The organism is Anabaena azotica FACHB-119, from assembly GCF_014697625.1.
Classification (GTDB): Bacteria; Cyanobacteriota; Cyanobacteriia; order Cyanobacteriales; family Nostocaceae; genus Trichormus; species Trichormus azoticus_A.
The window spans coordinates 1-115,343 of record NZ_JACJSG010000014.1 but is presented as its reverse complement, the minus strand read 5'-3'; the positions used below and the strand labels follow the sequence as shown (position 1 = coordinate 115,343).

The 115,343-nt window shown below is 41.0% G+C and carries 98 protein-coding genes and 1 pseudogene (1 of these 99 running past the window's edge); 64 read left to right on the top strand and 35 right to left on the bottom strand.

The window, feature by feature from the left end:
* On the top strand, window positions 1-447 hold the 3' portion of the coding sequence (locus H6G83_RS12520; RefSeq protein WP_190472152.1) for a 6-carboxytetrahydropterin synthase. 426 nt of this gene lie to the left of the window's left edge; 447 of the gene's 873 nt are visible here — the last part of the coding sequence; its start codon lies beyond the left edge, outside the window; its stop codon occupies window positions 445-447.
* A 59-nt stretch (window positions 448-506) separates the two neighbouring features.
* Here the strand turns inward: H6G83_RS12520 and H6G83_RS12515 are convergent, their stop codons facing one another.
* From H6G83_RS12515 to trxA, 5 genes and pseudogenes are all read right to left on the bottom strand, one after another.
* Complete coding sequence (locus tag H6G83_RS12515) at window positions 507-1,172, bottom strand: nitroreductase family protein (protein ID WP_190472149.1); 666 nt, start codon at window positions 1,170-1,172, stop codon at window positions 507-509.
* Window positions 1,173-1,235: 63 nt separating this feature from the next.
* Entirely contained in the window at window positions 1,236-2,327 is a 1,092-nt protein-coding gene (locus H6G83_RS12510) for an alkene reductase (protein ID WP_199328408.1), read from the bottom strand.
* 124 nt (window positions 2,328-2,451) lie between these two features.
* Window positions 2,452-2,784, bottom strand: a pseudogene (locus H6G83_RS12505) (SDR family oxidoreductase); the annotation flags it as partial.
* Window positions 2,785-3,356: 572 nt separating this feature from the next.
* Window positions 3,357-3,788, bottom strand: coding sequence for an SDR family NAD(P)-dependent oxidoreductase (locus H6G83_RS12500; RefSeq protein WP_190472147.1), 432 nt, complete (start codon window positions 3,786-3,788; stop codon window positions 3,357-3,359).
* A gap of 110 nt (window positions 3,789-3,898) precedes the next feature.
* Entirely contained in the window at window positions 3,899-4,231 is a 333-nt protein-coding gene (trxA, locus tag H6G83_RS12495) for a thioredoxin (protein ID WP_190472144.1), read from the bottom strand.
* Between the two features lie 76 nt (window positions 4,232-4,307).
* Between trxA and H6G83_RS12490 the strand changes: the two genes are divergently transcribed.
* The 9 genes from H6G83_RS12490 to ylqF all read left to right on the top strand — a co-directional run bounded on the left by H6G83_RS12490 (window position 4,308) and on the right by ylqF (window position 12,614).
* Complete coding sequence (locus H6G83_RS12490) at window positions 4,308-4,646, top strand: ArsR/SmtB family transcription factor (protein WP_190472141.1); 339 nt, start codon at window positions 4,308-4,310, stop codon at window positions 4,644-4,646.
* A 470-nt stretch (window positions 4,647-5,116) separates the two neighbouring features.
* Window positions 5,117-5,359 (top strand): DUF6737 family protein, encoded by a 243-nt coding sequence (locus H6G83_RS12485; protein ID WP_190472138.1) that lies wholly within the window; start codon window positions 5,117-5,119, stop codon window positions 5,357-5,359.
* 460 nt (window positions 5,360-5,819) lie between these two features.
* Entirely contained in the window at window positions 5,820-7,484 is a 1,665-nt protein-coding gene (locus tag H6G83_RS12480) for an alpha-amylase family glycosyl hydrolase (RefSeq protein WP_190472135.1), read from the top strand.
* 158 nt (window positions 7,485-7,642) lie between these two features.
* Window positions 7,643-7,912, top strand: a complete 270-nt coding sequence (gene rpsO / locus H6G83_RS12475) for a 30S ribosomal protein S15 (protein WP_067763439.1) — start codon at window positions 7,643-7,645, stop codon at window positions 7,910-7,912.
* Window positions 7,913-7,924: 12 nt separating this feature from the next.
* Entirely contained in the window at window positions 7,925-8,395 is a 471-nt protein-coding gene (locus H6G83_RS12470) for a PAM68 family protein (protein WP_190472132.1), read from the top strand.
* A 292-nt stretch (window positions 8,396-8,687) separates the two neighbouring features.
* Window positions 8,688-9,866, top strand: a complete 1,179-nt coding sequence (gene tnpB, locus H6G83_RS12465; protein WP_190472129.1) for an IS200/IS605 family element RNA-guided endonuclease TnpB — start codon at window positions 8,688-8,690, stop codon at window positions 9,864-9,866.
* 198 nt (window positions 9,867-10,064) lie between these two features.
* A complete protein-coding gene (gene aroF, locus H6G83_RS12460; protein ID WP_190472127.1) occupies window positions 10,065-11,123 on the top strand; it encodes a 3-deoxy-7-phosphoheptulonate synthase in 1,059 nt (352 codons plus the stop codon).
* Window positions 11,124-11,268: 145 nt separating this feature from the next.
* On the top strand, window positions 11,269-11,652 hold the full coding sequence (locus tag H6G83_RS12455; RefSeq protein ID WP_190472124.1) for a VOC family protein: 384 nt from the start codon (window positions 11,269-11,271) through the stop codon (window positions 11,650-11,652).
* A gap of 80 nt (window positions 11,653-11,732) precedes the next feature.
* Complete coding sequence (ylqF, locus tag H6G83_RS12450) at window positions 11,733-12,614, top strand: ribosome biogenesis GTPase YlqF (RefSeq protein ID WP_190472120.1); 882 nt, start codon at window positions 11,733-11,735, stop codon at window positions 12,612-12,614.
* Between the two features lie 395 nt (window positions 12,615-13,009).
* On the opposite strand, the gene H6G83_RS12445 is transcribed toward ylqF, so the two are convergent.
* Together H6G83_RS12445 and H6G83_RS12440 are read right to left on the bottom strand one after the other, a co-directional pair.
* On the bottom strand, window positions 13,010-13,687 hold the full coding sequence (locus H6G83_RS12445) for a hypothetical protein (protein WP_190472116.1): 678 nt from the start codon (window positions 13,685-13,687) through the stop codon (window positions 13,010-13,012).
* Window positions 13,688-14,152: 465 nt separating this feature from the next.
* Complete coding sequence (locus H6G83_RS12440) at window positions 14,153-15,649, bottom strand: VanZ family protein (protein WP_190472113.1); 1,497 nt, start codon at window positions 15,647-15,649, stop codon at window positions 14,153-14,155.
* A gap of 440 nt (window positions 15,650-16,089) precedes the next feature.
* On the opposite strand from H6G83_RS12440, the gene H6G83_RS12435 reads away from it, so the two are divergent.
* The 3 genes from H6G83_RS12435 to H6G83_RS12425 all read left to right on the top strand — a co-directional run bounded on the left by H6G83_RS12435 (window position 16,090) and on the right by H6G83_RS12425 (window position 19,129).
* Window positions 16,090-17,730 (top strand): adenylate/guanylate cyclase domain-containing protein, encoded by a 1,641-nt coding sequence (locus tag H6G83_RS12435; RefSeq protein ID WP_190472110.1) that lies wholly within the window; start codon window positions 16,090-16,092, stop codon window positions 17,728-17,730.
* A 63-nt stretch (window positions 17,731-17,793) separates the two neighbouring features.
* Window positions 17,794-18,690: a hypothetical protein gene (locus H6G83_RS12430; protein ID WP_190472107.1), complete on the top strand. Its 897-nt coding sequence runs from the start codon at window positions 17,794-17,796 to the stop codon at window positions 18,688-18,690.
* 190 nt (window positions 18,691-18,880) lie between these two features.
* Window positions 18,881-19,129 carry a hypothetical protein gene (locus tag H6G83_RS12425; protein ID WP_190472104.1) on the top strand — a complete coding sequence of 83 codons (249 nt, stop codon included), beginning with the start codon at window positions 18,881-18,883 and terminating at the stop codon, window positions 19,127-19,129.
* Window positions 19,130-19,266: 137 nt separating this feature from the next.
* Here H6G83_RS12425 and H6G83_RS12420 read toward each other — a convergent pair whose 3' ends face one another.
* Complete coding sequence (locus H6G83_RS12420) at window positions 19,267-20,544, bottom strand: ABC transporter ATP-binding protein (RefSeq protein ID WP_190472272.1); 1,278 nt, start codon at window positions 20,542-20,544, stop codon at window positions 19,267-19,269.
* Window positions 20,545-20,740: 196 nt separating this feature from the next.
* On the opposite strand from H6G83_RS12420, the gene H6G83_RS12415 reads away from it, so the two are divergent.
* The 10 genes from H6G83_RS12415 to crtB all read left to right on the top strand — a co-directional run bounded on the left by H6G83_RS12415 (window position 20,741) and on the right by crtB (window position 34,318).
* Window positions 20,741-21,973 (top strand): FAD-dependent oxidoreductase, encoded by a 1,233-nt coding sequence (locus H6G83_RS12415; RefSeq protein WP_190472102.1) that lies wholly within the window; start codon window positions 20,741-20,743, stop codon window positions 21,971-21,973.
* Between the two features lie 70 nt (window positions 21,974-22,043).
* Entirely contained in the window at window positions 22,044-23,438 is a 1,395-nt protein-coding gene (locus H6G83_RS12410) for a serine/threonine-protein kinase (RefSeq protein ID WP_190472099.1), read from the top strand.
* A gap of 205 nt (window positions 23,439-23,643) precedes the next feature.
* Window positions 23,644-24,156 carry a COP23 domain-containing protein gene (locus tag H6G83_RS12405; protein WP_190472096.1) on the top strand — a complete coding sequence of 171 codons (513 nt, stop codon included), beginning with the start codon at window positions 23,644-23,646 and terminating at the stop codon, window positions 24,154-24,156.
* A 154-nt stretch (window positions 24,157-24,310) separates the two neighbouring features.
* Window positions 24,311-27,208 (top strand): serine protease, encoded by a 2,898-nt coding sequence (locus tag H6G83_RS12400; protein ID WP_190472093.1) that lies wholly within the window; start codon window positions 24,311-24,313, stop codon window positions 27,206-27,208.
* Window positions 27,209-27,777: 569 nt separating this feature from the next.
* Window positions 27,778-28,317 (top strand): single-stranded DNA-binding protein, encoded by a 540-nt coding sequence (locus tag H6G83_RS12395; RefSeq protein WP_190472089.1) that lies wholly within the window; start codon window positions 27,778-27,780, stop codon window positions 28,315-28,317.
* A gap of 151 nt (window positions 28,318-28,468) precedes the next feature.
* Window positions 28,469-30,352: an ABC transporter ATP-binding protein gene (locus H6G83_RS12390; RefSeq protein ID WP_190472086.1), complete on the top strand. Its 1,884-nt coding sequence runs from the start codon at window positions 28,469-28,471 to the stop codon at window positions 30,350-30,352.
* A 226-nt stretch (window positions 30,353-30,578) separates the two neighbouring features.
* Entirely contained in the window at window positions 30,579-30,932 is a 354-nt protein-coding gene (locus tag H6G83_RS12385) for a type II toxin-antitoxin system RelE/ParE family toxin (protein ID WP_190472083.1), read from the top strand.
* Entirely contained in the window at window positions 30,925-32,019 is a 1,095-nt protein-coding gene (locus H6G83_RS12380; protein WP_190472079.1) for a HigA family addiction module antitoxin, read from the top strand. The genes H6G83_RS12385 and H6G83_RS12380 overlap by 8 nt, the downstream gene beginning before the upstream one ends.
* A gap of 134 nt (window positions 32,020-32,153) precedes the next feature.
* A complete protein-coding gene (locus H6G83_RS12375) occupies window positions 32,154-33,332 on the top strand; it encodes a DegT/DnrJ/EryC1/StrS family aminotransferase (RefSeq protein WP_190472076.1) in 1,179 nt (392 codons plus the stop codon).
* A 65-nt stretch (window positions 33,333-33,397) separates the two neighbouring features.
* Entirely contained in the window at window positions 33,398-34,318 is a 921-nt protein-coding gene (gene crtB, locus H6G83_RS12370) for a cyanoexosortase B (protein ID WP_190472073.1), read from the top strand.
* A gap of 181 nt (window positions 34,319-34,499) precedes the next feature.
* On the opposite strand, the gene H6G83_RS12365 is transcribed toward crtB, so the two are convergent.
* On the bottom strand, window positions 34,500-34,931 hold the full coding sequence (locus H6G83_RS12365; RefSeq protein ID WP_190472070.1) for a helix-turn-helix domain-containing protein: 432 nt from the start codon (window positions 34,929-34,931) through the stop codon (window positions 34,500-34,502).
* Between the two features lie 98 nt (window positions 34,932-35,029).
* Window positions 35,030-35,338 (bottom strand): type II toxin-antitoxin system HigB family toxin, encoded by a 309-nt coding sequence (locus tag H6G83_RS12360; protein WP_190472067.1) that lies wholly within the window; start codon window positions 35,336-35,338, stop codon window positions 35,030-35,032.
* Window positions 35,339-36,433: 1,095 nt separating this feature from the next.
* On the opposite strand from H6G83_RS12360, the gene H6G83_RS12355 reads away from it, so the two are divergent.
* The 6 genes from H6G83_RS12355 to H6G83_RS12330 all read left to right on the top strand — a co-directional run bounded on the left by H6G83_RS12355 (window position 36,434) and on the right by H6G83_RS12330 (window position 43,837).
* The gene (locus H6G83_RS12355; protein ID WP_190472064.1) at window positions 36,434-37,168 is read left to right on the top strand and encodes a cyanoexosortase B system-associated protein; all 735 of its coding nucleotides are present in this window, start codon (window positions 36,434-36,436) and stop codon (window positions 37,166-37,168) included.
* Between the two features lie 58 nt (window positions 37,169-37,226).
* Window positions 37,227-38,543 carry a polysaccharide biosynthesis/export family protein gene (locus H6G83_RS12350; protein WP_190472061.1) on the top strand — a complete coding sequence of 439 codons (1,317 nt, stop codon included), beginning with the start codon at window positions 37,227-37,229 and terminating at the stop codon, window positions 38,541-38,543.
* A gap of 164 nt (window positions 38,544-38,707) precedes the next feature.
* Entirely contained in the window at window positions 38,708-40,882 is a 2,175-nt protein-coding gene (locus tag H6G83_RS12345) for a GumC family protein (protein WP_190472058.1), read from the top strand.
* 179 nt (window positions 40,883-41,061) lie between these two features.
* Window positions 41,062-41,739, top strand: coding sequence for a glycerol-3-phosphate 1-O-acyltransferase PlsY (gene plsY, locus H6G83_RS12340; RefSeq protein WP_190472056.1), 678 nt, complete (start codon window positions 41,062-41,064; stop codon window positions 41,737-41,739).
* A gap of 98 nt (window positions 41,740-41,837) precedes the next feature.
* Complete coding sequence (locus tag H6G83_RS12335) at window positions 41,838-42,092, top strand: TIGR03643 family protein (protein ID WP_190472052.1); 255 nt, start codon at window positions 41,838-41,840, stop codon at window positions 42,090-42,092.
* Between the two features lie 245 nt (window positions 42,093-42,337).
* Complete coding sequence (locus H6G83_RS12330; protein ID WP_190472049.1) at window positions 42,338-43,837, top strand: cryptochrome/photolyase family protein; 1,500 nt, start codon at window positions 42,338-42,340, stop codon at window positions 43,835-43,837.
* Window positions 43,838-43,862: 25 nt separating this feature from the next.
* Here the strand turns inward: H6G83_RS12330 and H6G83_RS12325 are convergent, their stop codons facing one another.
* The 3 genes from H6G83_RS12325 to H6G83_RS12315 all read right to left on the bottom strand — a co-directional run bounded on the left by H6G83_RS12325 (window position 43,863) and on the right by H6G83_RS12315 (window position 46,208).
* Window positions 43,863-44,738, bottom strand: coding sequence for an Rpn family recombination-promoting nuclease/putative transposase (locus H6G83_RS12325; RefSeq protein WP_190472047.1), 876 nt, complete (start codon window positions 44,736-44,738; stop codon window positions 43,863-43,865).
* 190 nt (window positions 44,739-44,928) lie between these two features.
* Window positions 44,929-45,327 (bottom strand): TIGR02588 family protein, encoded by a 399-nt coding sequence (locus H6G83_RS12320; RefSeq protein WP_190472044.1) that lies wholly within the window; start codon window positions 45,325-45,327, stop codon window positions 44,929-44,931.
* On the bottom strand, window positions 45,324-46,208 hold the full coding sequence (locus H6G83_RS12315; protein WP_190472041.1) for a TIGR02587 family membrane protein: 885 nt from the start codon (window positions 46,206-46,208) through the stop codon (window positions 45,324-45,326). The genes H6G83_RS12320 and H6G83_RS12315 overlap by 4 nt, the downstream gene beginning before the upstream one ends.
* Window positions 46,209-46,391: 183 nt before the next feature.
* On the opposite strand from H6G83_RS12315, the gene H6G83_RS12310 reads away from it, so the two are divergent.
* The gene (locus tag H6G83_RS12310) at window positions 46,392-46,574 is read left to right on the top strand and encodes a CsbD family protein (protein WP_190472038.1); all 183 of its coding nucleotides are present in this window, start codon (window positions 46,392-46,394) and stop codon (window positions 46,572-46,574) included.
* 355 nt (window positions 46,575-46,929) lie between these two features.
* Here H6G83_RS12310 and H6G83_RS12305 read toward each other — a convergent pair whose 3' ends face one another.
* Window positions 46,930-47,205, bottom strand: a complete 276-nt coding sequence (locus H6G83_RS12305; protein WP_190472034.1) for a GlsB/YeaQ/YmgE family stress response membrane protein — start codon at window positions 47,203-47,205, stop codon at window positions 46,930-46,932.
* Between the two features lie 481 nt (window positions 47,206-47,686).
* Between H6G83_RS12305 and H6G83_RS12300 the strand changes: the two genes are divergently transcribed.
* The 6 genes from H6G83_RS12300 to H6G83_RS12275 all read left to right on the top strand — a co-directional run bounded on the left by H6G83_RS12300 (window position 47,687) and on the right by H6G83_RS12275 (window position 55,604).
* The gene (locus tag H6G83_RS12300) at window positions 47,687-48,946 is read left to right on the top strand and encodes an MFS transporter (protein ID WP_190472031.1); all 1,260 of its coding nucleotides are present in this window, start codon (window positions 47,687-47,689) and stop codon (window positions 48,944-48,946) included.
* A gap of 1 nt (window position 48,947) precedes the next feature.
* Entirely contained in the window at window positions 48,948-49,916 is a 969-nt protein-coding gene (locus tag H6G83_RS12295) for an N-acetylglucosamine kinase (RefSeq protein ID WP_190472028.1), read from the top strand.
* A 269-nt stretch (window positions 49,917-50,185) separates the two neighbouring features.
* Complete coding sequence (locus H6G83_RS12290; RefSeq protein ID WP_190472026.1) at window positions 50,186-52,288, top strand: GNAT family N-acetyltransferase; 2,103 nt, start codon at window positions 50,186-50,188, stop codon at window positions 52,286-52,288.
* 43 nt (window positions 52,289-52,331) lie between these two features.
* On the top strand, window positions 52,332-52,763 hold the full coding sequence (locus H6G83_RS12285; RefSeq protein ID WP_242044560.1) for an ASCH domain-containing protein: 432 nt from the start codon (window positions 52,332-52,334) through the stop codon (window positions 52,761-52,763).
* Window positions 52,764-52,914: 151 nt separating this feature from the next.
* On the top strand, window positions 52,915-54,408 hold the full coding sequence (locus tag H6G83_RS12280) for an McrB family protein (protein WP_242044558.1): 1,494 nt from the start codon (window positions 52,915-52,917) through the stop codon (window positions 54,406-54,408).
* Window positions 54,409-54,413: 5 nt separating this feature from the next.
* Complete coding sequence (locus H6G83_RS12275) at window positions 54,414-55,604, top strand: McrC family protein (protein WP_313935893.1); 1,191 nt, start codon at window positions 54,414-54,416, stop codon at window positions 55,602-55,604.
* 328 nt (window positions 55,605-55,932) lie between these two features.
* Here H6G83_RS12275 and H6G83_RS12270 read toward each other — a convergent pair whose 3' ends face one another.
* Both H6G83_RS12270 and H6G83_RS12265 read right to left on the bottom strand, forming a co-directional pair.
* A complete protein-coding gene (locus H6G83_RS12270) occupies window positions 55,933-57,363 on the bottom strand; it encodes an ATP-binding protein (RefSeq protein WP_190472016.1) in 1,431 nt (476 codons plus the stop codon).
* Window positions 57,360-58,040: a response regulator transcription factor gene (locus H6G83_RS12265; RefSeq protein ID WP_190472013.1), complete on the bottom strand. Its 681-nt coding sequence runs from the start codon at window positions 58,038-58,040 to the stop codon at window positions 57,360-57,362. The genes H6G83_RS12270 and H6G83_RS12265 overlap by 4 nt, the downstream gene beginning before the upstream one ends.
* A 441-nt stretch (window positions 58,041-58,481) precedes the next feature.
* Between H6G83_RS12265 and H6G83_RS12260 the strand changes: the two genes are divergently transcribed.
* Complete coding sequence (locus H6G83_RS12260) at window positions 58,482-59,213, top strand: intradiol ring-cleavage dioxygenase (RefSeq protein ID WP_190472009.1); 732 nt, start codon at window positions 58,482-58,484, stop codon at window positions 59,211-59,213.
* Between the two features lie 115 nt (window positions 59,214-59,328).
* Window positions 59,329-59,925, top strand: coding sequence for a hypothetical protein (locus H6G83_RS12255; RefSeq protein WP_190472006.1), 597 nt, complete (start codon window positions 59,329-59,331; stop codon window positions 59,923-59,925).
* Between the two features lie 181 nt (window positions 59,926-60,106).
* Here the strand turns inward: H6G83_RS12255 and H6G83_RS12250 are convergent, their stop codons facing one another.
* Window positions 60,107-61,375, bottom strand: coding sequence for an FGGY-family carbohydrate kinase (locus tag H6G83_RS12250; RefSeq protein ID WP_190472003.1), 1,269 nt, complete (start codon window positions 61,373-61,375; stop codon window positions 60,107-60,109).
* A 160-nt stretch (window positions 61,376-61,535) separates the two neighbouring features.
* On the opposite strand from H6G83_RS12250, the gene psaM reads away from it, so the two are divergent.
* Window positions 61,536-61,655, top strand: a complete 120-nt coding sequence (psaM, locus tag H6G83_RS12245; RefSeq protein WP_082727154.1) for a photosystem I reaction center subunit XII — start codon at window positions 61,536-61,538, stop codon at window positions 61,653-61,655.
* A 680-nt stretch (window positions 61,656-62,335) separates the two neighbouring features.
* Complete coding sequence (locus tag H6G83_RS12240) at window positions 62,336-62,746, top strand: slr1601 family putative cell division protein (RefSeq protein WP_190472000.1); 411 nt, start codon at window positions 62,336-62,338, stop codon at window positions 62,744-62,746.
* A 517-nt stretch (window positions 62,747-63,263) separates the two neighbouring features.
* Here the strand turns inward: H6G83_RS12240 and H6G83_RS12235 are convergent.
* On the bottom strand, window positions 63,264-63,974 hold the full coding sequence (locus H6G83_RS12235) for a tetratricopeptide repeat protein (protein ID WP_190471997.1): 711 nt from the start codon (window positions 63,972-63,974) through the stop codon (window positions 63,264-63,266).
* A 328-nt stretch (window positions 63,975-64,302) separates the two neighbouring features.
* On the opposite strand from H6G83_RS12235, the gene H6G83_RS12230 reads away from it, so the two are divergent.
* Window positions 64,303-64,758, top strand: a complete 456-nt coding sequence (locus tag H6G83_RS12230) for a hypothetical protein (protein WP_190471994.1) — start codon at window positions 64,303-64,305, stop codon at window positions 64,756-64,758.
* 12 nt (window positions 64,759-64,770) lie between these two features.
* Window positions 64,771-65,325, top strand: coding sequence for a glutathione S-transferase family protein (locus H6G83_RS12225; RefSeq protein ID WP_190471991.1), 555 nt, complete (start codon window positions 64,771-64,773; stop codon window positions 65,323-65,325).
* Window positions 65,326-65,751: 426 nt separating this feature from the next.
* Here H6G83_RS12225 and H6G83_RS12220 read toward each other — a convergent pair whose 3' ends face one another.
* From H6G83_RS12220 to ebsA, 5 genes are all read right to left on the bottom strand, one after another.
* Window positions 65,752-66,243, bottom strand: a complete 492-nt coding sequence (locus H6G83_RS12220; RefSeq protein WP_190471989.1) for a YajQ family cyclic di-GMP-binding protein — start codon at window positions 66,241-66,243, stop codon at window positions 65,752-65,754.
* 75 nt (window positions 66,244-66,318) lie between these two features.
* A complete protein-coding gene (locus H6G83_RS12215) occupies window positions 66,319-66,714 on the bottom strand; it encodes an MAPEG family protein (RefSeq protein ID WP_190471986.1) in 396 nt (131 codons plus the stop codon).
* A 71-nt stretch (window positions 66,715-66,785) separates the two neighbouring features.
* Window positions 66,786-67,289 (bottom strand): DNA-processing protein DprA, encoded by a 504-nt coding sequence (locus H6G83_RS12210; RefSeq protein WP_190471982.1) that lies wholly within the window; start codon window positions 67,287-67,289, stop codon window positions 66,786-66,788.
* 193 nt (window positions 67,290-67,482) lie between these two features.
* Entirely contained in the window at window positions 67,483-68,574 is a 1,092-nt protein-coding gene (locus tag H6G83_RS12205) for a phosphotransacetylase family protein (RefSeq protein ID WP_190471980.1), read from the bottom strand.
* Window positions 68,575-69,198: 624 nt separating this feature from the next.
* Window positions 69,199-69,573 (bottom strand): type IV pilus biogenesis protein EbsA, encoded by a 375-nt coding sequence (ebsA, locus tag H6G83_RS12200; RefSeq protein ID WP_190471977.1) that lies wholly within the window; start codon window positions 69,571-69,573, stop codon window positions 69,199-69,201.
* A gap of 618 nt (window positions 69,574-70,191) precedes the next feature.
* Here ebsA and H6G83_RS12195 point away from each other — a divergent pair.
* Window positions 70,192-71,598, top strand: coding sequence for a glycosyltransferase (locus H6G83_RS12195; protein ID WP_190471972.1), 1,407 nt, complete (start codon window positions 70,192-70,194; stop codon window positions 71,596-71,598).
* 145 nt (window positions 71,599-71,743) lie between these two features.
* Here H6G83_RS12195 and dnaX read toward each other — a convergent pair whose 3' ends face one another.
* On the bottom strand, window positions 71,744-75,016 hold the full coding sequence (gene dnaX / locus H6G83_RS12190) for a DNA polymerase III subunit gamma/tau (protein ID WP_190471969.1): 3,273 nt from the start codon (window positions 75,014-75,016) through the stop codon (window positions 71,744-71,746).
* Between the two features lie 187 nt (window positions 75,017-75,203).
* Here dnaX and H6G83_RS12185 point away from each other — a divergent pair, with 187 nt between their 5' ends.
* The 7 genes from H6G83_RS12185 (at window position 75,204) to H6G83_RS12155 (ending at window position 83,613) form a co-directional block, all read left to right on the top strand.
* Entirely contained in the window at window positions 75,204-75,353 is a 150-nt protein-coding gene (locus H6G83_RS12185) for a hypothetical protein (protein ID WP_190471967.1), read from the top strand.
* Window positions 75,292-75,960 carry a hypothetical protein gene (locus H6G83_RS12180; RefSeq protein ID WP_313935886.1) on the top strand — a complete coding sequence of 223 codons (669 nt, stop codon included), beginning with the start codon at window positions 75,292-75,294 and terminating at the stop codon, window positions 75,958-75,960. The genes H6G83_RS12185 and H6G83_RS12180 overlap by 62 nt, the downstream gene beginning before the upstream one ends.
* Window positions 75,950-76,168, top strand: a complete 219-nt coding sequence (locus tag H6G83_RS12175) for a hypothetical protein (RefSeq protein ID WP_190471962.1) — start codon at window positions 75,950-75,952, stop codon at window positions 76,166-76,168. Before H6G83_RS12180 ends, H6G83_RS12175 begins: the two co-directional genes overlap by 11 nt.
* 22 nt (window positions 76,169-76,190) lie before the next feature.
* A complete protein-coding gene (locus H6G83_RS12170) occupies window positions 76,191-80,165 on the top strand; it encodes a CHAT domain-containing protein (RefSeq protein ID WP_190471959.1) in 3,975 nt (1,324 codons plus the stop codon).
* A 628-nt stretch (window positions 80,166-80,793) separates the two neighbouring features.
* Entirely contained in the window at window positions 80,794-81,168 is a 375-nt protein-coding gene (locus H6G83_RS12165; protein ID WP_190471953.1) for a hypothetical protein, read from the top strand.
* Between the two features lie 8 nt (window positions 81,169-81,176).
* Window positions 81,177-82,025 carry a FecR family protein gene (locus tag H6G83_RS12160; protein ID WP_190471951.1) on the top strand — a complete coding sequence of 283 codons (849 nt, stop codon included), beginning with the start codon at window positions 81,177-81,179 and terminating at the stop codon, window positions 82,023-82,025.
* Complete coding sequence (locus tag H6G83_RS12155; RefSeq protein ID WP_190471948.1) at window positions 82,006-83,613, top strand: diguanylate cyclase domain-containing protein; 1,608 nt, start codon at window positions 82,006-82,008, stop codon at window positions 83,611-83,613. Before H6G83_RS12160 ends, H6G83_RS12155 begins: the two co-directional genes overlap by 20 nt.
* Window positions 83,614-83,790: 177 nt before the next feature.
* Here the strand turns inward: H6G83_RS12155 and H6G83_RS12150 are convergent, their stop codons facing one another.
* The gene (locus H6G83_RS12150) at window positions 83,791-84,372 is read right to left on the bottom strand and encodes a hypothetical protein (RefSeq protein ID WP_190471933.1); all 582 of its coding nucleotides are present in this window, start codon (window positions 84,370-84,372) and stop codon (window positions 83,791-83,793) included.
* 390 nt (window positions 84,373-84,762) lie between these two features.
* On the opposite strand from H6G83_RS12150, the gene H6G83_RS12145 reads away from it, so the two are divergent.
* From H6G83_RS12145 to H6G83_RS12135, 3 genes are all read left to right on the top strand, one after another.
* Complete coding sequence (locus H6G83_RS12145; RefSeq protein WP_190472266.1) at window positions 84,763-85,620, top strand: alpha/beta fold hydrolase; 858 nt, start codon at window positions 84,763-84,765, stop codon at window positions 85,618-85,620.
* Window positions 85,621-85,729: 109 nt separating this feature from the next.
* Window positions 85,730-87,406, top strand: coding sequence for a serine/threonine-protein kinase (locus tag H6G83_RS12140; protein ID WP_190471930.1), 1,677 nt, complete (start codon window positions 85,730-85,732; stop codon window positions 87,404-87,406).
* A gap of 44 nt (window positions 87,407-87,450) precedes the next feature.
* Window positions 87,451-88,317, top strand: coding sequence for an Rpn family recombination-promoting nuclease/putative transposase (locus H6G83_RS12135; protein ID WP_190472263.1), 867 nt, complete (start codon window positions 87,451-87,453; stop codon window positions 88,315-88,317).
* Between the two features lie 377 nt (window positions 88,318-88,694).
* Here H6G83_RS12135 and H6G83_RS12130 read toward each other — a convergent pair whose 3' ends face one another.
* The 4 genes from H6G83_RS12130 to H6G83_RS12115 all read right to left on the bottom strand — a co-directional run bounded on the left by H6G83_RS12130 (window position 88,695) and on the right by H6G83_RS12115 (window position 93,920).
* A complete protein-coding gene (locus H6G83_RS12130) occupies window positions 88,695-89,483 on the bottom strand; it encodes an ABC transporter permease (RefSeq protein ID WP_190471926.1) in 789 nt (262 codons plus the stop codon).
* Between the two features lie 182 nt (window positions 89,484-89,665).
* Window positions 89,666-90,646: an ABC transporter ATP-binding protein gene (locus tag H6G83_RS12125; protein WP_190471922.1), complete on the bottom strand. Its 981-nt coding sequence runs from the start codon at window positions 90,644-90,646 to the stop codon at window positions 89,666-89,668.
* A 113-nt stretch (window positions 90,647-90,759) separates the two neighbouring features.
* Entirely contained in the window at window positions 90,760-92,403 is a 1,644-nt protein-coding gene (locus H6G83_RS12120; protein WP_190471919.1) for an ABC1 kinase family protein, read from the bottom strand.
* A 452-nt stretch (window positions 92,404-92,855) separates the two neighbouring features.
* Window positions 92,856-93,920, bottom strand: a complete 1,065-nt coding sequence (locus H6G83_RS12115; protein ID WP_190472260.1) for a mannose-1-phosphate guanylyltransferase — start codon at window positions 93,918-93,920, stop codon at window positions 92,856-92,858.
* Between the two features lie 115 nt (window positions 93,921-94,035).
* Here H6G83_RS12115 and H6G83_RS12110 point away from each other — a divergent pair, with 115 nt between their 5' ends.
* Complete coding sequence (locus tag H6G83_RS12110) at window positions 94,036-95,526, top strand: LCP family protein (RefSeq protein ID WP_190471916.1); 1,491 nt, start codon at window positions 94,036-94,038, stop codon at window positions 95,524-95,526.
* Between the two features lie 172 nt (window positions 95,527-95,698).
* Entirely contained in the window at window positions 95,699-96,205 is a 507-nt protein-coding gene (locus H6G83_RS12105; protein WP_190471911.1) for a pentapeptide repeat-containing protein, read from the top strand.
* A gap of 117 nt (window positions 96,206-96,322) precedes the next feature.
* Here the strand turns inward: H6G83_RS12105 and H6G83_RS12100 are convergent, their stop codons facing one another.
* Entirely contained in the window at window positions 96,323-97,864 is a 1,542-nt protein-coding gene (locus tag H6G83_RS12100) for a phospholipase D-like domain-containing protein (RefSeq protein WP_190471908.1), read from the bottom strand.
* A 178-nt stretch (window positions 97,865-98,042) separates the two neighbouring features.
* The gene (locus H6G83_RS12095; protein WP_190471906.1) at window positions 98,043-101,486 is read right to left on the bottom strand and encodes a serine/threonine-protein kinase; all 3,444 of its coding nucleotides are present in this window, start codon (window positions 101,484-101,486) and stop codon (window positions 98,043-98,045) included.
* A 385-nt stretch (window positions 101,487-101,871) separates the two neighbouring features.
* Between H6G83_RS12095 and murJ the strand changes: the two genes are divergently transcribed.
* Window positions 101,872-103,476 carry a murein biosynthesis integral membrane protein MurJ gene (gene murJ, locus H6G83_RS12090; RefSeq protein ID WP_190471903.1) on the top strand — a complete coding sequence of 535 codons (1,605 nt, stop codon included), beginning with the start codon at window positions 101,872-101,874 and terminating at the stop codon, window positions 103,474-103,476.
* A gap of 996 nt (window positions 103,477-104,472) precedes the next feature.
* A complete protein-coding gene (locus H6G83_RS12085; RefSeq protein ID WP_190471900.1) occupies window positions 104,473-105,231 on the top strand; it encodes a choice-of-anchor E domain-containing protein in 759 nt (252 codons plus the stop codon).
* A 641-nt stretch (window positions 105,232-105,872) separates the two neighbouring features.
* Here H6G83_RS12085 and H6G83_RS35310 read toward each other — a convergent pair.
* On the bottom strand, window positions 105,873-106,259 hold the full coding sequence (locus tag H6G83_RS35310) for a hypothetical protein (RefSeq protein WP_242044556.1): 387 nt from the start codon (window positions 106,257-106,259) through the stop codon (window positions 105,873-105,875).
* A gap of 218 nt (window positions 106,260-106,477) precedes the next feature.
* Here H6G83_RS35310 and tatC point away from each other — a divergent pair, with 218 nt between their 5' ends.
* Both tatC and H6G83_RS12070 read left to right on the top strand, forming a co-directional pair.
* Window positions 106,478-107,275 carry a twin-arginine translocase subunit TatC gene (gene tatC / locus H6G83_RS12075; protein WP_190471898.1) on the top strand — a complete coding sequence of 266 codons (798 nt, stop codon included), beginning with the start codon at window positions 106,478-106,480 and terminating at the stop codon, window positions 107,273-107,275.
* A gap of 7 nt (window positions 107,276-107,282) precedes the next feature.
* Window positions 107,283-107,615: a tRNA-binding protein gene (locus H6G83_RS12070; protein ID WP_190471896.1), complete on the top strand. Its 333-nt coding sequence runs from the start codon at window positions 107,283-107,285 to the stop codon at window positions 107,613-107,615.
* A 153-nt stretch (window positions 107,616-107,768) separates the two neighbouring features.
* Here the strand turns inward: H6G83_RS12070 and H6G83_RS12065 are convergent, their stop codons facing one another.
* Window positions 107,769-108,077 carry a DUF3067 family protein gene (locus tag H6G83_RS12065; protein ID WP_190471893.1) on the bottom strand — a complete coding sequence of 103 codons (309 nt, stop codon included), beginning with the start codon at window positions 108,075-108,077 and terminating at the stop codon, window positions 107,769-107,771.
* A 232-nt stretch (window positions 108,078-108,309) separates the two neighbouring features.
* Here H6G83_RS12065 and petC point away from each other — a divergent pair, with 232 nt between their 5' ends.
* From petC to H6G83_RS12040, 5 genes are all read left to right on the top strand, one after another.
* Window positions 108,310-108,849, top strand: a complete 540-nt coding sequence (gene petC / locus H6G83_RS12060) for a cytochrome b6-f complex iron-sulfur subunit (protein ID WP_190471890.1) — start codon at window positions 108,310-108,312, stop codon at window positions 108,847-108,849.
* A gap of 159 nt (window positions 108,850-109,008) precedes the next feature.
* Window positions 109,009-110,010: a cytochrome f gene (petA, locus tag H6G83_RS12055; protein WP_190471887.1), complete on the top strand. Its 1,002-nt coding sequence runs from the start codon at window positions 109,009-109,011 to the stop codon at window positions 110,008-110,010.
* Window positions 110,011-111,024: 1,014 nt separating this feature from the next.
* Window positions 111,025-111,345 carry a hypothetical protein gene (locus H6G83_RS12050; RefSeq protein ID WP_190471885.1) on the top strand — a complete coding sequence of 107 codons (321 nt, stop codon included), beginning with the start codon at window positions 111,025-111,027 and terminating at the stop codon, window positions 111,343-111,345.
* Between the two features lie 116 nt (window positions 111,346-111,461).
* Window positions 111,462-112,169 carry a Uma2 family endonuclease gene (locus H6G83_RS12045; protein ID WP_190471883.1) on the top strand — a complete coding sequence of 236 codons (708 nt, stop codon included), beginning with the start codon at window positions 111,462-111,464 and terminating at the stop codon, window positions 112,167-112,169.
* A 240-nt stretch (window positions 112,170-112,409) separates the two neighbouring features.
* Window positions 112,410-112,637: a photosystem II protein, Psb35-related gene (locus H6G83_RS12040; RefSeq protein ID WP_190471880.1), complete on the top strand. Its 228-nt coding sequence runs from the start codon at window positions 112,410-112,412 to the stop codon at window positions 112,635-112,637.
* 117 nt (window positions 112,638-112,754) lie between these two features.
* On the opposite strand, the gene H6G83_RS12035 is transcribed toward H6G83_RS12040, so the two are convergent.
* Both H6G83_RS12035 and H6G83_RS12030 read right to left on the bottom strand, forming a co-directional pair.
* Entirely contained in the window at window positions 112,755-114,344 is a 1,590-nt protein-coding gene (locus H6G83_RS12035; RefSeq protein WP_190471877.1) for a glycoside hydrolase family 57 protein, read from the bottom strand.
* Between the two features lie 300 nt (window positions 114,345-114,644).
* Complete coding sequence (locus tag H6G83_RS12030) at window positions 114,645-115,265, bottom strand: Uma2 family endonuclease (protein ID WP_242044554.1); 621 nt, start codon at window positions 115,263-115,265, stop codon at window positions 114,645-114,647.
* Window positions 115,266-115,343: the final 78 nt, after the last annotated feature.

The following is a 115,343-nucleotide window of genomic DNA, read 5'->3' as shown; positions in this document are numbered from 1 at the left end:
CACTTTAGCGCCGCCCATCGGCTGGCTCATCCCCATCTCAGCCAAGAAGACAACACGGAAATTTATGGTAAATGTGCGCGTCCTCACGGTCACGGACACAACTATCATTTAGAAGTGACTGTTAAAGGTGAGATTGATCAACGCACCGGGATGATTGTGGATTTAGGTGCTTTGTATCAAGTGATTGACAATTATGTTGTGGAACCATTTGACCACACATTTTTAAACAAGGATATTCCTTACTTTGCCGAAGTTGTACCAACGGCTGAGAATATCGCTTTGTATATCAGTAATATACTGCGATCGCCTATTCAAGAATTAGGAGCCAAGCTTTACAAGGTGAAGCTGATCGAGAGTCCTAATAACTCCTGTGAAATCTACAGCACTGATTCAGAATCTACCAGCGCCAGTACAGCAATACCAGAACCACAGTTGGCGCGGATTTAATTTATACAAGTCTGGATACAAATACATGGTTAAGGGCGCACATCTGTGCGCCCCTACTATTATTCAATGTAGGGATTATTAATTGTATCTACAAAGACGTTGCTAGACAAGGGCAAACGACCTGGATTTAGGCGGGGTTCTGCTGCATAACCGACGGGAACCAAAACTGCGATCGCTAAATCCGAGTCATCCCCCGCGCCAATCACTTCTTTTACTTTGTCTTCCACCCAACCGTTCATAAAGCAGGTAGACAAGCCCAAACTTTCGGCGGCTAATACCAAATGAGTCGCCGCAATAATTGCATCTTTAACTGCATATTCCCGGCGTTTATCTCCTAACCCTGCTTGAAATTGGGGGATGGCGTTTTTAAAATAATTGATTGTGCCTTCATTCCAGGCTCCAGTCGCTGAAGCCGTCTCAAAAATTGGGGTTAAGTCTGCTTCGCCAGCATTGGGATCGGCAGCAAAGACAAAGGTGACTGGTGCTTCAATAATTTGTTTCTGGTTCCAAGCGGCGGCGGCGAGGTCTGCTTTTTTTGCCTCATCTTGAACGAGAATAATTCGCCAACTTTGAGTATTAAAGCTACTGGGTGCGGCTATGGTTAACTCTACCAGTTGTTTTAATAATTCTGGTGCGATCGCGTCTTTTTTAAAGGTTTTGATTGAGCGACGTTGAACTATCGCGCTAGGTACATCTAAAGCTTGAGTTTGGGTGATGGTACTCATGAGATTCTCCCGTGTAATTTACGCACAACTAGCAATTGACAATCACAGTACAATAACTCCTAGTTATTTGCTAGCTAGTTCTAAAAATGGATAATCTGTGTAACCTTTTTCTCCACCCCCATAAAAGGTTGAGGGATCTGGCTGGGTTAGCGGTGCATTCAGCGCCAAGCGTTCTGGCAAATCTGGGTTGGAGATAAACAAAGAACCAAAGGCGACTAAATCTGCTGCTTGGTTTGCTAGTACAGCATCAGCTTTTTCACGAGTGTAACCACCATTAACGATCAGTGTACCTGTAAAGCGTTCTCGCAAATGGCTGGTGGGTAAATTTTTCCCGCCATGTCTAATATCTGCCTCTGTAGCCTCATAGATATGCAAGTATGCCAAGTTGAACCGATTCAAGGCTTGAGCCACGTAACCAAAAGTTTCCCAAGGATTAGAGTCATTGATATCGTTAAATGTCCCACTAGGCGATAGTCTAACTCCTACCCGTTGAGAATCCCACACAGTCATCACCGCTTCAGTTACTTCTAACAACAGTCGGGCGCGGTTCTCGACTGAACCGCCATATTTGTCTGTACGGTGATTCGTACTATCCCTGAGAAACTGGTCAAGTAAGTAACCATTGGCACAATGAATTTCTACGCCATCAAACCCAGCCTCTAGGGCGTTTGCTGCTCCTTGGCGATATTGTTCTACAATGTCAGGAATTTCTGATGTTTCTAATACACGAGGGGTAACATAGGGTTTGTTGCCCTCAAAAGTTAATATCTCACCTTTGGGAGTAATAGCAGAAGGTGCTACGGGTAATGCTCCATCTGGTTGAAAGTCAGGATGAGAAATTCTACCAACGTGCCACAATTGCAGAAAGATTTTACCACCTTTTTGATGTACAGCCTCAGTGACTAATTTCCAACCTGCTACTTGCTCTGGAGAGTGAATCCCTGGTGTGTAAGAATAACCTTGTCCTTGGGGTGTCACTTGGGTAGCTTCGGTAATAATCAATCCAGCTGAAGCACGTTGAGCATAGTAAGTTGCATTGAGTTGATGTGGTACATTTCCTTCCCCAGCTCTTTGTCTGGTTAAGGGAGCCATGACGACGCGGTTGGGTAGTTCTAAGTCACCCAATTGGTAAGGAGAAAATAAGTTTGTAGACATGATTTTAATTAGGTATTGAGGGAAGGGGAAGGGGGAATGGGGAAGGGGGAAGGGGGAAGGGGGAAGGGGGAAAGGGAAGAAGTTATGGCCTTTGCCCTTTCTGGGGATTGGGAATTTGCTACTATTAAATGATTGAGCGAACAACACCACCATCGACGCGCAAGGCTGCGCCATTGGTGGCTGAGGCTAAAGGGCTGGATAGATAGAGTACTAGATTTGCTACTTCTTCGTTAGTTGCAAAGCGTTTGATTAAAGATGATGGGCGCAAATCTTGGAAGAACTCTGTTTCAACTGCCGATGCGCTAATATTGCGATCGCTGGCGATTTTTTGAATAAATTCTTCAACTCCTTCTGAGCGTGTCGGCCCTGGTAGCACTGAGTTGACTGTGACTTGGCTACCAGTTGTCATTTCTGCCAAACCTCTAGAAATAGCTAGTTGCGCGGTTTTAGTTGTACCATAATGGGCGTTGCTGAATCAAGATATGAATTTGTCTCACGCAAAGGCGCAAAGGCGCTAAGTTACAAAGAAAAAGGACGGTCATTTTGCGATTTCATATTCTAATTCAGCAACGCCCCATAATGAATCATCTCCACAGGAATTTGTATTGCAGATTCACTAGATTTGACACTCCCCTGCCTAACCAAGTTTCGCTTTCGCTCACTTGCTTAAAAAGGCAGGGGATTCTTGGTTCAATGAGTCCACTTAGCGCCCGATTCCTTGCGGTATCTTGTGCCAGAGGTGGTTCTCTCCCCAAGCGTTAACTTTTGGTCTGCCCGACCATAGTTGCACAGTGTGCAATATTTGTTTGGTAGAGAAGCGATTAATCGCTTCTGTACAATGCTGTTCGTCTAGTACCTGTAAATCTTTTACCTACTTCCAGGTGATACTAGAACTACGAAGTAGAACCAGCAAGATTCATTTGTCAAGGTTCAGCTTCTGCGTATTAGGCAGCAATAGGGTTTTTTCAGTGGTTGATTACCCTTCCACAACCATATTCTACCAAAAGCCGTCCTATAAGGACGGGGTTTTCAACCCAAATTTTCGATAAAGATGATTCGCCCCCAGTTTCGCTCTAGCATTTTTTGCAGGTAGTATCGGCTCAGACGCACTCCACTGAGGACGTTAGTTTCAAATATATGTAACCAGTCTTCGTCAGTAATCTCAAAAAATGCTTTTGGTTCGTAGATACCCAAGTTATTGATCAAAATATCTACATCGGGAACTTGCTGCAACATTTGCTCTATTCCCGCTTTGCTTGCTCCGTCAGCTACCACGCCTGTAACTTGAGCCTGTGAATTACTAGATTTAATTTTGGCGATCGCTTCAGCTACCCTTTGTTCTGTGCGACCATTTATAATGACTGATGCACCCTCTTGGGCTAGTGCTTGCGCTATAGCTAAACCAATACCTGCGGTTGAACCACTCACGAGCGCGGTTTTACCCTGTAATTTTAAGTCCATTAGCTTCTTTCCTTGGTTACTTGAAAACTAACTGGTCTATGAAGGCTGGGGATGTGGGAGACATCAGTGCATTATTTACTCGCCTATTCTCCACTCCCTTTCTGCCAATATTACTGTTCTTGAATATGCTGTGCTAAAGTCTTAGTCAACGTCACCTTAGAAACAGCCCCGACAACTGTATCAACTTGCCTTCCTCCTTTAAAAACCATTAATGTAGGAATGCTGCGGATGCCATAATGGCTGGCAACGGTGGGATTCTGATCTGTATTCAGCTTGACTACTTTGACTTGTCCGTTGTATTGGTTCGCAACTTCATCCACCACTGGCGCTACCATCCGACAAGGGCCGCACCAAGGGGCCCAAAAGTCTACTAACACGGGAACGCTGCTGTCCAACACTTCATGCTTGAATGTGGCTTCTGTGACATTTGTAACGGATGACATGGTTCTCAACCTTAATTCGTTTGTTCGATATTATCGAATAATTAAAATATAAGTCATTTTAAGAGATAATGCAAGTATGAGATTTTTATATCATCCAGACCGAAAAGACATTTCCTTACCAGGAGTGCTGTATGCTTTAGGCGATCCAGTACGATTGGAGATTGTGAGGCTGTTAGCAACCAAAGGAGAGCAGTGTTGTGCTGAATTTGATTTTGCGATCGCTAAATCCACCATGTCTAACCACTTTAAGATTTTACGAGAGTCGGGTGTAGTGATGACTCGTAAAGAAGGGACACAGCACATCAATACATTGCGGCGTGAAGACTTAGAAGTACTTTTTCCAGGGTTAATGGAGGCGGTACTGCGGTCGGCTCAACCGTTGTTGGCTTGTCAACCGTCAGTAGTTGTCAAGTAGTCTAATTTGGTGGCTATACCCTAATTTTAGCGACATCAAGCAAATCAAGCGTGTGCGCCTAGTGCGTCGTGCTGACCGAAGATGAAAAGGATACAAGCCCCTTCTTACGTTCGCGTAGCGTCCCGTAGGGAAGTTCAGATCGCCGGAAGCCGGCGCTCTGACTTCGCGCTAAATTTATTTATGGACAATGTAGAAACAATTTTGCCGAGATGCGTAAGCACAAGGCAAAAAATTCCTTGTCTTGAGCCGCCTCAATTTATTTATGGGGATTGTAATGCGTGAATGAGTGAATGCGTGAATGAGTGAATTGCAGCGTTCGCGTAGCGTCTCGTAGAGAAGCGACTTGACTGTGCCTACACTTTCCATATCCTCTTTTATCTTCTATTACCCGCAACTTGGGTTATTAGTTGTTATCTATTACCGCTCAAACTAACCATATTATAAATAATTAGGGAAACTTAATATAACTTATGTCTGAGCAAAAAACTCTTAATCCTTGGGATTATAAACCCTGGTGGTGTCAGCCTTGGTCAATATTATTGACGGGTGTAACGCTAATTATTGGTAGTTGGTTACTATTAAAAATTATCTGGGTGACTGTAATAGTTGCTATTCCTGTATTGGTTTGGATGGGTTTCTTTTTGTTGATTTGGCCGCAACTGATGATTCGCAGTGGGGTTTTGGAATCTTATCAAAATGATTTCAATAAGTAAGTGGTCGAAAATAAATCAAACTATGTTAAGTAATGTGAATTTATTACAATTGAGTTCGTAGTATGGACTTTAGTTCTCAAAAAAGGACTAAAGTCCTTACTACAAACCTTTAATCAAGGTAATAGGGAGGATTAAACCTAGTCAATCAATCCAATGTAATATCTGCAACTGTAACCGAATGCGCCTTCAGAATAATTATGCGTTGGGGCTTATGGCAATTCGCAATATCCCACGGAAAGGTTAACACCTACTTAATTCGCGTAATTAAGAAACCTAGTAAGGTGGGCAGTGCAGCGCCCTACGAATATTTCAAAATATCTAGGAATCTTATAGTATCATTAAAAATCATCCTTTTTTCCCCAACCATAGGAGTGAAAGCGGATGATTTCTTATTACTGAAGAAAGAAGTTTTTAGTAATTACACAGAATAAGATGAATTAAAATATATGCAATTCCTAAAATGTCCAATTCCATTGAATTTAACCTATTTGCTCCTCAAAATACACAAGCATCTCTAATTGGCTATTTTTCTCAAGAAAGAGAAATACCAATGGAAAAAACTGATGATGGTTATTTTCGTACTTCTTTAGAATTAAAAGACGGTATTTATCAATATAAATTTCGGGTTAAATCAAACAGCCCAAATCACCAAGATGAATGGCTAGATATCATTGACCCTTACGCCACAGATGTAAATGAAGAAAAAGGCTATGGAATAGTTAGAATTAAAGATGGGCAGCGCATTGTTGATGACTATATTTGGCAATATGATCATGTGCCTTTACCCGAAAATCATCAACTAGTCATTTATGAAATGCACGTTGCTGACTTTACAGGTGATGAATCCGATCCTAATAAACGTGGCAAATATTTAGGAGTAATTGAAAAGTTAGATTATCTGAGTGATTTGGGAATTAATGCCATTGAATTGATGCCCGTCAATGAGTATCCTGGTGATTATAGCTGGGGTTACAAAGTCCGTCACTTCTGGGCAACAGAATCTAGTTACGGTTCAACGAAAGATTTAAAACGATTAATTGACGAGTGCCACAGTAGAGGCATTCGTGTTTTTATGGATGGGATTTATAATCATACAGATGAAAAATGCCCCTTAATGCTGATTGACCGCAATTATTGGTATTATGAATATCGGCATTATCCAGAAGACCCGGATAATTATTGGGGGCCAGAGTTTAATTACAATAACTATGATGAAAAATTAGATATCAAACCCGCGTGGAAATATGTCGGTGATGTGGTGCAGTTTTGGGTTAGTGAATATCACCTTGATGGGATTCGTTTTGATGCAGTTCGTCAATTAGCTAACTTTGAATTTTTAACTTGGATAGCACAAAAAGCACAAGAGACTGCTGGTTCTAAACCTTTCTTTAACATTGCCGAACACATTCCTGATACTAGTACAGTAGTTAAACCAGATGGGCCATTGGATGCTTGTTGGCATGAAAGTTTCCACTACTTTCTTGTTCCCCACATTACAGGCGAACAATTTGATTTAGAACAACTCAAACCAGCATTAGACCCGAAACAACAAGGGTATGCGACGGCTACAAACGTGATTAATTATATAGCAACACACGATCGCCAGAGATTGATGCGAGAATTAGGCGATCGCGGTATCTTTGACGAAGACGCATTTAGACGCGCCAAATTAGCCGCCGTTATTCTCATGACAACCGTGGGTATACCTATGCTATGGATGGGAGAAGAGTTTGGCGAATATCAGCGCAAAAGCGAAGATGTCACCCAACCCAAAAGAATTAATTGGTCATTATTAAACAACGACCAAAATCAAGATTTACTCGATTACTATAAAAAACTCATCGCTTTACGCAAAGAAACACCAGCCTTACAAAGCGACAACATAGAGTTCTTCCACGAAAACCCCGCCGCCAGAATTCTCGCCTACGTTCGCTGGAGTGACCAAGGTTCCTGCGTAGCAGTCATTATTAACTTCTCAGCCAACAATCTCAGCTACTATCAAATTCCTCAATTCCCTACGGCTGAAACTTGGCGAGACTTCTTCACCAACGACGAAATCACAATTACAGACGGGACTTTAGTAACTGACTTACCCAGCTACGAAGCAAAAGTATTTGTTAGTTGACAGTTGACAGGTGACAGTTGACAGTTATCAGTTATCAGTTATTAGTTGTGCCTTTCCCCTTTCCCCCTTCCCTAGTCCGCAATCCCCAATCCCCAATCCCCTGTGATATGATGAGAGACTGCTGCATACATTTAGAACGAATATAAATTGAATCAATCATGGCTCTGACGCAACAGCGCAAACAAGAAATAATTAATAACTTCCAAGTGCATGGAACTGACACCGGTTCTACCGATGTCCAAATCGCTATGCTAACCGAGCGCATTAACCGCCTTAGTGAGCATTTGCAAGCCAATAAAAAAGACCATTCTTCCCGCCGGGGTTTGTTAAAACTTATTGGTCATCGCAAGCGCCTTCTGGCTTACTTGCAACAAGAAAGTCGGGAAAAATACCAAGCTTTGATTAGTCGTCTCGGTATTCGTGGATAGGGACTACCTTTTATGCCTGCTGAAGAATCTGAACGCAGTCGTTTGCCTTTTGAACCGAAAAAAAAGCGCCAAAAACCTGCAAAAGCTCCCAGTCAGCCAGCAGTACAGCTAAAAGAAGCTGACAAGCAAGATAAAAAGCCGCGACTCTACACTAAACAAGAGATGGCAATTCCCGAAGTGGTAAGCCAGAGAATGATCCGGCGTGTAGCCGCATTTTGCGGTATACCCACAGCTTTGGGTATTGCTACCTTAGTTGTTAGCTATTTGCTAGCTACTTATGCTCATATCCAACTAGCTCCCATCGCTGTTTTATTAGTGAATATGGGACTTTTTGGTTTGGGTGTGTTGGGTATTACTTATGGCGTTCTCTCCGCCTCTTGGGATGTGGAAAGAGAGGGTAGTCTTTTCGGTTTAGGTGAATTTAGCACCAACTGGGGACGCATGGTAGAAGGTTGGCGCGAAACGCGACAAAAAAAGGCGTAAAAAACGGCGCTCAAGTGTTCAGATAACTTTCTTGTTGGGTAAGTGTTGGAGTCAATGTTGAAGTTTATATTTGCATAACTTCAACATTACCAAATGCTGATAAATCAGCCACTAAATCCCATAAGTAGTAAAAGGCACTGGGCGCTCAAGTTTTTTATAGTATAAGTATTTATCATCTTTGCGGTTCGACACCATACGCAGCGTAGCGGAGTGTGGCATGGGAGAGCAAAGCCAAAGTCTATGGCACTTAACTAATTGACTTGAATTGGATAAGTATTGTATATTAAGCCTCATGGGAAATAAGGCTTACAAATTCAGACTGTATCCAAATAAAGAGCAATCAGCATTTTTGGCAAAGTGTTTTGGTTGCTCCAGGTTTGTGTACAACCATTTTTTGAGACTCACGACAGATGTTTACGCTGAGTCTAAAAAGTCTCTGCGTTACAAAGAATGGGCAAAGCTTTTAACAGGTTTAAAGTCAGAATTTGAATGGCTTAAAGAGGTTAACTCCCAAGCATTACAACAGACTCTTAAGGATTTAGAGTCAGCATTTGTTAGATTTTTTAAAAAGGTAGGAGGATTCCCAAACTTTAAAAAGAAAAGCAATCGGCAATCTTTCAGAGTGCCACAACACTTTTTAATAGACAATAATGGGTTTCTCAATCTCCCTAAGATGACACCTATCAAGATGGTAATCCATAGGGAGATGTTAGGAACACCAAAAAATGTCACCATATTTAAGATCCCATCTGGTAAATATTACGCATCAATAGTAACCGAGCAAGATATCCCTCATGCACCTTTGAATGGTGACAAGATTGGTTTGGATTTAGGACTCAAAGAATTTGCAATCACATCAAAGGGTGATAAGTTTGAGAACCCTAAGTATTTTCAAAAATCTTTACGCCGACTGAAAATAAGACAGAGGAGATTAAGCAGAAAAAATAAAGGCTCTAGTAATCGCAGTAAAGCTAGATTGGCTGTAGCTAAGATTCACGAAAGAGTACGATTACAACGGCAAGATTACCAACACAAAATTAGTCTGAAACTGGTATCCGAGAACCAAAGAATATCAGCAGAAAGTCTAAATATTAAGGGAATGGTAAAAAACCGTAAACTCGCCAAACAGATAAGCGATGTAGCGTGGGGTAATTTCCTCACAATGTTGGAATACAAGGGAGATGTCTACGGTTGTGAAGTTCATTATGTAGACAGATTTTTTCCCAGTTCAAAAAGATGCTCTAATTGTGGCTACATCAAACAAGATTTAACACTTGCCATTCGTGAGTGGGAGTGTCCAGAGTGCAAAAGTTTTTGGGACAGAGATATTAATGCTGCCCTCAACCTGATGTTGTTCTCTGAGTCAAAAATACCCTTGGAAGAAGGGAAATTTACGCCTGATCAGCTAGTTGAGATACTAGGTATGAACCGAGATACTGGTTCAGGACAGGAAGCCACAGGTGCAGCGTAGCGAAACCTGTGGTACTTCACTTTAAATCGTTGATCAGGTCAGCAATTAATATAGAAGAACCAGGATAAAGCCTATTGTTTTTCAGGAGGCAGGAGGCAGGAGGCAGAAGAACTACTTACTTATCACTACCCAGTCCCCAGTACCCAATCCCCAGTCCCCTGACTCAAATACTGATCACTATTAATTAAGGATTTTTATATGATAGTAGTCATGAAAGTTGGTTCCCCGGAAGTGGAAATCAACCGTATTAGTGAAGAATTAAGTAGTTGGGGGCTGACACCAGAAAAAATTGTCGGCAAACACAAAGTTGTAATTGGTTTAGTAGGGGAAACTGCCGATTTAGATCCCTTACAAATTCAGGAAGTTAGCCCTTGGATTGAGCAAGTATTACGAGTAGAATTGCCTTATAAACGAGCTAGCCGTCAATATCGTCATGGCGAAGCTTCGGAAGTGGTGGTGAATACGCCTGATGGCCCAGTTATATTTGGTGAACATCATCCTTTGGTGGTGGTGGCTGGCCCCTGTTCTGTCGAAAATGAGGAAATGATCGTTGAGACGGCGCAGCGCGTCAAAGCATCTGGAGCTAAGTTTTTGCGCGGTGGTGCGTATAAGCCTCGTACTTCCCCTTACGCCTTCCAAGGACATGGCGAAAGTGCTTTGGAATTGTTGGCAAAGGCGCGAGAAGTTAGTGGCTTGGGTGTGATCACTGAAGTTATGGACGCGGCGGAATTGGAAATTATCGCGGAAGTGGCTGATGTTATTCAGGTAGGCGCAAGAAATATGCAGAATTTCTCCCTGCTGAAAAAAGTAGGGGCGCAACCAAAGCCAGTGCTGCTGAAGCGGGGTATGGCTGCTACTATTGAAGATTGGTTAATGGCAGCCGAGTATATTCTGGCAGCAGGCAACCCGAATGTAATTTTATGCGAAAGGGGTATACGTACTTTTGACCGTCAGTATACACGTAATACTCTAGATTTGTCGGTCGTGCCGGTATTGCGGAAGTTGACTCACCTACCTATTATGATTGACCCCAGTCATGGTACAGGTTGGGCTGAGTTTGTGCCTTCAATGGCTATGGCGGCGATCGCAGCTGGTAGCGATTCCCTGATGATAGAAGTACACCCCAATCCTAAAAAAGCCCTATCCGACGGGCCACAATCCCTGACACCAGAGCGTTTCGACCATTTAATGCAAGAATTAGCAGTTATAGGTAAAGCCGTAGGACGCTGGCCGCAACCAGTAGCTGCAATAGCATAAAAATAGATTTAAGTCAACTTATTGATTAAAAAAAGGAGTGTTTAGCACGCTAAATACTCCTTTTTCTTGAAAGGGGAAGGGGGAAAGGGGAAGGGGGAAGGGGGAAGGGGAAGCTTCCTGATAACTGTCAACTGCCTACTGACCAATGACCATTAACTACACAACAGCACTGATGACTCTGGCAACAATCAATCTTGATAAGCTAGTCAATTTTTACACTAACTTATTACAACAACAACCAATAACCAACATCCCCAATGTGTATGCTGAGTTTAATCTGGCTGGAATGCGATTGGGAATTTTTAAACCTAAACAAACTCACGAGTTAGAATTTCAAAATGCAGCCAAAAGTAAGGTAAGTTTGTGTTTAGAGGTAAATAACTTAGAAGTTGCGATCGCACACATCACCAATTTAGGTTATCCGCCACCAGGAGAAATTGCGATCGCCTCCCACGGTCGAGAAATTTACGCCTACGACCCAGACGGCAATCGTCTGATTTTGCATCAAGCTATTACAGGTAATAATTAAGAAGGCAGGAGGCCGTAGGCCGAGGGCAGGAAGAAAATCACAACTGTCAACTGTTAACTGTCAACTGTCAACTGATAACTATGGGCTTAACAGATAACTACAAATTAAACTTAATCCAATGGTATCCGGGGCATATTGCCAAGGCGGAAAAGAACCTCAAGGAACAGCTATCGCGGGTAGATGTGGTATTTGAGGTGAGAGATGCACGGATACCTTTAGCTACGCACCATCCACAAATAGATGAGTGGGTGGGAAGTAAAACGCGAGTGTTGGTAATCAATCGCTTGGATATGATACCTGCACAAGTGCGATCGCTGTGGGTAGATTATTTTAAAAATCGTGGCGAAACACCTTATTTTACCAATGCACAACATGGTCAAGGTGTCGTGGCGGTGTCAAAAGCAGCCCAAGCTGCTGGGGTAGAACTGAATCAACGAAGACGCGATCGGGGAATGCTACCTCGTCCCGTCCGTGCAGTTGTCATTGGTTTTCCTAACGTTGGCAAATCAGCCTTAATTAACCGCTTATTGGGTAAGCGAGTTGTAGAAAGTGCAGCCCGTCCAGGGGTGACTCGTCAGCTACGCTGGGTGCGAATTTCTGACCAGTTAGAATTACTAGATGCACCTGGTGTCATTCCCGCTAAATTAGGTAATCAAGAAGCAGCAGTGAAACTAGCAATTTGTGATGATATTGGTGAAGCATCATACGACAATCAGCTAGTAGCAGCAGCATTAGTAGATTTACTTACTTCTCTGGAAGAACAAGCCGGTGAATTACTACCAAAATCGCCCTTATACGCTCGTTATGAACTCGACCCCATACCCCACACAGGAGAAGGTTATTTACACGCCCTAGCAGAACATCGTTACAAAGGTGATGTAGAAAGAACCGCTAGGCAACTATTAACAGATTATCGCAAGGGTTTCTTAGGAACAGTCCCTTTAGAGTTACCGCCCATGTAAATGAAGTCAGCAAGACAAAATCAAAAAGATTCACAGCAAATCTAAAGCCCATCCCGCCTGAAAATATAGTTTTATGCGAGATAAGAGTTAGGTGTGAAAACATTCAACTTGTAGGCACTTTTAAGGGAATTCCAGATAAAAAATATCCAAAATGTAGGGTGCGTCAGTACAAGAAACTCTAGCTATATCAAGAAAATATTCATACTGACGCACCCTACTGGCTTATCTAGGCTAAAATTTTGTATTAGATTTGAACGCAGATGAACGCAGATGAACGCAGATGAATAGGATGATAGATTGTTGGCTAATGCACAAGTTTAGTTTTGCCACGCCACTACTAACTAAAAGAAAAGGGGTTTTATAGCTGTTTCCTGTCACCTATCACCTGTCCCCTGCTATACTTTCAACTTTTCAGTTTTGCGTTTTCTGATTTGTAAACCGGCTGCGACGACACCTGTACCAATTAAAGTTGTGGTAGCTGCTGGTTCTGGAACTTCCTGGGGAGTCTGCAAGTTGAAGTTGAGTGTAGCCAACCCCCTACTAGGGCCTCCTGAAGGATCAAGCCTATCTTGTTGGGTAAAAGTTATAGTACCTGTAGCATTTTTAAATATGCCTGTTCCATCATAAATAGTTATAGTACCACCACCCCTAATAGTCCCTTCTGTAAGATTAATCTCCGCCCTGTCATTGGCTCTACCAAATAATTTGTTATCCCCACTACCATAATAAACATCAAAAAGTGTTGGTTCCTCTGATAAACCAAATACGCTAGGGTCTGAATTAAAGTTATATCTGCGAATTGATGGATCTTCAACAGGTTGAAGTTTACCGTAGGTGTTGCTGGTAAAAAAATCTAAACCATAAGGAGCATCTGTGGTACTCTCACCTGTGATGGTTGCTCTAACAATTTCTAAGTCTGGTCTATAGTTGAAATCTAATTCAACCAATGTAGAGTAGTCAACGCTAAATTGATAATTATTAGTATTCTCTGCTTTTGCTGTTTGTATACTTGTCCCTAAACCGAGTAAAGTTAACGTTACAGGAACAAGCCAGGCGAGACGTGAACCAAACATAATTGTCATTTTTCGTTCGGTAGTGATAATAAAAATTGCCAAAGGTATTAGGGAATAACAGAGTTTTAAGAAGCTGTTACAAAGTATATTAAGTTTAATTTTTTCTCAGAACAATGATTTATTAATTGATATTAAATGAATTATTTTTAGATAATTGCTATAAATTTGATAAGTCTGAACAAGTCAATATTATGGTATTGGCATTAATAAACTATGCGTGAACGCATCGCAGCTTTGCGTAAAAATAGCCCGAAATAATACCAATTTGAAAAAAGAATGCGACAAATACGTGGGTAGGGGCGCACAGATGTGCGCCCCTACTTTGTACCCTTACCCATGCTGTTGATTGTCAAGTTGTTGTAGAGACGTTGCATGCAACGTCTCTACAGAATTTGTCTGTTGCAGCTTCTCATAGAATTGGTATCAACAATTAAAAGCAAACAGAAAATAGATAAATGTATATAACTAAAACTGAAATTTATGTACTTTTTTTAATCGCGCCGCCCTTACTCTCAAAAGCAGCATAGTTAATGCTGTAAATGAAATACCCAGTAATAAGTTTTTTAGGCTGAAATTCTTGCCACTTTCACTTACTAAAATGGTTTCTAACATTAAAGAAGGTATCAATACTCCACTATAAAATACAAATCGATAAAATATTAATCTCTTTTGAGCTAGCAGAGTTATTATACTTAAGCCTATGCCTAAAGGAATAAAAGTTATGGCATAATAAAAAATGCGTTGTTCTCTAGGAATTAAATCTAGCAAGTTAAAAGAGTAGAAATTATCTATATTGTCTACATAAACTTGCATAGTACCTCTGGCGTAGGTGATGATAATATGATGAAGATAATTATCTGTAAAAATGTTAGGTATATTTAGATTTAAATCTGACCCGTTCTCCCCTGTAAGCGGTGTACGTAAGCGTAAATCTAAGCTATTTCCTTGTTGTGCCAAGGTCAAATTGCGGCGTAGAGAACTATCAGCAATAGATATAATCCTTGCAGGGCCTTTCTGGTCTAATTTTGTAGTAGCGATCGCAGTACTAATGGTAAACTCTGATGTCTGACTAATTCTTTGGCTGAGAGTCGTCACAGGAGCAGATGTTCTCAACCAATGATTTGCACTCAGAAACACACCCTGGCTTTCTGGTACAGTTACAGGCTTTCCTCGCCATAATAATTTGGGCTGATTTCCGGTTTGGTCTTGATAGCAACATTTACCATTTAATTCATAATGTGCTACTAAAGAATTACCAAGTTGATTAAAGTAACTAGCATTAGATAAACCTTGTGATGCTTCATTTTTGGATATAGCTCTATCAGCAATATAAATTTCTGCTACATATCCTTGCCAAGGTCTATTTCCTATAACTTCATTGCCTATACTTAAGCGATAATTACTATCCCAATTACTTAAATTAGTTGCACTTTGCCACAAAAAGGAAATAAATAATGCCAAGAACAAATAGGCAATAAACAAAACGACTATTTGTTTACGTGATTGACTAGCTCGACTTGTTTCTAATTTCTCAACTGTACTACTAAAGCTTTTTGCATTCCAGATATAAAAGCAAATAAACCCAAACATTCCTCCCACTGTATTATTCAATAAATCAGCAGGTGTAGGGCTTCTAGAGGGTAAGAATATTTGTAAAAGTTCAACTGTTAATGATAAGCTAAAACTAAATAAAATAGCTAAAAAAAGCTTTGATAGATTTTTTTTACTTGATTTTGACAACAAATTAGTAAAACTGAAGCCCAAGGGGATAAATAATAGAACATTATTTAGTTGGTCTTGAAAAGTACTCGAATGATTAAAATTAGCAATAATTGTAGATAATGACAACAATTGTATTTGGGAAAAGTTAAACGGATAAAGTGTGGCTATTAATATAATTAAAGTTGTAGCCAGTAAGAATAAAAAATTATACTTTGGCGTGAGTTTCTGTATTTTAACCATAAGAGATAACAGTTAGTAATTAGTTAATACTCAGTCTGGTAGATATTCCCAACGCTCTCTTAATATTATTTCCTCAAATAATATTTGGCTAAATTCTGTGTGTTTTTTGGATATAGATATTATAAATAAATTGTAAAGGTAGTTAAGTCTACTTAAAAGAAGAATTTTAGTTTTCTTAAGCATAAATATCGTATAAGTAAACACAAAATACTATTGTTTCTCATATACAAGCAAATTATCTTTTTGGAAATTCAGTAATTTCGCTGAATCTTTTTGCACAAAGCTTTTAAAAAATTTGCATATAATTAATGCGTAATATTTACTACATATAGTTGTCGATCGCCTTTTACAATGCGATAAAGAAAAGGTAAAGGCCATCTGTACATCCTTTACCCAGATAAGTTTGTGTTCCCAGTCCCCAGCATAGACAGATTAAACCAATGACTGAACTGACTTTACGCCTACAACAAGGAGATACGGAAACAACTGTCACCGTGAATGAGAATGTATTCACAATTGGGCGGTTGCCGGAATGTAATTTATACTTACCCTATGGAGGCATTTCTCGCAAACACGCCCAACTGGTAAAGCAAGCTAATGGTAAATGGGTAATTGAGGACTTGGGGAGTAAAAACGGGACACAAGTTAATCAAAGGGTAGTCACAGATCCCCAGCCTTTACAGCATGGTGATGTAATTTGGCTAGGTAACGTGAATGTAGTCGTGCTGTTTCAAACTCCCCCTACAGTAGCAGCGACTAAGCACATCCAAGTTGAAGAGGCTGGCGAACAAAGAACAATTTTTCGCAGCGCCAAACAGCTACAACAACAATGGATAGAATCTCATAGTGATGATGGCGATATCGGCAATAAAAATAAAACCATTGCTAGGTTGAAAGATTTAGTAGATATTGCCAAAAATCTCAGTGCAGCAGCATCAATTGAAGAAATTTTCTCACAAGTGCAACAGGTTGTATTCCGTTACCTTAGTAGTATTGACCGATTGGCGTTATTAATTGACGTTAATGGTTGCGGTCATTTAGAATTAGTGAATGCAGGTACTAGAGATAAAACTCAACAGAAATATTTACTTGCGGATGGTAGTTGGATTAGTCGTAGTATCTGCCAAAAGGTATTTGAAGAAAAAATCGTCATTCAAACTGCTGATACGCACAAAGATGAGCGTTTTTCTAGCGAACACAGCATTTTACTCAAAGGTATTCGTAGCGCAATGGCTGTACCCTTATGGGACGAAAGTAAGGTAGTAGGTGTGCTTTATGCTGACGCGCATTTGTCTTCTTCTCATTGGGAAAGAGATGGTGAGGAAGAACTCAGCTTTTTTTCAGCTTTAGCAAACTTAGTAGCTTCTAGCGTGCAACGTTGGTTATTAGCTGATAAACTGAAAACCGAAGAAGTAATTCGTCATCGCTTAGAACGCTATCATTCGCCGGCGGTTGTGCAGCAGTTAATCTCTGTAGGTGGTTCAGTAGATGGACGTTTACCGCCTGCGGAAAGCGAAATCAGTATTTTGTTTGCTGACTTGGTTGGGTTTACGGCTATTTCCGAGAAGTTAACACCAACTGCGATCGCCGAATTATTAAATAATTTATTTGAAGAGATGCTGCAAGAAGTCTTTGCTTGTGGCGGTACGTTAGATAAATACATCGGTGATTGTATTATGGCATTTTTTGGCGCTCCCGAACCCCAAGCCGACCACGCCGATCGCGCCACGACTGCTGCTAAAGCCATGCTGAAGCGTATGGAACATCTCAACGCCAACGGCTTTTGGAAAGAACCGCTACAGTTACGTATCGCCATTAACAGTGGTAAAGCGGTTGTCGGCGATGTTGGGAGTTCCCAAAGAGTAGAATACACAGCATTAGGCGGAACAATTAATTTAGCTGCACGTATGGAAGCAGTTTGTCCGCCTAGTGAATGCGTCATTAGTGAGGCTACTTATCAATTACTTGCAAAACGTGATGATTTTCAAGAAATGGGAGATTATCGTTTTAAAGGTATTGAGAGATTAGTCAAAGTTTATCAGACAAAATTACAACAAGTTACAACCCTTATTGGCTATTAGTGAACTCCGCCGCTTCGGCGATCGCACTCATGTAAAATAATCCTATTGTCCTCAAAGTAGCCCATGACCAGGTTTCCCTACGACCAGTTTGCCAAAGACTACCTTAAAGAATTATTACAACCATTAGGACAAGTAGAAACAAGTCGTAAAGTTCCATCAGAAGTACGAGAGATAGATGTTTATTTTGCCCCTTCACCCCAATCAACAAGCGATACAATACAAATAGGACTGTTAGGAAAAATTGCCGCAAAACCTGCATTAATTGAACCATTTAGAAATGCAGCTACAATTACAGAAATTCGTAGCTGTATGAACAAATTATTTGAGGTCTTTGCTCAAATCAAGCGTCAAAGTAAAGGTGAAGATAACCCAATAGAGGAATCAGAATTACCAATGCTATGGATTTTCTCACCCACAGCTTCTGATTCTATATTAAACGGTTTTAGAGCAAGCACAGATGCAGAAAACTGGGGAGAAGGTGTACATTTTTTAGGAGATTATCTACGAACTGTAATTGTGGCAATTCATCAATTACCGCGTACACAAGAAACATTATGGTTGAGAATATTAGGTAAGGGGAGAGTACAGAAACAAGCAATCGATGAACTAGAAGCACTGCCTAACAATCATCCATTACGTGCTAAAGCAATTGATTTATTATTGAGTTTAAAGACTACCTTAGAAGTAAATCAAAACATAGACCAGGAGGATAGAGATTTAATTATGCGGTTATCAGCTATTTACGAGCAAAAACTAGCAGAAGCTAAACAAGAAGGTCTTCAGGAAGGTGTGCAAGCAGGACATCGCCAAGTGATAGAAAATCTCTTACAAGTAAGATTTGGTGCTTTAGATGCAGAGTTAAGCTCTATTATTGAGCCTTTACTACTATTAGCACCACAAGAATTTACTCCTTTATTACTGCAATTATCAAGAGAGGAGTTATTAGAAAGATTTCGTTAATAAAATTATTTGGTAAGTAGGTCGGTGTGAATATTTAGCGTTGGGATAAGGCAGGAGGCAGAGAGCAGCGCGTTGCGGGGGTTCCCCCCGTTGTAGCGACTGCGGAGAGGGAAGGGGGTTTTAGTCTAGTTTACTTTTATTAACATAGTTTGGTTTTTTCCCACCGTTCTACTTATTTAAAAATTTAATTATGCAGTTATCAGCTATTTACGAGCAAAAACTATCAGAAGCTAAACAAGAAGGTTTTCGTCATGGATTCCAGAAAGGTATACAAACCGAACGTCGCCAAGTCATAGAAAATATCTTACAAGTAAGATTTGGCGCTTCAGATGTAGAATTAAGCGTTATTATTGACACCTTACTACTATTAACGCCACAAGAATATATTCCCTTATTACTGCAATTATCCAGAGAAGAGTTATTAGAAAGATTTCGTTAACACAATTATTTAAAATGTATTTGCAGCTAGTAATTTATAAGATGTGAGCAGAAAAAATTACTCATAAAAAACCAGATTCAAATATGTAAGTTTAGTGGACATTGCCCACTAAACTTACGAAAAATATTCACTCATAGTTAATTTTTAGGAAAAATCGCTAAATCGGTGTCTGGGTCGAAAAAGTGAATTTTTTCTGCTGTTAATGATAACCAAAGCTGTTCACCCACAGTTACAAGCCTGTCTGGTGGAACTCGCACTTGTAGAGATTTTGCTGCATGGGCAAATTGTGAATCAGTTTCAGTTAATGCCACAGTAATAAAAGAATCATTACCTAAGTTTTCCACTAAGTCTACTTGTACTGGCAAATTTTTAGTTGCAGGTACACTCACAATTAAATGTTCTGGACGAATACCTAAAATGAGGGTTTGTCCATCGTATTTTTGCAGCGCAGTAGCCCAAATATCAGGTAGGGTGAGGCGGAATTGGGAATGGGTAATTAATAATGGGGCGTGAAACTCTACAGGAATAAAATTCATTGGGGGTGTACCAATGAACTCGGCGACAAAACGATTGGCAGGATGATTATATAATTCTAGGGGAGAGGCTACTTGTTGAATCTGACCTTGATTCATAATGGCGATGCGATCGCCCATTGTCATCGCTTCTGTTTGGTCATGGGTGACATATATTGTGGTTGTACCTAGTTGGCGTTGTAATTTGACAATTTGAGCGCGAGTTTCTGCCCTTAACTTAGCATCTAGGTTAGAAAGGGGTTCATCCATTAAGAATACTTGAGGATTGCGAGCGATCGCCCGTCCCAATGCTACCCTTTGTCTTTGTCCCCCAGATAGTTGTTTAGGTAAACGATGCAGCAGAGTTTCAATTTGTAACAATTGCGCCACAGCCCGTACTTGCTGATCTACCTCCCGTTCCCTATCAGAAACGTAACGCAGTCCTTTAGGTAACTTTCTTGTCGCCCCCACCAGCAGATTTTCCGCCCAGGTAGGGAGTTGGGAGTCTTGCGTTTGTCTTGGTTCCTCAGCTTGAGAACGGCGACGTAAACCGAAGGCGATATTGTCGTATACCGTCATGTGGGGATAGAGGGCGTAATTTTGAAACACCATTGCAATATCCCTATCCTTGGGTGGTAAATCATTAACCAAGCGATCGCCTACCCATATATTACCCCCTGTCATTACCTCTAATCCCGCAATCAACCGTAGCAAGGTACTTTTACCACAACCAGAAGGCCCCACCAGCACCATAAATTCCCCATCAGGAATAGTCAGGTTAATGCGCCGCAAAACATTAACGGTTCCTGCTGGTTCAGCATCAGTTTTCTTCCCAGATGGAGTACTTTCCCCTCTACGGGGGGGGAAACTCTTGTAAACGTTTTCTAAAACAACTTGCGCCACAGTATTTTTAATAGTCACGAGTCAACAGTCAACAGTCAACAGTCAACAGTCAACAGTCAACAGTCAACAGTCAACAGATGAAGGACATTTTAGCGTCCATCATATACGTTCTGTATCACTACGAAAAATTAAAAAAATTGCTCACACTATCAAAAGCACAATACCCTTGATTTTAGGGCTGTCTGGAGGTGTTGTAATGACTACCGATATAATGACTAATCTTGCCCATGAGATTGTAGATGTCAAAACTACCGATTGTTGCATTGTCGGGGGAGGCCCAGGTGGTGCTATTTTAGCTTTACTGTTGGCGCGTCAAGGCGTTTGTGTAACTTTGCTGGAGGCGCATAAGGACTTTGACCGGGATTTTCGCGGCGATACAATTCATCCATCGGTGATGGAGATTATGGAAGAATTGGGATTAAGCGATCGCCTGCTACAATTACCCCATGCCAAAATGCGGCAAATTCAAATCAAAACGCCACAAGATACTCTCACATTAGCGGATTTTAGTCACCTGAAAACTCGCTATCCCTACATTACAATGTTGCCTCAAGTGAAATTCCTAGAGTTTATTACCCAAGAGGCGCAACAATACCCAAATTTTCACCTAGTAATGGGTGCGAATGTCCAAGAATTAATTGAGGAAAACGGAATAATTCAAGGTGTCCGTTATCGTGGGGGCGGTGGTTGGCACGAAATCAGGGCAACACTAACAGTTGGTGCAGATGGTCGTCATTCCCGATTACGCCAACTAGGTAATTTTACCACAACCCAAACCTCACCACCAATGGATATATTGTGGTTCCGCCTACCCCGTCAACCAGAAGATGGTGAGGGAGGAATGGGGCGTTTTGCTCCTGGTCATATCATCGCTATGCTTGACCGTGGTGATGAATGGCAAATGGCTTATGTCATTCCCAAGGGAGAGTATCAAAAATTACGGGCTACAGGTTTAGAAGCCCTGAAAAAATCTATTGTCGAAGTTGTCCCAGAGTTAGCAAATCGTATCCACCATTTGCAAGACTGGTCACAGGTAGCATTTCTCTGTGTTGAATCTAATCTTGTCAAGCGCTGGTATCGTCCAGGTTTACTACTAATTGGTGATGCAGCCCATATCATGTCACCCGTTGGCGGCGTAGGTATTAATTATGCCATTCAAGATGCAGTTGTCGCAGCTAACGTCCTCACCAAACCACTGCAAAATCACCACGTCGAACTGAGCGACTTAGCCAAAGTCCAACGCCGCCGAGAATTCCCCACCCGCATCATCCAAGCATTTCAAACCTTCATTCAAAAGCGAGTATTCGCCCCTGTCCTGGCTGCTAATCGCACCTTTCAACCCCCCGCACTGTTACGCTTACCCATACTGCGTGACCTCCCAGCCAGATTAATTGCTTTAGGTGTTTTTCCCGTTCATGTGCAAGTTTAATGACAGTTGACTGTTGACTATGGACTATAAACTATGGACTAATGACTAATTACTATACTCATGAAATCTCATGATCGGTAAAATCCTTGATGGGCGCTACGAGATTATTAGCAAACTGGGACAAGGTGCTTTTGGGACTACATACCTAGCTATTGATAGGAAGCTACCCGATAAAGACCAGTGTGTTGTTAAACACTTCTCGCCGCGAACAGTAAATGCCTATACTTTACACCATGCTCGACGGCTATTTGAGACGGAAGCTAAAGTATTAAATCGCTTAGGTAATAATGACTGTATTCCTCGCTTACTAGCACATTTTGAAGAAGAGGAGAATTTCTATTTAGTTGAAGAATTTGTAGCGGGGCATGATTTAAGTTATGAAGTCAATCCCCACAAGATTTGGAGTGAGGAACAAGTTATTACCTTATTGAAGGATATTTTAGAGGCTTTAAATGTTATTCATCAGCATAATGTAATTCACCGTGATATTAAGCCATCCAATTTAATGCGTCGTCAGCAGGATGGTAAAGTTGTGCTGATAGATTTTGGTGCAGTCAAACAAATTAACTCTCAAGTAGTCTCGGCGCAGGGGCAAGAATTACCGACGGTTGTAGTGGGGACACCTGGCTATATACCTAGTGAACAAAGTCAAGGTCAGCCCAGGTTATGCAGTGATGTTTATGCAGTCGGAATCATTGCTATCCAAGCCCTTACAGGATTAAACCCGACGCAGATAGTTAGAGATAGTAGTACAGGGGAAATTATTTGGCGCAACCAAGCAAAGGTTAGTCAACAGTTAGCCGACATTCTCGACAAAATGGTCAAGTATGACTTTCGCCAGAGATATGAAAATGCAGCCGAAGTCTTGCAAGCCCTGAAAACTGTCACACCAACTCATCGTTTAAATAAATCCATTTGGTGGAAAGCTGGTATCGGTTTGGCTGTTGCTACCGCAGCGATCGCCACCATATTGGCATTTATCTTCATACAACGCAATCAAAATTTAGAAATTTATCAGAACGCTGTTTATGGTATTACGATAAAATATCCTCAGACTTGGCAAAAAACTGTTACTCCAGACCGGATTACCGGAAATCTCGTCAAATTCATCTCACCAAAAGAAAATAATCAAGATAGCTACACAGAAAATCTTAACTTAATTGTGCAAGATTTACCAGAAACACGTAGACAATTAGAGCAGTTTAATCAATTCTATCTCGGTGAAATTCAACAGTCTCATCAGAATTTGCAAATTACTCAAAATGATGAAACCCAGTTAGCCAATCAACCAGCGCGTCAAGTTGTTTATACATTCACCGAGGAGGGAAATAAGTTTCAACGTTTACAAGTATGGACTATTAAAAATAACAAAGCCTATATTATGACTTATACGGCAGATGCAGCCAAATATTCAGAATATTTGCCAGTTGTCAAAACAATGATTTCTTCATTGGACATTAAGTAGTCATCCAGGCAAACTAGAGATAGGGCTGGTATCACTAAGCTCATCATTAATCATAGTGAATATTTGTCAACCGGTCTGTAATCTCATGTTTGACTGGTGATTTTTTATTAGGACTGCCTTTTCCGTATTTTCAATAAAATTAAGGCTTTTGTGATATGTTTATTATACAGATGCTTTCATCATATATTAGTCAGAACTACTCAAGATGAAAAACCACTTATCTTTGCAGCTTTTAACTAGCGGTTTAATTGCTCTCAGTAGTATTGCCAGCATTAATCCACCCAGCCTAGCCGAACAAAAAACCTACTTTTGTGATGTAGATAAGGGTGTTTGGACTACATTTGCCAGAAACTACAATAACCAAAAAATTCCTGTGATTCGCTGGGTCAGAGCTTTAGGCAATTACACTGCCAAAGAACGCTGTCAAGCAGTATCTACAAGATTCCAAAGCGCCTATGAAAGTGGCATTTTAAACTACCTTACCTCCGGCATTTCTGGCAGACAAGCAGTAATATGTGCCGCCAGTCAATACGGTGGCCCTTGTAGTCAATTATTATTCACCCTCAAGTCTTCACAAGATGCCAGTTCAGTGCTGCAAAGTCTTGTAGAAATTGGTTACAAAGCTCGTGGGCCTATCCTGCAATCAGAAGATGCTTCTGGACAAATATACATTGACATGAGCGCAATAGTAAACAGCAAAACACCAGAAGGTAACTAATAGCAATTCCCAATTCACACAATCAGATAATCATCCAGGTTTTGGCGCTGGTCTTTTGTACTTATATTTTGGTAAAGAAAATTGCAGATTGCTATACTAGCCTAGTGCCGATTAAGTATGTTTCTTATAGATATTTGCAAGTTTTAAAAGCAACATGAAACAAAAATTAATCAATACTTGCTCATTGGCTCTACTTGCCTGGATGGGCGCAATTTTGATGTTGCCAATACAAACTGTTGAACAGCCTTTTTTTTCCGCGAAAGCATCGGCTCAACAGTCAAATCTTCAGCTATCTGAAGAGCAACTTAATCGGCTGGCTAAATCAATCACTGTCAAAATTTTGTCAGGAGACAATAGCGGCTCTGGGTTCTTATTAAAAAGAAGTAATCAAGTTTATACTGTCGTTACAAACAGCCATGTTTTAGCATCGGGATCTGCTATTAAAATCCAGACGGAAGATGGAAAAATTTACCCAGCCAGTGTAGTGAAGGGAGTTAACCTGCAAGGCAAAGATTTAGCTTTATTGCAATTCCGTGCTAACGTCAATTATCAAGTAGCTCCTTTGGGAAATTTGGCAACAGTAGCAGTTAATGAACCAATATATGCAGCCGGATTTCCCTTTGAAAATAAGTCACCTCAATCCCAGGGGTTTGTATTTAAAAAAGGAAAAGTTCTGTTAATACAGGAGCGAGCCTTTAAGGAAGGCTACCAGATAGGGTACAGTAATGATATTGAAAAGGGCATGAGCGGCGGCCCCATACTCAATGGTCGGGGGCAAGTAATAGGGATTAATGGTATCCATGCCTATCCCCTGTGGGGCAATCCTTACGTCTATGAGGATGGTTCTCGACCAACAGCAGCGCTACAAGATTTAATGAGCCGTTATAGTTGGGGGATTCCGATTCAAACTCTAGCACGTTTGGCTCCTGAATATGCTGCCAAAGAATCCCAACCAGCAGCTAACACAGCCTCAAAACCCAGACTACCCCCCATCGCCAACGAAGTCAACAACATTGCCCAAGAAATTACAGTACGTATAGATGTGCCGACTTTACGCGAGTGTAGCGGGTCAGGGGTAATTGTTGGCAAACAGGGAAATACTTACACAGTCCTGACGGCGGAACACGTTGTCAGGAGTTCGAGAAAATGCGATCGCAGCCTTTTAGAAGTAATTACCCCTGATGGTAAGCAGCATCAAATCAGGGTGAATGAGCAAAACCTAAAAACTGTAACAGATGCAGACTTAGCCATATTGCAGTTTACCAGCAATCAAAACTACCGTGTGGCAACCCTAGCTAACTACGACATAGTTAAAGATAAAAACTACATTTTTGTTTCTGGGTGGTTGGGGCTTCAACCTGGACGTAGAGAAACACAACGTCAGTTTACCGCAGGGAATGTGGTATCAAAACAAATAGGTTCTCTTATTGCCAAGAACTCTTTGTCACTCAGTTATGGTTATGGGTTAGTCTATACGAACCTCACCTATCAAGGTATGAGTGGCGGCCCCATATTGGATATCCGTGGGCGCGTTATTGGTATTCATGGAAAATCAGAACTGGAAGAAATTACAGATAAAACTGGTCAACTTCGTTTAATCTCATTGGGTGTTAGTTATGGTGTTCCCATCAGCAGCTTTGTGCGTTGGTCACAGTCGGTTGGGATGGCTTCTATCTTCAAAGTAGAGAATAATCAACCACCGAAACTGACAATAGAAGAAACAAAACCAATTCTAGAAGCTTTATTTCAGGTAGAGAAACCCAAAGATACTGCTGATGCTATTGATTGGCTTAACTATGGCTGGGAACTAGCACGCAACACCCCAGAATCACTGGGTGAAAAGCAAGCAAAAGAAGCACTCAGGGCTATTGACAAAGCAATTCAGCTAGACCCTAACTTTTATCAAGCTTGGTATCTGCGGGGGTTCGTTCAACTCATTCTTGAGGAAAATAATGTAGCAGCGCTGAAGTCTTTTGAGCAAGCCACGCAAATTGAGCCAAAATTTGCTCCTGCTTGGCGTTTACGTGGGCTGACACTTGTCAATTTAGAGAAATTGCCAGAAGCATTACAATCTTTTGAGCAATTAGTAAAATTAGACCCCAATGATACCAGCGCTGAGATATTTCGGATTATCCTCTTATTACAAGCAGAACGTTGGCAAGAAGCTTTAGAAGTATCAAACCGAGTCTTACAAAAGACTCCTAGTTCTTGGGCTTACTTCGCTAGGGGTGGAGTCCGTATTGCTACGGGAGACATCAAAGGAGCGATGGCTGATTTAAACCAAGCAATTAGCCTCAACCCAGAATACATCGAAGAAGCGGCTTATTTACTGCGAGGGGGACTCCGCGCTCAACAAGGAGACCTGAAAGGGGCGCTAGCTGACTACAATGAAGCTGTGCGTGTTAACCCTGAAAATGCTGAGAATTTTAAAAACCGCTCCGCAGTTCGCTCTCAGATGCAAGACTATAAAGGGGCTTTAGCCGATTTAAACGAAGCTCTGCGACTCAAACCTGAAGATGTTGACGCTTACTACCGCCGAGGACAAGCACGCGCTCAACTCAAAGATTATCAAGGGGCAGTAGATGACTATAACAAGGTATTGATTTATATAGAAAAAGCAGGTATTGGTGTGAAAACAGAAATAAATCCCCAAACTAAAATACCAACCATCACTCAAGTAGTGCAAAATTCTCCTGCTCAAAAAGGAGGAGTACAGGCTGGAGACCAAATCTTAGCAGTTGATGGTCAATCAACAGCAAATATGAGTTTAGAACAGTTCACGAAACTAATTCGGGGTCAGGAAGGTACTCAAGTCACCCTGCAAATTAATCGTACTGGTAACAACACCTTAAACACTACCCTTACAAGGGCGAAAATTGCACCTGACAAAGAATTTGCTGATATTTACTACCATCGTGGTCTTGCTCGTATCCAAGTAAAAGATAATCAAGGAGCGCGACAGGATTTTCAAACAGCCGCAGCCCTTTATCAGCAACAAGGTAAAGCAGATGACTACCAAAAAGTCATGGCACAAATTAGACAGCTTCAGTAGTGGGGTGTTGACGGTTGACGGTTGACGGTTAATTATCTAGGTTAAGATCAGACTCCTGTATGGTTGTGGTGGCTTTAGGGCATCGCAACCATAATTGTCTTAAATCTGTACCATGTATTTTATTTGCTAATATATGGTACAATTATACTACTCATGCAGAAATCAATGCTCGTTCCGGTCAGGCGACAGTTTTGGACAGCATTTCCAAAATGCTGTCCAAAACTGTCGCTTGGCTTTTATGCTAAAACTGGTTTTAATTAGAGAGTTTATTTATGATGAGAGATAAATAATTTGGTAACTACAAGAAAAAGCCAACTATTAAATATTAATTATTGATTGGCATTACTCCAAAAATATGTGACCTGACCTAATAGTCATCATCAACTGCATACACAAAGACTGATGAGCATGGAAAGGAAAAAGGGAAAGGTCAAACAGCGCTTGATCTGCATAAGTGGCTATTACATCCGCTTTCGGAGGGACAAAAGCCAAAGGCAACAAATTCTCCCCTTTCCCCTTACCCCTTTCCCCCTCTTCTTCCCCAACCCCCAACCCATCAGGAGGATTTAATGAACAGTTGCGTTTTAATGGCAGAAATCATTCAAGAACCCCAACTGCGCTATACATCAGATAACTTAGCAGTTACAGAAATGTTAGTGCAGTTTCCTAATTCCACCAAACCAGAAGACCCCCCAGCAACCTTAAAAGTTGTGGGATGGGGGAATTTAGCGACAGAAATTCAGCAAAACTATCATCAAGGCGATCGCGTCATCATTGCTGGACGTTTAGGCATGAATACCATCGAGCGTCCAGAAGGATTTAAAGAAAAACGTGCTGAATTAACAGTACAGCAAATTCAGTCAGTTGGCGCTAACTTCACCCCATCAGTAGCCAGAACACCAGCCCCCACAGAAACCCCCTCTCGTCCACCATCCCCGGCTGTGACTATCCCACAAAACGAAGTTCCTACCTACGAGTCACCACGTCCAGCACCTACCCCAGCCACCAGTACAGTTAGTGTTGCACCACCAGTAACTAACTACGAACCCGCACCGAAAACTAACTATCCACCAGTAGAAGAACCAGACCCGGACGACATTCCATTTTAGGGAAGTAGGTTTGTCAGTTAACAGTTATCAGTGAACAGTTATCAATTTTTGTTAACTGATAACTGTTAACTGTTAACTGAATTAATTCCCCAATTCCTCCAACTACTGCTAAAATCCAAATAATTTTTACTAACGATTATAATTAACTCCTATGAAAGAAACCGTCCTAGAGGTTAGTAACCTGCAAGTTGAATTTTCCAGTGATGGTTATACGGTTAAAGCCGTCGATGGGGTTGCTTTTCAGCTAAATAGAGGTGAAACTCTAGGAATAGTAGGTGAATCTGGGAGTGGTAAATCAGTCACCTCATTGGCGGTGATGGGTTTATTGCAGCATCCAGGGAGAATTAGCGGTGGGGAAATTTGGTTTCATCAACAAGCCAATGCTAACCCTATCAATTTAGCGGCGTTATCTTCAGAAGAAATGCAGCTATATCGGGGTGGCGATATCGCCATGATTTTCCAAGAACCGATGAGTTCACTTAACCCAGTTTATACGATTGGGTTTCAACTAACAGAAGCCATTCTCCGCCATCAGAATGTGAGTTTAACCGAAGCTAAAAGACTGGCGATCGCGCTTTTACAAGAAGTTAAACTTTTACCTAGCGATGAGCAAATCAAACAACAATATAGCGAAACTTGGTTGCAAACCAACCCCAACTCCCCCCTTGATGAGTATAAGGTAGCTCAGTTAGTAAAGCAGCATAAAGAATCAATGCTTGAACGCTACCCCCACCAACTATCAGGGGGACAATTGCAAAGGGTGATGATTGCAATGGCAATTTCCTGTAACCCCTTAGTATTAATTGCCGATGAACCGACCACAGCCTTAGATGTGACCGTACAAGCCACAATTATCGATTTGTTGCGAGAATTGCAACAAAGTCGAGAAATGGCGTTAATTTTTATTACCCATGACTTGGGTTTAATCTCGGAAATTGCCGACCAAGTAGCGGTAATGTACAAAGGTAAATTCGTCGAATACGGTGCAGTCGCCCAAATTTTCCATAATCCTCAACATCCCTATACTAAAGGCTTGGTAGCTTGTCGCCCCACCCTCAACCACCGTCCCCACAAACTACTCACCGTTTCTGACTACATGACGGTGGAAGAAACACCAAGTGGACAATTAATTATTCAAGCCAAAGAACCTGCACCACCCCCAGAAATTACCTTTGAAGAAATCTCCGCCAGATTAGAAAGTCTGCAAGCAAAGCCACCTCTATTACAAATTCGCAACTTGAAAGTGGGTTTCCCGGTCAAGGCTTGGTTTGGGAGGACAAAACGCTATTTAATGGCGGTTGACGATGTTTCCTTTGATGTCAAACCAGGAGAAACTGTAGGCTTAGTAGGAGAGTCTGGTTGCGGTAAAACCACCCTGGGTAGAACTTTGTTGCGGTTAATCGAACCAATGAGTGGTCAAATTATCTTTGATGGACGAGATATTACCAATCTCAAAGGCGAACCGTTGCAAAAACTGCGGCGGGAAATGCAAATAGTTTTTCAAAATCCCTTTAGTTCCCTTGACCCCCGGATGAAGGTTGGGGATGCAGTCATGGAACCGTTATTAATTCACTCGGTAGGTAAAACAACAAGACAACGACGCGAACGAGTAGCGGAACTTTTAGAACGGGTAGGTTTGAGTGCAGATGCAATGAACCGTTACCCGCATCAATTTTCTGGCGGTCAACGTCAACGCATATGTATTGCGCGTTCCTTGGCTTTAAACCCCAAGTTTATCATCTGTGATGAATCCGTTTCCGCCTTGGATGTATCAGTACAGGCGCAAGTGTTGAATTTACTTAAAGAATTGCAGGACGAATTTCAACTAACTTATATATTTATCTCCCATGACCTAAGCGTCGTTAAATTTATGAGCGATCGCATTTTAGTCATGAATCGTGGTCAAATAGTTGAACAAGGCACAGCCGAAAGCATCTACCGCGAACCTAAACAAGCCTACACCCAAAAATTAATCGCCTCCATCCCCACAGGTAGCCCTGAACGAGTTCGCAACCACCATCTCAAAACTTCTTAAGGTAATTCCAGATCAAAAAATATCCAAAATGTAGGGTGCGTCAGTACGAAAAATCCTAACTACACCAAGGAAACATTCATACTGACGCACCCTACTGTCTACGGCTAGATATAGAGTATAAAAAATCTATTTACCAAAATGGTAAATAATTAATTGATATAATATGTTCTCTGAACATAACAAATTTGTTTACCGAAATGGTAAACTTGTATTAGTCTAGTAACGCATGGAAATTACTTTCGCAGGCAGCAAACTGCAAAAACTATGCGAGGAAAAAAACCTAGCGCAAAAAGAATTGGGTGCAAACTGCGCCAAGAAATTGAAAGCTCGATTGGCGGATCTTGCTGCTGTTAGTTGTGTCGCGGAATTAACTGCTGGTTGTCCCCATCAATTAAAAGGAGATCGAGCAGGTCAATACGCATTAGATATAGATCAGAGTAAAGCAGGAAGAGGACGAGGTGGTAAAAGACTTGTATTTGAACCTGATCATGACCCTGTTCCCTTGAGACAGGATGGAAGCATCGATTGGTCAAAAGTTACAGCTGTTTGTATTGTTTTCATTGGAGATTACCATGACTAAGACAACCCGACCCTTTACTCCAGATTGGGTTTCTCCCCCTGGTGATACCATCGCTGATATATTAGAAGAACGTGATTGGACACAAGCAGAATTAGCAGAGCGTCTAGGTTACACTACAAAACACATCAGCCTGCTGATTAACGGCAAAGCACCTGTCAATGAAGAAACAGCCCTGAAGCTAGAACGAGTTCTGGGGAGTACAGCAGCATTTTGGCTCAAGCGTGAAGCTCAATATCGCGCAGATATGGCACGCATAGAAGAGGAAAACCGCTTAAAGGAGTGGACATCTTGGTTAGATGAGCTACCAGTCAAAGAATTGATGAACCAAGGAGTAATTCCCAAATGCAATTTAATTCCCAAGAATAAACCAGGAGTAGTAAAAAGTTTATTACATTTTTTCGGTGTGGCTTCGCCGGAAAAGTGGCGAAGTTGTTATGCAGATAGGGAGATTTACTTTCGTCGCACCCGCGAAGAACAAAGTGATGTTGGTGCTATTTCTGCTTGGTTAAGGTTGGGTGAGATAGAAGCAGAAAAATTAGACTGTCCCAAATACAGTAAACCAAAGTTTGAAAAAGCGGTGCAAGAAATTCGCTCTTTAACAGTGCTACCACAACAGGAATTTAAACCACAGATGCAACAGTTGTGCCGGGAAGCGGGGGTGGTGCTGGTTTTAGTACCCTCAATTAAGAGAGCGCACGTTAATGGTGTAGCTCGATGGTTAAATCCCCATAAACCACTAATTCAACTCTCGTTATACGGTAAAACTAATGACCGCTTCTGGTTTAATTTCTTCCATGAAGCAGCACATATCTTACTTCATGATAAAAAAAATATTTTTTTGGATCAATGGGATAGTGGGGAAAGTTTGGTATCTGAGCCGGAACGGGAAGCTGATGAATGGGCGCGGGAATTTTTGATACCACCTGAATATGAAGGAGAATTAGCGCAACTTCAATCGAAAAATGATGTGATTGATTTTGCCGAGCGTATAGGCATCCATCGTGGTATTGTTGTAGGTCGGTTGCAACATGATGACTTAATTCGGCGTGATTGGATGAATGATTTGAAGCAGAGTTTGTGTTTATAAATGCTGTCAGCTAAAATTCATCAAAGATTTACGAATTTATACGGTTTATAATTTTTTGTCCGTTGGCTTAGTTGTCAAAAATACACCATATTAAAACTAGATAGAATACTGGTATTTATTTTTGAGGCTAGGCAATGAGCGTGAGAGTTCCCTTTGTCGATTTGCATTTACAACATCAGCCAATCGAGACTCAGATACAACAAGCAATTGGGAAAGTATTACAACAGGGAGATTTTATTTTAGGTAAAGCAGTGGCAGAGTTTGAAGCAGCTTTTGCAGCAGCTTCAGGGGTGGGGTATGGTGTGGGTGTGGCTTCTGGTACTGATGCGATCGCCTTGGGTTTAAAAGCCTGTAACATAGGCCCTGGGGATGAAGTCATCTTACCCGCTAACACCTTTGTCGCCACATTGATTGGTGTTCTGCAAGTTGGTGCTAAACCCATTCTCGTAGATTGCGACCCACAAACAGCATTAATCGACTTAGAAGCAGCAGCCAAAGCAGTCACCGCCAAAACCAAAGCCATTATCCCTGTGCATCTGTATGGGCAGATGGTATCACCCCAGCAGCTATTAGATTTTGCTCAAACCCACAAGGTATTAATTTTTGAAGACGCAGCCCAGGCGCACCTAGCCCAGAGGGAAGGATACAAAGCTGGTTCTGTAGGGACAGCCGCCGCCTTTAGCTTTTACCCCAGCAAGAATTTAGGTGCATTGGGTGATGGGGGCATATTACTCACCAGTGATGCAGATATCGCGAAGAAAGTTACCAGCATCCGCAATTATGGTTCATCCCAGAAGTACGTACATGTGGAACTGGGGACAAATAGCCGCTTAGATACATTACAAGCAGCAGTATTACTAGAAAAATTACCTCATTTACCCCAATGGAATAGCGATCGCCACAGCATAGCCCAAACATACGATCTAGAATTAGCACCATTAGCATCAGCAGGCATCATCCCCATGCAAAACCACAGTGGAGAGGGTCATGTTTATCATCTCTACGTGATTAAGATAGATGATTCCTGTCCCGTAGAACGCCAGTATATCCAAGAACAACTATCAGCAGTAGGCATTCAAACAGGCATTCACTACCCAATTCCTTGTCACCTACAACCAGCATTTACCAACTTAGGCTATAAAGCAGGTGATTTTCCCCAATCAGAAAAACTAGCCAAGCAAATATTGTCCTTACCTATGTTTCCTGGTTTAAGCCAAAGCCAGATTAGGGAAGTTGTCGCAGCCATAGCCACAGCAGTAGGAGATTTCACAGAAAAACCAGCATCCCTTACTCAGGAAACTAAGGTAGCATAAATTTTAGTCCAGAGTTTCTCCAAAACCTCCAATTTGCAACCCTATTTTTTGAATTGCTTACGCTTATGGCACTCCAGCAACAAATTAGAACCCGAAACACAGAGCAATTACTGGGCATAGGTATTTTAGGTATTTTGGCGCTGCTGTACGCTCCTGTCCTACTACATTGGTTAAATGGTTGGCTGTATAAAACCATCAGTACAGAACATGAGTATTTCAGTCATGGCATCATTGGTATCCCATTTGCCGCTTATCTGATTTGGGGGAACCGCAAAAAGTGGCAACGCCTACCCAATAAAACCCATCCCTTGGGAGCAACATTACTTGTAATTGGGGCAATATTTTATTTAACAGGTGTTACCGAATGGGTCAATCTTTCCCTGCCTGCAATTTTGGCAGGCTTGTGCTTGTGGTTTAAGGGTGTTCCGGGGCTAAAATTACAAGGCTTCCCCTTACTGCTGATATTTTTAGCTACTCCAACAGCAGTACCTTACCTGATAGCACCTTATACTTTTCCTTTACAGAGTTTCATCGCAGGTACAGCCGGCTTCATTCTCAATCAATTCGGGATGAATGCAGTAGTAGATGGGATTAATATTTACGTATCTGGGAGAATTGTGGAAGTTGCTCCCTATTGTGCCGGTTTAAAAATGTTATTTACAACCATCTATGTTTGTTTGATGCTGCTTTATTGGACAGATAATTTATCCTCACGCCGCATCACTGGATGGTTTTTATCAACGGCTGTTGTAATTAGCGTAATTGCGAATATCATTCGTAACACAATACTCAGCTTCTTTCATGGTACTGGTCAAGAAGCCGCCTTTAAGTGGCTACATGATAGTTGGGGTGGCGACCTCTACTCGGCATTAATGCTGCTGTCTTTAATACCCGTCTTGAATTGGATGAGTGATTACTTTAGTGAACCGCTAGAAACTGAACTTGAGCCAGAAAACCAAATACTACCGCCAGAAATTACTGATTAAACTCCAGTTTTTCACAAAAATAAAGTCTGAGTATGGATTTTTCTGCTCAGACTTTTTATAAACCAGAAGATTTTTTACACAAACAAAAACCGCTAAATAGATTATATTAGCGGCTTTCCACTTTCCAGTATTTTGTTTCTTCGTGCGATTTCATTTTCTGGTAAATGCTGGGTTACGTAAACTAAGCTACCTCTAAAAAGTCTCTATCTGATAAATTTACCGGAAAAAATACAGCAGGCGAAACTTTAAAGAACTCTGCCAGCTTTTGGATATGCTCAACAGTTAATTTACGCTTGCCCTTTAGCACATCAGAAACAATTGATTCAGTTTTAAAAATAGGAACTAAATCTTTTTGTTTGAGATTTAGTTCAGCAATTAAAACTTTGAGAAGTTCTACCCCATAAATATCTGGCACTAATTCTTGTTGTTCTTCGTATTCATGAATTAACATTCCCAGTAAATTGAGATAGTCTTCTTCTTCCTCTGTTAACTCTCCTTTGTCCAATAGATTATCGACAACTGCCTGCGTTTTTTCAAAATCATCTTCAGATTTTATGGGACGCGGCGGGAAAGAGTTAAGCAATTCTATGTAACTAGTATTGCGGTATGGCATTTCATCATTATGGTATTACTTACTTAATTATTAGAACTAAGATTGCCAAGCAACTGGCAATCTTCGCTCCACTTGGTTAATAGCTTTTCTAGTTGAGATTAGCCATTAAACCATTCGTCATTTTTCCATTTATCTTGATCGTATTCTGCATGAGTTAGAAACTCACGAATATATATAGCTTTAGTTTTGTAGTTAATTTTAGTTATTAACCTATACTTATTGCCGCCAATATCAAAAATGACGAAGTTTTTAACTTGGTCGGGTGCAAAAATAGAAGTAGCTTTGACATCAGCAAAACTATTCCAAGTTTGCATTTTTACCAGCTTCTTCCAGGCTTGTATGCCAGGTTCGGCTTCGGGGTACTGTTCACAAGCTTGTTTGAGTCTTGTTTCAGAAATAATACGCATATATTTGGGCTTTCCCTTTTTGGGATAAATTTAGACATATTCGATCTCCTGTTGAGTAGACAAATTTACTTTTAATACTTTTGATATCATGTCCGGCTAATTACTTATGATATGGTTGCTAGGGTCGGTAATGGGTAATTGGGAGAAAACAATTACCCATTACCAATTACCGATCCTGACGATATGATAAGTATTTAAGCGGACATGATATCAAAGGCATTAAAAATAATCTTAGCAAAATGCGAAGTTGGCTGCAAGTACTAGCCCATAAGTATTTCTACTTTTAGACCTTAATTATTATCTCCTTCACTTCCACCAATCATCCCCATATAACACCAGCCGTCTGGGTGAAAGCGAAAACACCAACCCTTACGCCTTCGCCAGTGATGATAAAGCCTAGCCAATAACATCACAACAATGAATGTCGCCTAACAGGCAAAGTACAATATCCAGATTGTTGAGCTATTGTAAAGTAATAATTTCAGATTTAAGCAATGCTCACACCAATAGTTCGATTGTGGCGCTGCACTGCCCACCCTACTGGCGTGGCAAGGCTAAAATGTGGCAATAGGTTTAAATAAAAAACCGCCGATGAACGCCGATGAACGCCGATAAAACGGATTTTTTATTGCACTATTTTAGTCCGGTCACGCCACTACTGGCGTGACCGGGCTAAAATGTTGCAAAAAATTTTCTTGTGGTGTAGGCATCTTGCCTGCACTGGACGGGCAAGATGCCCATCCCACAAGAGTTTTCTAATGCACAAATTTAGTCTAGACATTCCACTACTAGCGTGACCGGGCTAAAATGTGGCAATAGATTTGGGAAAAATTGAACGCAGATGAACGCAGATGAACGCAGATGAACAAGATAATAGATTGTTGGCTAATGCACAAAATTAGTCCGGTCGCGCCACTACGTTAATTTCCACAAGCAGGGGCAGAAAAAATTTACCAACAATTCATATACCTAGACGGATTGAATAAATTTGCTATGTAAATTCTATTGTATAACCTTAGTTAGACTGAAGGTTTTACTGAACATACAGGGTCATTTTTTCGAGTAAAATCTTGCGTAAATATAGCAATTTTACTAATGGTTCCCTTATCTAAATTTCTCAACCACAAGCATCTGACTACTTTAGCAGTGCTGATGTTATTCCTACTACTATTAACAGTGGGTGCAGTACCTGGATATTTAAGCGGACGCTGGCAGTGGAAACAACCACCACCTATTGCCACCCTCAAGGAATTGAGAGAAATACGTAGTCGAGGTATAAGTATAGCTGGTTGGCAAACTACTGAGCAAGGAGAACAAGCTATTGGTCAGCACAAATGGTTTTTGCAGGTTCTCAAGCAAGAAGGCTCAAAAAATCCCGCCTTATTACTCTTATTGCCGCAAAATAGCTCAAAGAGTCAACCGGAAGTAGAGTGGACTGATGTGAGTGGTTGGGGAAAATTGCGCTGGGGTAAATGGGACGTAGCACAATTCCGTTCGGCTCAATTCAGTGTCAAGCAACCAGGGAATTCAGGAGAAAATGGCATTCAGGTAGAAGCTGAATTCTTTCGTGCTTCGACAAATGAGCAAACTTTTGCCGTTTTGCAATGGTACGCCTTACCACATGGTGGTTACTCCTCGCCTGTACGCTGGTTTATAGCAGATCAAATCGCACAATTACATCAAAGTCGCGCTCCGTGGGTAGCTGTCAGCATTCTCATCCCTATAGAACCTCTAGGTGATGTGGAAACTACTTGGCCATTAGCCCAGTCTCTTGGGGAAACAGTACAATCCACATTGATGGCGAAGGCTCTAAAAATTAGTTCATTATGACAACGACTCCTTGCGGTATATTCAAAAGTCAACAGTGTTAACAGTTTTCCGTGATCATATGCGTGCATTCAACGCCCTATCCCTAGTAAGTTTACAAGTAGGGTTTGTCTTAGCTACAACCTTTCAAGGTGCGATCGCTCAAACACCTTCGTCTGGGCAAATATTTCCTCAACCCTTACCAGAAACAGAATCTGTAACCCAACCCAGTAACCAAACTTCTCCCCAATTCACCCGTTACTTACTTGGAACTGGTGATGTAATTAACGTCACCTTTCAGCGTCCTCCTGGGCCTTATCGCTTGGGGCCTGGTGATGCTATTAGTGTCTCTGTACAACGCTTTCCAGATTTGAGCTTTCAAGCTGCAATTAATCCCGAAGGAAACATCATCGTTCCCCTATTGGAAACAGTTCCCCTACAAGGTCTAACTTTGTTGGAAGCGCAAGAGAAAATTCGCACATTGCTGAATCGCTTTGTGATTAACCCTATAGTAGTTTTATCTTTGAGTTCACAACGTCCAGATACAAGTTTTCCAGCCCAAGTTAATGCAGAGGGTAATGTTGTAGTTCCCCAAGTGGGAGTTGTGTCTGTACAAGGCTTGAGTTTGGAGGAAGCACAAGAAAAAATCCGTTTGAGTTTGAGTAAGATTTTAACTGATCCGCTTCTGGCTGTTACCCTAGCCAGTCCTCGTCCAGTGCAAGTGAATATTAGTGGGGAAGTTTTCCGCCCCGGTATTTATAATTTGAATCCATCACTACCCAGAATTGGTGAGGCTTTGTTGGTAGCGGGTGGTTCTACCATAAGCGCAGATTTGCGTCAAGTGCAAGTTCGTCGCAGGTTAGTAGATGGTTCCACTATTTCCCAAACTGTTGACTTGTATGCGGCATTGCAAAATGATGGCTCAATACCTAGCTTACGGTTGCAGGATGGCGATTCATTGATTATTCCTCGCCGTGAAGTCGGCGCAGATGAAGGTTATGACCGCAATTTAGTGGCGCGTTCCACTTTGGCAACACCACAAATTAGAGTCCGGGTGTTAAACTACGCTGCGGGTGGTCTGGTGACTCAAACACTGCCGAATGGTAGCACGTTTGTGGATGCACTAGGGGGAATTAACCTGGATACTGCTAACGTGAGAAATATCGCTTTAGTGCGGTTTGACCCTGAACGCGGTAGGGCGGTAACACAAAGACTAGATGGAAAAAGAGCTTTGGAAGGTGATGCTGCTCAAAATGTGCCATTACAAGATAATGATGTGATTGTCGTTGGACGAAACTTGATTGGTAGGATTACAAACTTCCTCAGTAATATTACGCAACCATTCTTTAATGTCCGCTCATTTCTCAACTTTTTTGAAAGCTTTGGTGGTGGGAACTAGGGATACTTTTATTACCTGCGATCGCCAGACTGCTAACCTCAAAAAATAAAGAATCAAGTCATCTAGGTGGCTAATGAATCATAAATGATGAATAATAGCTAGTAAATATCACAACAACTTTCCCTTGACCACATAAATTTTCATTATTTTTATATGCCTGTTCTATGACCCCACCAATTGTTAAAAGCTACATAATTGCTTTTGAAAAATATAAATGGATTGGATTAGCCAGCTTTGCTTTAGTTGTAGCGGGGTCAACAGTTGTGGCGATCCAACCAGAACCAGCGCCGACATACACCGCAAGCGGTTCACTGACTTACTCTCGACCCCCAGTATCATTTTCGACTACAGGTAGTGAAATTCAACAACAAGGTCAGGAATTAAACCAGCAAGTTCTCCTATCAAATCAGGTGATCGAAGGTGTGTCAGCCAAGGTGGGAGTTCCTGCTAGAACTATTGCTGCTAATGTGGCAATTACACCACCAAAAAGAAACCCACGTACCGGAGAATTAGAATCAAATCTGATTGGTTTAGCATATAAAGATACTGATGCCAAGCGATCGCAGGAAGTATTGCAGGAACTGATGCAGGCAATGGTGAAGCTCAGTAGTGATATTAATACTGGGCGATTGAAAGCTATTATTGGCAAGATTAATGAACGCATACCGCAGGTTAGGTCTGAGCTACAAGCGGCAGAAAAAAGATTAGAACAGTATGATCGCCGCGAACGTCCAGCAATATTAGCCGCAGAAAATGGTAGTCTACTAGGTGCTGTTACCAATAGTCAAAATCAGCAACGGACAATTCGCCAAACAATTACGGGGATTGAGGCGCAAATTGCCAGCCTACAAGATAAATTAGGCTTAAATGTCAGCCAATCTTATGTCGCTTCGGCTTTAAGTGCTGATCCGATCATTGCCAACTTGCGATCGCAAATCTATCAAACAGAATCACAAATCGCCCTACTGCGGAAAGATTTGCGACCAGAACACCCAAATATGGTTCAGTTGCAGCGTCAAAAACAAGCATCTGAAGAATTACTCCAACAACGGGCGGCGGAAGTAATTGGTGGCGGTGGTACTACAGCCCCCTTGGCGGAAAGTGTGACTGGTATCCGCACCCAAAGCAGTCTCGATCCAGCCAGACAGCAGCTAGCTAACCAAATGGTGGCTTTGCAAACTCAAAAAGAAACGCTGCAACAACAATTATTACAACAAATCCGCGACGAACAACGATTGCGGCAAGAATATTCTCAAATACCAAACAAACAATTAGAGCGATCGCGTTTAGAACAGGAAGTCGGACTCAAAAAAGCAGTTTACGATCAAATGCAAGCCAAGCTCACCGACGCTCAAACCGCCGAAGCCGAAACGGTGAGCAGCTTTAGCATCGCTCAAACCCCCGTCGTCGGCACTGATCTCAAGAAACCAAAAAGTGTACCTTTAACTTTGGCGGTAGGTGGTTTCTTAGGATTGATAGTCGGTGGTGGGGTAATATTCTTGTTGGGTACTTTGGAAGGCACACTCCGCACCAGAGAAGCCATCAAAGACAGCCTCAAACAACGGGAAGTGGCAATGCTGGGAGAAGTACCACTATTACCAGTGGAGGATCTACCACCAGAAGCTTTACCCGTCATTCTTTCCCCTGATTCTCTGTATTTAGAGTTTTATGAAAAAGTCCGCAGTAACTTGCAGCGCATTAGTGGCAGAAATTTAAAGGTGCTTTTGGTGACTAGTACCATGAGCCGGGAAGGGAAAACAACCACAGCTTACAACTTGGGTGTAGCCTCCGCCCGTGCTGGGAAAAGAACCTTAATCATCGAAACAGATTTGCGATCGCCCTCGCGTTGTTCATCCTTGAGAATTGCTCCTGATGAAGATGCTACTCTTGAACCCCTACGTTATTACGGCAACTTAAGTGAATGTATCCGCTTAGTTCCTGAAGTAGAAAATTTATACATCATTCCTAGCCCTGGGCCTGTGCGTCAATCTGCGGCTATTTTAGAATCAAGCGAGATGCGGCGACTCATGGAAGATGTGCGAGAAAGGTATGATTTAGTAATACTGGATACTCCTTCATTAAGTGTATCTAATGACCCTTTGCTAATTCAGCCCTACAGCGATGGTATAGTACTGGTATCAAGAGTTAACTACACACAAGAAAATATGATGGCTGAAGCCATTGATCAATTAGTAGAAGCAGAACTCGGACTACTAGGAGTGATCATCAACGGTGCTGATATTACCGTTTCCATACCACCATCGGCTGAATTTGTCGATACCACACCTGTAAATGTAAATGATGAATCAGAAATTTCTGTAGCTGTTAGTAACAATTAGGGACTGGGGACTGGGGACTGGGGACTGGGGACTGGGGACTGGGGACTGGGGAAATAACCTGATAACTGATAACTGATAACTGATAACTGATAACTGATAACTGATAACTGATAACTGATAACTGATAACTGATAACTGATAACTGATAACTGATAACTGATAACTTTGGTGAATTAATTATGGGTTTTTGGTTAAGTCTGTGTGGTGCGGTGGTAATTGTGGCGTATCTGTTGGGTTCTTTCCCCACAGGTTATATTGCTGTGAAACAACTCAAAGGTATTGATATTCGGGAGGTGGGTTCAGGTTCCACTGGCGCAACCAATGTTCTGAGAACTTTGGGTAAAGGCCCTGGAGCATTCGTTTTAGGAATAGATTGCTTAAAGGGAGTATTAGCGATCGCCTTAGTTTACTATTTATTTAACTTCGCCACTAGCCAAAACCTGATACCCGAAACAGTGGATGTGACACTGTGGCAACCTTGGTTAGTAATTTTAGCAGGTATAGCCGCCATCCTGGGACATAGTAAATCGATTTTCTTAGGCTTTACAGGTGGTAAATCTGTCGCTACCAGTTTAGGAATTTTGTTAGCCATGAATTGGCAAGTAGGTTTAGCTACCTTTGGTGTATTTGCCGTTGTAGTAGCGATATCAAGGATTGTATCACTCAGTTCCATTGCCGGAGCGATCGCAGTTTCTATTGTGATGGTATTTTTGCAGCAACCCTTACCCTACATTTTATTTGGTGTAGCTGGCGGCTTGTATGTCATCTTGCGCCACCGCACCAACATCGAACGCTTGCTTGCAGGTACAGAACCCAAAATTGGGCAAAAACTCACAACAGAGTCAGTTGACAGTTGACAGTTGACAGTTATCAGTTATCAGTTATCAGTTGTCAGTGGTTAAAGACTTCTTCCCTTCCCCTTTCCCCTTTCCCCTTTCCCCCAGTCCCCAATTCCATGAAACTACCAGAATTAGATACTGAAACCATAGACCGCATCATTGAAATGGCTTGGGAAGATAGAACCCCTTTTGATGCCATTGAAGCACAATTTGGACTTCTGGAGAAACAGGTAATTGCCCTGATGAAACGTGAGATGAAAGAATCAAGTTTTCGGATGTGGCGAGAACGAGTTACTCAACGTAAAACCAAGCATTTAGCTAAACGAGAATTTGTCGCGGGTAGGTTCAAATCAGATAATCAAAAAACATAATACCGTTTCTTGATGTAGCTTGTCTGGCGTAGCCATAGATGCGCGTTATTCTCACTGTAGAGATTGGTATGCCAATCTCTACATCATGTATTTGGCTCAAATTCATAAAGAATTGGTATAACTTTAAATATGAGACCAATTATCGCTACTAACGATATCTTTGGTCTGCTTGGTAATAGGTAATTGTTTTGCCCATTACCCATTACCAACCCCCATGATATGATAAGTATTTAAACAAAGATGATATGACAGTTGGAGTTTGGATATTAGGCGATCAACTTTGGGAACAACAAGCAGCATTACAAAGCTGTGATCAACAAGAAAATTTGCCTGTAATTTTTATTGAGTCAATACAACATATCCAAACTCGCCCTTATCATCAGCAAAAGCTGGTTTTATTATGGTCAGCGATGCGACATTTTGCTGAGGAATTGCGGCAAAAGAAATATGCTGTTAGCTATGAAATAGCTGAGGATTTTGCTACACCGTTACAAGCATGGGTGCAGGCAAATCAAATTACTGAATTACGGGTGATGACTCCGAGCGATCGCCCTTTCTTAAAGATAATTCAAAATTTACAAATACCTTGTAAAATTAGCTTAATTCCTAATAATCATTTTTTGTGGACTACAGAACAATTTAATAGTTGGGCTAAAAATCGTCAGCGCCTATTAATGGAAGATTTTTACCGAGAAGGTAGAAGGCGCTGGCAAATTTTAATGGCAGAAGATAAACCAGTCGGGGGACAGTGGAATTTAGATAAAGAGAACCGTCAACCACCAAAGGGTAAGTTACATACACCCCCGACACAATGGTTTGAGCCAGATAAAATTACATTAGATGTGATAGCTAAAGTTAAATCTCTTTCCGTCCCCACCTTTGGAGAAGTAGAACCATTTCGTTGGGGTGTAACAAGTCAACAAGCACTGCAAGTTTTAGATTGGTTTATTCAATATCGTTTAGCTGATTTTGGCCCCTATCAAGATGCAATGATAACAGGAGAAGAAACGATGTGGCACGCCATGATTTCTCCTTACCTCAATCTTGGTTTACTCCATCCTTTAGAAGTAATTAAAGCAGCCGAAACAGCTTATCAACAACAGCAATTACCTTTAAATAGTGTTGAGGGTTTTATTCGTCAGGTGTTGGGTTGGCGAGAATATATGCGTGGTGTTTATCACTATGTAGATGCAGAATATCCTCATAAAAATTGGTTTAATCATACCCAACCTTTACCGGAATTTTTCTGGACAGGTAAAACCAAAATGAATTGTTTACAGCAAATTTTTAGCCAATTGCAACGCACAGGATACGCCCATCATATCCAAAGATTAATGGTGTTGAGTAATTTTGCTTTAATTGCCGGAATTTCACCCCAAGAAGTAGAAAATTGGTTTCATGCCACTTTTATTGATGGTTATGATTGGGTAATGCAAACAAATGTGATTGGGATGGGTTTATTTGCTGATGGGGGAATGTTAGCATCAAAGCCTTATGGGGCATCTGCTAACTATATCAATAAGATGAGTGACTATTGCAAAAACTGCACATATAGTCATAAAGAACGAATTGGTAACAATGCTTGTCCATTTAACTTTTTCTATTGGAATTTTTTGGATAGACACCGTGAAAAGTTACAAAAACAAGGACGGATGAGCTTTATTTTAAAAAATTTAGATAAAATGTCTACGGAAGAATTACAATCTATTCGCACACAAGCACAGGATTGGCATGATAATTGTTAATTATTGTATGGGGAAATAGCGATCGCTACTTTTGTTGAGCCTCTAACCAAGATGACAAATCAGCTAAACTGGTAAAATCTAACAGTGCATCACTCAAATTTGCCAAAGCTGGTAAAGGTAAAGCAGAAATTGCGGAACGTATTTCTTCAGATAATTCTCCCAGTCGTTTAGCCAATTGTCGGCAAATAGCATTAGCCATCACTGCTTTAGCCTCTTGTTCGGCTTTTTGCCGTACTTCGTCTTCGATTTCTTCCTTGATTTCTTGGTAAACTCTGGTTTGTTTCAGCGTTATCCCTAACATCGACTCTACCTCCCTGCGGTTTAGTTGCTCAAACCTGTACATCATAATTGTAGTGATTATTTCTATTATGACGCTAGCTGTTGGTGATGATACTTCTTGGTTAGTCCTATTTAACAAATACCTTGCTGTTTCCGGTGCTTTTTCTTCTTCTATCGTAGTTAATACCATCAGCGCCACCCATAAAGGTAATTGGCGAATATCTCCCAATTCATCTAAAAACACCCGATGTACTTGGTTTCCATTGAGTAAGTTGCGATGAGGGTAAATATCACTCTGTTCCACACTCCGAGACGGATAAATAATCACCACTTGCCAGTCGCTAAATTTAGCACGGTTGCGGTAGAAATATAATGAAGATTCAGCGAATACCCTTTCATAAAGCTGTTCATCCTTTTGAAACTGTACCTCGCAGAAATATACAACCCCAGCACCTTCATTTTCTGGCGGAAGAAACACCCCATCAATTTCAAATTTTGGTTCTTTAACAGCTACCGAATCAAATCGATAAGCATCTGCATTAATTGGTGGTGTGGCGATGAGTTGAAACAACAGATTAGGACATTGTTGAAACAGTTTGTAAAAAATTGAATCTCGACGCATGAAGGAGTATAGAAAATCTATGTCCCCATATTACCTAATTATTGGGTACACAATTAATTAACTTTTTAATATGGCGTTTTCTAGTCTGCTGATGTAAAAATTCATCTGCATTTATCTGCGTTCATCTGCGTTCATCTGCGTTAAATTATTCTTTCCTCTACCTAAATAGGATAAGAATAGCTATATTCTCTTATGGCAACTTATAGCTAGCAACCCGCACAATTAATTTCCCTTGACGCGGGTTTTGAGAAAATATAAAAGCTCCCTCTTCCTGTTCACTACTGGATAAAAAATCAATTTGTTGCTCTGCTGTTTCTACAACCTTACCAGCAATTTGTAACTCCGCGATAATTTGCACTGATTCAGCAGTTTCTCCGCCATTATTCACAATTTCAAACGGGACATAAAATTGTCCCTTGACTTCCCGAATTATTTGCTTTTGACTCACCGATAAAATCGGGGGTTGGTCATCTTCATTTACCCAAATGTAACCAACTAAGCTAATAATAATTGCCAAAATAAATAAAGCTATGGCAAATGTTACCAACTCAGCTAAAGAACGTTGTGGTTTTGGTTCTGTTTGCGTCATATTGCTAACCTACCAGCCGCACCGCCAATTGTTGCAGGTAAACCCAAGACTAAAGTATGTTCTAACCACATTCTCCAAGGGTCTGTAAATGTCACCTTTTGAAAGAAGAATAACATCATCGCACTGGCTAGCAAAGATACTAAATAAGAGATAGTTGTCTCACTTAACGGACGTTGAAAAATTCCCTTTTGCTGTCTGCGCTTTTGTTGGTCGGAAAAACCAGCTTGAAAAACAATAGCATAGGAAATTACAACAGATGCAGCTATCAATGCTAATAACCAAGGGGGTGAAATAGCGGCGGCTAACATGGGAACTTCATCGGTGGGAGCGATATTAAAAGCAATGACAATTGCACCAATGACGGTTGCACCCAAATCAGCTAATGTGGCGTGTAAACCATGATTATTATGTTGGCTAATACTATTTCTTTTCTGAGTATCTGATGCTGAATTGTCTTGTTCACTATTTCCTAGAAACTGGTTTGCTAAGGCTACACCTAGAGTAAATGGTACACTTTCAAAGACAATTTTACCCAAAGATTCTTTTAAGGAAGCCTCTAGCGTAATTTCTCGCAATAGCCACAACATAAAAGCAGAACAAACAAACCCTATCGCCATTGCTTCTACCGTATCTATAGCAGCTTCATCCACTCGCCAGTTATTTCTGCGTTTACGAAAACCTTCTGTATAGTTGAGTAGGAAAACTATAATGAACATTATGGCGATCGCTATCATCATCAGCCTTGGTTTTGCCAGCGATCCAATCCACCATACTTCCATAGTATATATTAGTGGGATACCAAACAAAAAACCTCCACAAGTACCCCGTACAATATCATTTAGCTCTCGTTTCCAACTACTTCTATGCTGTTTTTTAGCCACTCCTAATATTTACCTATATTAATAATAGTTTTTAGCGTCTAAACTTATATTATCATACATATATTGGCATCTATCTGTAGTTATTAGATGATACAGATTTATATATCTCTTCTGATAGGTACAAATGAAATTAATTAATGGTAGCTTACTTTATGTTAACGATTTGAATAAATATAGAAAAATATGAGTACCGAAAACAGAATTGAAGCAACCGCTAAGAATATTGAAGGCAAAATACAAGAAGCCATTGGTGAATTGAGCGGAAATCCTTCAGACAAGGCAGAGGGTAAAGCCAAACAAGCTGAAGCCCAAGTAATTCATACAACAGAAAATATCAAGGATGAATTGAAAAAGTCTCTTGACTAATAACATTTTATGTTACTCAAACTTCTGATGTCATGAATTACAGCAGTTTCGCTATTCGTGAAATACTGTAGAGACGTTACATGTAACGTCTCTACATAGTTTTGGGTTTTAGGCTTGTACCTCATTTACCCAAAATATGCTATAGCTGATAAGAACCTAATAATACTTATAATTTATAACTCCAAGAATTATAAAATCTTGGAGTTTTTATAGTTTATTTTTTTAATATAACAAAGGTTAGTTTGGAGTATAGCAGTTGCCACATAGGCGAGGACTGAATCATAATAACTTGATTTTGAGTCTGTCCCCTGTTCTCTACTATAAATTATCTCTAACCTTGGGGGCTATTATTTGTCTAGTAACTTCTGGAACTACCAGTAATTAAATTCCAGAGGAAGATGGCAACGATAGCGCCAATAATTGCCACAATTATTCCAGAAATACTCAGGGTTGATGCTGTCAATTGTATTGTTCCCGTGTCTATCAGGGTAACGATTGTGCCACCAATTAAAGCACCAATGATACCCAAAATCATAGTTCCCAAAATACCGCCACCTTGACGACCAGGGTAAATGGCTTTAGCTATAGCTCCAGCTATCAAGCCAAGAATAATCCAAGCGATAATGTTCATAATTTGATTAGCTTAAAAACTTACCAGTACTGTATTAATTCCTCTTAGTTTTTCCTTCTATCAGAAGAGATAAGTATCGTATCTACTTTTATAGATTTACTACATTCATCCCTGAAGATAGCAATTCACTTTAACAGTGAACAGTTGTAGGGGCGGGTTGATTGAGAAATTCATGATAAAAACAGATATGTCCGCTAAACCCGCCCGTACTTAAATGCGTTGGTGCAACACCACATCAATTGGTATAAGGGGTATTTTGGCACTTATTTATCCCCACTATACGCCGTCAAAACTAATAACTGGTAACTGATAACTGATTTAAGTAATTACACCTTGAAATTGCATAGTCACTGTTAACTGTCAACCTTCAGCAGTCAACAGCTAAGACGAAAAGATGTGCAATTTAGATGCGTGACAGCTTAACATAATGCTGGTAGCGATCGCCTGTAATGTAAAGTTGTTAACAGGTTAATAAATTTTCATGAAATCTCCTTCACCTTGGACTTATATCCCCATCCTCTATTTTGCCTCCGGTGTACCTTACGTCATGATCAACACCGTTTCTGTAATCTTCTACAAAAAGCTAGGAATAGCCAATGCACAAATCACCTTTTGGACAAGTTTTCTTTACTTACCTTGGGTAATTAAAATGTTTTGGGGGCCAGTTGTCGATATTTACTCAACTAAACGCAGATGGATAATTTATACACAATTTGCTATGTCTGCTTGTTTAGGTTTAGTGGCGTTTAGTTTACAATTACCCAATTTCTTTTTCATTTCCCTTGCGGCTTTAACTGTAGGTGCATTTATTTCTGCAACTTATGACATCGCTACAGATGGCTTTTACCTACTAGCTTTAACTCCAGAACAACAAGCATTCTTCGTAGGTATTCGTTCACTATTTTATAGACTGGCTGTGATTTTTGGCTCTGGTCTTTTAGTTGTTTTAGCGGGACAAATTGAAGCTAAACTTAATAATATTCCTCTGAGTTGGACATTAGCTATTGGCTTGGCTGCGGTAATTTTAGGTGTAATTTCGGTTGGCGATCGCCTAATTTTACCCCTACCAGAAGCAGATAGCCCAAGACCACAAGAAAACACCAACAAAATTCCCTTTTTCCAAATCATTACCGCATACTTTCAGCAACCAAAAATTATCGCTATAATAGCATTTATTTTACTCTATAGATTCGGAGAAGCAATGCTATTAAAAGTTGCCTCCTTATTTTTATTAGATACCCTAGAAAAAGGCGGCTTAGGATTAACCACCTCAGATGTAGGTTTAGTTTACGGCACATTTGGCGTTATCTCCCTAATTGTTGGCGGGATTTTAGGAGGACTAGCAATAGCTAAATATGGGTTAAAAAAATGTCTATTCCCTATGGCTTTAGCCTTAAACCTACCTAATATATTTTACGTCTACATGGCTTATACAAAACCTGGACTAACATTAGTATATCCTCTAGTTTCTTTAGAACAATTCGGATATGGTTTTGGCTTCACAGCTTTTAGCGTTTATTTAATGTACATCTCTCAAGGCGAATATAAAACTTCTCACTTTGCCATATCTACAGGTATTATGGCTTTAGGTATGATGTTACCTGGAATAATTAGCGGTTATCTACAAAATCTATTAGGATATCCACTATTTTTTATTCTGGTATGTCTTCTGACCATCCCAGGAATGATTTCTCTATTTTTTATTCCCTTACCAGCAGAAACCGAACAGCAAACTAGTTAATATGACTTATGTATTAGGGATAGATGGCGGCGGTAGTAAAACAGAGTGTATTTTAATGGATGATACACATCAAGTTATTGGTCGTGGTCAAGCAGGTGCAGCCAATTATCAAAGTATAGGCACAGAAGCAGCATTGATATCTATTGAATTGGCAATTCGTCAGGCTATCAAGTTAAGCAAACCAATCAAAATTGATGCCATATGTTTAGGATTAGCAGGCGTTGGTCGTCCCAAAGATATAGAAATAGCCAAAGGTTTAGTAAAAGGATTAATAGATAACCAATCTCTACCTATCACTTGGAACTTACAACCATCTAATATTGTAGTTTGTAATGATGCTTTAATTGCGTTAGTTGGTGGAATTGGTCATTCTGTAGGAATTGTTGCCGCAGTTGGTACTGGTTCCATAATTCTCGGTCAAAATCAGCAAGGACAAACCAAGCGAGTTGGCGGTTGGGGATATATTTTAGGCGACGAAGGAAGCGCTTATAAAATTGCTGTGGCAGGAATGCAGGCTGCATTAAAATCTTATGATGGGCGGGAAAAATCTACCAGTCTTATAGAAGCTTTTCAACAGCAGTTGAGTTTAGAAAATATAGAAGATTTAATACAAGTTATCTATGGGCGAGGATGGGGAGTTAAACAAATAGCTGCTTTAGCACCCATTGTTGATTTAGTCGCCGCTTCTGGTGATGAAGTAGCCAATCATATAATTGATGATGCTGTGAGAGAATTGGTAACAGCTACATCCACAGTTATTGAGGCGATTTTTACTCCTGACTCAGCTTTAGAAATAGTCACAACTGGTAGTGTGTGGCTGGGGAGATGCAAGATACAGGAGAGATTTACATCTTCTATAGTGAATCAGTTTCCGCAGGTGAAGGTAATCTTTCCCCGTTATGAACCTGCTTATGGTGCTGGGTTATTGGCTTTGGGGAGTTTGGGGTGGCAACATATAAGCCGACAATAATATCATAATATTGATTATTCAAAAGCTAAAATTCCTTCAGACTCATATTTAGAGATAAATGAGGAAACGTAGGATACAATTAGACATCATTTTTTCCTAATTAGCTTGAAAAAACGTTCAAACTCTTAGATTCTAATAGCCTCTAAGTAATTTAAGGTAGATAGACAAAATCTGTGCTACCAACACATATCATATTGTCTAAATAAGATAAATGTTAGTTGGTAGTCTTAAGTTGCAAAATAATTCTTAGTTAAAAAGGTGCAAAACAAATGGTGAAAGAAAGCTCGATAAAAATTGAAGAAATTGATAATACATCATCACATTTAGATACAGTTAAAGAACTATGGCGTTTGAATAGCGCAACCCTTGGGTTTTTTCCTAAAGGTGCTTTTGCAGAGCGTGCAAAAAAACGTCAAATACTTGTAGCACTTGATCCTGAAGCTGGATGCGTTGGCTATTTGTTATATCGAGAGTCATATGATCGGATCACGATTGTTCATCTTTGCGTTAATAAGGAACATCAAAACAAAAAAGTGGCTCGATTACTTGTCAAACATCTTAAACAAATAACTCAAGAAAAATATAGAGGTATTGGTTTACACTGCCGTCGTGATTATGACTTAGCAAGTATGTGGTCAAGGCTAGGATTTGTTTACCAATATGATAAAGAAGGAAGGGGTAAGGATAAAAAAAAGTTAGAATTTTGGTGGTTTGATCATGGACATCCAGACATATTTTCTAATATCCACATTGATAAAGTTGAATCAAAATTGTGTATCATTATCGATGCTAGTATCTTTTTTGATTTGTACATGAATGAAGATATAAATAGTGAAGAATCAAAAGTATTACTAGCTGATTGGTTAGATTCAGAAGTAGAAATATGCTTAACTGATGAAATATTTAACTACATAAATCTTATTCCTGATGATAAGGAAAGAGAATCACAAAGACAAATAGCAAAACGTTTTCTAATCTTGCCGACTCCAAGCGAAAATTTAGATGAATTAATACAAGTCATACAGTCATTTTTAATTCAAAAAAACAGAGATTTTTCTGATTTTGATGTACGTCATTTAGCGAGAACTATTGCGTCCGAATCTCATATTTTTGTAACTAATAATCCAGTTATGCTAAATGTTGCAGATAAAATATATGATAGATTTAGGCTGTCTGTTCTAACTCCTCATGAACTGCTTACTCAATTGGACGAGCTGCACAATAAGCCTGACTATCAACCTGTACGTTTGGCTGGAACGCTGCTACAACAAATCCTAGTTCAAAAAGGACAAGAAGACTTATTAACTAATTATTTTATTTGTATAAACCAAGGTGAAACTAGAACTGAATTTCAACAGAGATTACGCCGATTTCTTACAGAATCAGAAAAGTTCGATTGTTATGTAGTTATGGAAAACCAAAATCAACCATTGGCTTTATTTGTATATGGTAAACATAAAAAAGATGAGCTAGAAATTCCACTGATAAGAGTTTCTAAAAGCCAATTATCTGGCACACTAGCACGTCATTTGATTTTTCAATCAATCTTACGTTCTGCCCACGAAAATCGGCATTCTACTAAAATTACAGACTTAAAGTTAGATGAAACTATTACCAGCGCTATTCAGGAAGATAATTTTGTCAGGGTTCAGAATGGATGGTTAAAAATAAACTTAGCAGTTGTTGAAACTGTGTCTCAATTATCAATACGCCTTGCTAATTTAGCATCTAATTTAGGGCAGGAATACAACTTTTGCCTTCAAATTGCTAACAACCTTAATTTAAATAATTGTATGAAAGATGTCCAACTCTCAGCCAATATTGAGAAATTCTTTTTTCCATTAAAAATCATTGATACTGAAATACCTAACTTTATTATTCCCATAAAAGCAGAATTTGCCAAAGATTTATTTGATTATGACTTAGCTAAACAAACGCTATTCGGTTCAAAAATAGAACTAGCATTTAACCGTGAAGCTGTTTACTATCGCTCTGTTAAGAATTCAAGAGGTTTAAAGGCTCCATGTCGGGTTCTATGGTATGTCAGTCCAAGTAAACATGGTAAATACTGTGGAGTAAGTGCTATTCGAGCCTGCTCTTTTGTAGATGAAATTATTATCGATGAACCTAAAAATCTTTATCAACGCTTTCAACGGTTGGGAATTTATAAGTTTGAGGATATTTTGGCAATAAATCTGGATGATGGTAATATTATGGCAATCAGATTTAGTAATACAGAATTATTTAACTATCCTATAGAATTGCGGCAAATCAGAGAAGTTATAAATAGTAAAGAATCCTTTCAGTCAGCTTATAAAATAAATAGTGAGCTATTCATTGAGTTATATAATTTAGGATATACTAATAAATAAATGAATGCTTTTAATGTCTGATTGAATGTACAAGAATATATTGTTGATTTCTGTTAAACCTAAATATGCTGAAAAAATATTTTCTGGAAATAAACAAATAGAATTTCGTCGTGTTCGCTCTCGATTAGAAAAAAATGATTTGGTTTTAGTGTATGTATCGTCTCCTAAAAAAGCTCTGGTAGGTTATTTTGAGGTAGGGCATATTGTCCAAATAGAAATTCAAAAATCCTCCAAAGAGTTAAATAAATTTTGGAAGCAGGTTAAAGATATAGCGGGAATTAGTTCTAAAGAATTTAAAACTTATTATAATGGTGCTTCAATAATGGTGGGTATTTTTGTGAAAAATATAAAAACTTTATCAGAACCGATAGAATTAACACAACTTAGAGAAAGGATACCTGAAATTCGACCCCCACAAAGTTATCGTTATTTAAAAGAGAGTGAGTTTAAAATACTCAAATCTATGATGGAATAGCTAACAATAGATGCTTTATATATAAATTAATTTTTGGTAAAAAAAGCAATTATTTCACAATTTATTATTAGTAATGTTAATAGAGAAAAAAAAAGAATTTATAAATTTGTTTTCTGAGTTCATCAACTCATATGTGTACACCCCATCTGGTATGAGTCGTAGAAACTCATACTTTCAACAGCGTCAGCAGGGACGGGGTAATTTTGAGGCTATCATAGCAGCAGTAGGCTTAGGAGAAAATGTAACAGACTTAGTGTTGCTACAACTTTTACCCTATAAGCAAAATAGCAATATTCAAAAGAGTGTATGGACTCATATTAGTTCCAATATCACAAAAAATATAAAGGAATGGTTTGAAGATGCAAACTTGATAAAACCTGAAGATTGGCAGCAGATTTCACGAGAAATTTTAAAATTTGTTTGTTGCTGTAATGATAATCAAAAGCAATTATCAACAGCTTGTAGTGAATTTTTGCAGATGCCTTGTTCAAGATATTTTAAAACAGAGATACTAACACCAATTCTGAACGCTCTCCAACCAGATAAATTTCTTTTAATTAACAATACATCGATACGAGTAATTAATTACTTGGTAAACACAAACTATAAAGCAGAACTAACAGACTATCCAGCAGCCAACAGTACGGGACAGAAGCTAATTAAAGAATTGGCGCAAGATATGCACCAGCCTAGTGTACCGGCTTTGCGAGATGATGACTTGTTTGATATGTTTTGCCACTGGCTGGTAGAAGTAAAGACATACGACTTCACTAACGAAAATTTAAAAAATAGCTTTTACTGGGAGCAAAAAATTCACTTACCAGAATATACTTTAGCTCAACTTATTGAAGAAATCAGCATTGACGAAACAATAGTAGAAAGCTGGATAAATACCATTCATCGTAAAGGTCAAGTAATTTTATACGGTTCACCTGGAACAGGGAAAACCTATATTGCAGAAAAACTTGCTAAACACCTAATCAGTGATGGTGATGGCTTCTGCGAATTGGTGCAATTTCACCCAGCATATGCTTATGAAGACTTTATTCAAGGTATCCGTCCTCAAAGCCAAGACGGTAAACTGACATATCCACTCGTTCCAGGTAGATTTTTAGAATTTTGCAAAAAGGCTGAGTCTCGCTTAGACATTTGTGTTCTCATCATTGATGAAATAAATCGTGCTAATCTTGCACAGGTTTTTGGTGAATTGATGTATTTACTTGAATACAGAGATAGAGAAATTCCCTTAGCTGCTGGTAACACCTTTCGCATCCCAAAAAATGTCCGAATTATTGGGACGATGAATACAGCAGATAGGTCTATCGCTCAAATAGATCATGCACTACGTCGTCGCTTTGCGTTTATCGAACTTCGTCCAAACTATGATGTACTGCTAAATTATCACCTAAAAACAGGTTACGCAGTGGCAGAATTAATCAAAATTCTACAGGAATTAAATCAGGCGATCGCAGATAAAAATTACGAAATCGGAATTTCCTTTTTTCTCACAGATAATCTACGTGATGATATACAAGATATATGGCAAATGGAAATCGAACCTTACCTAGAAGAATACTTCTTTGACAAGCCAGATAAGGTAGATGAATTTCGCTGGAACAAAATTTATCCCCGTTTACATATATAAAACAAGTGACCTTAAAAATTATTGAAATCACCGAATATCAAACTAAATACTTTGAGCCTGATGATATACCCCCTGAAGCCGGAATTAAACTGTATGAAAAATATACAGCACAAGTAGATGTAGAATTTCCTAATTATATAACTCGTCATCAAGGTTATTTAAAAGCCAAAGGATGGGTAGGTTACATTCCTCTAAGCTCGGAGATAGCTATAAAAATCAATCCCAAGGTTTCCATTGTAAACCTTTTTGCTATGCTGGAGTATGCTTATAATTTAAAGAGTTTTCGCTTCCTAGAAGGACAAATGAATTGTGAATCCTTAGAAGGCTTTTATAATAAACTCGCTTATATATTAGCTCAGAAAGTTTTAGAACGATGTCGCAAAGGATTATATCGTACTTACTTACCTAAAACAGAAAATATTTCTTATGTGCGAGGCAAGCTAAATTTACAGCAAATAATCCAAAAACCTTGGGAAGTAAAACTTAAATGTCAATATGAAGAACATACGGCTGATGTTGCAGAAAATCAAATCCTTGCCTGGACATTACATATTATTGGATATAGTGGTTTGTGTTCTGACAAAGTGTCAGCAATAGTCCGAAAAGCTTATCATGCACTACAAGGCTTAGTCACGCTACAAACTTATACAGCAGAAGACTGTATTCAACGCCAATACAATCGCCTTAATGAAGATTATCAAATCCTCCATGCTCTGTGTCGATTTTTCTTAGAAAATACTACACCCAGCCATGAAAAGGGTAACAATACCACTTTACCCTTTCTAGTAAATATGGAGCGTTTGTATGAGATATTTGTTGCAGAATGGCTTAAGTTTCACTTGCCATCAAATTTAACTCTCAAATCCCAAGAAAGAATCAATATAGGAAAGAATATTTACTTTAAGACAGATTTAATTCTGTACGATACTGCAACTATTACACCTAAATATATTATTGATACAAAGTATAAAGCCCCGGATAGTCCATCATCTGAAGATATAGCTCAAGTAGTAGCTTACGCTGTCTCTAAAAATTGCCAAGAAGTAACTTTAGTTTACCCAACAGCCTTAACTCATACCTTAAACACTTTTATTGGCAATATCAGAGTACGCAGCCTAACCTTTGCACTTAATGATCATCTTGATATTGCAGGTCAAACCTTTTTAAACGAACTCCTGTATGCGACTTCCAAATAAAAAATATCCAAAATTTAGGGTGAGTCAGTACGAAATACCATAGCTACACAAAAAATATTTAACAGGACTTACGCACCAATGTTATCTGTTAAGACTGGGTGTAAGGGTGTAAGGGTGTAAGGGTGTAGGTTTTGAAGGCTTACCCCCCTACACCCCTATACCCCTATACCCTTGTCCAAACCCTTGATTTTTCGTTTTCATGCGTAAGTCCTATTTAAACTGACGCACCCTACCCTGCGCCCATACTCATCTGCGTTTATCTGCGTTTATCTGCGTTCAATTTTGCCAAGCCACTACAGTAACTTTATTTTTACTTGATAAATAAACTCTATTGATGAGCCATTGGTAAGGTGAGGGTAAACGCTGTTTGACCGTTCAATGTTGAGTCAAGGGTGAGGTCGCCACGGTGAGCGCGAGCAATTTCACGGGCTAAACTCAGTCCTAGACCAATACCTTCAACTTGACGGGTACGCGCCGGATCGCCGCGATAGAAGCGGTCAAAAAGCCGATCGCGATCGCTCTGAGGAATGTCTTTTGAAGCATTGGCGATGGTAATCTGAATATTTGTTGACATTTTCCCAGCATAAATCTTCATCCAACCTTGGGCAAGATTGTATTTGATGGCATTACTCAACAGGTTTTGCAGAACCTGCATGAGCAAATCGCGATCGCCCTCTACTTTCAAGCCACTAGGAATATCAGTTTCCACAGTCAAACTAGGAGCCAGCAGTTCCACATCCTCTACCATCTCCATAAGTAACCCTGACATATCCACCTCAACCAAATACAAGCTCATTTGTCCCGCATCGGCTAGAGATAGCAGCAACAGTTTCCGCATAATTCCACTCAGACGGCGCACTTCATCCAAGAGATTGCTGAGACTTTGTTGCACTTCACTCCCAGGCTCAACCTGTTGCAGAGTTCGTTCCAGTTCGCCTTGCAAAATTGTTAGCGGCGTTTTCAGTTCGTGAGCCGCATCAGCACTGAAGCGAGAGGCTTGGGTAAAACTGCGTTCTAAGCGTTCTAGCATTTGGTTAAACACCACAATCAGTTGCACAAACTCAACATCAGTTGTCCCGATAGGAATGCGCTGATCTAACCCCTTGACTGTCACCTGTTGAATTACACCCGTTAATTGATTGATAGGACGCAAAGCCCCACCAGAAATTAACCATGCACCAACCGCAACCATTAGCAACGCCGTGGGAATGGAAACCAAGAAAATATTGCGAATTGTCGCCATCTCTTGATTGACAGCTTCCAGGCTGACTGCGATCGCCACCTGATTATAGGGAAATTTAGCGGCTCCTATCCGCCAAATTGCTGTTGCTGTCTTTGCGGTAACAAATTGTGGAGGAATTGGGCGAAAAGATGGTGGTTCTAAGGCTGGATTTAATCGTTCTCTTGGAGGCGGTGGCGCTAAAGGTGTTAATCTCAGACGCTCAACCAATAAGCGGTTTAGCTCACTATCGGTAGATACCAAGTTGGATTGAAAAACTATTTCACCATTAGCATCAAGCACCAGTAGGGCGATAGGATTTTTGGTATTTATTTCTACTCTTGGTGGAGGAGGTAATCGTTCTTGTTGGTGTGGGCGACTGGCTCGCATCAACTGATTTAACAGTTCTACGTCTAAACCACTGATTTTGGCATTATAAATCTGCAACCAGGAAACTGCACCAAACCCAACTAATGTACTGCCAGCCAGAGCCGCAGACAACAGAGCAATTCGCAGGCGAAACGATCGCAGTTGTTTCATGTTGATTCTGGTTTGCGAAACCGATAGCCAACGCCGCGAATGCTTTCAATCCAACTAGCTTCATCGATAGAGTCAACTTTTTTGCGGATGCGCTGGATAGATACATCCACAACATTAGTGTTAGGGTGAAAGTCATAACCCCAAACCTGCTCCAGAATTTGGGTACGGGTGAAAACTCTTCCCGGAGAGCGCATGAGATATTCCAACAGATTAAACTCCCGACTGGTAAGTTCAATTGCTCGTTGATTGCAAGTCACTTCGCGCGTGATGCGATCGAGTTTGATTGACCCCACCACCAGGAGATTTTGCCTCTCACCTACACTCCGGCGCACAACCGCATGAATACGAGCCGCTAACTCTTCCACAAAGAACGGTTTAGCAATATAATCATCCGCACCCAAATTCAGACCTTGTAAGCGATCGTCTAGTTCATTGCGGGCTGTTAACAAAATTACCGGAGCATTACGACCTTCTCGCCGCAGTTGTTTGAGAATTGATAGCCCATCTTTTCCCGGAACCATAATATCCAGAATAATCGCATCATATTCATGATCTAATGCCCGCAGATATCCTTCATCACCGTTGTCGCAATAGTCTACGACAAACCCCAACTCCTTCAGTCCAGCCCGGACGAAGTTAGCAATTTTAGCTTCATCTTCAACAAATAGAACCTTCACAAATATTAATTAGTTCATCTATTGTTCCATTTTAGATTGATTAATCTTTAGCTCAAATTACAAAAATGTAATTTAGCACTTGGGGTAGGGTGCGTCAGATGTGGGAAATCCTTGAATCTGTACGAAATTATTGGGGCTGACGCACCCTACAGTTACTTTGATTATGATAATTGCGTAAGTCCCATACCCTTTAGCTCAAATTACAAAAATGTAATTTAGAAAATGGGCAAGCTGTAATTTTGGGGTGGCTCAATCATAAATATCAGCAACAATAAATTTCGAGGTTAATTATGAGAAATCTTCGCCCAATTTTAGCAGTAGCAGTCATGCTCGTGATTGGTACATTCGGTATTATTGCACCTAATCAAGCGATCGCAGCTAATCCACGCGATTAATTGCTGTGGTGTTTCACCAACGTATTTAACTGATAACTGATAACTGATGACAAATCACCTACGCCGCCTTTTCACTCGCAGACAAGCACTTGCTTTATTTAAGGCAATGGGAAGTGCAATACTTGTGTTTGGATGCCTACCGAGAAAGTCCAGTCAAACCGCCCTAGCATCGTCTCAACCTACCTGTGTTGTCAGTCCAGAGCAAACGGAAGGGCCGTATTTTGTAGACGAAAAGCTTAACCGTTCTGATATTCGTGCCGATCCCACCGATGGTTCAGTGAAACCAGGTGTACCACTACAACTGACACTGCACATTTCTCAAGTCGGTAGTAATAGTTGTACAACATTAGTAGGTGCGATCGTCGATGTTTGGCACTGTGATGCTTCCGGTGTTTATTCGGATGTGACAGACAGAAGTTTTAATACTATTGGCAAAAAATTTCTCCGTGGTTATCAAATAACGGATGCTCAGGGAAATGTGCAGTTCACAACTATTTATCCTGGTTGGTATCCAGGCAGAACTGTGCATATCCATTTTAAAGTTCGCACAACTGGGACATCACAGGAAAGTTATGAGTTTACCTCCCAACTATATTTTGATGACAAAATCAGCGATCGCGTTTACAGTCAACCACCCTACCCCAGAAAGGAACAACGCACAACCAAAAACACTGATGATGGAATTTTTGCTGATGGTGGCGAGCAACTGTTGCTCAAGCTCACTCAAAATGGACAAGGTTATAGCGCCACCTTTGATGTTGGGCTGAGGATAGCGTGATTTAAGCATTGTACTAAGCGCAAAAATTACAAAACTGTAATTCAAAAGCAGGGCTAACTGTAATTTTCAGCTATTTCAATAGAAACATAAACAATCTAACTTGTAGGAGATGACAATGAAGCTTAATAAAGCAGTAGTCGTAACAGCAATTTCCCTTGCGGTTGGTACATTTGGTTTAATTTATCTCAATCAGGTAAATCCTGCTAATTCAGCCTATCCAATTGCCCAAGCATCACCACAACCCAACCAACCACCAGACAAACAGCGTCCACCCCGCCCCGATTTTAAAGCAGCCGCCACCAAGTTAGGTGTAACTGAACAACAATTAAAAGATGCGCTAGGAGTACCAGCCAATCCTCCCAGCCCTGGAGATAGAAATCAACGTCCACCCCGCCCCGATTTTGCCGCAGCAGCCACAAAGTTAGGTGTGACTGAACAACAATTAAAAGACGCGCTCGGTGTTCCGCCTCATCCACCCCGCCCAGATTTTGCCGCCGCCGCCACCAAGTTAGGTGTAACTGAACAACGCTTAAAAGACGCACTAGGAGTACCAGCCAATCCTCCCAGCCCTGGAGATAGAAATCAACGTCCACCCCGCCCCGATTTTGCCGCCGCCGCCACCAAGTTAGGTGTGACCGAACAACAATTAAAAGACGCGCTCGGTGTTCCGCCTCATCCTCCTGGTGAAGCCCGCCCAGACCCTTCCAGATAAACATACAAAACACTAACCCAATCTCAGATTTCGTAGGGTGGGCATTGCCCACCACCTGCTTCCACACAAGAGACTTTTCGCTCCTACGAGGAGAGGGGTTGGGGGTGAGGTATTTTTTCGTTTCTCCTCCCTCTCCTACGAGGAGAGGGAGGTTGGGAGGGAGAGGTTCATCGAACTCACGTTAAAAAATTATCTCTTCCCCAACCCCCAATCCCCCCATCGCCAGCAACGCCGTTCCATAGGCGGCTTCTGTATTCATTGAGGAAATTACAGGAACTTGTAAATTTCTTTGACGAATTGCCGTCCAAGTAGGGTTTTTTGCCCCACCACCAGCTGTATATACTTGAGTCAAGCTATCCGCACCCAATTTTTGTAATAGTTCATATCCCTGAGTTTCTATGCGGGCGATACTTTCTAACAACCCATGCAGAAATTCCACAGGATGATCTGGGCGTGGTGTGAGGCGTGGGGGTAAATTAGCATCGTTGATAGGGAAGCGTTCTCCTACCTTCAACAAAGGATAATAATCTAATTCACTGGCTTTACCAGCATCAATCTCACGACTCAAATTTTCCAACTCAGCATCGCTAAAAAACTCCCGTAACACAGCACCCCCCGTATTTGACGCACCGCCAGTCAGCCACAAATCACCAAGGCGATGGCTATAAATTCCATACCTTGCATCCTCTACACGAGTGCGACTCAACAATTTCAACACCAGCGTTGAACCCAGGGAAGTCACAGCTTCCCCTGGAGATTTAGCCCCACTCGCCAGAAAAGCCGCAATACTATCCGTTGTCCCAGCACAGACCAAGCAATTTGCCGGAAATAGGAACTGTTGAGATATTTCAGGACGTAATTCACCAATGGGAGTCCCAGGCGCTAATACTTTGGGTAACTCAAGCGGTATTTGCAACCCTAACAACCATTCTGGATATTGCAAACATTCCACGTCATACCCCAGTTTTAAAGCATTGTGGTAGTCGCTAATTCCCAACTGTCCATGTAAGAGAAACGCCAGCCAGTCGGCTTGATGCAGAAAATATCTCGCCTCCCCAAAAGCAGGTAACTGCATCATCCACCGCAATTTAGCCAAGCTAGAGGTAGCGCTGAGAACTGTATGATTTGGCGGGGCGATATCTCTCAACTCCCCCAGCACCGATGATCCCCGCCCATCGTTGTAGAGTAAAGGCGTATCTACCGGGTTGCCATCCCCATCGCATAATAAGACTGTAGAGGAAGTCCCGTTGATGGCGATCGCCCTCATCCCTCGCCGCAACTCTTCAGGAATTTCTCCTAGCAGCGTCAACAAAGCCCTCTGCCAACTCGACGCTAACTCAGCATCCGCCCCCCAAGGATACCGCACTTGTGCCTGGATGTGAGCAGCCTCATCGATGACCACAGCCCTAGCCCCTGACGTGCCAAAGTCGATTCCTAAATAAAAATCCATATTTTTATAAATTTTTTTTATGAAAAATAACCAAAATTACTGACTTATCACTGCTTTTGTTGCATCTTGTAACAAGATATTCCCCATTCTCGGCAAAACAAGGAAAAGTAGTAAACGAACTACTATTCAACATCCATTCGAGCTTAGGAGGTTTCCCACCATGCCTAATCTGTATCTTGCAGTGACTTCCATCTCAGATACTCAAGTCTACATCGCTCTAGTTGTCGCCCTAATTCCAGGTGTTCTGGCTTGGCGCTTGGCAACAGAACTTTACAAGTAATGGAAGCTCAACATCATCTCTGCTCAAATGCTGATCACGGGAATTTCTCATGATGAGCCATTAGACAGACTTGATGTAAAACCCAGCTCCATATTCCTGAACACAACAATCCAAAATAACTGGATTGTTGTGTTCTGTTGGTTATAGCGATTTCCATAATGTAAATTATCTATACACTGGCGTTGTCACTAAATTTTGTTTTTATACTTTTATTCTGTACGAAATTATTGGGGCTGAAGCACCCTACAGTTAGCTTGATGATGACACTTGCGTAAGTCCTATTAAATACTAAACAAGTATTAGTAAATCAAAATTGACAAAAGCAAGTTTCGCTTGATACTTTAGAGAGGTTTAATTTCCCTCAGAAATCAAAACACCCAAAACTCAATATCATACAGCAACTTGTGCTTCACGAGTGAGATGCACATTGCAATTGACATTGACACCTAAAAGAATAATAATCCAGGCATACAAGGTGCAGTTTCCAAATACTGGTGGTTGAATCCTACAAAATCGTGCCAACCATTTACCTACGTATGTTTTGTTTTGTTTTGACAAAGAAAATACGTGTAGCAATTTGGAAAAAATGAAGTAATATGTCAGCTAATCTTAGCCGTCATCAACGCCAGTAGGCTTCTGATGGCTTGGCTATACAATCAGGCAATTTTCTCTAGAGCATCATGAACGCTTTTCAACCTTCCCAATTTCCGCAACAACCCACACCACAACATCGTCCGCCCGCGCCGCGCCCAAAACGACATCTACGCCAACGCTCCTATCGGCTAATGGCTGTAGAAGTCACAGCCAAGATAGGAGTGAACGTCGCCATCTCCGCCGCCGCCGCCGCCGCTTTGGTGCAGCTGATACCTCATCACTTATCACAACAAGCTAAGTTGCGTGAAGTCCATGTTGAAGTCAAGCAGATGGAAAAGCGCGTCAGTGATTTACAAGAAAAATTGAGCCGTAATCTTGATCCCCTTCAAGCTAACAGTATCAGACAAGAACAAGCATTTAAATTTGAACCTAATCAAATTCCCATTGTAGTGACCAAGCAAGAGCAACCAGATAACGAAACCTCAGAATTGCCTTAAGACAAATATCCCCAGGGACAGGGTATCAAGGGCAGGTAACAGGCTCGTAAGTCGCTTAGTCGGTTTATTTCCTGGTTAGTTTGTGTCCTGATCTATCGGGCGTTAGCGTTCTGCAAGAGCGTAGCTCCTCGCTATATAAATTATTTACAAATGCAGATAGCTGATAAATACAGGGTTATCATCCAGACTGGTAACAGCTAATAGTTAATAGCTCATTTTAGTTAAATACGTCTAATGTGAATTAAAATCTTGTAATTGCATAGACATTTGTAGGGGCGGGTTAATCAAATATCATCAACAATTAACGATGATCCCGGTGAACCCGCCCCTAGCGAGTCTCATTCCCTCCCTGCATGGGCTATTATTTGGATAATAAAGGTTTTTCTAATTCACATCAGGCGTTAAATTATTTTAGTTATCATCTATTAGCTGTTAACCACGCTAGCAGCAAGTTGGAAGTAGGGAAAAGAAAAATTTATATTTGATTGTCAGCTTTTTTCATAAGATTAATTACGAATTACCAAGAAGGTAGCAATTCATTTATCCAATTTTCCAGTTGTAAACGTAAACGGTAGCCAGGAACATCTCTACGACTATATAAAGAAGGTAATTGAGCCACAGCGCGACGATAGTCGGCGATCGCACAATTCCATTCCCCCCAAAGGTGGTAAGTTCTGCCACGTTCCGCCCAAATATGCCCCTCTAGCTGACCGAAAACCAGCGCGATATCAAAATTCTCAATTGCTTGCTCATACTCGCCCAAATCGCGCAGAGTAATCCCCCGATTAATCCACGCTCGCACATGACGAGGATTCAAATCAATAGCACGGTCATAATCAGCCAGCGCAGCTGCTAACTCTCCGCAGGCTGCGTAATAATTGGCTCGATTGTTGTAAGTACTAGCTAAATCAGGATTCAACTGTAGAGCGGTGTTGTAATCTTGTAGTGCTTGTTGGCTGTGACCACTTTGAAAATAAATTAACCCCCGGTTGTTGTAGTCAACCGCATTGTAGGGATGGCGATTAATCAATTGGTTGAGGAGTGCGATCGCTTCGTGATAATTTCCCTGTTGTGCTGACTTCAAAGCACAAGACCGTAGGTAGCCATCAGCCAAACCCGACTCATCACAGTCAGCATCTTGCTTGTGAGGGTCGAGTGTAGTCTTAGTCAGAAATTGGTAACAGCTATTTTGCTGATCGCCGGAGGCTAAAAACGGGTGAGTATTCATATCTTCTACCTTAGCTGCTTGGTCTGGGAAATCAAATTATAGTTATTGCAGTAGCTTGTTCATAAATTTTTTTGAAGACAAGCAAACCTGATACAGACTATTTACACCCCAATCTAGTAATACATACGTCATTCTTAGGGTAAATTCCTGAAACAAGAAATATTAATCTATAAGACTATTCAAGTAGTAAGACTGACAAATTCGGTAAAATGCCAAAGAGGTAAAAGGGACAGTTGACAGTTGACAGTTGACAGTTGTCACAGATTAAAGGCTTCTTCTTTTCCCCTTTCCCCTTTCCCCCTTCCCCTTTCCCCAATCCCCAGTCCCTATGATTTCTGAACAAAACGCAGTCGATTTAAACGCTGATGATTATATTCTCATCGGTCTAGCTACTTGCTTTATTAAAGAAGATGGTGAAGTTCATCAAGTCGACGTAATTGAACCAATTCCCTCCGCGTCTTTAGAAGCGCTGTTAAAAGGTATACCCACTTCGTATAAATATGCTTGTGCAACCAACTTAGGTTCAGTAGTGAACCAAGATGAGCCAATCTTACCAACCGGCTTTCCTTCCTCGGCTCAGTTCGCAGATGAATTTGTGCCACGAGTATATGCAGCAGCGCGTACATACAAGCGTCGAGAAAGTGCAAAATCTCTAATTCCTCTAGGCACAACCTATACAGATTTTAAATACTCCCTTGACCGTAAGCGGGTATTAAATGCTAGTAGAGTAGTAACAAAAGACGATAACGTCAAACAGCATTCTCACACTCACAAAGTACTTTAATCTCAGGTAGTTATGTTGAAACTTTATGGAGGGGCTTTTAGCCGCGCTTCAATTGTCAAGTGGTATTTAGAAGAGCTAGAAGTTCCCTACGAGTTTGTCTTGCTAGATATGCAGGCTGGAGAACACCGCAGTCCTGAATACTTAAAAATTAACCCTATTGGGAAAGTACCCGCAATTGTAGACGGGGATTTTCAACTTTGGGAATCAGGAGCAATTTTGCTCTATCTCAATGACAAGTACAGTCAAACTTCTCTCTCACCAGAGGAGCGGGGAATCATCTCCCAATGGGTAGCATTTGCCAACGCCACCCTTGGCCCTGGTATTTTTGTGGAAGCTAATCGAGAAAAGGAAATGCCTCGTTTATTGACTCCCTTAAATGAAATTTTCCAGCATCAACCCTTTATGCTAGGCAATGAATTCACTGTTGCTGATGTTGCTGTCGGGTCTATCTTGGCTTACATTCCCACTTTCTTAAAACTAGACTTAAGCGATTATCCAGCCGTAGCAAACTATATCAAACAAATTACTGAACGACCAGCTTTTCAAAAAAGTATTGGCAAACGGTAGTGAACACGTCAGGGTTGGTAATAGGTAATAGGTAATTGGTAATGGGAGAAAACAATTACTTGTTACCTATTACTAACTAAACTAACCATATCGTAAGTAATTAGCCGGACTTGATATAATTCACTATCAATAGCTTGATTCTGGGGGCATTTCCAGAAATCAATCTTGCCGCCTAAAGCTTGTTAACTAATAAAAAAGCGGGGAAATAATGATATTTTACCCGCTTTTTTAAGCTTGATAGCAGTTGTCAGATAGATGAGGACACAGATGATATCATGTCCGCTTAAATACTTATCATATCTTGGGGGTTGGTAATGGGTAATAGTAAAAAACAATTACCAATTCCCGATTACCAATTACCGACTAAACCAACTATATCGCAACTAATTAGCCGGACTCTGTTCCCTCTCCCCTGTTATTTGCTAGTTAACGGTAATTTGTGAACTGCAACGCCACAGGATAATCTTCTTGCTTCAACCTTTGGATAACTACTTGCAAATCATCTTTAGATTTAGCTGACACTCGCACAGCATCACCTTGAATTGAGGCTTGAACTTTCTTAAATTCATCGCGAATCAATTTAGAGATTTGCTTGGCGATATCTTGACTGATACCTTTTTTGAGAGTGATTTCTTGACGGACACGATTACCACTGGCTGATTCTACTTTGCCAAAATCAAAGATTTTTTGTGAGAGATTACGCTTGGCGGCTTTTTCCCGCAGAATGTTGTGAACAGACTCTAGGGTAAACTCGCTATCTGTACCGATGGTAATCTTTTCTTCACCCAACTCAACAGTTGTCTGAGTATCTTTGAGGTCGTAGCGACTTTTAAGGTCTCGGACGACTTGATCGACAGCGTTAACCAATTCTTGTCGGTCAAAATCGCTCACAATGTCAAAGGAATAAGTGGAAGCCATAAAAAATGTGAAATTTGCGATTTTGGATTTTAGAGCAAGGATAGAACATGGATTTAGGAAAATCCTAGTCCCCGATTATCTGCTAGCCTGCATGATACTCAAAATATAAAGAGTTGCACTGCTAGCAGAGGCAATGGCAAACATCAACGATCGCAAAAGCGGTATATTCACAATATAGAAGATTGAGTATAGCAACCGAGCCACAACAAAAGCGATCGCTGCCCACACCGCAGTTACAGATGTTACACCAGTAACATAAGCCATAAGTGCAGCTGCGGAGAATACCATAAACGCTTCAAAGGAGTTTTGGTGCGCCCATGTAGCCCGTTGCCCATAAGGTGGTAACTTATCGAACATAGCCCGTGGGGCGGAAACATCGTACCCAACACGCGCACGCGCATAACCTACCACCAAAAATGGCAGATAAATTAAAACCGCAGCTGCGGCAATAGAATATAACAGAATAATCATCTTTTATGGTTACTAGTCATTAGTCATTAGTCATCAGTCCATAGTCCAGATGTTTGACTATTGACTGTTGACTAATCAAAGTAGAAAAGCGTTACCACCTTTCTTTGTTCTTCCGCATCTCCACAGGTTTGTAGCAGAGTGCGACTGTCATGAAATGCAAAGCAGATAAGCTGCTGGCATCGGGAGACAATTTCTTTGTTGCACAAGTAACTGGCTTCAGCAAGAGACAAGCTATCATTACTAGGATTTTCTACTAGGTGCATCACTTGTTCTAGTTGCTGGCGTGATTCTTGGGGCTGACGTTCCAAGCTTTGCGGTAAAATTACCGTCAACAAATTGGGGTCAGCACGCATTGCGCCCTTAATGGCAGCTGAGTTAGTACCTGTAGCACCAGAGGTAATGACTCGATTCCCTGACAAAACCAAGGCATAAGTCATCATCTCAATCAAATTTTGATGCGTAATTGGCACATGACGGGAACCCAGCAAAGCAATTCGTTTAGAACCTGTTTGCTGGATTGTCGCCAGTTCTTGGGCTAACGTATCGAGGTTAATAAGGTCTATTGACTGGCTCAAAGACGGAAATATTCAGATTAAACAACCAAGTTATTCTACCAAAGAGCGTGTAAGTAAGAAGCGAACTTGAGCCATAATTTTGTGAAGGGATTGGGGAAGGGGGAAAGGGGAAGGGGGGAAAGGGGAAAGGGGAAGGGGGAAAGGAAGAAACTAACTGTCAACTGTTAACTGTCAACTGATAACTGATAACTGACTAATGACTAATGACTGGCGTTAGCCCCAGTTTGGATAATAGGCGATCGCAGTCGAAATGCTCTGCCATTAATTGGCGGATGCAGTATACTTTAATCGGTTCGTGGACGCGCACTTGACCGAAGGTGCGGTCAACAATTTCCACCGTAGTTAGGGTATCTAAGTCAACCGATAGGATGGGGATTTCTAATTCTTCGGCCCGACTAAGAATAAACTGTGGTGGGGGTAATTGTCCGGTAAGGATGAGGCATTGGGTAGAGGTTTCTAAGGCTGCTTGTTGAATTTCTACGCGATCGCCGCCTGTGACTACTGCCATATTTCGGCGTTTGCGGAAATATTTCACCGCCGCATTGACGTTCATCGCGCCAATTGCTAGGCTTTCTACCATCAAATCTAAGCGATCGCCCCGACAGAGAACTTCGGCGTTTAGCTGTTTGACTAATTCACCGACGCTGACGCTGCGGAGTAAATCGTTTTTCGGTAGCATTGCTAGCACGGCGATACCATGCTGTTCTAAATAAGGACGGACAAAATTATTCACCGTTTCTAACTCTTTAGGCGGGATATCATTGATGACAACACCAATTAAGCGATCGCCTACACGTTGTTTAGCAGATAATAGAGATTCTACAGAAACCAGCGAACTGTAACGGCTTACCAAAAGTACAGACGCATTCAAAACATCTGCCACTTGCAGCAAAGACAAGTCAAACAAATAACCTTCAGATAAATCCCCAGGGCCTTCTAGCACAACTAAATCCCCACGAGGAATCTGTAAATATTGCTCTACTAAAGTCTGACGATAATCAGTTGTGTCTTCACCATACAGACGCTTCTGCACACTCGCTTCATCTAAAGCCAGTATTGTCGGCGCAATGCGGTTTGCCGATAGGTTGAGATTATGAGTAATAAACTGGACATCTTCTTCAACTACAGCACCTTCAGATGTACTCAAACTATTACCTAATGGTTTGCCGTAAGCAATGTCTAATCCCTTTTGCTGTAACTGATGAGACAATCCCAGAACTGTGGCGGACTTACCGCTATAAGTCTCAGTTGAGCCAATCAGCAAATATTTAGCAGACTTTGGCACACGCGCACTCCTAATTTCAAAAGGCAACAAAAATGAGGGGAAAAGGTAACAGGGAAAAGAGAAAGGAATGAACAGGTCGCCAATAGGGGGCGAGGTTTTCACCTTTTCCCCTTCCCCCTGCTGATCAAACCCAGCCAGGTGTTTACTAATTTTAATTGGTTCCGGCAGAAACCTCAGACATTTTCACAAAGTATTTTCTGGAAATCTACTTTTTTTAGGTAATTAAATTGAGCAAATGCTAAGTAGCTTGACCGCGCTATAGGTGTCAGTTGTTTTTGAGATGCTTTAATGCTCCGCCTGCTTGTAGATAGGTTGATAGGACTTACGTAAGTGTCATAATCAAACTAACTGTAGGGTGCGTCAGCCCCAATAATTTCGTACACATTCTGTGGATTTTCCACATCTGACGCACCCTACCCCATGTGCCAGTTGCGTAAGTCCTGGTTGACAATCTTCTTCAGTACGGGCAAAATTAACAGTTCCCTTTTGGGGAAAAATTCATAATATTAAATATAAAAAATTAATTCTTTTTAAATAAAAATGAATAAATAAAAGTATAAGAGTATAGCTCAAGGAATATATTTCCCTTTCTAAACTCCTATACTGATATATACATAGAGATTTTCACTCATCTATACGCAGGAGCTTGCGGTAAAAAGATTGCGAAAAATCTGTCAGCTTATAACGTTTATGATTTTCCATTAATTCAATTAAAAAATTGATAAATTCAAAACTAGCCATCATCACTTCATAACTTAACTCAGCGTTACCATCAAACTGCATCCGGCAACGTGTCAAATCTGAAGGTAAAGTAGCAACATTCCAAGAAGCGACAAAGGGAACATTTTCACCTGCTTCTATTTTCCGATGCCCTTCGAGGATGCCTTTTTGATAAAGGCTGATAGCAAGGGGTAAATAATTACGCTTATTACCTTGAATATAAGGTAAGTATACGTTCGCTTGTTGTTGAGTGGCAGGCTGGAGTTGCTCAAGAGACATCTTTGGCTATTCCTCAAGTTAATCGACAACTAGGGATATTAGTCGTTGTCAATAGTATTCCCAAAAATTTTTGATTGTTTACATGGGGAGTGGGGGGAGATGAGGGGGATGAGGGAGATGAGGGAGATGAGGGAGATGAGGGAGATGTAGCTTGCTTCCCGTTCGCGTAGCGTCCCGTAGGGAAGGGTGGGAGTGAGGGGAGCAGGTGGGAACAACTAATGACTATGGACTATGGACTATGGACTGTTGACTAATGACTATGGACTATTGACTAATTCACAAGAATGATAGTGATAATACAAGTTACTGCTAAGAAATATTAAAATGTCGGTTAAAATAGGTCAGCATTAGCTTTTTTGAAGCTGGGCGCAATAACTAGCAAAATCCGCTCCGTCAGGTTATGGATACTGGTATTGCAAGTTCTGCCAACAATCAACTGTGGCTATGCGATCGCCAGCCTCAATCTGATGAGAAAGGTATTCCCTGCGGCTTTTAGCTTCGGGATAGAGGGCAAAAGCAGTTTGCCCATTCCGGGTGATTCCGGGAAAAGTAACTTATGATATTTGTCCATAAAGTTACAAACTGTAGACAAATACTGGTTTTTGAATCAAGTAACTTATGCCAGCGAATCCCTGGCCCGACAACGATTCCTACAAAGAGCTTGATCCACTCAATTCCTTGTTATCTGACCTATCAGTAACTGAGGAAGCAGTGGTGGAAACAGGGGATTTATCTCGTCCATCCCGGTTTCAAGGACGTAGAGGGAAGGCTGCTCTAGTTTTAACAATCGTCTGGAGTGGCACGATCGCTCTACATTTGGCTTCTTGGGGTTCTATTTTCATACTAGGGCTGACTACCATTTTAGGCATTCATGCTTTAGGAGTAGTTTTTGCTCGCCCCCGCCACTATCAAAAAGAGATTCAGGGTAGTTTACCTTTTGTATCTATATTGGTAGCTGCAAAAAACGAAGAAGCTGTCATTGCGAAATTAGCGAAAAATCTTTGTAATCTGGAATATCCCAACGGGCAATACGAAGTTTGGATAATTGACGATAATAGTACCGATCAAACCCCCCAAGTTTTAGCAGAACTGGCAAAAGACTACGACAAACTCAAAGTCCTGCGACGTTCTCCTCAAGCTACTGGTGGGAAATCGGGGGCATTAAATCAGGTTTTACCATTAATTAAGGGTGAAATTATCGCCGTGTTTGATGCTGATGCTCAAGTGGCATCAGATATGTTACTCCATGTAGTACCGTTATTTCAACGGGAAAAGGTGGGGGCGGTGCAGGTGCGAAAAGCAATCGCCAACGCCAAAGAAAATTTCTGGACAAAAGGGCAAATGGCAGAAATGGCGCTGGACACTTGGTTCCAGCAACAGCGCATAGCCTTGGGAGGAATTGGAGAACTGCGGGGTAACGGTCAATTTGTGCGCCGCCAAGCTTTGGATAGCTGTGGCGGTTGGAATGAAGAAACGATCACCGATGATTTGGATCTAACTTTCCGCCTGCAACTTGACAAATGGGACATTGAATGCTTATTTTACCCAGCAGTACAAGAAGAAGGCGTAACAACAGCGATCGCCCTTTGGCATCAGCGCAACCGTTGGGCAGAAGGCGGCTATCAACGCTATTTAGACTATTGGGATTTGATTCTCAAAAACCGTATGGGGACGCGGAAAACCTGGGATATGCTCATGTTCATGCTGACGATGTATATTTTACCGACAGCAGTAATTCCCGACGTACTAATGGCGATCGCCCGCCATCGTCCACCCATGTTAGGCCCGGTAACAGGCTTATCTGTCACCATGTCCGTTGTGGGAATGTTTGCTGGTTTACGTCGCATCCGCCAAGAGCAAAAATTCCAAGTTCACACCCCCTTTGTACTGCTACTGCAAACAGTACGCGGCACATTATATATGTTGCACTGGCTAGTAGTCATGAGCAGCACCACAGCGCGGATGTCCTTCAGACCCAAGCGTTTAAAGTGGGTAAAAACAGTACATACGGGAACAAGCGAATAGTCCCGTTAAACAATTCAAAATTCAAAATGCAAAATTCAAAATTATACGTTTGGATTTTGCATTTTTTTATTTGGTAATTGGTAATTGGTAATTGGTAATTGGTAATTGGTCAGTCTCTACTCATGTATTTCCAGTCCCCAGTCCCTTACTCATCTTCCAAATCTGCTTCATCTGTCCACTCAGATGTAGCCAATTCTGATAATCCTTCGCCATCGTCGGTAAAGCGAATGATTTGCCCATCAAAGTATTTTGCTAGACGTTGGGCGGCCCTCGCCACTTCGTCAGTTTCCCATTCAGGTAGAGGTGCTTTGTTTGGGGTGGGTTGCGGTTGTTTTACCCCTGCTGTATTTGCGGGTGTTGGGGGTGTTTTTGGTGCAGGAGGCGGTGTAGTTGGCTGTGGTGGAGGTGATGTAGCTGATTTCCCGTTGTTATGGGTTGGTGCAGGCGGCTGTTTGACGGTGGAAGCAGCATTATGACCGTTACCGTTATTGTTGGTGGCTGGCGGTGCTTTCTTGACTGTGGAAGTGTTAGAGGTGTTATCTTTTTCTAAAGTTATTTGCACCTCACGATGAAAAGTCTGTTGGAAAACAGCCGTAATAATTGGTAAGTCTGATTTAAGTTTGTCGTACCATATAGGTTTGACACCAATACGTGCGATCGCACCTTCAAATTCGATGAGATAGCACATTTGTTTCAACAAGGCGTGTGTGGGTGGTAAGTGAACATTATTTAGTACCAGCTGCCAAATTTGAGCTAAGTCAAGTTCTCCTGTATCAATTACTTGTTCTGTTACAGGGGAAGTAGGTTGAACTGTGTTTTGTGGTGGTGCTTTGGTTTCTGCGGTAGTGAGAGGTGTACTATTAACTTCCTGTGCAGTCGGGGATACTGGCCTGTGATTGGGTTCTGGCTGGTTGGTGGATGATGGGGTTGAGGGGGTGTATTGGGGGGGAGGATTTTGTGCGGCTGGTTTTTGAGGAACTGTTTGTGCTGATTGTGTGCGATATTGCTGTGGTGTAATTATCGCTGTGGGTTGAATGTTGGCGCTCGGTAATAGTCCTAGTAATGTTACTTCCAACCATAAACGGGGTTGGGTGGTGTTTTTAATTTGTAGTTCTGCTTCTTGTAGGTGTTTCTGTCCTAGCAAGATTTTACTCATGTCCAGTGATTGGGCTGACTCAACTAGGGATTTCCATGTTTGCCCTGTGCAAGCTACTAAATCATGGCGGTTGGGGGCTGTTTTGGCGATGAGCAAGTCGCGGTAGAAAGCGGCTAGGTTTTGCAGAATGGTTAAGGGTTCTCGACCACGATCTAATATTTGCCGGGTACAGTCTAATACTACTTCTGGTTTATCTTCGGCGATCGCGAAGAGCAACATTAACAAGTCCCGTTCGCTGACTGACCCTACTAAATCCCAAACTTTATCCGGTGTAACTTCATTTGGTAATAAGGCTAGTTGGTCAAGTAAACTTTCTGCATCTCTCAATCCACCTTGGGATAATTGGGCTACTAATGTTACAGCCTCATGGGAAATATTAATGTTTTCTTTGGAGGCGATCGCACTTAAATGCTTCACCATCGCCTCTATTTGAATGCGTCTAAAATCAAACCTCTGACAACGAGAAATAATTGTCGGTAATACTCGTTGTGGGTCGGTTGTAGCTAAAACAAAAACTACGTGTTTCGGTGGTTCTTCTAATGTCTTAAGTAGCGCATTGAACGCCGCACTACTGAGCATATGACAATTGTGGACTAAAAGCCCGTTAGCGACAAAGTTGTGATTATCCTCTACTTCGATATCATATACCCGTTCAACTCCACCGAGGCGGACAGATTCGACCTCCTCCAAATTTGTAGTCCATTGTGGGTATTGAATATTGATGCAGGTCTGCCAACCATTTTCTACTGGTGTTTGCTCCCATCCAGATATAGTAATATTGCTTGCCTGTTCTACTCCTGGTGTAAAATTTTGTCTCTGCTGGGTATCCAATTTTTGTAAGCCAACTGGCAAGAATGTAATTTTCTTGGGCAGAGAATCCTTCTGTATGTAATTGAATCTGTGGACTCCCTTGTGGTGTAAGACTAAGTGAGCCATCATCCATGTACCACCAAGCAAGTCCTTCTGGGGAAATTTGATTGAGCCACAATTGAGAGACGGTTTTTTTGTCTCTATTCCCATGAACGATGTCGAATACATCTCTAAGTTGGGGATGGCAAAATGTTTTACAGGTAACGGAGTTTTGACCGTATCCTTTATTAGATGAAAGTTTTTGCTTTGGTCGTAAACTTTGTAAGCGTTCTGCCTTGTACTCCGACCATTCCCTTTGGTTGTCCGAGTGTGTCCAAGCCAGTCTGGGGAATCTGCTGTGTTTGTTAGGGTAAATAATTGAGCAGTCCCCCAGTAATGTTCCGTAGATAAGCCCCAGTGTTTCTGATTGCAAAATTTCAGCAGTGGTAACAAAGTTTTCGGTGCGCTTAATCCAAATTCCGTGTCCTTTCTTGTACGGGTGTCTTTGCCAATGGGACTGTATGCTCTTAATTCCTTTGCCTTTTGTTTGTAAAAAGCTTGGAATATCAAGTTTTTCTCCACATCCGCAGCCACACAGGGGACTGAGTAATTCAGCTTGTTGAAGAATGGATTCCAGGTTATAAGATTTTTGTCCGTAAGTATTGCCCTTGAACTGGTGTCCTGGCACAAATCGCCGTATCCGTCCATCCGTACCAAACTTGTAGATGAGGTTGCCACATCCACATTCACAGGGGATAGTATCTTCACTCCTTCTTTGACGTTTTTTGCTGGTATCCATCCCTGATCTGTCCTAATTAAATGATTACCCGTACATCTAATTTTTCTGTTAGTTGTCTGGATAACCAGTACTTCCCGTTCACCCTGGTCTAACCATCTAACAACTTTTTTAAATTCCCACTTTTGTAATGAATCATTGTAGCTGAGAACTTGTTTGCCTTTAATCGTGGGATCGTCGATCCTCATCAGACCGTCACTCGTTAAAACCAGAGTATCCCCTGTGAGGCATTCATCGACCACGTAAACTTTATAACGACACTGTACAGGCGCGAACTGGGCTTTCTCAATCAATTCGCGGATGTTGTCTACACCTGTATTACTGGCAGCATCAATTTCAATTACATCCAGGGAGTAGCCTTTGGTGATTCCCTGACAAACATCACATACGCCACAGGGTTCAGCCGTGGGCTTGTCACTTTTGAGACAATTGAGGGATTTGGCAAGAATTCGAGCGCTAGAGGTTTTACCTGTACCTCTAGGCCCTGTAAATAAATAGGCAGGGGCTATTTTAGCTGTACGGATAGCATTTGTGAGCGTGGTAGCGATCGCCTCTTGCCCCACCAGTTCAGCAAAACTCTTTGGGCGATACTTGTGGTGCAGGGGTTCATACGACATGGGTCAAAAAAAGTCAATACCTTCCAGGGTTGATTTGGTAAGTGGTTGTGCCTTACATTTACTTACACCCCATCATGATCCTTTTTCTCCCCGAAGAGTCTGAGCATTTTTAATGGTGAATGAAGTTAAACCATTTTAAACTTTGCCACATATCTTGTGAACTGTGGCATAACCTAGAAGAGAAATAGTGAAATTCACTTATATCGACTCAGTGAATGCGATCGCCAACTCGGCGGCTACAATCTTAGGGGAAACAATAGTTGATGGTACAGCAAATGCTCAGGCGGCTCGTCCAATGGTTGAAAAGCTTCTTTCAAGGCTTGTTTGGCGGTGGTAAGAAACAGACTGCGGTCAGAACTAGTCCTACCGTCACAAAACAACCAGCACCACCCCTCAGTGATACAGACTTAGAATTTCTGTTTACTGAACTTCTCGAAGGAGTGCATCAGGCGCGAGGCGAAGCTTGGGCTGTCAAGTGGTTACAAAATATTGAGCATCGTGTAACAACCGCACAATGGGTAGAGTGGTTAAAGCGCTTTGGCGAAAAATTACTAGCATCCTCCTCACCAAATAATGAATTAGCAGCTCGATTAGTCCAACTGGGTGAACTGGGTGTAGGTGAAATCGGCGATGTCGCCTACGATATTGGTATGCAGGTGTTAAACCGCAATCAAGGCGAACCCATCTGGGAATATGATGGCCCAGATGCTGACAGTACAAATGTATTATATACAGAAGAAGACCTTTCCGCAACCGAGGAAAACCCAGAGGGACAATATCAAACCGTCACCCTTGATCAGTTGTTTGTCATGTTGCAACAGGATGAAAACCTCCGCCAACAGATAGCAGAACAGCTAGGACTGGAAACCGACGATCCGCAGGTAATTGTCGAGACTTTAATGAGTCAATATCAGGCTGGTCAGGAAGCGGGAAATGAGGGATGAGGGAGATGAGGGAGATGAGGGAGATGAGGGAGATGAGGGAGATGAGGGAGATGAGGGAGATGAGGTAGTAGAATATTCCCCCAATCCCCAGTCCCCAATCCCCAATCCCCAGTCCCCACTTTGCTATATGTTAATTTTCCTAGATTTTACGGAAATTGTGGTTTATTATGATGTACTAAAACACAACGGTCGCTACAATCTAGGTTAGGTAAAATCCAAGAGTGTGACAAATGCTCACTCGGCTCTTTCAGTGGCTGAAAAATTTTGACAAACACCCTGTTGATAATCCACAAACTGATTTTCTCAAGGGTGTTAACAAACAGGTGGCAGAACAACCACCTGAACTTACTAATGCGGATCTGGAACTATTGTTTACTCAGTTGCTGCAAGGTGTGGAACAAGGAAGGGGTCAGCAATGGGCTATCAAGTTTCTGCAACGGATGGAAGACCGGATTAGTGTTGAGCGCTGGATAGATTGGTTATTATTGTTTGGTGAAAAACTATTAATCTCACCTGCACCAAATCAATATTTAGGTAGACAGATGGTGCAGTTGGGTGAATTGGGTATTGGGCAGGTGGGAGAACTTGCTTATGATATTGGTATTCGCTTGCTAAATAAGGATTTTATTGAACTGAATGGCTTGGTTGAGGCGCAGGAAGCATCATCGGCTAAAGTCCCAGAACCTGCCAATATTCTAGATTCCCCTGGACAAGAATTAATCCGCAGTTTAGGAGACTTATTGTGGGAGTCGGAAGAACCGCCAGTTAATTCTCCCACAACAACATCAGAAATTAACTCTGTTAATGAAGAGACAATTGACAATTTACAGCAATTGAGTTGGGAATATCAAATCACCCCAACGGAGTCAGTTTATGAAGAGACAATCGAAAATTTACAACAATTGAGTTGGGAATATCAAATTACCCAAAATCAATCTGTTGACGAAGATAGAAGCGAAAACCTACGGGAACCAAGTTGGGAATATCAAACAGGCGCAACTGAATTAGAGGACGCAACTACAACAGAATTAAATTGGGAATATCAAACAAACCCAACTGAATCAGTGGCGGAAACGGCAGAGAATTTACAACAAATCAGTTGGGAATATCAAACAAACCCGACTGAATCAGTGGCGGAAACGGCAGAGAATTTACAACAAATCAGTTGGGAATATCAAGAAGTAGAATTTACAGCACCGGATTTACTAATTCCGGCACAAGAAGATGTTATCAACAATTTAGGCGAACTGATATTAGATTATCGGCAACAAAACTCAGCCGCTATAGTATCAACCCAAAGTAATTGGGATCAGTCTCTAGTTAATTTAGACCCCAATGTTGCTAATACCTTAGATGAGTTGATGGTGCGACTGGAACAAAGTAACAATTTAGTCCAGCAGTTGGCGGCTAATTTGATTATGCAGAAAAACCAGTCGCCGACTACTACTAGTGAACAATCGAATGCTTTTATTAAGGCACAGGCACTATATTACCAAGGGTTGCAGCTAGCTAAAACGGGCGATTTGGCAGGAGCGATCGCATCTTATGAACAAGCCATCCAATTATACCCCAACTCCTACGAATACTGGTTTAATCGTGGTTTAACTCTCTTCCATTTAGAAAGGTTTGTGGAAGCGATCGCCTCTTATGACCAAGCGATCGCACTTAAACCAGATTACTACAAGGCTTGGTACAATCGGGGCGGGACTTTGGGACAATTGGGACTGTATGAGGAAGCTGTCGCCTCATTTGGACAAGCAATCACCATTCAGTCGGATACGCCGGAGGTGTGGTCTAGTAAGGGTTGGGCGGAGTTGAAGGTGGGACAAATTAGCGAAGCGATCGCTTCTTATGACCAAGCCTTAGCTTTATCACCGGAAGACCCGGAAAACTGGTATTATCGAGGGATTGCTTTAGGTATCGATGAACAGTACGAAGCAGCGATCGCCTCTTATGACCAAGCCTTAGAACTTTACCCCGAATTCCATGAGGTTTGGATTGACCGGGGTGTGGTGTTATTTAACTTAAAACAGTGGTCAGAGGCGATCGCATCTTGGGATCAAGCCCTATCAACCCAACCAGATTTTTACCTAGCTTGGTATAACCGGGGTGTGGCTTTAGAAAACTTAGGTAGGCGAGAAGAAGCGATCGCATCCTACAAGCAAGCCATAGCCATTAAGCCAGATTTCCACCTAGCTTGGTATAACCAAGCCGTGGCGCTATTTTACCTAGAAAGATTTTTAGAGGCGATCGTTTGTTATGACAACGCCTTACAATTCAAACCAGACTATTGGGAAGCTTGGATTGGTAGAGGGACGGCTGTTGGTAATATAAGTGAGGCAGAAACGCCCTTAAATTTACTGACAGTCATCGCCACTAATAATTCTGCCTTAAAGCTGGCTAGCCATGAAGGTAAATTAGCTAGTTATCAGGAAGGGTTAAAACATATCCGTCCAGATACACACCCAGAAGGTTGGGGAAGATTGCATCTGGCGATCGCCAATACATACTACGAACAAGGTAAAAAACATTCTACATCGCGTAACTATTGGCGTAAAGCCGTCACCGCCTATAATCAAGCCTTATTAACACTCACAACTGTAGGTTTTCCGCAGTTACACTTAGAAGTTTTACAATCTCTGGTTAAAGCATTACTAGGACTAGGACAAACAGCACAAGCCCAAGAACTACAACAACGGGGCGCGAACTTATTACAAAAATTGCTCAATGAACCGGGGCGCAATGGGGAAATTAAAAAACAACTAGCCTGGAAATTTGCGGGATTTACCCAATTAGCCGTAGATATATGTGTAGGATATGGTGATTTAGTAGAAGCTTGGGAAATTGCCGAACAGGGAAAAAATGCTTGTTTAACTTGGCAATTGTCTGGGTGGAATGCAGAGGTGCGATCGCTCAATTATCGCTCAGTTCAACAACTACTCAATCCCCACACCGCAATTATCTACTGGCATCTTAGCCCAGTTGCCCTACATACCTTTATTATCAAAGACCAAGCCCCCTCACCAATTCTCGTTTTTACACCCGTTCAAAATACAGGCACAATTAGCGCCGCCACACCCCTGCAAGATTTACCCCTACCCGAAGCTAACAGAAGGCTAATTATATTTGAAAATTGGCTAGAAAATTGGCAACAAACCTATCAAGAATATCGCCAGCAAGCCCAAGACCAACAAAGCAAAACAAATCATTCTTGGCGCTTGGAGATGGAAGAGAGATTATTGCAGTTGAGAGATATTCTCGAAATTGAGACGATTTTACAAGAACTTGAAGATATTACCCAACTAATATTAGTTCCCCACCGCGACTTATTTAGATTGCCTCTTCATTCATTATTTCATTTCAATTCTGCATCTGAAGAAATCACCAATATCACATATTTGCCAAATATTCAAGCAGGTTTATCCGCAAGTATTACAGACATTGCCCAGTTTGATCACCAAACATTATTAACTGTTGAATACCCTGATAATACCGATTATCCCACTTTGAGGTTTGCTAACCTAGAAGCCGAAGTTGTCAGTCAAATGTTTAGAAATCGCCTACGTCTGCAAGGTGGCGAGGCAAATAAAATTAATTTTGAAGAAGCTTTCTTTGAAAATTATAATATTCTGCATTTCACAGGTCAAGCAATTAATAAACCGATTGAGCCTCAAGCATCAGAATTAGTATTGGCGGGTAAAGATAAGTTTACCTTAGAAGAAATCTGTGAAACAAACTTATCAACATATAATTTAGTTACTCTTTCCGCTTGTGAAACCACAATTAATATTAACCAAACAACTACAGGTGAATATGTAGATTTAATTACTGCTTTCTTCTCTAGAGGCGTTCCCCACATAGTTAGTACCCTCTGGACGGTAGAATCATCTGCTAGTGCTTTAGTCATCATTGAATTTTACCGCCGATTACAGTCAGTGCAATCAGTCACCACAGCTTTAGCAGAAGCCACAGCTTGGCTAAGAGAATTAACCGCCGCAGAACTCACACAATGGTATGAAGATTTGCTCAAAAATCTCGATCCACAAGAACTGAAAATTAGAGCTTACTTAGCAACACATATTTATAGAATCAGTAAAATGCCAGCAGAGAAAAAACTCTACTCTCATCCTTATTATTGGGCAGCTTTTATCATTACAGGTAAGCCGGGAAAGTCCTTACAATATTATCTCCATGTAAACGATTGAAATCTATAGCAGGTGACAGGTGACAGTTGTAAAAGCTGTCACCTGTCACCTCTCAACTGCTATATGTATTCATGTTGTTTAACGTGAGTTCGACAAGCGTTGTTTTGACCTCTCCCCCAACCCCTCTCCTTCGAGGAGAGGGGAGTAATACCAATTTTATATGAGGTTACACATAATATAAAATCCATTGATTTATCCGCGTTTATCTGCGTGCATCTGCGTTCAATTATTATAAAGGGTAGGTTGAAAACCCCTGAGAAACAGCAACGAAGTTGCATCGGAGCGTGCTAAGAGCGGGGATGAAAACCACGCTTATGGGCTTTAGCCCTCAGTGACATGAAGGCTTTTTTGGTTCTGGTATTGGTTCTGTCAACGACATATTATTCTATGCAGCTTCATATTAATTTGGTATAAGACGGTGATTTTTTCGTTTCTCTTCCCTCTCCTGACGGAGACGCTACGCGAACGCCTTTTACGAGAGGGAGAGGTTCATCGAACTCACGTTTGTTTAGTGCAAATGTTCTACACAAATTGAGCAAAGTTACAAAAAATTAAAAATCTTTTTACTATTTAAAAAACCTCGATTAATATGGTTGCCAAGTATCACTTTTAACAATTAATTGAATAAATGAATAAGTTTCTAGTTACAGGGATAGTTGTAACTATTTTGTGGCCATTATTGGTAGGCGAGGCTGGGGCGCAGCTATCTAGTTGTCGTGCGGGTACGTCTCAAGCGCATTCAGACAGAATCAGTTCAACCCCACAAAGCCAAGCGATAGTCATTGGCAAAGTAGCAAACCAACCATATACAGTTGTTGTTCCAGGCAAGTCGGAAAGTCTTTTAAATCTTGTAAAAAACCACGTTCCCGGAGCATTCATGACACAACATAAACTAGGTGCTTATGTACACGCTGGCAGTTTTTCCCAGAGAAGAGAGGCGGAGTGTTTGTCTAGATTGTTGCGATCGCACCGCTTAGATGCACGAGTTGTTTATTTGCGCTAAAAAATGTAATGAATCAAAAATTCATCAAAACATGGTGGGCGTATACTTCAATTTTACTAGGAGTTTGGCTAATTGATGCCCTCAATCCCTCTACCGCACAACAAAAATTACAAGTCAGAGTCAACCGTTGGCTAGAGGTGCGTAACCCCACCGGAGAAGTGTTTTATCACCGTGAACAAACATCTCAAGTGGCGCGTAGTGGAATGCGACTCCAAGGGGTTGGAGATGCAATCACTACTAAAAATCAATCCAGTACAAAACTTGCCTTAGATAATGGTATCGGATTCATTCAAGTAGGAGAAAATACAACCCTAAATGTGCAGCAACTCCAGACAACTAAGAGCGGTGGTAGGATTACCAAACTACAAGTAACAAGTGGACAAGTGCGGTTGCAAGTACGTCGATTCACCACTCCAGAATCACGTCTAGAAATTCAGACTCCTGCTGGAATTAGTGGTGTTCGCGGGACAGAATTTGGTGTCAATGTACAGCCGAACGGCAACATGGCTGTAGCTACTCTCAACGGTGGTGTTGCCACCATAGCTCAAGGACAAAGCGTACTGGTTAAGGCTGGTTTCCAAAATCTTACCATCCCAGGTCAGCCGCCTTCAAAACCAGTACCCATACGAGAAAATCCGTACCTCAATATTATTCAACTGGTAGCTCAAGGAAATCAAGTGAGGATTGTTGGCAGTATTGATCCAGTCAATATATTGGCGATCGCACAAAAAACCCAAACCACTGACTTGAATGGCAAATTTGACATTACTTTACCCTTACCAGCTAACCGCAAAGTTGAGGCTGTTGTGGTGACACCTCTAGGAAAAAAACAATTGTATGAACTGGCAGTTCCCTAATTGGCGTAATCTTTCCTGGCTGTTGCCTGGAAGCATCGCCAGCTTAATATTTTTGCTTATATTGAAACTTGGCATTCTCAACCCTTTGGAAAGATTAGCCTATATTTCCCTGTTTCAACTACGGGGTGAAATTCCTTGGAGTCAACAAGTAGTGGTAATCGGCATAGATGATGCTAGCATTCAGCAACTAGGGCGGTTTCCCTGGCCGCGACAGCAGTACACAACCTTGCTCCAGCAATTATCCACAGCCAAGCCAAATTTAGTTGTATTTGATATGGTGTTTTCGGAAACTACTGGCGCAGATCCGCAATTGGCACAAGCTATGCAGCAGCATGGATTGGTAGTAATTGCCCAAGCTTGGGATTATCAAGGAAAACCTTGGTTGCCAACTACGAAATTACAAGCAGCAGCAATTGATACTGGACATATATCTAAATCGCAAGATGCTGATGGCATTACTCGTCAAATCTCGCCGCAAATTCAAGGTATCCCTGCCTTGGGATTGATCACTGGCCAGATTTATAGTTCTACCTGGGAGCATGTTCACATACCCAATTTAAACGAGCCGCTTTGGTTGAATTATCCGGGTAAAATTCGTCATGCTTCGGTGTACTCATTTGCCGATGTTGTGCAAGGCAAAATCCCGGCTCAAACCTTTAAAGATAAAATCGTTCTGGTTGGTGTGACTGCTATTGGTATCGATTCAGTTAACTCAACTCCCTTTGAACGAGACTCTCGCTTTAGTGGTGTGTATCTTCATGCAGTCTTCATTAACAATCTACTTCAACAAAATTTTCTGCGTAGGTTCCAGCCAGAATCCTTAATTATCCTCTTGGTACTGATCAATATCAGTTGGAGTTTAGTGATCACTCGTTGGCATCTACACTGGCAACTACTTGGCTGGCTGGGAGGCTGTTTAGGATACTTGGTTGTGGGTGTATTTGCCCTCAAGTTGGGTTACTGGTTACTACCTGTTGCGTCTGCGATGATTTTTCTGAGTCTGACTACTGTTGTCGTGATCATTAACCAGCAATTTCAGCAAGCGATCGCTATTCAATATTTAAAACGCCAGATTAATATTGATGGACTAACTCAAATTGCTAATCGCCGTTGCTTCAATGAATATTTCCATCAAGAATGGCGAAGGGCAGCAAGAGAGCAGACTTTGCTATCATTAATTATCTGCGATGTTGATTTCTTTAAAAAATATAATGATAGCTATGGGCATCAAGCAGGAGATATCTGTTTACAGCAAGTTGCACAGGCACTACAACAGTCTATAAAACGTCCTGCGGATCTTGTTGCTCGTTATGGTGGCGAAGAATTTGTTGTCATTTTACCAAATACCAATGCTCAAGGAGCAATTCACATCGCCGAAATCATGCGTACCAATGTTAAGGCGCTAGAAATTCCTCATATAGCTTCGGAAGTCAGCGAATACGTATCTTTAAGTATAGGTATTGCTACAACCATTCCCGATCACCAAGATTCTGAAAAAACACTTATAGAAACAGCAGATCAGGGACTTTATACAGCGAAACAAAAAGGACGCGATCAAATTGTTTTTCAGGAATGGCGATCGCCATAATTACCTTCTCAGAAATTAGACAGGGGACTCTTGACAGGAGACTGGTGATAGGCTTAAGAGCCGCTTACCATCAGGATTATATGATTCATCCATGTCCTCAGCTATGTGGCTACTGCCATAACGATTTTTTCAACTGACTACTAAGACTAAGGTCTTTACTACAAACTTATTAATAAACTAGCGGTTTATTGTTGATTCAATTCTTGAACTTCGCTGTAATAATGTCGGTGGGTTGCGGTTAAATGTAGTAATTACTATCCCTAAAGTAGAAAGTGAGATGATAATAATACCCGTCAGCCATCTAATTTGATGACGTAAAGCCTTAATTTCCCGAATCGCATTTTTGGCTGCTAACATTTGAGGCTGCTGAATTGCTGAAGCTTCCACTTCTATTTCTTGAGGCACATTGATAGGATTTTCAAAAGCCACTTGAGTGTATAACCAATTAGCAATCAATTGAGGGCAATTTTTCCGAAACCAATGCCACGCATAAATCCTAAATATAGGTTTAGACATCCCAGCAATTGATTTCATTACTCGGTTAAAAGGTCGATAGCGAAACTTTTGGTTGATAAAATTGACTGCGCCAATATCATAAAGGCAATCTAAAACCAACTTAATAGTTGCTTCTTCATTCTCAGATAAGTTTAACAGCAAAAGCCGGACATCTCGCATTCGCTGTTCTTCAAACTGCTTACGAGCCAGTTGATCTGAGGAATTTACTGAGTTATTTAAAGAGTTATGTCTAATTATAGTCATATTAAAAGATTAGCAAATAGGCGAGTTTTCTTATGCTTAACCAAAGAGGGAAAAATGCAGTAAGTAATAAACTAGTTATGGCAGTTTATATTTATTAGTAATCCATCAAAAGATATAGTTATAATAATCTTTTGGCAGAAATTGATATAATAAAGTTGTGGAGTTTCGTTCGTAGTAAAGGCTTTAGCCTTTTTTAAGGACTGAAGTCCTGACTAAAAATCTTTGACAATGTTCTACTAAAGTAGCTGCCAATAGCAGAAAACAACCTAGAACATCACCATAAAATTATAATTTTTTAAATATGGGCGATCGCTACTACTTGCGTTCGTCCTATCAGTTCTCGTAAAGTACCCATAACGGCACTGACTATATATTGAATTACTAGAAATGATGCCTGTACGCCAAACCCTATCAAAAGCTGATATCCAACTGTCTTACTTGGAATGGAATCAAGGTAAAGAACCATTACTGCTATTACATGGTTTAGGCGACCATGCCTTAGTCTGGTCTAGTTTAGGAGAATACTTAGCGGCAGACTATCACATAGTAGCGCCAGATATGCGGGGTCATGGCGAAAGCAGCAAGCCAGAGAAAGATTATAGCTTTGAGAGTGCGATCGCCGACTTAGAAGCCTTGATGGATCATTTAGGATGGACATCTGCCCACATCGTCAGCCATTCATGGACAGGTAAATTAGCAGTAATTTGGGCAAGACAAAATCCCCAACGCCTGCGGAGTATGGTGTTGATAGATCCCATCTTCATTTGGAAAATGCCCAGCCTCTTCCGCCTCACCTTCCCCCTGCTTTACCGCTTCCTATCCTTTCTCAAAGCGATGGGGCCTTTCACCAGCTACGCACAAGCCGAACAAACAGCAAAGCAATTAAACCAATTCCAAGGCTGGAGTCCCCTACAACAAAAAGTATTTCAAGCCGGAATCGAACAAAAACCCGATGGTAGTTGGGGTAGCAAATTTACCATAGCCGCCCGTGACGGCATATTTGATGATGTATTGCGCGTCCCCGGTTTCACCATTCCCCTAGAAACTCCCGCCTTATTTGTTCAACCAGAACAGGGACTCAACCGCCAAGAATGGCAAATCAAACCCTACAAAACCTATCTCAAAAACTTCCGCCTGTACCGAACACCCGGTAATCACTGGCCTTTTTTAACTGCACCCCAAGCCTTTCAACAAACCATCGCCGCATTCTTAGCAGAATATCAGGAAAACCATTCTCATGATAGATAGATAGATAAGTAGGGGAAGAAGAGGGGAAAAGGTAAAAGGTTAAGGGGGAAAGGGAGAAGTCTTTTCCCTTTCCCCTTTCCCCTTTCCCCTTTCTATGGACTAATGACTAATGACTAATGACTCTTTTTGTATAAATCCAGTTTGCCCCAAGCCTAACCATCCCCGTAATCAGGAAAACCGTTTTTGTCAAAGTTGTGGTTCCCAATTGCAATTGTTAGGACGCTATCGGGTGACACAATGTTTATCTGATACAAATGGCTTGGCAAAAATTTATCAAGCCTACGAAAAAAACACAGCCAAAATACTCAAAGTCCTCAAAGCCAACCTCGCCAGCGATCCTCAAACCGTAGAACTGTTTCGCCGAGAAGCAGTAGTTTTAGGACAGCTAAATCATTCTGGTATTCCTAAAGTCGATAGTTACTTCCAGCATCAAACCAGAGATGGAGAGATTATCCACTGCATCGTCATGGAAAAAATTACCGGGACGAACTTAGAAGACTGGCTACAACAACGACAGTATCAGCCAATTTCCTCAGCACAAGCTATTACTTGGTTGATACAGTTGGCAGAGGTTTTAGATTTGGTACATAGTCAACAATACCTGCATTTAGATATTAAACCTGCAAATATTCTACTGCGACCTGATGGCAAAGTAGTTTTAATTAATTTTGGTGCAGCTAGAACTTACTCCACTGGAACTACCACACCAACCTTATTATCTGGTTACAGCGCAACCGAACAAATGAACGGACAAACTGTAGCAAAATCCGACTTTTTCAGCTTGGGACGTACCTTTGTCTTTTTACTCACAGGACAACATCCCTTAGATATGTATGATGAGCGGAAGAACATATTACATTGGCGCAACTATGCTAAGGAAATTTCCCCCTCATTATTAAATTTAATTGATTGGTTAATAGCACCAGAATTAAAAAATCGTCCTACAAATGCCAAAGGAATTTTACAGCGTCTACGAGCTATTGAGCAGGAAGTTACTGTTAATGTCAAAGAATTTCCTCCAAGTGAACAGCAAACTCAACTCAAACCTCATCCACCCTTAAAATCCCCAACAAAAACCCTCAACAAAGTACCTTTAATTGCATTTTGTGCCGCTCTCATAGTTTCTGTTGGGTTACTAGGTTTAGTTGCTTTCCTGATAGGTTATCCCAGATTCACCTTATTACCACCCCCAAGCCAATCACCGCAAAGAAAAGGCAAAATCGCTTACTTTCCTTATGTGGAAGGTAAAGATAGTCAAGGAAGAATTGCTAGATTTAATGTAGCTGTTTTATCAATAGATTATAAATGGCTATCAGGTAGTAATTTTCAAATTAAAAATAACGATAGAGTCATTAGTCTTGATGTTTTAAAATTAAGTTTAGAACAAGAAAATCTACAGGAGATAATGGAAAATCCAGAGGAAATTATCGCTGTTGGTACTGCTGCTTGTGAAGGTAGTTTAGCAGTTGGACAACGTAAAGCTTTCGAGCGATCGCAACAGGTACAATATTTAACCAAAAGAATATTTCAAAGGACAGCAAGCGTTAAAAATTATCGCCTATTAAATTTAGGACAATTTCAAAGCAGTGATTGTCAAAACAACCGAGATTTAACTGCATATCAAAGAAGTGTAATTATTATAGGTGTTAAAAGACAGTCAAAAGCTGTGGTCATAGATGAAGCTTTACGAGATAGACTAGTAAATAAACCCTTTGGCGACTTTAAATTAGAAGATTATTCTTTAGGTTCTGTAGAGAAATTTAGGACAATATCAAATAAATTGTAACGTGGTTTTGTGGGTGCGATCGCTTACTACCAACCAGAGATATAATATGGCAAAAAAAAGCAGATATCAGTACGAAAAAATTAATTAGCCTTGCCCCGGAAAACTGGGTAAAATGGGTAACACAAATTCCTGATATTATTACTGGAGAAATAATCAATTCCGAATTTCAATGGATTAGCCGCGAGAGCGATGTATTAATACGCGCTACGAGTCTTCAATATGGCGAATTTCTTGTTCTCAATGAGCTACAATTACGCTATAAACCCGAAATGCCTAAAAGAATGCGGGCATATACAGCACTAGCAGAAGAGAAATACAATCTACCCATCTTTCCAGTATTAATTAATATCCTCAAGGGGAATGAGTCAGAAATCCCCACAGGTTATCAATCAGAATTTGCAGGATTACAAGCACGTCAAGACTACCGCGTAATTAATCTTTGGGAAGTTGATGTAGAGATAGCTTTCACTCAATCTGTACCATCTTTAGTACCTTTTGTACCCTTACTTAAAGGTGGTGCAGAAGAATCGACAATACAACGAGCATTACAAATACTTCGTGCTGATGAGCAATTGAGTCAATTAGAAACAGTCATGGCTTTTTTTGCTACATTCGTATTAGATAGCGCCCTAGTTCAGCAAATTATGAGGTGGGATATGGCAATATTAACTGAATCACCTTGGTATCAACAAATTTTAAGAGAAGGTAGAGAACAAGGAAGACGTGAGGAGAGGCTGTCAAGTATTGAACTAGATTTAGAGTTTAAATTTGGTAATGATGGTTTACAACTGATGTCACAAATTTCTCAAATATCCAATTTAGAGCAACTCAAGACAATTCAACGCAGTATTAAGACCATAAATACCCTAGACGAATTACGTCAAATTATCGAGCAAATTGAAATTTCCTGAAACTAGACAAATCAATAATTTCTAAATTCTCTATATAAATTGGACGGAATTTCTTCAATAATCCCGTCCAATTTATATTCCTGCTTGTTCTCCGCCTACTTCCTTCCCAACCAAAACATACCTTTAAATTCCTGCTTTGCACCTACCGTAAGCGGTTCTGCTTTAACGGTATGAGTTAGCCGAAAAATGATTGCGGTAATAATCTAACGTGAGTTCGACCAGCGTTGTTTTGACCTCTCCCCCAACCCCTCTCCTATAAGGAGAGGGGAGTAAGACGGTGATTTTTTCGTTTCTCCTCCCTCTCCTCGTAGGAGAGGGAGGTTGGGAGGGAGAGGTTCATCGAACTCACGTTAATCTAGCAAGAAACGACTAAATACTTACGCTCCCATTCCCGAATATCTTTTCAATCCTGCACGCCATAACAAGCGATTTGCCACCAAAAATATAAATATCCAAGCCAGTAGTGCTAAAAATCCTCGTCCAACATCGACGGGGATTCCTACTAATAAACTCGTAGGAAAATCAATCAAATATGGAAATGGTGTAAATAAAACGATCGCCTTCACTTCCGGCGGAAAAACATCTAAAGGTGCAATTAATCCAGATAAAAACAAGTAAAACAAAAACCAGAAGTTTTCCAAAGCATTAGCCCTTTCAGTCCAAAAGGCGAACATAGCAAAAGTATACTGAATTACAAACCGCAAAACAAAAGCCAAAACTACAGCTATTGTAAATAGAAATAACTGACTGAAACTAGGCAACCAAATCGCCTGCGGATACAGAATAAAAAACAATACTATTAGTAAAATGGCAAAAGGTATCCGCGCCACCCTTTCCGAAAGATGGGATGCAACATGATGCCACACCGGGTCTAAAGGCTGTAATAATCTAGGGGATAATCTGCCTTCTACTACTTCCTTTTCAAATTCCCAAATTACCCAAACAACCGAAATTTGCCTAACCACAAAAACCGTCAGAAAGTAACGAGCAAAATCCACAGGTGATAAACCAAACCTTCCCCCTTGCGCCGCCTTTATCCACACCCCCATGAGAATAATTGGTAAAGAACCAGACAAAACCCATAAAATTAGTTCTGCCCGATACTCAACCATATAGGCGTAGTAAACTGTCAGCAAAGTCAACGCTTTTCTAATAATTTTCTTCATTCACCTTACATTTTTAATTTCTAATACTTTTAAGACTTACGCAACTGGCACAAAAGTAGGGTGCGTCAGATGTGGAAAATCCTTGAATGTGGACGAAATGATTGGGGCTGACGCACCCTACAGCTACTAATAATTTTTTTCATTCACCCTTAATTTTGAATTTTGAATTTTGAATTTTGAATTTACACCACTCCCGCCTGAAAAACCCGTCCAATTACTTCTTCTATAGGCGGCTCAGTTACTGTTAAATCTATGACCTCCAAATCCGTTAATATTTTGGATACTGTAGCTGTTAGCACCTCTCGTTGCACCATAAAACATACAGCCCTTCCTTCCAAAAGTTCCACATCACCGTAAGATTGGAGTTTTTCCAAAGGTAAAGGTTGGGCTAACTCTACACGCACTTCTCGGTAAGGCGCAAAACGTTCTAGCAACCCATCCAAACTCCCGTCATACATCAACTTTCCTTGGTGAATTAACAACACCCTTTCACACAAAGCAGTGATATCAGCCATATAATGGCTAGTTAATAACACTGTCGCTTGATAACGTTGATTATACTCACGCAAAAAATCGCGCACGGCGACTTGAGCGTTAACATCTAAGCCTAGAGTTGGTTCATCCAGAAACAACACATGGGGACGGTGTAAAAGTGCGGCTAAAAGTTCAGCCTTCATGCGTTCACCTAAAGACAGTTTCCGCACTGGTTGGGTAAGCTTACCCCCCAAGGACAACATTTCTGTTAACTCCCCTACTCGGCGATGAAACTCTTTATCAGGGATATTGTAGACAGCAGCGTTAATTTTCAAAGAATCTAAAGCTGGTAAGTCCCAGATAAGTTGCTGTTTTTGCCCCATTACCAAGGTAATTTTTTGTAAAAATGCTTCTTGGCGCAGAAAAGGGACATGACCAGCTACCCTCACCCCACCACCAGAAGGATGAATTAATCCTGTCAACATTTTCAGCGTGGTAGTTTTCCCTGCACCATTCGGCCCCAGAAACCCCACTACCTCCCCAGGAGCGATTTCAAAAGATACATCCTGAACAGCATGAATTGAACGGTAGGTGCGGCGGAAAAAGTGGGTAATTGTTCCTGCAAACCCAGGTTCCTTTACCGCCACCGGATAAGATTTACTGAGATTTTCAGCAATAATAATTGACATAATATGTACTCATTTCTTTCTCCATGCCTCCGTGTTTCTGTGGTTAACTAACTTTAAATCACAGAGACACAGAGACACAGAGGTTTTAAAAATATGAACCTTAAGCTTGGGTTTTATTTTAAACGACCCGATCGCAATATACTAATAATCAGCCACAATCCCAACAAACTCGCCGCCGCAAACAGCAAACTGCTTAAAAATGATAACTGGCTTGTCTGGGCGTTGTTGGAAATTATCGCCGCCCCCATAATCATCGAACCTACCAATATACTAAAAGATAAGCGGTTGGCTGCATCGTCCATTGTGCGCCGCACACCATCTAAACCATGTAGGGTGAAATTCCACCTTAGGGTTTCCGATGTGACTCGATCTAGCAGCAGTTCGATTTGTCGGGGAGATTGTAGGGAGAGACTTTTTAAATCTAGGGCAGTTCTTAAGAGCGATCGCACTGGATTATCCCCTAACAACTGCCTTCTAAACAAGTCCGTAATTAATGGTTGAATTTCTTCAAATAAATTTACCTCTGGGTTAAACGTCTGGGCTACCCCTTCCAAATTCGCGATAGTTTTGGCATACAAACCCATATTGCTGGGTAAGCGAATTTTATTATTTCTGGCTACTTGCAAAATTTCATAAAAGATTTGGCTAAAATTCATCTCCGTCAAACTGACGTTATAATATTTCCGCAGCATCCGGTCATAATCACTTTCCAACCTTGATAAAATCACAGGTTGGGCAGAATCAGCCAATTGTAAAGTTAATTGGGCGCATCTCCCCGCATCTAAATCCACGATCGCCAACAGCATTTCTGTTAATATCTGCTGAGTCCGGGGATCAAGTCTCCCCACCATGCCACAATCTAACAGGGCAACACGACCATCATTGAGATAAAAAATATTCCCTGGATGGGGATCAGCGTGGAAAAAGCCATCCACATATAACTGCTGAAAGAAAGCCCGAAATAACAAGGTAGTAATTGCTTTACGTACCTCTGTTGGGTCTTTACCGTTATTGTTATTTAAACTAGCTGACAGTATTGGTACACCATCCAACCATTCCATCACCAGCAATTTTTCTGTAGTCAAATGCCAGTAAATCTCAGCCACTACAAGCTGTGTAGGATCATACCAGCGACTACGAGATAAATTCCGCCGCAATTGGTCTGTATGCGTCGCTTCTCGTGTAAAATCTAACTCCGCTTCTAAAGCTTTAGTAAATTCTTCCGCAGTCGATTTAATTTCATAATTCTGCCCAAATTCAGTACGCGCCACCAAATCGGCAATTCCCAGAATTAAAGCCGTATCTTGAGCAATGGTAACATCAATCCCCGGTCTTTGGATCTTAATTGCTACTTCTCGACCATCTATTAATATACCGCGATGGATTTGGGCAATTGATCCCGCAGCCACAGGTACAGGATTAACCTTGCTGAAAGTCTCTTCCAAAGGGCGTTTGAGTTGTTGACGCATAACTATCTCAATTTCCGCCCAAGGAACAGGGGGAACTTCATCTTGGAGAGTAGAAAGTTCTTCAATATAAGCCCCACTCAGCAAATCTGGGCGAGTAGACATCAATTGACCGAGTTTTACATAAACCGGCCCCAAATCGATCAGAATATTTTTCAAAACCGCCGGCGTAGGTAATTGGGGTTCATCAGCTTTACCGCCAGTCAGCAACCGCCGCATATAATCCCAACCATTGCGGAGGAAGACCTCTAAAATTTCTCGTTGACGGGGGACAGTTTGGGTGAGGAACATTGTAGGAACTGGGGAGTGGGGGAGTGGGGGGAGATGGGGGAGTGGGGGAAGTAGGGGGAGATAGGGGAGTGGGGGGAGCTCTTAAGGGCAGGTTTTTCATAAAGTAATCAGTGAGGACTATAAGATTCAGTAAATTATCAGACTTTCATCTACCCCTACACCCCTACACCCTTATACCCCTACACCCTAAAATCAGTGTTTTTGGGTCGAAGTGTAAAAAACCTGCCCTTGAAAGAGTGGGGGGAGTGGGGGGAGAAAAACTGTAAATTCTTCCTCATCTCCCTCATCCCCTTCATCCCCCTCATCCCCCTTATCTTCCTATTCCCCTCCAGGGAGGGGCTAGGGGTGGGTTACTCCCTCATCCCTTGTTTCTTATTTATACTAAAAACCCCGCATTGCCGCCTCTGCCAAGGGTTCTAACTTTTACCCTGACAACTGACAACTGACAACTGTCAAAGCAGTTCGGTAAAGCGGGGATCGCTTTGGAGGGTTTTGAGGACTTGCTTGATTTCTTGGGTGCGTTCTTTGTTGACAATGAGAGTAACATTGCGATCGCGCACAATCACCACATCCTCTAAACCAATAGTAACAATTACATCATCTGGACTAGTAGAGTAAAGGATTGCCCCTTGCGTATCCAGACCGACGTGAGTAGCCAGTTCCACATTAGGAGTATCAGCTTTCTTTAACAAACGCTCAATAGCATTCCAATCACCCAAATCATCCCAACCAAATTCTGCCGGCAAGACATATACTAGACTAGTCTTTTCCATGAGTGCGTAGTCTATACTTTTCTTAGGTAACTGGGGATAGACCTCAACACCCAGTTTTTCCAATGGTTCGATAATTTCAGGTGCATGGGTGTGTAGTTCCTTGAGAACGACACCCGCACGGAAAACAAACATACCGCTATTCCAGCTAAATCGCCCCGTAGCTAAAAAAGTCTCTGCCGTTTCGCGGTTGGGCTTTTCAGTAAAGCGGTTGACATGATAAGCTGGCAACTCATTAAAGCTACCAATTTGTTGACCTTGTTCAATGTAGCCGTAGCCAGTTGATGGAAAACTAGGCTTAATCCCTAAAGTGACAATCGCTTCTGTGCTTGCCGCTAGCTGGGTTGCAGCATCTAATGTACGTGCAAACGCCGCTTGATCTGCTATCCAGTGGTCAGAAGGAAAAAAGCCTATAATTGCGTCATCACCGTAACGCTTTTGAATTTCCAAACTGGCCCAAGCCACAGCCGCAGCAGTGTCTCTACCTTGGGGTTCAATTAATATATTTTGCGATGGTATTTCGGGTAGTTGTTGTTGCACCCCTAGTCCTAATTGGCTAGAGGTGATTACCCATAATTCATTCCACCCGCCGGCGAGTTTAACCAGTCGATCGGCGGTTGATTGCAATAAACTTCTAGAGCTACCATCAAGACTTAAAAATTGTTTCGGTCGGTCTTGGCGGCTGAGGGGCCAAAAACGTTCTCCTTTACCACCAGCCAAGATTACTGGGAACAGTGGGCTACTCATGCTGTCATACAAACCAACGGTAGAACATTTCAAGTTTACAGTGCGGTTAGACACTGGCAAGATTAGTAGCTTGCATTAACATACTTTTAGGGAGTGGTTGAGTGGGGAGATAAATGTGATTAAACAGGTACAATGGTCAGAAAATCAGGCCGCACCTCAGCAAATACCGGATATTAACTTAGAGGCGGGGCCTTCACAAATAGAACTGGTAGAAAATCAGGGAATGCCTCAAGAGGCAGAATCTCAACAACAGTCAGCTAACGTTTCCCGTAATGTTGTTGAGTCCGTCGGCGCAATACCTAATGAACTATATGAGCGCTTGGGCTTAACCATGCCTCGTTGGTTATTAGGGATGTTGACAGTTGTTTTAGGTGTCATCCTCTCTGGGCTGTTAGTATCCACCTTGGCGCTGTGGACTCCGTTATGGAGTAATTTAGACCGCACCGACGAAGAATTAGGAGTATCTGGGAAAGATGAGCAGAAAATGCCATTACCTGGGGAATTATGGAGCAAAATTTCCCAGTACCAGCTATCCAAGCCGATGAATATTCTCATTATGGGAATTGAACCAGTTAGCGGTGCTGTGGATGGTTCCCCAGAAAGTTTCTCTGGCAAAAGCGACACCATGTTAATGGCGAGGCTAGACCCCAGCGATAAAACTATGCGGGTGCTGTCCATTCCCAGGGATACAATGATTGCCATCCCCGAACAGGGCTTGACTAAGGTATCGGAAGCTAACGCCCAAGGCGGGCCAGTATTGGCAGCCAGGGTAGTCAGCCGCACCTTAAACAATGCTCGCATCGATCGCTATATTCGCATTTCCACCAGTGGTTTAAGGCAATTAGTTGATCAATTGGGTGGTGTAGAGGTTTTTGTCCCCAAAGCAATGGCTTATCAAGACTCCAACAGTGGTTCTACCATTAGCCTAGTTGCTGGATGGCAAACTCTTAACGGTGAACAGGCAGAACTATTTGCCCGTTACCGCGAAGAAGGATTAGGGGATTTACCGAGAGTACAGCGACAACAAGCACTAGTAGGCGCATTACTGCAAAGGCTGAATAGTCCCACTGTATTACCCAGATTGCCCCAATTAACTCGCCTGATGCGGAAATATTTTGATACAAATTTGAAAATAGAAGAAATGATGGCCTTGGTGAATTTTTCCGTCAATACAGAACGGGACAAATTCCAAATGGCTATGCTACCCGGTACATTCAGCAAATTTAGTAAAGACCCGAATAGCTATTGGCTGAATCTCACCGGACAGCAAAATCTATTAAACAATTATGTTGGCGTAGACGTGCCTGGACTTAAACAAGATTCCCGTCCCGTTTCTCAACTGAAAATTGCTATTCAAAATGCTTCCAATCAACCTCAGCTAACTCAAAAAGTTATTGCTTACTTACAACAAAAAGGCTTTAAAAATATTTACACTGTCCCAGATTGGCCAGATAACCAACCCCAAACCCAGATTATTGTCCAAAAAGGCAACCGTCAAGCAGGATTGGAACTGCAAAAGGTTATAGGTTTGGGTTTGTTAGAAACTAAATCAATCGGTGATTTAGAATCTGATTTGACAATTCGCATTGGGAAAGATTGGAAATAAATATTTAGTCATTAGTCATTAGTCATTAGTCATTAGTCATTAGTCATTCATGGCTATTGACTTTTTCTTTTGAAGTAGGGTGGGCATTGCCCACCAAAACCATGAGCTACAGATACTGAAAATGTCTTTAATGCGCGAATTTTGAATTGTTATCTGGAAGTCCCTTAAATTTATGAAAAATATTTTATTGCGATTATTTAGTGTAATTTTAGTTTTAATACTGGCTTGGTTTTGGGTGATGATTACTCCCCGTCCGGCTCTGGCTCAGATTAATACAATTAACTACAGCAATACAAATCTAGAAAATCGTGACTTCTCCAATGCTGATTTAGTTGGGGTTACTTTTGTGGCGGCAGAAATGCGAGGAACGAACTTTCAAGGAGCAAATTTAACTAACGCTATTCTCACCAAGGGCGTATTATTAAAAGCTAACTTGGAAGGAGCAAATTTAACAGGTGCTTTAGTTGACAGGGCAACTTTAGACAACGCCAACTTAAAAAATGCTATTTTTACAGAAGCAACTTTAACTCGTAGTCGCTTCTATGATGCTGATATTACAGGGGCAGACTTTACCGACGCACTAATTGACAGATATCAAGTTTCCTTGCTGTGCGAAAAAGCAGATGGGGTAAATCCAGTTACAGGTGTTTCCACCCGCGAGAGTTTGGGTTGTCGTTAGTTGAAAGCCTACCGACTATTACAGCATATTTTGGGTAGATGAGGCACAAGCGTAGAACCCAAAACAATGTAGAGACGTTGCATGCAACGTCTCTACAGTATTTCACGAATATCGAAATTACTGTATGTTTGTATAATCAAACCGCTTTCTATAGCTGTCGAATAGTTCACTAACCTTATCTGGATCGGATACAAGTGTTCCTCGTTCATCACGGAATTTGCGATCGCTCGCACCTCGGAAGGATAGCCAGTTAAAACTTGTGGTGACAGCAAATTTCGTATCAGAAATCAGAATTTTTGCGTGGGTATCTCCCAAACGCTTTAGCTGGAAATTATTTTTGTACTGAATGGCTAATTGTTTTATTTTCTTCTCTGCTTCGATATCTTCTTGGTACTTTTTATCGTTATCGTCTTCTCCCAAACCATACCCAATATAAACTTGCACTCCCCGCTTTAGGAGCTTTTCAAAATCTGTAAGAAATCGTTTATTTACAGAACTAGCTCGAATCCAAGGTGAAATAATCATTAAACATTCTTGAGTATCATGGAGAGCTTGTTCTAAAAGTGGACGGTGTTCTGACATATCTAACCAACGCATGGGAACTGTAGCTAGGAGCGAATTTAACTGTGTCTGAAGTTCTTTAATTTGTTCTTTTGCAGATTGTAATTGCTGCATCAAATTAACTTTTTCATCTTCATTTTCAGTTTGTTCGAGGTTACTTTCAACTATTTCTATTTCAGCTACAATTTTTGCTTGCTGAGTAGAAACTTCAGCCTTAATCGAATCAATTTCTTCTAGTAGAGTTTGATTAACAAAATCACTTCCTAAAATTTCTTCAGCTAATTTTCTGGGAGAGCTTTCTTTTAGAGTCTCGACAATGCGAAGTTTTTTAATTCCATTAGAACGAGCAAAAGCAGCTTCATGTTCACTGGAAATTTCATTATCAATTAAAAATGCCACCTGAACATCATCACTATCTTTAGCTTTATATATAAGAGCCAAGGCTTTTTCAAAAAATCTCTGCCTTTTTTCAATTGCTTTTAATGCTAGTAAGTCTTTCTCTTCTTTATATCGGGCTTTACTAGCTCCTTCAATTTGACGAATAATTTCATCTACCTCTTTAAGTTTGATATCAGATAATTCTGGAGGTTTATTGGGAAACGGCTCAATCTCTATAATTTCTTGCTCTCGTAAATCCTTATTATTTAAAAAGTATGAATTGCTGCCATACCAGCGTGGATATCTTAATAATCCATCAAAACATATATCAAATGTACGCTCTTCTGGAACAATAATTTTAGCTTCTTGAAGAGTTGTAATCCCCTTTTTAGTTAATTTCCAAACTTGTAATCGAGAATCATCAGGAGCTATGAGGTCAATATTTTCACTCATCCTTAAATTGACCATTGCATCATTTAATATTTGCTTTTCTATACCAAGGAAAGCACTAATATCTTCTTCTGAATTAAGCCCAGCATCAATAGCCTTTAAGACAAATTCCTCTATTGGTGGTATTGGTTTACGTAATTGTATTAAAGCTTCGATAGTTACTTTGTAAACTGGTAAACCTACCTCTTTACAGGCTACTAAATCAAAACCACTTCTGTTGTAACGCAGTAGTTCATTGGCTGTGAGAGAAATAAACTTGTCTAAATCCATAATTTTGTTTACCTATTTTATTTACTTACCATTCATTGCTTCTTTTAACAGTTATCAGTTATCAGTTATCAGTCAAGAGTGATGTGTTTATCCTTGGGGGAAACACCACACCAATTGGTGGTTGGCGTTGGTGGCGAGTTTAAATCCCCCACCATACGCCTTGATAAATGTTCACTGTTCACTGTTTTAAGCTACAACTTTCAGGATGGCGTTCAATGTAATCTAAGACTTGGTATAAAGGATTATTTTTTGAACTCCGACAGAAATAATGATCTCCCACAATTACTAAGCCAACTCTGCCTCTAGATAAAGCAACATTTAGTCGTGCTTCATCTCTAAGAAAACCTATTTCCCCTTTTTTGTTTGAACGAGTAATAGAATATATAGCTACGTCAGCTTCACTTCCTTGAAATGCGTCAACTGTAGCGCATCTAATGGTTAGTCTTTGCCAATTGTTTAATTCTGTATTAATTCTGCGACTCAGCAATTTTAATTGTGCTGAATACCCACTTAATACTGCCACACTATAGTTTTTTTCTGCTGCTTCTGCCATTGTATTAATTTGGCGAAGCAGTTGAATAATAACTTTGACCTCACAGCTATTGTGATAACTGGAATTAGCACGTTGCTCTTGATAATTTGGCAGATTAGAAGTTGTCAACCAAGTTACTGGTTGTGGTAAAACTTTAGCCAAATTTGTATCTATATCTTTTCTGGCACTTTTTAGCTCACCTTGATAAAAGCACTCACTGATAAGATTACCAATTGGCTCAACCATCCGATGTTGAATTTTTAGCATCTTACAACAACTGTCAGGAAGTGTCCTTAGCAGTCTGTCAAATAAAGTTTCTCGGATGTCATCTTCAGTTAAATCATATTTTTCTAAGAACTCTACATTACGACTGACTTCATCTTGGAAGGGTGGAAGTTGTTTCGGATCACCCACAAGTATCCAGCGCCGAGTTCTTGACATCGGGACTAATACTTCTGTTGCTGTAGCCTTTGATGCCTCATCAATAATGCAAAGGTCAAATTCTATATCCTGAATGTATTTAGCAATGCCAATACAAGTTCCTGCTACTACATCAGAACGTTTGATTAGTGGGTCATTAAATTTTTCATTGCGACCAAAACAATCAAACCACTCAGCTTGAATACTAATTAGTTGTTGTAACATTTTAGCATCTGGAGCATGAGGATTAATCAACTGATTGCTCTTTTCTTGTAGTTGATTAGCGTTGAGTTTTAATAATTCCTCTGTAGCAATTCCTGTGAGTTCTTGGAGACGCTGGGCTTTGGCTTTATGTTGCTTTCTTGCTTGTTTTTGTTCTTCCTGCAATTCTTCAATTTCACTGGTAAGGCGCTGAAATTCATCTCTTTTATCTTTGGGTATTTTCTGTTTAGCTGGTAATTTGGGATTGTCTATGTCATAGTCTGTAGGGTAAATTTCATATAATTCTTCTTTGCGAGTTGTTGCTTCTGTTTTTAAGTCATTAAGCTTTGTGACTATAGCTTTTAGGTCTTGAAATAAAATGGCTTTTTCTAATTCTTGCTCAGAGATACCTCTTTTAGTAGACCAATCTGTTATAAATTTTTTACTGGTAGTTTCAGCCTGTTCTCTCCATCTCTCCATTTGTTCTTCTAATAATAGAGAGTGAATATTTTCGGAAACCTGTTCATGATTACCCAGGCGTAACAAATTTAAGTCAAGGTTTTGGTCTTGAATCCGTTCTAGTGCATTATCCAATGCTACATGAGTTTGTGAACTCAACAGGATTCGTGCTTCTGAGTTTTGCAGAAGAGTTTGAATGATAATTTCTGTAATAAAGGTTGTCTTTCCTGTCCCTGGTGGCCCTTGAACTAGGAGAAAATTTTGTGTTGTTAATGCTGCTTCTACAACCTCTTTTTGTGATTCATTTAGAGATTGAAAACACTCTATATTTCCAGAGATTTCTGGATGCTTGACTTCTTGAGTATTAACAAATAATTGACGCATATCAGACCGAACTGCACGGTCAAATCTAATTGCATCTAGCGCATATTTTTGGCGATTTAAGGCGGTTTCAGTGGCACGAATATCAAAAACTAGATCACCTAATTTTGGTAGTCTGTCTGGTTGTCCATGTTTTACATAAAGAATTAATTGAACACTGGCTTTTTGGACAACTTCAACAACATCTCCCCCTAAAATACTAAATCCATTTTTGCGAATGATATGGCGGGGTTGTCCTGCTATATCCTTATCAGGAAGTTCTGAGATTTCAAATATTAATCGCTTGCCATCAGGAGTAAAGTCGGTATATTTAATTGGCTGTTCTCGGCTTCTTTCCCAATCGGTTTTCGCTTGGAGAATATTAAACCAAGTCTGGAATAATCTTTGTTTTTCTGCTTCTAATTTTGTCTGTCGCAGGTTAGCTTCGTGTTCTGCAACTGCATTCTCCATGTCTGTAATCAGGTCTACGGCTTCAGACACGAAGGGTGGTCTACCAAACTTAAATTCGTAGGGAGGTATCCAAGCTTGCTCTCGATTTCTTTCTAGCAAGGCACTAGACAAAGTATTGGCATTAATAATATCAAGGTATTCTTGCCCCACTGCTACATGATATTTATAATTAACCCCAAAAATAGAATAGTGTCCTTCTCGAAATTCTTCTTCAGGAAAGTTGGAATTACGGTTACGGTAACGGCTGATGCCACAAGCTGTATTCAAATCCTCTAGAATAATTTTTTGAATTTCCGCTTCTGATGCCTGAAGTTCGTTACTAAGATTTCTCAAAGCATTGCGAGTTAATTTTAGATAACAAGCAGGTTTTATAATTAACAGGTTTTGCGATCGCCTTTCTTGGATACCCTTGAGTTCTGTCAGTAGCACTTCTGCATTGTGCTGACGTTCTGCGGGATCTAAGGAAACAGCACGTTCTATGACTTCGATAATTTCAGGTGGTGCTTTAAATGCAGCCACCCCTTGAGCTATGGCATCATAATCGTTAATTTCTACCTTTGTTAAGCACTTTAGTACCAATACCCCAAAGCTGAAGACATCCCTAGTGTAAGGATAAGTGCCATCATCAGGTTCCGGTGGTGTGAAGGGACGAGATACAAACTCCCTGAGAGTAACGCTAGGACGAAAATAACTTCTGAGCTTAGATATGCCAAAGTCGGCAAGTTTTGGTTTACCGTCACTACTAATTAAAATATTATTGGGCTTGATATCTCGATGGCTGTAGTTGCGATTGTGAGAGAAAGCCAGAGCTTGTAATATGGGAATAGCCACTTTTTGCCAAAAAACATCCCAATGGTTTAAGGGAGATTCTTTCAACAATTTTGCCAAATCTTGCTCCATCCACTCCAACACCAGGAAATACTCGCCTGTAGTTTCATCCCTACCTGAGTCAAGAAGTTCGACGATTCCTTGATGCTTTAATTCCTTAAGTGCTTGGGTTTCACGTCTGAAGGACTCTTCTAAGATATCGCCTTCAAGCTGCCCATGCTTGAATACTTTCACCGCCACAAGTCGTTCTTCTTGTTCATAATCTCTTGCTCTATAGACATCAGCCATTCCACCAGAGCGCGGTTGAGGAGACAGAGCATAGCGATCGTTGATCAGGCGAACTGGCGGCATCAATTTACACCCCGTATAATTTTTTCATTTATAACACAGCCCTCATCTCAGTGTGAGGTTCAAACATCTGATATGGCTGAGTTATGGCAACGTCATCGGTGTATAGCAGGTGACAGGTGACAGAAAGGAGGTAATACCAATTCTCTATGAAGTTGTACCGAATAAACAATGTAGAGACGTTGCATGCAACGTCTCTACAGGGCAGAATAAAGTGCATCTTCATCAAGAAACGGTATAAGTTCTTTTATTAACGTTTTTAGGCAGATGATTAATGACAGATGAAGAGTTAGAAAATCAAACTTGTAAAAATTATCCTGACAATTTGTCAGATTTCGAGTTAATGTTTTCAGGTGTATGACTCTGCTACAGTTGTCAGGTACTATTCGTGACTAATCAAGAGCAAAAAACCTCTCGTTCGTTCGCTGGGATTGCTGGTATTGTTGCCGCAGCCACTTTAATTAGTAAAGTTTTCGGTTTAGTGAGGCAACAAGCGATCGCAGCTGCTTTCGGTGTGGGTGCGGCTGCTACTGCTTACAGCTACGCCTACATTATCCCCGGTTTTCTTTTAGTATTACTAGGCGGTGTCAATGGGCCGTTACATAGTGCAGTTGTCAGCGTTTTAGCCAAGCGCAAGCAAGAAGAAGCCGCCCCCCTAGTAGAAACTGTGACTACCTTGGTGGGTGGAATACTCTTATTAGTAACGGTAGCCCAGATTTTCTTGGCAGATAATATTGTAGATATTGTAGGTCATGGTTTGCAGGAGAAAACGCGAGCGATCGCCATTCAACAAATCCAAATCATGGCCCCGATGGCTTTATTCGCCGGCTTAATTGGCATCGGTTTCGGTACTCTCAACGCCGCTAATCAATATTGGCTACTCTCCATCAGCCCCCTGTTATCTAGCGTCACCGTTGTTATCGGTATCGGTATCATGGCTCTGCAATTAGGCAAAGACATCATCAAGCCCGAATACGCCTTCATCGGCGGTATGGTGTTGGCTTGGGGAACCTTGGGCGGTGCAATTCTCCAATGGTTAGTGCAGTTAATTGTGCAATGGCGCTTAGGGCTAGGTACATTACGCCTACGCTTTGATTTTCAATCCCCTGGAGTTCAGGAAGTGATTAGAGTGATGACTCCCGCAACGATTTCTTCGGGGATGATGCCGATTAACGTTGCTACAGACTTATACTTTGCTAGTCCCATTCCCGGTGCGGCGGCTGGTTTTAACTATGCCAATCTTCTCGTACAAACGCCTTTAGGAATTATCTCTAATATTATATTGTTGCCTTTATTACCCATCTTCGCCAAACTAGCGGAACCAGAAAACTGGCCAGATTTAAAATTACGCATTCGTCAAGGTTTATTACTCACTGCTGTCACAATGCTGCCCTTGGGGGCGTTGCTAGTAACTCTATCTGTGCCAATTGTCCAGGTAATTTATGAACGCGGTGCATTTAAACAAGATGCGACAAAGTTAGTTTCATCCCTGCTGATTTCCTACGGTATTGGGATGTTTGCTTATTTGGGGCGAGATGTTTTGGTAAGAGTATTTTACGCCTTGGGGGATGGACAGACACCTTTTCGTATCAGCATCTTTAATATCCTTCTCAACGCCCTATTAGATTGGTTTTTCGTGAAACCTTTCGGCGCACCGGGTTTAGTATTAGCTACAGTCGGTGTCAATTGTAGCTCTATGTTGATGCTCTTGTTTATCCTTGACCGCCGCCTCAACGGTTTACCTTGGCGGGAATGGGGTTTACCCATCCTGGGTTTAACTGCGGGTAGTGTGGTAGCGGGTATTGCTAGTTTTGGTACACTGGTTGCTTCTCAGCAATTGTTAGGGAAAGAAGGTTTATTCGTCCTGATTTTACAGTTGTGTGTATCTGGTTTGGTAGGGATTGCGGTGTTTGCTGCGATCGCCTCATTCATGAGAATACCAGAAGTCAACACTTTTGTGGTGCGGATGCGTCAGCGCTTCCTCAAGAGATAGATTTTTTGCTACTACCAAATTTGAGCGATCGGCACTTTGGCAACTTCAATCTTTTTCTTACTGGTATTCTAATTACACTCTATGTCATCCACGCCAGAGTTATTAGTTGTCAATATCCCTGGCTAACCACCGGGGATATTTATTAACCTTTTAAAGTTGAACTTTATAGTAAATGAAAATCAAGAATAACCCAAAAACATTGGTTTGGGGTGTAGGGGTGTAAGTATAAGGGTGTAGCGCAAAGTCTGTAGCTTGCTTCTCTAACGAGACGCTACGCGAACCCGTAGGGTGCGCCGGCTTCCGGCGTTCCCCGAAGGAATTGCCAAAGGCATCAGAACTTTGTAACAGAGGGGTTGATGAAACGATGATTCTCTCGTTAGTAGGGGCGGGTTAACCAAGATCATCATCAATCATGAAAGGTATTTGTTAACCCGCCCCTACAACTGCTTGGTGAAAAACCTACACTTGTGAGCGGGCTAACCCTCCTACAGAACTTTTCGCTGCGTACATCTGCTATCAATTTTTCCAAATCTATCGCCACATTTTAGTCTGGAAACGCCAGTATTCATTGGTATTAATTTACTCTTAATTATTAATTTCAAAACCCAAGTATTACATTAATAATAGCAATAAGTATGATTATGTAAATTTAATCATACTTATTTTTCATGTCTGCTTAAAAAAAGCTTTTCAATACAGCTATTACAAAATCTGTTTAAAGCTATTGCTACTTAAAAATGAAGTTTTAGTAGAGTAATTACTTAAGTGTTGCATTTTTATTTTGGATATATTTTAATAATGTTAATTGAACTCCGTAAAAATACTCTTTCTTGACAAAGATAAATTTAAGTAAAGCATCTTACCCGTAATCATACTTTTGTATATACGTAATCTCTCGAAAATCACTTCACAACGGAGATAAATGCAGGAGAAATGATTGTAAGTTTTTCATTTTCCTGTTTGTCAATTGCTGGTACATAACAACAACCCAAAATTATGGTCATGGTAACAAAATCCCTAGTTCGTGTTTTACAAGTAGCTGGAATAGCTGTTACAGTTTCTGTAACTTCTTTAGCTGTAGCGCCTCAAGCTCATGCGGCATTACTATATACAAGTTCTGCTTCTTTCACGAAACAACCCACTGATCTCGAACCTAGCAATCCAGATTTAAAATTAACACTGAGTAAATATAAACCATCAGCAAAAGAAACTGTCAATAAGGTAGTCGTTACCCTAGAATCGGAAATTGAAAGTTCCGGTTCAGTGACTAATAACTCTCCTCGTACAAGAAATTTTACAGTAGTCAGTAAATTAGGTGAATTTACTGTTTCTCCCAATGCTGGCGCTCCCTCAACATTAGCTTCCTTTAACCTATTCTCAGCCTCACCAGAACTTGTTTCCCAAGCATTTACTTTAAAAAAAGGTGAGACAGGCAACTTTGGGACTTTTGTCAAAAGTGATAAAAATTCGCAAACATTTGAGAATAATTCAGACATTCAGCAATTTTTAGGAGTAGGAAATTTTAGTTTTTCTCCTTCTGCATTAGTCAATGCTACGTTTACCGGCTCAGGTAACAATAATTTTCAAATCAACACACTTGCCAGCGTAAAACTTACAGTAGATTACTATGGTGAACAAATTGTCAGTAATCCACCAAGAGTTCCCGAAGCTTCTACCACATTGGGGATTATTGGACTAGCTAGTGCTGCCTTCGTTTCCAAAAAATTAGGAGCATGGCAGAAGTCTGTAGGGTAATTTAGTCCTGATTAATACAACATTTAGATATAGCAGTTTCGCTATTCGTGAAATACTGTAGAGACGTTACATATAAAGTCTCTACATGGTATTGGGTATTACGCTTGTACCTCATCTACCCAAAATCTGCTGTATATCCTAGATGTTGTATTTTCCTATAGCAATTCTATTTGATTTGTGAAAGTTAGTGAGCTTCAGATCCCCGACTTCTCTAATATCATGTCCGCTTAAATACTTATCATATATTGGGGGCTGGTAATAGGTAATCGGTAATCGGTAATGGCTCACAACAATTACCTATTAGCTATTACCAATTACCGACCAAAACAATCATATTATAAGTAATTAGCCGAACTTGATATAAGAAGTCAGGGATCTTATTGGTCACGAATGATTTAGGATTGCTAGATGCTTGCTTTATATTTAATGTAGGACTTACGCAACTGGCATATTTTTTCTGTAGGGTGTGTGAGGAGCGATAATATTTGAACGTAGTCATGAGACTTGTAGCGTCACGCACCAACCACCAATTGTGACACTTGCGTAAGTCCTGTAATAGTTAGGTATAGGCAGGATTTTTCCTAATCTAATAAGTTAGTAATTTTAATTACCCATATCGTTATAAATTCAATGACTTTTTGTCAATCCTTACATTTGCGCTTACGCAAGCATTCTTTTGTTTGTTCATCTCTAGCAGATATTTGCCACGGCATTATCTGTAATTGAATATTGTAACTGCTAGCCACCAAAGCAGTTGTATTCAAAAATGGATTGATAAAACTTTCTACCTCACTACTATTCACAAGATTGACTTCGGCATTGTAAAAATAAATAGGCAATGCCAAACAGCTAAGACAAATTCTCCTTTTCATCACAACCTCAGCAAAAATTACGTCCGCCAACGGTGAGCGAACTGATAACTTGTTCTGTAGATAGCACCAGATGAACGGGAACTTAGAAACTGAGCATTGTTCTATTGATGCGGTATCGATGTGTGCAATGCTACTAATTGCAGAAACCTGTGGCAACAATTCCTCTTCCTATCCATATGCAGACAGGTAGGGCAAATATCTTTCCCAAGTGCGGAGTCAACAGTAGATTAATTTCCCCATACTCTTATATTCTGACATATTTCTCAGTTCATGCTTACCTACAACCAGGATTTTGGTTTTGCATGGGTCAATCCTGTTATGGTAGCTGCTTCCCCAGATACAATAGTTAGCAAATGTTGCCTACCACCTGAGCTATGACCCCCTCACAAGAAGTAGATACAATCAAAACTCCTGAGATTGACACAGAAGGATATGGCAACTCAGATATTGATTCTGTCGATGATGAGTTGCCCGGTGAAGTCGAAATGTCCCTATTCGACCACCTAGAAGAGTTAAGACAGCGTATCTTTTATTCCTTAGCTGCTGTAGCGGTGGGCGTAGTTGGCTGTTTCTTTGCCGTCAAGCCAATTGTGCAGCTGCTAGAAGTTCCCGCCCAAGGCGTTAAATTTCTCCAACTAGCCCCTGGAGAGTATTTCTTTGTTTCCCTCAAAGTAGCGGGCTACAGTGGCTTGTTGCTTTCTAGCCCCTTCATCCTCTACCAAATTATTTTGTTTGTTCTCCCCGGACTAACTCGCCGCGAACGTCGCTTGTTGGGGCCAGTGGTTTTAGGCTCAAGTGTTTTGTTTGCGGGTGGTTTAGTATTTGCCTATTTATTACTCATTCCCGCAGCTTTGAATTTTTTCATCAGCTACGGTGCGGATGTAGTAGAACAACTTTGGTCAATTGATAAATACTTTGAGTTTGTATTGTTGCTTTTATTTAGCACTGGTTTAGCTTTTCAAGTGCCAATAATCCAACTTTTACTAGCTAATTTAGGTATCGTTTCCTCAGAGCGAATGATTTCCGGTTGGCGATTTGTGATTATGGCGGCTGTAGTTTTAGGCGCTGTGCTAACACCCTCTACCGACCCCCTGACCCAAAGTCTTTTGGCTGGTGCGGTGCTGACTCTTTACTTTGGTGGTATTGCTTTGGTTAAGCTAACTGGTAAATAACATCACCATGCAAATCAGTTATGAAGACTTTGAAAAAGTCGAAATTCGGGTTGGCAAAGTTATCAAAGTAGAAGCGTTTACCAAAGCAAGAAAACCTGCTTACAAACTGTGGATAGATTTTGGTGATTTGGGGATGAAAAAATCTAGCGCCCAAATCACCAAACTTTATCAGCCAGAAGATATTATTAACAAATTAGTATTAGCCGTAACTAATTTTCCTCCGCGCCAAATTGCTGATTTTATGTCTGAAGTTTTGGTGTTGGGTGTAGTTTTAGATGATGGTGAAGTGGCTCTCATTCAGCCAGACAGAGATGTACCTTTGGGTAAAAGAATTTTATAACTGTAGTAGGGGACAGGTTATAGGTGACAGGTTACAGGCGCTCAATCGCTGCTTGTTGTAAAGATTTTTTAATTTATTTATAGGACACCCATCTCATTTTTGAACTAAATTCAGTACATATCTATTCCCTTCCCTGTTCCCTGTTCCCTAAGATCACACCATCCATTCCGAAGAGCGATCGCCTAAATCTAGAGGTATGCTCACCGCTTTACCCAGGCGGGGACGCTCTTTTGTTTGGGTGATATATGTTCTCACCTGTGCTGAACTACCCAAGGCATGAAGGTAATTGGCAATACCATCAAGATGCTCTTGATATTCTGCCTCATTCATGGGGAAAGAAGCTTGCTCTAGATACTTCCACATAATCTGCAAGAATATTTTGCCTTGTGTGCGCCGAAACTGCACATCATAAGAATGTCCCCATTTATCCAGCAATAGTTGGTGTAATTCCTGTCCTGTCATAGTTTTCTCAGCTAGATTTTACATTTAGTTATGACGTTAAGTTCCGTAACTCAAGTATGATAAGGATATAAAGAAATGTAATGCTAACAAAAAAGATGCTCGATATGTCTTGAAATAAAGATTAACAGCATCGGGACAAGCGTTAGCATTTCAACTCAGACAGGAGTAGCTCAAGTATTTTAGCGCTCTTGTCTAATGCTGCTTAACAAAATACACGAAGAGCGCGTAAATTATGGCTCAATTTTCTGAATCAATGGACGTTCCCGATATGGGGAGACGTCAATTCATGAACCTGCTAACTTTTGGAACCGTTACTGGCGTGGCTTTGGGTGCATTGTACCCAGTGGTCAATTACTTCATTCCCCCAGCAACTGGTGGGGCTGGTGGCGGAACCACAGCAAAAGACGAGCTGGGCAACGATGTTAGCGTCAGCAAATTTCTAGAAAGCCATAATGTAGGCGATCGCACCCTAGTTCAAGGACTCAAGGGCGACCCAACTTATATTGTGGTAGAAAGCAAAGAAGCAATTACCGATTACGGCATCAACGCCGTCTGCACCCACCTGGGTTGTGTGGTTCCCTGGAACGCGGCAGAAAACAAATTCAAATGCCCTTGCCACGGTTCCCAATACGATGCAACAGGTAAGGTAGTTCGTGGCCCAGCACCAAAATCCCTCGCTTTAAGCCACGCCAAAGTCGAAAACGACAAAATCCTGTTGACTCCCTGGACAGAAACCGACTTCCGCACCAACGAAGAACCTTGGTGGGCTTAATGTTTAGTCAATAGTCCACAGTCCACAGCCCACAGTCCACAGTCCACAGTCCATAGTAAACACTAATGACTAATGACTAATGACTAATGACTATTGACTAATGACTATTGACTAATGACTCTTGACTCTTGACTAAATTCAATCGTTGCCCTTATTGAGATGAGAAATGCTTGTTCAACAGCGAGGTTAACTCGCAGTGCTAGAGCGATGGTAAAAGCATTGCTCATAGCGATCGCCAGCGTGACATTCTTCTTCACCAGCGACTTAGCCCTTCCCCAGTCTGCTGCTGCATATCCCTTCTGGGCGCAGCAAACCTACCCCGAAACCCCCCGCGAACCGACAGGTAGAATCGTTTGCGCCAACTGTCACCTAGCAGCAAAGCCCACAGAAGTAGAAGTTCCTCAATCGGTACTTCCCGACACCGTATTTAAAGCCGTCGTTAAAATTCCCTACGATACCAGCGTGCAACAAGTTGGTGCTGATGGCTCTAAAGTCGGCTTAAACGTCGGTGCTGTACTGATGTTACCCGAAGGCTTCAAGATTGCGCCCCAAGACCGCATTCCTGAAGACATCAAAGAAGAAATCGGTGATCTCTTCTACCAACCCTACAGCGAAGAGAAAGAGAACATCGTCATCGTCGGCCCTTTACCCGGTGAACAGTATCAAGAAATCGTCTTCCCTGTTCTTTCTCCCAACCCCGCCAACGACAAGAACATTCACTTCGGTAAATATGCAGTTCATGTCGGTGGAAACCGGGGACGCGGACAAGTTTATCCCACAGGCGAAAAGAGCAACAACAACGTTTATAACGCCTCTGCTACTGGCACAATCAGCAAGATTGCCAAACAGGAAGGCGAAGACGGTACTGTTAAATATCTCGTAGACATCAAAACTGAGTCTGGAGAGGTTGTTACTGATACAGTTCCCGCAGGCCCAGAACTGATTGTTTCTGAAGGACAAGCTGTTAACAATGGTGACGCTTTGACAAATAACCCCAACGTTGGTGGTTTCGGTCAAAAAGACACAGAAATCGTGCTTCAAGATGCCAATAGAGTTGGCTGGTTGATTGCTTTCGTTGCTTTGGTAATGTTAGCTCAAATCATGCTAGTTCTGAAGAAAAAGCAGGTGGAAAAAGTCCAAGCTGCCGAAATGAATTTCTAACATCTCTGATAAATCGATACTTGTTAGGCAGGCAACAGCCTGTCTTTTTTATTTGCACTGCTTATTTCAAACTAGAAAATCTAGAAATAGACTTCTTGCATAAATACTTTGGTGTTGCTGACTATATTATTTAAACGCTCACGCAAAGGCGCAAAGACGCAAAGAGGAACACAAAAGAATAACTATTGAAGTTATGTATTCATGCGTATTATCTAACAAAATATAAATTAGTATCAAAATATACTTTTATTTGCTGGTGAATAATAGATTAAAACTGGGAAAATATTATAATATCTGAGATTATTAAGTCAAAACAGATAGTTGTTAAAGTTATTATAATAACTCAGTATACGTCATACTTAAAATTGATTAACAAACTAGCATTAGATAATCTAAAAACTTAACCTAATTCTACTTTTGAGTTAAGGGCTTTCACAAGATGCTTTAGAAATAGGAATTATTAAAATCCTTAGAACATTACTGCTTGTTCCAAAGGGTAAGACCTGTGCAATTGACTCACAACCCCGGTTGATTTTGTAATAAATCAACCATATTATACAAAAATTTCAAATTTTCAGCTTTTGGATAAACTCAACATAACAATGTGTAACTAACTTACACATTGTTATACCACCTTAAACAGATTCTAGAATTTGTGTTATTATGGGTCTGAGAAAATTTCTCTGGCATTCTTATATAGTAAAAATATTAATTCTTGATAAAAAATAATATTAAAACTAACAATAATAACATAAAAGATACGCTAAACACAACAAACATAAACATAAAATTACACTATTACAGCTATTGTAATAAGTGTAATTTTGATGTTATATATTGTTAGTAGATTTCTGAATTAAATTATTGATAGGCTAATCTTAAAAAGAAGCAAAAAAAAGCTTCTAAATTTATTAGTAAGTGGTTTTTAAGCAAATACTTAGTATCTAAGTAAAAATTTGCTTGAACCATTCCTATCAGTTCAGAAGCCGAAAACATATTTTAGATATATTGATTATGCCACAAAAACATGGTTTTGCTGCCGATGAAAATCGGCACAGTAGTTTTTTGGAATTTCTTTGGACATCAATTTGTGATAACATCACGATCCCAAACGTGAAGGCGCTCATGAAACAACATGGACAGCTTCTCAATCTTAGCGAAGCAGAAGCGGTAATAGCTCTGCCGCCTACCTTACTGATGTTCCATCGAAAGGGTATCGATGGCAAAGAAATTGAACATCATATTGAAGTAGCATTTGAGAAGTTCTTCAAAGATTCCTGCAATTGTGAATCGAGCCTCAGAGTCTTATTAATAGCTTACAAGGCTTTCAAATAGCTGATGATTTTTGAGAGGGTGCTTTAAAGATCCTCTTTAGGATGCCAAGTAACTACAAATTCAACTCTACTAGAGTTAAATTTAATTTAACTCCAGTAGAGTTAAGGTATCCGACTATGACAACCTCAGTAGAATATATACCCGTTACCCCAATTGAATATCCAGATGAGGACGGTCAACCAGTGGCTGAAGGTGATTCACAAAGAAAGTATCTGCTATATGCAACGGATGTATTACAAATTTATTTTCAAAACCGTTCTGATGTCTACGTTTCTGGGAATTTATTTATATATTATGAGGAAGGTCGCCCAGAGTCGGTTGTTGCACCAGATGTATTTGTTGTGTTTGGGGTAGAAAACCGGGACAGACGTTCTTACAAAACCTGGGAAGAAAATAACAAAGCACCTGATTTCGTTCTAGAAATCACTTCCAAAAGTACCCGCGCCAAAGACCAAGGCGCGAAAAAAGGAATCTACTCCTTTCTGGGAGTGCGCGAATACTTCCAATACGACCCAACAGGCGATTATCTAAATCCTCAACTCCAAGGCTTACGCTTAGTTGATGATAATTATTTTCCCGTACCAGCTAACACCGCCGCAGATGGTACAGTTTCCGTAACCAGTGAAGTTTTAGGACTGGAATTGCGAATAGAAGCTGGGAAGCTACGCTTTTACGATGCAGGTACAGGTGAATATCTTCTTAGCCATCAAGAAGAAGCAGCCGCAAGACAAGCCGCAGAAACAGCTAAACAACAAGCTGAGGAAAAAGCGCAAAAGTTAGCGACTAAACTCCGAGAACTGAATATCGACCCTGATAATCTCTAACTCAGAAATTACGCATCAAAGTTATCTGTTGAGACTGGGTGTAAGGGTTTTTAACACCTGCACCCTTGTCGAAACCTTTGATTTTTCGTTTTTATGCGTAAGTCCTAATTTCATCATGGCGGTGGGAATTTCCCTACCTGCCTGATCGGTATGCACGAATTAACTCATATTGCCAAATATGTTGCAATAAAGTTATATTTATTTACATAAAGTTACAAAAATATATAAAAGAGGTTTGTGATGGCTATTTTATTTGCAGTGTTAGTTGTAGGTTGGGTTGCGGCTTCTGTTATCGGTTCCCTAGCATACTTCCTGGGAGAGCAGAAAAAGCCCATCCATGAGCGTAACTGGCGTTCTGAGTCTTTTGAAAAATTGGCTAAATCTATTACAGGTTTGGATATAGATTACACTGAGCGCACCCCAGCCTACGCGATGGATGCTTACACTAGCCAAAATCTGCCTAAATAGCAGCGAAAATGCTCAAATTCATCCGAATAAAACCCCCAGCAATAGTTGTTACTGGGGGTTTTTGCTTTGAGTAATTAAAAAATGGTCTAGAGGCTAGAGTATTTTACTCAGCACTCTTTACAAAGGACGATAAACACGGTAGTTAATATTGGGGAAGATATTATCCATTAATTCGACTTTTTCTAACCAACCACTGTCAAACTTGCCGATTTTGGCATCTTCATAGAGCTTATTAAAACGCATGAGGTGCGATCGCGTCCTTCTCACCGCATAAGGAACCATTGTTCCCGTCCGCATAATAAACGCCCAGTCGGAAGATTGCGCCAATAGTAATTCTCTCGCAGCTTGGTTAAGCGATCGCCATCCCAACTCATCTTCCGGTTCCATCTGCGAAATTTCAATCATCCGTTCCGCAGCTTTGTGTAAATGTGGATAAATCCAAGCATTGGTTTCATTCAACCAATATTCATGGAAACCCTTGTAACCCCAACTCGACTGAGAAGGACGACAGACTTGTTGATTAGGTTCTGCGCGTAAATAGTCTGCCAAATGAGTCATAGTATAGGTTCCTTGGTCATACCATGATTTGCGGAATAGGTAATCAATAAACCAAGGCCCCTCATACCACCAATGACCGAACAACTCAGCATCATAAGGTGACACGATAATCGGTGGACGCTGCATAATTCCATACAAATGCTCTGCTTGGCGTTCCCGGTTATACATGAAATTGGCGGCGTGTTCTGCTGCCTTTTCCCGCGCCCAGTAAGGGTCATACAGTGCTTTCTCTGATAAACCTAAACCGCGTCCGGTAATCTTATGATACTTAATCCCTGTATTTTTTCTCTGACCATTGGGCATAATGTAGGGCTTGATGTATTCATACTCAGCCTCCCAACCCAAATCTTTATAAAATTCCCGATATTCAGCAGCACCAGGATAACCAACCTCAGAAGACCATACCTGCTGAGAGGATTCATGGTCTCGACCAAAAGCTGCAACCCCAGTTTCGGTAAAAATTGGCGCGTAAGTACCGAAGCGAGGACGAGGACGAGCGTATAAAATACCATGCCCATCGGTGAGGAAATAACGTAAACCAGCATCTGCTAGCATCCGTTCCAAACCTTCATAGTAAGCGCATTCTGGCAACCAAATACCTTTAGCTGGACGACCAAAAGTTTCTTCGTAATGTTCGCAAGCTACTTGAATTTGCGCCCAGACTGCTTGGGGATACATCTTCATCAATGGCAAATAGCCATGAGTAGCACCGCAAGTAATAATTTCTAGGTTATTGGTATCTTGAAATTGCTTAAAAGCCGTGACTAAATCACCGTTGTAGCGTTCCCACATTTGCCGCGCTTCGTTGAACTCAGTAGCGTAGTGTTCGGCTAAGTAACGGATGTGACCATTGTGAGCATTATGCTCAACTTCTAGTTCCGTCAGTTCTTCAAGTTTGGCTAAATGTGCATCATAGCGTTCTTGCAACAAAGGATCACGCAGCATCGACACAAGCGGCGGTGTCATACTCATCGTAATTTTAAAGTCGATGCCGTCTCTCTTTAAGCCTTCAAATACTTTCAATAAGGGAATGTATGTTTCGGTAATGGCTTCATATAACCATTCCTCCTCTAGCACGTAGTCACTCTCAGGGTGACGAACGAAGGGCAGATGTGCATGAAGTACGAGCGCGACGTAGCCAATAGCCATAGTGTTCTGGGGTGATACTTGTTAAAGTGAAGGTCGAGGATTAGGCGGAAATTAACAATATTTTAAGACCTTCTGGGGATCGAAGTAGTCGTGCAATCTGGGGAAAATATAGTCGGGGATAGGGGATAGGTTACAGGGGACAGGTTACAGTGATTTAAGATTAGTTTTTGACTTAATATATCAGGCGATCGCATTCCGCAAGCGCGTCGCTCTTCGCTATATTTACAGCCACCGCCTGATACATAAAGACATTAACCAATCATAAAACTGTCCCCTATCCCCTGTCCCCTCATGATGTGGCTACAGTATTTCCTCTGGGTCAATACCAGCAGCACGTAAGCGTTCCGCCAATCTTTGCGCCCTTTGTCGTTCCTGTTCTAATTGTTCGTTAACCTGCTGTAACTGTTGGTTAGCTTCTTCTTCTGGCAACAAAACTAAATTACCATCTGGTGTAAAAAAGCGTAATTTTCTGCCCTCAATGCCTAAATATAGTTGTAATTGCTGACTCCACAACCAACCCGCAGAATTAGCTGCTATAGGCTGATATTGCCCATCTACTATATGAAAACCTTGTAATTCCAGGGTATTCGGGTCAAACCGGAAATAATCAGGAGTGCGAAATGTGTTCTGATATATTTGCTTTTTCAGCCCTCTATCAACTGCGGCTGTGGAATTAGACAATAATTCGATAATTATATTGGGGTATTTACCATCTTCTTGCCAGACAACCCAACTTTTGCGGTCTTTTTTTTCTGTATCTAGGACTACAAAAAAATCAGGGCCACGAAATTCTGCTGATTTTTTCTGGTTAGGACTGAAGTATATAGTCAAGTTGCCTGTAGCATAGAAGTCTTGGCGATCGCGCCAAAACGACTTGATCAAGCGGTTGACTCTCACCGGGCTAAAGCCACGGTGATTCAAACTGTTGCTACGAGGCAGGCTAAAGCCGTGCCTCTTCGCCTTTTACAGTTATTCTTCCAGAGAAATACTCTCTGTGGG

Bases quoted from the DNA above. Each gene is read 5' to 3' on its own strand.
- H6G83_RS12515 (WP_190472149.1), bottom strand. From the start codon at position 1,172: ATGAGTACCATCACCCAAACTCAAGCTTTAGATGTACCTAGCGCGATA.
- H6G83_RS12510 (WP_199328408.1), bottom strand. From the start codon at position 2,327: ATGTCTACAAACTTATTTTCTCCTTACCAATTGGGTGACTTAGAACTA.
- H6G83_RS12500 (WP_190472147.1), bottom strand. From the start codon at position 3,788: ATGGACTTAAAATTACAGGGTAAAACCGCGCTCGTGAGTGGTTCAACC.
- trxA (WP_190472144.1), bottom strand. From the start codon at position 4,231: ATGTCATCCGTTACAAATGTCACAGAAGCCACATTCAAGCATGAAGTG.
- H6G83_RS12490 (WP_190472141.1), top strand. From the start codon at position 4,308: ATGAGATTTTTATATCATCCAGACCGAAAAGACATTTCCTTACCAGGA.
- H6G83_RS12485 (WP_190472138.1), top strand. From the start codon at position 5,117: ATGTCTGAGCAAAAAACTCTTAATCCTTGGGATTATAAACCCTGGTGG.
- H6G83_RS12480 (WP_190472135.1), top strand. From the start codon at position 5,820: ATGTCCAATTCCATTGAATTTAACCTATTTGCTCCTCAAAATACACAA.
- rpsO (WP_067763439.1), top strand. From the start codon at position 7,643: ATGGCTCTGACGCAACAGCGCAAACAAGAAATAATTAATAACTTCCAA.
- H6G83_RS12470 (WP_190472132.1), top strand. From the start codon at position 7,925: ATGCCTGCTGAAGAATCTGAACGCAGTCGTTTGCCTTTTGAACCGAAA.
- tnpB (WP_190472129.1), top strand. From the start codon at position 8,688: ATGGGAAATAAGGCTTACAAATTCAGACTGTATCCAAATAAAGAGCAA.
- aroF (WP_190472127.1), top strand. From the start codon at position 10,065: ATGATAGTAGTCATGAAAGTTGGTTCCCCGGAAGTGGAAATCAACCGT.
- H6G83_RS12455 (WP_190472124.1), top strand. From the start codon at position 11,269: ATGACCATTAACTACACAACAGCACTGATGACTCTGGCAACAATCAAT.
- ylqF (WP_190472120.1), top strand. From the start codon at position 11,733: ATGGGCTTAACAGATAACTACAAATTAAACTTAATCCAATGGTATCCG.
- H6G83_RS12445 (WP_190472116.1), bottom strand. From the start codon at position 13,687: ATGTTTGGTTCACGTCTCGCCTGGCTTGTTCCTGTAACGTTAACTTTA.
- H6G83_RS12440 (WP_190472113.1), bottom strand. From the start codon at position 15,649: ATGGTTAAAATACAGAAACTCACGCCAAAGTATAATTTTTTATTCTTA.
- H6G83_RS12435 (WP_190472110.1), top strand. From the start codon at position 16,090: ATGACTGAACTGACTTTACGCCTACAACAAGGAGATACGGAAACAACT.
- H6G83_RS12430 (WP_190472107.1), top strand. From the start codon at position 17,794: ATGACCAGGTTTCCCTACGACCAGTTTGCCAAAGACTACCTTAAAGAA.
- H6G83_RS12425 (WP_190472104.1), top strand. From the start codon at position 18,881: ATGCAGTTATCAGCTATTTACGAGCAAAAACTATCAGAAGCTAAACAA.
- H6G83_RS12415 (WP_190472102.1), top strand. From the start codon at position 20,741: ATGACTACCGATATAATGACTAATCTTGCCCATGAGATTGTAGATGTC.
- H6G83_RS12410 (WP_190472099.1), top strand. From the start codon at position 22,044: ATGATCGGTAAAATCCTTGATGGGCGCTACGAGATTATTAGCAAACTG.
- H6G83_RS12405 (WP_190472096.1), top strand. From the start codon at position 23,644: ATGAAAAACCACTTATCTTTGCAGCTTTTAACTAGCGGTTTAATTGCT.
- H6G83_RS12400 (WP_190472093.1), top strand. From the start codon at position 24,311: ATGAAACAAAAATTAATCAATACTTGCTCATTGGCTCTACTTGCCTGG.
- H6G83_RS12395 (WP_190472089.1), top strand. From the start codon at position 27,778: ATGAACAGTTGCGTTTTAATGGCAGAAATCATTCAAGAACCCCAACTG.
- H6G83_RS12390 (WP_190472086.1), top strand. From the start codon at position 28,469: ATGAAAGAAACCGTCCTAGAGGTTAGTAACCTGCAAGTTGAATTTTCC.
- H6G83_RS12385 (WP_190472083.1), top strand. From the start codon at position 30,579: ATGGAAATTACTTTCGCAGGCAGCAAACTGCAAAAACTATGCGAGGAA.
- H6G83_RS12380 (WP_190472079.1), top strand. From the start codon at position 30,925: ATGACTAAGACAACCCGACCCTTTACTCCAGATTGGGTTTCTCCCCCT.
- H6G83_RS12375 (WP_190472076.1), top strand. From the start codon at position 32,154: ATGAGCGTGAGAGTTCCCTTTGTCGATTTGCATTTACAACATCAGCCA.
- crtB (WP_190472073.1), top strand. From the start codon at position 33,398: ATGGCACTCCAGCAACAAATTAGAACCCGAAACACAGAGCAATTACTG.
- H6G83_RS12365 (WP_190472070.1), bottom strand. From the start codon at position 34,931: ATGCCATACCGCAATACTAGTTACATAGAATTGCTTAACTCTTTCCCG.
- H6G83_RS12360 (WP_190472067.1), bottom strand. From the start codon at position 35,338: ATGCGTATTATTTCTGAAACAAGACTCAAACAAGCTTGTGAACAGTAC.
- H6G83_RS12355 (WP_190472064.1), top strand. From the start codon at position 36,434: ATGGTTCCCTTATCTAAATTTCTCAACCACAAGCATCTGACTACTTTA.
- H6G83_RS12350 (WP_190472061.1), top strand. From the start codon at position 37,227: ATGCGTGCATTCAACGCCCTATCCCTAGTAAGTTTACAAGTAGGGTTT.
- H6G83_RS12345 (WP_190472058.1), top strand. From the start codon at position 38,708: ATGACCCCACCAATTGTTAAAAGCTACATAATTGCTTTTGAAAAATAT.
- plsY (WP_190472056.1), top strand. From the start codon at position 41,062: ATGGGTTTTTGGTTAAGTCTGTGTGGTGCGGTGGTAATTGTGGCGTAT.
- H6G83_RS12335 (WP_190472052.1), top strand. From the start codon at position 41,838: ATGAAACTACCAGAATTAGATACTGAAACCATAGACCGCATCATTGAA.
- H6G83_RS12330 (WP_190472049.1), top strand. From the start codon at position 42,338: ATGACAGTTGGAGTTTGGATATTAGGCGATCAACTTTGGGAACAACAA.
- H6G83_RS12325 (WP_190472047.1), bottom strand. From the start codon at position 44,738: ATGCGTCGAGATTCAATTTTTTACAAACTGTTTCAACAATGTCCTAAT.
- H6G83_RS12320 (WP_190472044.1), bottom strand. From the start codon at position 45,327: ATGACGCAAACAGAACCAAAACCACAACGTTCTTTAGCTGAGTTGGTA.
- H6G83_RS12310 (WP_190472038.1), top strand. From the start codon at position 46,392: ATGAGTACCGAAAACAGAATTGAAGCAACCGCTAAGAATATTGAAGGC.
- H6G83_RS12305 (WP_190472034.1), bottom strand. From the start codon at position 47,205: ATGAACATTATCGCTTGGATTATTCTTGGCTTGATAGCTGGAGCTATA.
- H6G83_RS12300 (WP_190472031.1), top strand. From the start codon at position 47,687: ATGAAATCTCCTTCACCTTGGACTTATATCCCCATCCTCTATTTTGCC.
- H6G83_RS12295 (WP_190472028.1), top strand. From the start codon at position 48,948: ATGACTTATGTATTAGGGATAGATGGCGGCGGTAGTAAAACAGAGTGT.
- H6G83_RS12290 (WP_190472026.1), top strand. From the start codon at position 50,186: ATGGTGAAAGAAAGCTCGATAAAAATTGAAGAAATTGATAATACATCA.
- H6G83_RS12280 (WP_242044558.1), top strand. From the start codon at position 52,915: ATGAGTCGTAGAAACTCATACTTTCAACAGCGTCAGCAGGGACGGGGT.
- H6G83_RS12270 (WP_190472016.1), bottom strand. From the start codon at position 57,363: ATGAAACAACTGCGATCGTTTCGCCTGCGAATTGCTCTGTTGTCTGCG.
- H6G83_RS12260 (WP_190472009.1), top strand. From the start codon at position 58,482: ATGACAAATCACCTACGCCGCCTTTTCACTCGCAGACAAGCACTTGCT.
- H6G83_RS12255 (WP_190472006.1), top strand. From the start codon at position 59,329: ATGAAGCTTAATAAAGCAGTAGTCGTAACAGCAATTTCCCTTGCGGTT.
- H6G83_RS12250 (WP_190472003.1), bottom strand. From the start codon at position 61,375: ATGGATTTTTATTTAGGAATCGACTTTGGCACGTCAGGGGCTAGGGCT.
- psaM (WP_082727154.1), top strand. From the start codon at position 61,536: ATGCCTAATCTGTATCTTGCAGTGACTTCCATCTCAGATACTCAAGTC.
- H6G83_RS12240 (WP_190472000.1), top strand. From the start codon at position 62,336: ATGAACGCTTTTCAACCTTCCCAATTTCCGCAACAACCCACACCACAA.
- H6G83_RS12235 (WP_190471997.1), bottom strand. From the start codon at position 63,974: ATGAATACTCACCCGTTTTTAGCCTCCGGCGATCAGCAAAATAGCTGT.
- H6G83_RS12230 (WP_190471994.1), top strand. From the start codon at position 64,303: ATGATTTCTGAACAAAACGCAGTCGATTTAAACGCTGATGATTATATT.
- H6G83_RS12225 (WP_190471991.1), top strand. From the start codon at position 64,771: ATGTTGAAACTTTATGGAGGGGCTTTTAGCCGCGCTTCAATTGTCAAG.
- H6G83_RS12220 (WP_190471989.1), bottom strand. From the start codon at position 66,243: ATGGCTTCCACTTATTCCTTTGACATTGTGAGCGATTTTGACCGACAA.
- H6G83_RS12215 (WP_190471986.1), bottom strand. From the start codon at position 66,714: ATGATTATTCTGTTATATTCTATTGCCGCAGCTGCGGTTTTAATTTAT.
- ebsA (WP_190471977.1), bottom strand. From the start codon at position 69,573: ATGTCTCTTGAGCAACTCCAGCCTGCCACTCAACAACAAGCGAACGTA.
- H6G83_RS12195 (WP_190471972.1), top strand. From the start codon at position 70,192: ATGCCAGCGAATCCCTGGCCCGACAACGATTCCTACAAAGAGCTTGAT.
- dnaX (WP_190471969.1), bottom strand. From the start codon at position 75,016: ATGTCGTATGAACCCCTGCACCACAAGTATCGCCCAAAGAGTTTTGCT.
- H6G83_RS12180 (WP_313935886.1), top strand. From the start codon at position 75,292: ATGCTCAGGCGGCTCGTCCAATGGTTGAAAAGCTTCTTTCAAGGCTTG.
- H6G83_RS12175 (WP_190471962.1), top strand. From the start codon at position 75,950: ATGAGGGATGAGGGAGATGAGGGAGATGAGGGAGATGAGGGAGATGAG.
- H6G83_RS12170 (WP_190471959.1), top strand. From the start codon at position 76,191: ATGCTCACTCGGCTCTTTCAGTGGCTGAAAAATTTTGACAAACACCCT.
- H6G83_RS12165 (WP_190471953.1), top strand. From the start codon at position 80,794: ATGAATAAGTTTCTAGTTACAGGGATAGTTGTAACTATTTTGTGGCCA.
- H6G83_RS12160 (WP_190471951.1), top strand. From the start codon at position 81,177: ATGAATCAAAAATTCATCAAAACATGGTGGGCGTATACTTCAATTTTA.
- H6G83_RS12155 (WP_190471948.1), top strand. From the start codon at position 82,006: ATGAACTGGCAGTTCCCTAATTGGCGTAATCTTTCCTGGCTGTTGCCT.
- H6G83_RS12150 (WP_190471933.1), bottom strand. From the start codon at position 84,372: ATGACTATAATTAGACATAACTCTTTAAATAACTCAGTAAATTCCTCA.
- H6G83_RS12145 (WP_190472266.1), top strand. From the start codon at position 84,763: ATGCCTGTACGCCAAACCCTATCAAAAGCTGATATCCAACTGTCTTAC.
- H6G83_RS12140 (WP_190471930.1), top strand. From the start codon at position 85,730: ATGACTAATGACTCTTTTTGTATAAATCCAGTTTGCCCCAAGCCTAAC.
- H6G83_RS12130 (WP_190471926.1), bottom strand. From the start codon at position 89,483: ATGAAGAAAATTATTAGAAAAGCGTTGACTTTGCTGACAGTTTACTAC.
- H6G83_RS12125 (WP_190471922.1), bottom strand. From the start codon at position 90,646: ATGTCAATTATTATTGCTGAAAATCTCAGTAAATCTTATCCGGTGGCG.
- H6G83_RS12120 (WP_190471919.1), bottom strand. From the start codon at position 92,403: ATGTTCCTCACCCAAACTGTCCCCCGTCAACGAGAAATTTTAGAGGTC.
- H6G83_RS12115 (WP_190472260.1), bottom strand. From the start codon at position 93,920: ATGAGTAGCCCACTGTTCCCAGTAATCTTGGCTGGTGGTAAAGGAGAA.
- H6G83_RS12105 (WP_190471911.1), top strand. From the start codon at position 95,699: ATGAAAAATATTTTATTGCGATTATTTAGTGTAATTTTAGTTTTAATA.
- H6G83_RS12100 (WP_190471908.1), bottom strand. From the start codon at position 97,864: ATGGATTTAGACAAGTTTATTTCTCTCACAGCCAATGAACTACTGCGT.
- H6G83_RS12095 (WP_190471906.1), bottom strand. From the start codon at position 101,486: ATGCCGCCAGTTCGCCTGATCAACGATCGCTATGCTCTGTCTCCTCAA.
- H6G83_RS12085 (WP_190471900.1), top strand. From the start codon at position 104,473: ATGGTCATGGTAACAAAATCCCTAGTTCGTGTTTTACAAGTAGCTGGA.
- tatC (WP_190471898.1), top strand. From the start codon at position 106,478: ATGACCCCCTCACAAGAAGTAGATACAATCAAAACTCCTGAGATTGAC.
- H6G83_RS12070 (WP_190471896.1), top strand. From the start codon at position 107,283: ATGCAAATCAGTTATGAAGACTTTGAAAAAGTCGAAATTCGGGTTGGC.
- H6G83_RS12065 (WP_190471893.1), bottom strand. From the start codon at position 108,077: ATGACAGGACAGGAATTACACCAACTATTGCTGGATAAATGGGGACAT.
- petC (WP_190471890.1), top strand. From the start codon at position 108,310: ATGGCTCAATTTTCTGAATCAATGGACGTTCCCGATATGGGGAGACGT.
- petA (WP_190471887.1), top strand. From the start codon at position 109,009: ATGAGAAATGCTTGTTCAACAGCGAGGTTAACTCGCAGTGCTAGAGCG.
- H6G83_RS12050 (WP_190471885.1), top strand. From the start codon at position 111,025: ATGCCACAAAAACATGGTTTTGCTGCCGATGAAAATCGGCACAGTAGT.
- H6G83_RS12045 (WP_190471883.1), top strand. From the start codon at position 111,462: ATGACAACCTCAGTAGAATATATACCCGTTACCCCAATTGAATATCCA.
- H6G83_RS12040 (WP_190471880.1), top strand. From the start codon at position 112,410: ATGGCTATTTTATTTGCAGTGTTAGTTGTAGGTTGGGTTGCGGCTTCT.
- H6G83_RS12035 (WP_190471877.1), bottom strand. From the start codon at position 114,344: ATGGCTATTGGCTACGTCGCGCTCGTACTTCATGCACATCTGCCCTTC.